Source organism: Microcoleus sp. A2-C3 (assembly GCF_036706065.1).
Lineage (GTDB): Bacteria > Cyanobacteriota > Cyanobacteriia > Cyanobacteriales > Microcoleaceae > Microcoleus.
The window spans coordinates 57,672-145,827 of sequence record NZ_JAUBVX010000009.1; the positions used below are offsets into that span (position 1 = coordinate 57,672).

The following is an 88,156-nucleotide window of genomic DNA, read 5'->3' on the forward strand; positions in this document are numbered from 1 at the left end:
AACCGCGCAGGACATTTTTAGAAGACTTGGAATGATTGTCTTGAACAAATTCTGTCGTTACGCCTGTTTTTTCTACGAAAGCTTGGTGATTGAAACTCTCGAAAAAGAAACCGCGATCGTCTCCAAAAATTTTCGGCTCAATTATCAAAACTTCAGGTATTTCGGTAGATATAACGTTCATAGTGGCCTGTATCGCGTGATAAACTCATACTCAGTCTATGGTATCTTACTATGAAAACTGACACATATCTCAAAAAGTTGTACGCCAACCGATTTGATTCCCGTCAAATGCAAGCCAAGGTGGCACTGTGGAAGGTTTTGATTGACGATTTTTTACAAAATTATGTTCCTGCCAAGTCGGCGGTTTTAGATATTGGAGGGGGCTATTGCGAGTTTATCAATCAAATTCGGGCCAAAGAAAAATGTCTGATTGACCTGAATCCTGATTCCAAATTATTTGCTGAGGCTGATGTCAAAGTGCTGAATATTGATGTGCTTAACTTAGAAGATCGTACTTTTTTTAGCGAACAGTTCGATCGCATTTTTATCTCAAACTTTTTTGAACATCTCCGCAACAAAGAGGAACTTGTAGAAATTATCTCGTTTTGCTTTGATGCGCTGAAGCCTAGCGGTTCTCTTTTGGTAATTCAGCCTAATTTTAAATACTCTTACAAGGAATACTACGATTTTATAGACCATCAATTACCGATTACGCACTTATCGCTGCAAGAGCTTTTACAAACTGTGGGGTTTAAAATTGAGGAAATGATACCGAGATTTTTACCGTTTTCAACGAAAGGGCGCCCGGCTTCGCCGTTGTTGTTAAAGGTTTACTTGAAATTGCCTTTTTTGTGGCGATTTTTGGGCGGGCAAATGTTTGTTAAGGCGTCGAAATTATAAGTTATAAGAGTCGGCGGTTGAAACCGCGTATATACACAAGAAGTCTGCCGGTGCGGACTGAAGAAAGTGCGATCCTCTGCGATGGCTTCGCCAACGCAATTCTCGACTCACTACCCAATCCAATTTTCTTTGATATATGTTATAAACCCGGTTTTTTTGACATTGATCTGTAACTCCATAATCAATTCCAAAATCAATGAATTATCGCAAGCTGATACCGTTAATATTCACAGCACTCATCCCGATTTATAGTGCAATTTTTGCCTCCGCCGCCCAAAGTATCCCAACGCAAAAACAAAACATCGCCCAATCCGAAACCAAAGGCAATATACCGCGTCAAGCAGCCGTACCTGCATACTGTGCGCCTGATGAATACAAAGAGTTTTTTGAGAATTTCGTGAGGGGAAAAGACCGTCAAGGGACGGATATGCGATCGACTTACACAGCAAATCGCATTGAAGTGCGGAATTATGAAAATCCCAGCCAACTGCTGGAAGTGATGCGCCGCCAAGACGATGAATTTAGCATTAGCTTGCGAGATTATCGTTGGGTTATCCTTGTCCCTTCTCGTGTCGATAATAGTCCTTATACGAGGCTAAAAATTGATTTGAGGCGCGTCTCTCAAGACAGGTTTCGAGTGGATTATATCAAGGCTCAATACAAGTACACTGGAAATATCACTGGTACGGAGTCAGAAGATTTAGTCAAAACCTATGGACAACCGGGGGCTTATGTTTTTCAGCATCGTAATGGCTGCTGGAATTTGACGCAAAAATTGCGATCGACAAAGCAATAGAAAATTTCGTTTATATCTGATATGTTGCACAATAGTCAGAAACCGGGAATAGGAGCAAAAATTCAAAGCCAAAACGTATATTTTTCGTTCATAAACCCGGTTTATTTAAACTTATTGACAATGGTGCAACATCTCAGTTTGAATCGCACTTGCCGAAAACGAAAATATGGATTTTCTACAAAGTGCGATCGCACACCGCCCCTAAAGCTTTAAGCGTAGCTTAATCGGCATCCGTAAAACCCCTAACGCGCGCAATATTCATGCCATCATAAGGTATGTCTATCAAAGTTTTTAAGCACTCACCGACAAAAAACCCGTTGAAAAGGTAGAAAACTGGAGAAAAATTTGTGAATGGCTGGAGGACGCAGGATATCAAACTCAGTCGTCTCCTGAATCTGAATCAGGTGATTGTTTACCAATAAAATTTTTAATAAAAAAAGCTAATATAATTCTCGACAAAAATCAAATAATAGTTGATATTAACCTGCGAATAATAGCCTCTTCACCTTCAGAAATTCCCATCATCGAAAACCTCGATCTCAATGGCAATAATTAACATTGCCGAAAATGGCGTTACACCCGAAGGGATGAAACAGGACAGGGCACTGCCGTTTCCCTACCGCAGAATAAATGGTTTTCTTACCAAATTTCACAAAACATCTGCGCTGCAAAAAATCCCTACAAAATCGAACTTAAAACCACCTCATTAGCAGCAATCCAATCATAAATATCCTGCAAAGCCGCCTCCGGCCCAATCCTAGGCTTCCATCCAGTTTTTTCCATCACCCTAGAAGAATCGGTAATAAAAATCGGAATATCCCCCGCCCGTTCCTCCAAAACCGGATTAATTGCAATCGATTTACCCGCAATCTTCCGGCACAAATCAGTTGCTTCAACCAAAGAAAGACTGTTTTTCAAACCGCCACCGACATTGAAAACTTCGCCGTCAAATTCAGCAAAATGTTCTAACTGATAATTAACTAATGTCAGCAAATCTTCAACGTGCAGCAAATCCCTAACTTGCTTCCCGCTGCCGCCAAAACCGATATAACTCAGCGACTTTTCAAAATAGTGAGCCGCCACCCACAAACCGTAAACTCCCTGATCCACTTTACCCATTTGCCAAGCACCAGTAATTAACCCGCAGCGGTTAATAATTGCAGGCACGTTGTATGCTTCCCTGTATTCCTCAATCAGTAATTCGGAAGCTAATTTAGTTGCTCCGTAAAGCGAACGGTGTCCTTTTAATGGGAAGTCTTCTGATATGCCCAACTCGGATATACCGGGTAATGTTTGCTCTGGGCCGATCGCAAATCTCTCATCCAACTCCAACAGCTTAACAGATTTCACAAGGGCGATCGGATAAACCCGACTCGTAGACAAAAACAACAAACTCGCACCAGTCTGTCTCGCCAACTCCAAAACATTCACAGTACCCAATAAATTCGTCTGCAAAACATACTGAGGCGAACTAAAACCAGCCAATACCGAAGGTTCCGCAGCGCAATCGATAATGCAATCAGGGTTTAGTGCAACTGGATCTAAATCAGCCGCCGTGCGAATATCCCCGTAAACAAACTGAATCCCGCAACTTTTCAGCCTCGGAATATTCAATTCTGATCCCCGGCGGCGCAGGTTATCTAAACAAATTATTTGCCATTCTGGGTGAAGTTTCTTCAGGCCAATTGCCAAACAACTGCCGATAAAACCCGCACCGCCTACAATTAAAATTCTTTCAGGCATTGACTCAACTTTCTTAGAGGATTAATTACTGCTGTTAAATGATTGAAAAATTGTGTTGAGGTATGCCTCGCATTAAAATTGAGTCATCTTGTCAATAAATTTTGACAACTATTCTGGTTCAATTCCCAAAGCCCGCAACTGATTCGCTAATCGCTCAGCCCGCTCTTGGGCTTGTGCAGCTTGTTGCTGTGCTTGCAGTGCAGCTTCCTCTGGCGTAGCAACTAACTGACCATCTGGGGTAAAATAACGCAATTTTCCATCATGAACTCCCAGATATAATTCTAGTACCTCACTCCACAATCTACCAAATTCATTGGCAACAATAGCTTGATATTCTTGACCAATTAGACGAAAACCAGCAAATTCCAAATCTTCAGGATCGAACCAAAAGTATTCGGGCGTTCTAAACCGATTTTGATATAATATCTTTTTTTCCTTGCGATCGACTCTGGCGGTAGAACTAGATAGCAATTCGATAATTAGATCGGGATATCTCCCCTCTTCTTCCCAAACTACCCAGGAACGACGCGGACGTTTTTCGGTGTCGGCGATCAGAAAAAAATCAGGGCCGCGAAAATCCCGATTTTTCAATTGTTGCTGGCTGTAGTAAACCGTCAGATTTGCTCCAACAAAAAAGTCATTGCGTCCGCGCCATTGCCATTCCAAACAGGCAACTAATAATGCTAATTGAATATAATGTAGGGAACTTTCCATTTCTGGCTCATCACTTTCAAGTTGACTGGCATCTGGCATCAATCTTGCCATTTCTTGGGCTGTAAAAACCATGACTTAATCCTCCCAATTTAGTATTTTTTTTTCAACCAAATTTCCCCATAGCCTCCTAATTTAAATTTTACCGCGCGATCGCACTTTTGAGCCATTTGACCATTTTTTCGTAACCATTCCGCAGGTTGCGCCCATTACCTAAGTTGCAGTCCCGATTTTGGTACGCAGTAGTATCGCCATCAAAGTATCAATGGCGGCGCTGCCAAAATCATTAGTCATCATTCCTTCGCAGTCAGCACTTCAGTCCTTGACTTTTGCAACAAATCTAATTTTAACTCATTCATCTTTCTAGTCCTGTGGTAATCGCCGCGAGAGAGATGTTTTTCCAGCCAGACATACAAGACAATAAATAAATATCGGCTGCCCATCTCTTTGATTTTCAGCTTAGAAATGCCAGCAGTCCGATTGTACCACCTCAGAGGAATCACCGCATAGGAAAAACCCCGGACAATTGCTTTTAAAGGCAGTTCTACAGTCAAATTAAAATGATGGCTCAAAATCGGCTGTACGCCTTCAATCACTTCTCGACGGTAGAGTTTAAAAGCATTGGTAACATCGTTATAGCGCCAGCCGAAAATACTTTTTACAAACCAGTTTGCTAAGCGGTTAATTGCTAATTTGTGAATTGGATAATCAACAACAAAGCCGCCTTTGATAAATCGGGAACCGAAAACGCAGTCATATCCTTCTTGCAATTTGCGGTATCCTGTTACCAAATCTATGGGATCGTCGGAAGCATCCGCCATCACAATTGCTACAGCATCGCCGTCAAATTCCGCTAAACCCCGGCGCACCGCAAATCCGAAACCGTTGGGAGGCTGATTGTTGATGTATCTAACTGTGGGAAATTCCCGCGATAATTCCTGGCAAATTTCAAGGGTTTTATCGGTGCTATTGTCATTCACAATCAAAATTTCGTGCGGAATCTCTTCTAAATCGAGCGTCTGGGCGATCGCCCGCACAGTACCATACAAACAGCCCTCCTCGTTGTGGGCTGGTATAATCACCGAAATTTTCACTTTTCATCCTCCGCGCAACTGGACAAACTGGTTGTCAACAGGATTATACACCCAAGCTTTGATCTCGGTTTGAGCGATCGCCCAATCAGCACCCGACACATCAACCGCCCACCTCGCATTATTGTACAACTGCGATTTCAAAATCTTAGCAATATCCGGGCTGTCCAAATTCACATAAGCGTTAGCAAAAAAAGATTGTTTGTCACCGACAGATAGCAGTACGATATTCGGCTGTTTTTTATTCTGCGGGAAAACAGCCCAACCAGCAGCCTTGAAAGATTTTTGGCTAGTTTTAGGTTTGTCTAAATAGCCGTAAACTTTCTCGGAATTAGAAATAAACTCTACATTTTTTGCGAATTTTCTCCAACCTATGCGATCGATAATTGCAGCGCCATCTCTCACCAGCCAAGTTTTTTTGCTCAGCACTCTCAAACAGCTTTCCGGCGAATTCTTGAAAAACTCCGACGGTTCCAGATAGTTAATCAATTGCAAACAATCTTGAGCACCTTGCTTATAAAGAAGTGCCGAGCGAGTTTGGGCGATCGCCTGCTGGGAGTTAACAATAATTATACCAATTAATAGCCCTGCAAATCCCCTATAAAAAAAATTATAGTTGCGTTTTAATGCGACAGTTGTTTCTCGGACAAACAACTGTCCTAGCTGAACCAAAGCAATTAACAGTAAAATCGAATTAGTCGTATATCTCGAAGATTCGATCGCCTGAATCGCACCAAATTCCGCCCTACCAGCCGTAATAAACAGAGCCGACAAAACCGAAAACAAACCTATTGATAGCCAAGGTAAAGCCTGATATCCCCATCCCAAAGGACTTGTGGGATGGGCATCTTGCCCGTCCCCACCCCATCCCAAAGGACTTGTGGAATGGGCATCTTGCCCGTCCCCACCCCATCCCAAATCAATTGATAGAATCTTCTGCCCAAAATGCCATACAAAAAATACAAAACTTGCAAATATTACCAATCCCACAAATGCAGCAAATACAGGTAATCTAACAATTGGCGAACCCAACAAACTTAAAAAGTAATCAATCACCACCAGCGGCTTACTCAACAATGAAATAATACTTGTTTTCCGGCTCGGATGATAATCAATTGAGTAAATAGCACAAGTTGCCACAAACAGTAACATCCATGCGATCAATCTTCTTTTTTTATGTACTCGATTTCCCTCCACAGCCACCACCGCCGGAATCATCGCCAACCAAGACAGCAAGCCTTGAGCCAGGGAAAAACTAGCAATAAAGCAGAATATAGCAGCAATAGAAATTCTAATAGTAGGCAATAATTTGTGAGTTAAAACCAGCGCATAAACCGCCGCAACAAAACACAAATTTACAAAAAACCACGCTAATTGAAATCCCCAAAGCCAGTTTTCATGCTGAACTAGGGAAAATACCAAAATACAAGTTAAAATATTAGCTAAATGCCACAAATCATCCCCAACATTCTTAACCTGCATCGAGGATAACTTGTACATAGCGATAAAAGTTATCAGCGCCAAACCTATGCTGAGACACAACTGATAATTAATATTCCATTGGGAGGCAAAAACCAGCACTGCAATAATGATTTTCGGAAACACTATACGGTGATTGCTGTGCAAAGCCCAAAAATCTTGGAAATTTACATTTCCCTGTGCTATTTTTTCAAATAGGCTGGCTAATCTCCACTCGTCGTCAATGGGAACGTTAACGCTAAAATTGGCTACAAATCCGATTAACAGGAGAAGAGGAATTAGATAGAAGGTGAATAAAATATATTTTTTCATGGAAGTGCGATCGCACCAATTGCCATCACCATTTTATCTCAAACCGGCTTAAATACTCGGTACTCTAAAACTCAAGAAACCGGGTTCTTACTGAAATTGACGGTTGGGGGCGCGTATCTGGGTGAAAAACCCGGTTTCTGCTGCTCCCTACTCTGAGACTCAAGAAACCGGGTTCTTACTGAAATTGACGGTTGGGGGCGCATATCTGGGTGAAAAACCCGGTTTCTAGCTACCCCTAAATCATTACTTAACAGTCTTGAACGTATCCAGTTTGCCAGTAAATCGGTTGATAAACATCTGCAAAACAGTCCGCTTGCCGATATTGATATTAGAGCTTACGGCCATTCCCGACTGCAAGTTAACTTCTTGTTGATTTGGCTTGTCCTTGTTCAACACAAACTTTTGAGTCTTGAGCTTAATTTTGGTTTTGAAAGCGTAGTATTTCCGCAGTTCCGTAGGAGGCTCAGCATCCTTGCTAATCTCTTTCACTTCACCCTCAGCAGTACCAAACTCCATCGCCGGGAAAGCTTCAACATTTACATCAACAGGCACGCATTGGTATTTTGTCAAACCCAATTTCTCTCTATTAACTTCCTTCTCAGGACAAACGCAGCTTTTACCTTTTTCGCAGTCAATCTTTTCTCCGTCTAATTGTTTTCCGTGATACGGCTCCAATTTCTCGCGCTTTTGTCTCAAAGCATCCAATACCAGAGCCACATTGCTGTTTTCCAGGTAAACAACTGCTTCCAGACCGTTTTCGTCGTCCAAAACCTTGAGCAGCTTCTCAGTTTGCTGCGCTTCATAATAAGCTTCTTCACAGCGTGTTGGGCGTGGCTCCCCAGGCTTCACGACTGAGTTAATGATGGATTGGCAAATCGGATCTTTCGCTATATCCAACTTCGCATTCTCCTTCTTAGAAGGTTTCAAATCAAAGATTACCCCAGATACAGGAGACTTCAGAATTTGAGTATCGCGGTTTTGTTGGGCCTTTTCTAACTGAGCATTTACCTCGGACAACTTTTTCAGGTTTTCCACTTTGAAGCGGCTGAGTTGAGAATCGCTGCTGGCAATTTGTTTTTCGTTGTCAGCAATTTTGGTGTACAGTTCTCTGGCCCAGGCATCCTTGGTGTTTTTTAACTGTTCTTGGGCGCGGGCGATCGACTCCTGAATGCGCGCTTGCTCTCCTTGCTGGCGCTGTACTTCAGCGGTTATTTTTTGGATGTCACCTTGACGCGCATTAATTTCGCCTCGGCGCGTATTGATCTCACCTCGGCGGGTGTTGATTTCGCCTTTGCGGGCGTTGATTTCTCCTTCGCGCTGCTTGATTTGATCTTGCTGTTTCAGAACGTCGCTTTGGCCTCTGAAAACATCTTGTTCCTGTTTTTCTTTTTGCAGTTCAGCGATGGCTCCTTGCTCCACCAGCGGGCCGAGTCTGCCCAAAATGCCTTGATTCGACTTCAATACTTGTTGGGATTTCACTAATTGTTCGTCAGCCAAATCTCTCTGAGCCAGGGCTGATTTGACTTGCTCTTGTGAAGAAGCTAACTGCTGCTGAGAATAATTTAATTGGTTCTGAGCAAAACCAAATTGTTGCTGTGCTACCGTCATTTGATCGCCGGCGGCTTTTTCAGCATTCTCAGCTTGCTTGAGTTGTTTGTCCAACTCCTGAACTTGACCTTGGGCTGCGGCTACGCGAGACAGAAATTCCGATCGATAATTAACATACAGTCCTTGCTGAGCGGCATCAAAATTTCCGCTCGATCCCCTGTTGAGGTAAAGCTCGTCAATCAGAGCTTGCAGCACTTGATTTTGTGCAACCAGGCTCTGTCTGTCCTTGATGGTAGATTCTAGGTTAGAAGGAATAGGGCCTTGAACTTTGCCGCTTACAACATCTTCGTAAAATTTATTTTCCTTTTCCAGCGCTTCTTTAGTTTTCTGGATCGACGTTAAATCGGCACCGGGTGCGAGGGGGTTGAAAGTAAGCAGAGGCTGGTTTTTTTCTACCCGATCGCCATTTTCAACGTGAAGTCTCACCACAGCGCCCGTAGCAGGTGCTTGGATGTCTCTAGCACCATCTTTGAGTTCCAATTGGCCGACAGCGGGGACAGCTTGCTCTACGCTAGCAAAATAAGCCCAAACCACCGCAGAAGTGGTCATCAGCATAATCATCCACAAAAACAAGTGCGACCAAATCGCTGGTTTTTCGAGAATAATTGGTTGCTCAGAAAGTGTGATCGATTTCATAGCCATATGTTACTTCTCAATTACTAATTGTTAGCGATCAGTTGTGTGTTTTGAGATATCAAGTATTCGATGACTCTTGTTGTTGGAAGAGGCAATAATAACGTCCTTTAAGAGCCATTAATTCTTTATGACTTCCCTGCTCGACTACAGAGCCTTGATCCATCATAATAATTATGTCGGCGTTTTGAATTGTAGTCAGGCGGTGAGTAATGAAAAACACCGTGCGACCGGCGAAAGATTCTGCTAAGTTATTGCAAACCTGGCGTTCGGAATGGTAGTCCAGGGCGCTTGTAGCTTCGTCCAAGATTAGCAGTTTCGGGTTTTGCAAAATCGTCCGGGCGATCGCCAAACGCTGCCTTTGACCCCCAGAAAGCGACGCACCCCGTTCTCCCACGATCGTATTGTAGCCAGCGGGCAAACCCATAATAAAATCGTGAGCCACTGCTAGTTTCGCAGCTCGCACAATCTCATCCGTACTCGCATCAGGATTACTTAGAGCAATGTTTTCTTGTACCGAGCAGTTAAACAGTAAAGTATCTTGCAGCACTACCCCAAGTTGGCTGCGGAGCGAATATAACTCCACCTTAGCAATGTCGTAACCGTCAATAAAAATTCGTCCCGAAAGCGGGGCATAAAGACGCTGCAACAGCTTCATCGCCGTACTTTTACCGGAACCGCTTCCCCCCACAATTCCCACAAAACTGCCAGCGGGAAAATCCAAATTCACATTCGCCAATTGTAGAGCTCCGCTCTCCAGGAATCGGAAGGAAACCTCCTCATATGTCACCTGCCCTTGAATTGCGGGCAACGGAATATTGTTGCGGTCTTCATCGCTGGTTTCCGTCGGCGTATCGACGATATCCTTGAGCATATCGATCGACATCGAGACCTCTTGGAAACTCTGCCACACGCTCACAAAACGCAGCAGCGAACCAGTCACGTTCCCGGAAATAATTCGGAAAGCAATCAACTGACCCAAAGTAATGTCATTGCTCAGTACCAAATAAGCTCCCACCCACAACTGAGCCAAGTTACCCACCTGGTTTAAAAAGCTGCTAATGGTACCTGCCGTAGTCCCTGTGATAATTGTTTTAAAACTAGCTGTAATGTATTTAGCGTAGCGGCTCGACCACTCCCAACGGGATTTCAATTCAATATTTTGAGCCTTAACAGTTTGAATCCCGCTGACTACTTCCACTAGATAAGATTGAGAGTCAGCAAAACGCATATTTCTCTGTTTGATCAGGCGCAGCACCAGCGGATTGATCAGAATAATCATCAGCGCCAGTATCGGTACCACTGCCAAAGATACAAAGGTTAGCTTCACGCTGTAGGAGAGCATGACGGCGACGTAAACCACAGAGAATACTGCATCGAGAACAACTGTCAAAGCTGTACTCGTCATGAATTCCCGAATCTGGCCCATCATGCTGAATTTATAAACCATGTCTCCGACGCGCCGATTATCAAAGTAATTCTGGGGCAGCCGGAGCAAGTGGTCGATTACCTCTGCACTCAATTTAACGTCGATGCGGTTTGAGGTGTCTATAAACAAGAAGGTACGCAAACCGTTTAGCAGTCCTTCAAACAGGGCAACACCTAACAAAAACGCCCCCAAAATATCCAGGGTGTCAATGCTGCGCTGACCTAATACTTTATCAATAATTACTTGGCTGATTAATGGGTTTGCCAGACCGAATAGCTGCACGAAAAATGAGGCGAGCAATACCTCAAAAAACACTGTCTTGTGTTCCATCAGCGCCGGCACAAACCACCAGAAGCTGAACTGCTCTTTTTGTTCGACTTGCGGAGCTTGCAGTAGCAGGACTTCTCCTGATTCTCCCCAGATTTCTTTAAACTGAGGTACTCGCTTCCGCATCAGCCCTTTTTCGGCTGTCGCTATCACCAATTCTTGCTCGGTAATGCTGTAAATAATGGCAAAGCTATTTTCCCATTTAATCATTACCGGGGCTTTGATGCGGTTGATGGCTTCTGCGGGAACTTGCGCCAATTGGGGCGTTAGGCCGATGCTTTGGGCGATCGCACCGCAGGCTTGGATACTGATAGAACCCGCAGTTTTTAACTGATTTTCGAGAACTTTGCGGATAATATCTCGCCGAAATTTTAGGCCGAAATACTTGCTCAACATCTGGAAGCAAGCTAGGGGCGCGTCAATCTGCCCTTTGCCCCGGAAAATTGGGTATCTCGCCGCATCCTTTGGTTGGTTGTCTCCGGGTTCTGGGGGACGCTCTGGGGCGATCGTAATGTCGAGCAATTTTCCACCAGGTGGCTTCTCGCCAAAGCCTGCTATCTCTGTCTCGGCATCTAATACGCTTGATGGGTCTGGTTGAGATTCTGGGGGTTCGCGGAAGCCAATTAAGCGAGCGCCCGCGCGGCCTTCTACTTTTAACGATTTGGCTGCATTTTCCATAGAGAAGCGGCTGCCGGTGGGAAACTCGCCCAAAACGCCGCTGCTGACGAGCCAAATTCGATCGGCATCTAGCTCTTGTGCGAGATCCTGAGTTTTTTTGTTACCGCTTGGCACGTTGACAACTGTCGCGTCTTGCCAAGCGTGCATAGTCAGTTCCTTGAGATTAGAAGTACCATCGGCTTGGCGCTGCAATTCCAGACTCAACAGTTCAAATACTTCGCTCAAGGAACAGTGATCGCGAAAAGCTTCTCCAAATGTCGGCTGTTTTTCCAGTACACTCAAGAAATCTTCGGCAGGTATGACGATCGCGACGACATCCGTAGAGGCGATCGCAGTTTCGCAGGGAACACCCCTGAGCAAGCCAGCCCAGCCCACAATTTCCTTTGACTGCACCAATCGTAAACTCACGTGGCGCTGCGAGCGCTGGTCAAAGCCCAACAGCCGGGCCTGTCCTTGATAGATAATTGCCACCTGAGTCGGCATTTTTTCGCGTTCAAACAGGGGTTGCCCCGTCCGGTAGCCAAGGAGCTGGCATTTAGCCACCAAGGCCGTGAGAGCCGTCTCTGAGAGACGGTCAAAGGGAGGTGTTTGAGCTAAGAAATCCTGAATTTGGGAGAGGGAAACAGCGGAAGAAGTCATGATATTGAAGACACAGAAGAGAGGGGCTGTAGCGGGCCTATTTGCGATATTTGTTCGGCGAGCCAGCTTTCAAAGAGTTCGTTAATCAAGTGCAGCCGCATCGATTCATCGAGCTGGGCTGGCATGAACTTTTCTAGTCGAATAATTACCATCCATTCTGCCAGAGGACGCGGCGTCCAGAGTTGATTGGGCTGGCTGACTGATAAAAGTTTACTGATTGCTGGGTGAGGCTGACTCAGGGGTACTGGGCCCAACAGGCCGCCAGACTTGGATTCGGGGCCTTCGGAAAAGTCGCGGGCCACTTCGGCAAAGCTTTGTTCCCCTTCCAGGATGCGAAAGTAAAGTTCGTTTGCCAGTGCTGGGTTTTTGGTGCGTACCAGGGAATAGACTACGTGGTCTAGGCTGGCTTTGCGGGTTAAAAAATAATTATCTACTTTAGGTCTCCAAGTCTCTTGCTTGAATTTTTCGATCAGCAAGGGCCTGACGGCCATCTCTTGAAGTTCTTCTTCCGTCATATTTTGACTGCGCAGCCAAGCTTCTTTGGCTTCAGGGGCTGTCAGTTGGTGCTGTGCCAGAAAGTTCTCGACGGCGGAGTGGCGTTCTTCGTCGCTGCAACTAAAGGATGCGATCGCTTGGTCGATGATTACACCCCGTAAGAATTGGGGCATCAACTGGTAACGCTTCAGGAGCGATGGCATATCCTGAGCTTGCAGTAATTTATCGCCTATTTGAAAAAGTCCTGTCATTTTTTAATCTCCAACTGACTTGCGCTTCCCCTTTTAATTTAGGTGTGGCAGGAAAAGAGCGACAACCACTAACCCGTCGATTCCCCGATGATAGCAGAGCCTCAAGAAAGCTAGCGCTATTGCTGTCTATTTCTTGACGCTTTGCATCCTGACGGGGTTCCTTTCAAATAGTTGGCCTATCTGATGGGAGTAAGCGCGGCTGTCGAGAATTTTGGGATTTGCCAGCATTGTTTGCTGGACTCGATCCCGATAGCGCCGGCGCAGTTCTGGATTGGTTCCCAGTGCTGTACTCAGTTCTATATAAGAGTTCTCGCTGTTTGCTACCAGTTCCGGAAGTTGTAATTCTTCGAGGACTGCTGCGACGCGCGAATCGCGAGTTTCTTGCCCTTTTCTTGCCACTACAGGCAACCCCACTAACAGCGGTTCTACTAAGGAGCCGGCATCGCTGTATGGATAGGAGTCTAAGTATATATCAGCCAATTCCAGACATTTTATGCAATCTGCGCGATTTGGTAGCGCCCGTATCACAACTAACTGCTTTTTGTCAATCCCAAATTCCCCGAAAGTCGATCGAATTTGGTGATAAAAAGGCACTGTCGGATAGTTTTCGGCGCGGGAGCGAAAGGGATACAAAACTAAAATAGAATTCGGTACGGCGGCAATAATTTTTGCCCAAGTTTCTCGCAATTCTGGGATAATTGTCCAAGCCCGAGCACAGGAGATGAACACTACAGATTCATCGGTGGCTCCCCAACTGCTGCGAGTCGGTTCAACTGTGGCAGGTGCTAACTCTACAGTAGGATAGCTGAAACAAACTCCCGAACCTTCTAAAGTAATTAATTGTTCGCGATACTCTGCTGCTGCATCTGCCGGCAATGTCAAATCTCCGACAATCAAATAATCGATATTGCGGGCTGCGGTGGTGGCGGGATTTGATGCAGCGGTAGCCATTTGCACGCGCGCCAGTCGGTGCAAGCACAGCAGCGCCGTTGTTTGGGAAGTTTCGGCGATATTAGTGCAAATTAGCAGAATATCTAAATCGTGCGATCGAATTTCTCGCACTTGCTCTTGCAAATCTGCCGGCAATTGCACCAGTTGGTCAGCGCAACTTTCGCAATATTTCGCCAGTCGCTCATCTTCTACCTGGAAATAATACACGATAACTTCAAATTTGTCTCTTTCTAAATATTCAAAAGCTGGAATTGCAGCAAAAGTCTCTAATTCAGCACTAATTTTATCGAGCAAAAAGCCGACTCTAATCTTAGTTGGCTCAGGTTTTCTATCAGCAAAATCCCAGTCTATTTTAGATCCGATATTTTTTAAATGAAATTCCAGAATATCAGCTCGCTGGTTCAATACATTGAGCAAATTTGCATCGTTCAAATACAAAAATTTGAAGCTAACACTCTTGGCAATAAATGCCGCTACATAACACCAAACTTCCGCATCGGGAAAACGGGCGATATTCGCAGCAACATACTCGATTAAATCCTCGAAATATTCAGAATACTTTTCAACCTCTCCCGTTTGTTGAAAACAAGTCGGAGATTGAAATAGGAATTTCAGAAAATCATCAAAAAACCACTGGGGAATCGCTGAATTTTTATACTCTAACGGCAACTGATAAGCCTCGCGGTACAGCATTGCTGCCAGAGAATATTGAATCTGATCGGCAACTTCCCCTACTTCAGCAAGTTTCGAGCATAACTGCTGGACAAAACTTTGTTCCGACTCCGTTAAAGTTTCATGTTTGAGGTGGCTATCTAGTAGCAATTTATGAGCTTTCCCGGCTGCTTGCGAGTAAGCACTTGCTAATTTTTCGATGGGATAATTCAGCCAATATTCAGCTAGTTGTTGGCGGTGTTGGCGCATTTGCGCCAGAAGAGAATGGTTTGATGGCAATTTTTTGTACTTTTCAACCAGTGTTGACAAGTCAGATATATTAGGCTGGGTTCTCGATGCTAACTTTTGGCGGATTGTCTGTTTAATTTGTTGATTCAGGAAACTGTAATCAGGACTATTTAGTAATTTCTTGTAAAATTTAAAGGCATCTTTATGATTTTCCCCAGTAGCGAAGTTTTTCCAAGTTTGTTGTTGGGGATGAATCCTGAGTGACGACAGTGTTTCGTCTACAAATCCGATGTGATAATTCCCCATGATTCGCCACCACATATCTAAGTCTACATATTGAGATAATGCAGAATCAAATAATCCTATTTCGGCAAAGACTAGGGTGGCAATTAAGACGGTACTCGGCTCACCAATTTTGTTAATTGGTTTGCTCAAGCAGTTAGTATCGGCTAGCAATTCTTTTCCGGGCTGAATTGATTTTAAATTCGACCAACTTTTGTGCAAATTTTTAAGTGATTGGGAAGCTCTGCGCAAAATTGGATGAGATTCATCTTCCGCTATGGTGATAGCGCGCGGGGAGAAAACCATGCCTATTTCGGGATTTTGTTGGGCGAGGGCGACCATTTTCTCGATACATTCTGGTGCGAGTAAGTCGTCTTGAAACAGAAATTTAATGTATTCACCTGTTGCTTGGGAGATACAAAAGTTCCAGTTTTGTGATAAGCCGTAGTTGCGGTGGAGGATGATGCGGAAATCGACGGTTGTTTGGGATTGGAAGGTTTGGGCGATCGCAATTGTGCGGTCTGTGGAGCCGTCGTCGGATATAATCAGTTCTATGTTAGAGTACGTTTGGGCGATCGCACTTTTGATTGTTTCCTCAATAAACGCTTCTCCGTTATATGTCGGAATGCAAATGCTCACCTTCGGCTGCCAGTTTTTTAGTTCTGTTTTTGATTGAGTTTGTTGCTGTGAAGCTGCAAAGTCAGTTTGGGGATAAGATTGCTTGATTCCTCGCAATGACAAGGAATATTGATCCAAGTCAGCGGTAATTTCAGCAGACTTCATTCTAGCTATTCCTGACAGAGGCAAGTTTTGAAAATTATCGGTAATCTCGGCAATATATTCAAGACGCTTTTTAATTTTAGTACCTGTAACTTGCGGGTTGAGTAAAGTCTGAATTTCCTCAGCAGCAATCGCTCCAATTTGTTGAGCTTCTTGGTAATTATTGAAGACGAATCGCATCAAATTAGCAGCGTGTTCGACATCCGCTGCGGCCCAAACATTGCCTTTTTTGTAAGGCCCGCAATCTTGCTCAATTGGAATTAATTTATACTTGACTAAAAAGCTATTTCCGACATTCATAAATTCTGTATTTGATGAATAACCGGTGGCAATTACGGGTTTGCCATAAAACATGGCTTCAGCCATTGTTAGCCCAAATCCTTCGCAGCGGTGCAGCGATACATAACAGTCGCAATTGTAGAGCAAGCCGTTGATTTTTTCTTTGGACAAATACCCGTCTAGATGTTTGATATTTGAATTATTTGCTATGGCTGAGTTTAAGGATGCTTGAGCTTCTGGAAAATTCTTTGAGTTGGAAGATTTGACAATCAACAATACGCGGTCATCTTTGCCGAAAGCTTGTTTAAATGCTTGAATTGCCGCCAAAGGATTTTTGCGTTCGATGCGACTGGAAAAGTCGAATACAAATAGGAAAATCAATTTATCTTGAGGCAAATTCAGTGCTTCTCTGCTGATGTAAGGTGCAGGCAAAGAAATACTGGGCATGATTTTTATAACTGGAATTGGCGAGACTTGGGAAATTGCTTCGGCACAGGAATTGCTATAAGTCCAAATTTCGTGAAAGTGATTAAATGCTGGCTGCCATGCGGGGGGAAATGCCGGAAGTTCCCAGGCCCAAAAGCCGATATTGTATTTGTTTTTAAAATAGCTGGAACCTGTATGTTTGACAAATGTTGCAACTTGATCGGCGTTAACTTGAATTAAGTTTATGGGATAGGGATTATTATCGCTAAAATTTTGATATGTGGTGTCTTGTTTGCGGTGGGGACTGCGGGTAAAATTGTTAATATTGAAGGGAATGCCGGCTGCTGATACGGCTCGTATGTTGGCTCGAACACCTTCTCCTATGCCAAATTCGCCGTTGATGTAGCCGGCGATGTTTATTCCTAGATTATGGTTCATAGTTTCTAATATACTGAGCAAAGTGTTGTGTTGATTTGTGGGCAAAAAGCCGAATTTATTGATCGTGTTAATTCGGCTAAGGGAGATAGGGGGTTAAGAGGACATTATAATTTTGCTCAATATTTGCTAACATATAGCAATCCTTGCAGGATTGGTGAAGAAGATTTAAATGAACCGCAGAGGACGCAGAGAACGCAGAGTCAGAGAAGAGAGATAGGGAAATAGTTGGTCACTGAAAATTTAGTCCTTGACAAATGTGCCGATCGCCATTGTATACTGGCATCGCAATGCTAACCTTCGGCTGGCTGGTTGTCGGCATGGGTGGCAAATCTATATTATGATAAACTAATCAGGAATTTTAGATAAAGTGATCGATCGCGTCAACCACGACCTCCTCAAACTGCTACCGCCGGATGCTAAAGTCATTGTGGAAATTGGCTGCGGTAAGGGTTCTATGGGCGAACAGTACAAGCTGATTAATCCCCATTGTCAGTATATTGGCATTGAATGCGATCGAGAAAAAGCTAAAATTGCAGTCGATCGGCTAAACTGGGTGACGGTAGCCGATATTGAAGAAATTGCGATCGCAAGTCTCGACATCGCCCCCGGCAGCGTCGATTGCTTGATTTTTGGCGACTTGCTACCCTATCTTAAAAACCCCTGGGAGATACTACAGCAGTACAGTGCTTTGCTGAAGCCGGAGGGGCAAGTTTTCGCGACAATTCCCAACGTTCAATACTGGCGGCGTATTGTTAATCTGTTGCGGGGACATTGGGAAAATCCCGACAGCAAGATGCAGCACTGGTTTACCCTTGAAAGTATTAAATCATTATTTGCTCAAGCCGGATTGCAGGTGTACGAATTGCAAGGGCAGGGACACAAAACGGAAAATTTTGCCCAATTCCAGCAATTGCTGCATCCAATGGTGAAGGCCTTAGAGCTCAAATCCAGCGATTTTGCTACGGAAACTGGTGCTGAATATTATATCGTGCGATCGACCAAATCGACCGTACCGCCCCGCAGATTGCTGATCCAAACCATTATTATGGCTCCTACTGGGTGCGATCGCGTGCGAGTTTTGGAACCGGACAAATTTAGCGCCACAATTCCCGGTGTCCGCACCGTATCCGCAGTCAAAGCAGCAGAATTAATTCCTCCGTTACCTGGAGAAGAAAAAGTCTTCATCTGGCAGCGGACAATCATGCAATATCCCGGCTACATTCCCAAACTCAAAGAACTACTACAACAAGACTATTTAATAGTAGCCGAAATTGACGACAATCCCATCCGCCGTCGCGAATACGCAGACAATAATTACCTCAGCTATCGCGGCTGTCACTGCGTTCAAACTACAACAGAACCGCTAGCCAAAATTTTGCGACACTACAATCATAATGTTGCCGTATTTCCCAATCAACTAGCTTATCTACCTCCGCCGCGAATCTATCCAGCAGAACATACCGTCACAATATTTTTTGGTGCGCTCAATCGCGAAAATGATTGGCAGCCAATTATGGCAGCACTGAATAGAGTTTTACTTGCACACAAACACCGGATTCGAGTTAAAGTTATCCACGACCGCCGATTTTTTGAAGCCTTGGAAATACAGCAAAAGGAATTTGAACCATTTTGCAGTTACGAACGGTATCAAGAAATAATGTACAGTTGCGATATAGCTTTGCTGCCGCTCGTTGCCAACCCGGTTAACGAAATGAAATCAGATTTGAAATTCATTGAATGTGCGGCGCGGGGAGTTGCGGTTTTGGCAAGTCCAACTGTGTACGAACATTCGATAGTCGAAGGTGAAACCGGATTGATTTATAAACATGAAAAAGAGTTTGAAATTAAGCTAAATTCGCTGATTTCTGATACTTCTATGCGCCAACAAATAGCCGCGAATGCTTACGAATGGGTGCGCGATAACCGCTTGTTGTGCGGACATTATGGCCAGCGGCGAGATTGGTACTTGCAAATGCGGGATGAGTTGCCGCGTTTAAATGCTGAGTTGCGCGATCGGCTGCCTGAGTTATTTACCGACTGAATGCGGTAAAATTTATAGGGCTTATTGTGCAATACGCTTGGGATCGGATAAGACGGCGGTTGAAACCGCTGCTATACAAACGATGTCAGCCGGACGCCGACTGAAGAGAATAACGTAATTTTAACCGTCCAGTCTTCAACCTGCGTCGGCAGGTTTTGTCTGTATAGACGCGGTTTCAACCGCCCGGTATCCTGTTTTATTGTTTAATTTTTTAATTGTTAATCCACACAAATGCGAATCCTATTCACTATTGCTCACTTCTACAATCCCAGTGGCGACGGAAAACACGCTTCCCAGCGGAATGATCCGCAACCGCGACTAAATGCTTTAACTGCTTGCGTGACATCGCTGCAAGCTTTGTATGGCAAATCTCAGTGCATGATTGACATTGCTGAATGTGCAACTGTGCCAGTCAATCAAAGTCACAAGCACGAAATTGACATTGTTGTTTGCACTACTCAAGGTTATCACCTGTTGCCTCAATTGCCGGTGCAGCCGAGGTCTTTTATGCACCACGCTACCAAATGCGAACCACTGCTGTTAGGATTTGAGTGTCAAGCTGTTTTGCGCTCATGTCTTGACAAATATGATTATTTTTGTTACTTGGAAGATGATTTAGTTCTGCACGATCCGTCGTTTTTTAGTAAATTAAATTGGTTTACGCATCACGGGGGAAATGGAAATTTGTTGCAACCGAATCGCTATGAAGTATCACCTCAAGGGGCTGTTTTTAAAGCATATATTGATGGTGATTTAGTAGCAGGAGCTACTGCTAATTTTCAAAATGTGGAGCAGCAGCCGCAGTTAGTGGGGAAAATTATGGAACAGCCAATCTCTTTTGATCGGACTTTGAATCCTCATTCTGGCTGCTATTTTTTGAATGCGGAACAGATGGCTCACTGGGCTAAGCAGTCTCATTTTTTGGACAGGGATACTAGCTTTGTTGGCCCGCTGGAAAGTGCGGCGACTTTGGGAATTATGCGGACTTTTAGGGTTTATAAGTCAACTTCTGCTTATGCTAATTTTTTGGAAATTCAACATTTTGGAGTGAGTTTTCTAAAGTTGATTGGTAATAAGGTGCGGATTTCGGAGGAAGGATAATCAGCATATTTGGGGCGGGCTAGAAGCCCACCCCACAAGATAAGACGGCGGTTGAAACCGCGCCTACACAAACGAATTCCGCCTCCACGGAATGAAGAGAAGATAAGACAAGACGGCGGTTGAAACCGCCCGGTTTTCTTCAACCTGCGGAGGCAGGTTTTGTTTGTATAGACGCGGTTTCAACCGCCGGGTTTTCTTCAACCGCACAGTTTTCTACGGATTTAAAACATCGCCGATTTTAACTGTGCCGCTGTTGATGATTTTGGCTAAAACTCCTGTTTGTGCGTGACCGAATTCTTGTTGTAGTAAACTGAGTAGGGGAATATCTCGATCGCCCGTTTGTGGATTTACTTCTACGTTGACACAGCGACCAATTCGTGCTGTGACTTCGATCCGCGCCGTACCTAATTGAAACTGTTGTCCGATTAACTCAAATTCCGACCAAGCTGAAACGCCCTCTAGGACAATGTTCGGGCGAAATCGGCGCACGTCTATGTTTTGGTGGGCGATGTCGGTTAATTGGTCTAGTGTGGCTTGACTCAGGAGAGAAATATGTACCGGTTGTCGATCGGGATAACGAGTTTCGCCACTGCTGTCACCAACTAACCGCAAAGGTGCAAGCTGCGGGTGTCTCGCTTCTTTTGTCGGTTCAATGGCGGCCAGATATTCGGTAAAAAAGGTGCTGATGCGATCGCGCCCCGCTGCTGTATTTGTTTCTGCCGATAATACTGCAACTCCTTGACGCTGTACTGTTAAAACGGTCGTTTCCGGTTGATAATGGCATTCCAAAGCTGCTAACAGAGGCCAATCGTTTTGAACGGCAAAATATTTTTTGCTCATCCAAGGCGCGTTTTCGGCGGGAATCTGTGCCGCTTCCATATTATCTGCAAACATTAGTGCAAAAGCGCGATCGCCCTTAATGCCATGTCCTGCTGTTAAAGCAAACTCCGACATTGCTTGCGGTGTCAGCCCTTTAATTGGGTAAGTAAATAATTGTTTGATTGTTGCTAATGCCATAAAAATTTCCGATTAAGCTAGCAATTCATAGCGGCGAATATCTGGATCTGCAACTGCTAAACCGTCTAATTTCTGCACAGCAGCTTGAAGGTGAGTTGAAGCCAGATGTACTTCGAGTAAAGCTGCACTTTCCCACTCTTCAACAAAGGTAAAATCTGTGGGATCGGCTTGATTTTGCAGGAGTTCGTATTTGATGCAGCCTTGTTCTTGGCGAGTTGGCTCCATAATGCTCAGCAGCAGAGATTTAAGTTCTGCTACTTTGTCGGGAAAGGCGACGAGGCGGGCGACTACTCGCAAGGTTGGTGTGGACATAGGAGATAAAGTTAATAGATATGGCGATCGACTTTACCGATTTTTATCGGGCAAACTCAACAAAACACGATTTTACTAAAAATAACTCAAAGAGGTCGATCGGTCAACAGCCAGCATAATCTTTCCAGGACGCGCTCAATTCTCTGAAACCCGGTTTCTTTCCAGATTTTTCGTTACCAACCGCAGAAAGTCGTAAAAACCGGGTTTCTTGGTATATTCTACCTTCTTCCCTCTTCCTTCTACCTTCTTCCCTCTTCCCCCCTCCTTCTTCCTCCCATCCGTTAAATCCGTCGAGCGAATCCGTTGCCGAACTTCCCTCTTCCAACTGTCAACTGTCAACTGTCAACTGTCAACTGTTCCGCTCAATCTTTGGGATAAAATCGCTTTTTGTCTGTAGAATATTCCCAGGCGATCGCCTCCGGGTCTTTTTCGCGACTCCACTGAGCAAATTCTGGCTTAACTTTCCATTTGCCGATCGTAGTTGCGTGAACTTTGAACCTGCGGGAAAGTTCTGTCTGAGTAAAAGAGATTTTGGGATTTTCTGGAGTCTTGGTTGGAGCAATGGGAAATAAATTTGGTTTTTTCTCTTGTGTTTTTTCCCGATTTGTGGGAGGCTCTTGAACAGCTATTGCGACATTAGGTGTTTCGCTTTGAGTGGCAGTTGGAGCAATTTGAAAATAATACAAAATTCCGCCTTCTTCCGTTACTTGAAAATCGGCGGCAAACTCCAGAGCTCGTTCGTCGAGATATTCTTGAACCTTTGATCCGGGGAGTTTCGCATTCATCGCCAAATCCAACGCCGTAACTCGCCCTTGATTTTCCTTGATCAACTTGTAGAAAACCGAGTCTAAATGAGCGAGTCTGTGTTTTTGCTGCTGCTGATAGAGCTTGTAAGCCCAAGCAATGCCCGCTGTGGTGGCGATCGCCCAAAACATCGTTCCCGACTCGAAACTGGCAACCGCCGTCAAGCAAATAGGCAAAAGCAGGGTAAGATATCCCCAAATGCTGCCCTTCTGTAGGTTATTGCTGTTTTTGACCATAGTTCCTAAAACAGTTACGTAGTTTAGCTTAGCAGAGCGTGTCTGAAAGCCGCAGGAGTGTTTCGACAGTCGATATATCGATCGGCTAATCGCTGAGGCACTCTACTACAAAATCCCAGAATATACTTTTTTTGCAACCGAGGATTCATGTACTTTTTTCGCAAACAGATTGCCATCCTGTTCATAGTTGTTGCTTGCTGTACGCTGACGATTAGTTGCAGCGGCGAGAACCGAACTGTCCAATGTACCAAATTGATAGCAATTGTCACCAAAGGCAACGCTCTCATCGATCTTAAAAAAGGCACCTACGATGCTGCAACGAGCAAGAACTTAGCTAAAGATTTGAACCAGACAGCTAAAGAAATTGAGGGTTTGCGAATCACAGACGCAACCCTCAAAGAATTTCAGGGGCCGTCGGTTAAATCTTTCCGGGAAATGGGTCAAGGAATCGGCGACATAGGTAAAGCTCTTGAGGCAGGAAATCGGGCTTCTACAAGCGTAGAAGGTCGAGAGCAAATCAAAAGAGCTCAATCGGATATTATCCGAGCCGGACAGCGGGCAAATCAAGCAGCCGTGGAGCAAGACGATTTGACTAGCAAACTAATTAATTATTGTAAGAGCGATCGGTAAGTAGGTCATTGCCAAAAAAACCAGAACATCAATTATAATACCCTGCAAGATGTGATTGTTTTTGGCGATCGCCTACTTAATGACTAATGACTGAGGACTAATGACTAATGACTGAGGACTGAGGACTAATGACTAATGACTAATGACTAATTACCCATTTTCAAATTTAATGATGAATTTCTAGATTCAAAATATAGCAACCGAGTTGTACTTTTTCCGACCACAACTCATATTCTAACCGCAGGTGTTCCGGTTCCGGCTTGCCTGTCAGCGTCAAGTTGCGGGTGAAGTTCCGCAGGCGCAACTGTTCGGGAGTCGCCAGCGATTCGCCCTGAAGCCAATAACGGCTCAGGCCGTACATTCCGCGTTCCCAGCAGTGACGGTAACTGTATTTGCCATTTCCTTGCATGGTCATAACGACTCGATAGGGCGACACTTCTAGCCACAGCAACCGGGGTTTTGTGGTTGTTGGTAAGATAGAAATTTGCTCGGCAGATTCGTCATATTCGTCTACAAATTGGCGATCGAGTATTGCTGGTTCGTGCAACAACAAGTGAAAGCGATCGCGGTCTTTTTGATACAGAGTACCAGCGGTTTCAACAACTGACCACAAAGGTAAATCTGTGGATACCAGCGATAAACTTACAGGCTTGCGGTGATGCGTCAGCATAAATTAAAATTTAGGAGTTATTGTGGATCGGGCGGTTTGGGATTTGAGATTTTAGAGTTTTGATTTTAGATTTTAGATGATCTGGGTTCCAAATTCCGGAGCTTTTGGTTAAAAACAATGCAAAATCTACAACTCGCAGTCAGACATATAAAAAAATTGTTCAATCCAAAGTCAATTATTCGATCGATAACTGAAAGCTGGACATGAAATCTCAGCAGATATACGGACAATAATTGCGAAATTCAGGTAAAATCCGTGCAGTTGCATCTGCTCTCCCCTGTCGCTGATAACAGTTTCAGCAAATAATGGAACTGTATCCACCTGCTCCAAACCCTTATGCTGTCTGTTGTTAGCCAATCTAAAATCTCAAATTTAAAATGGTATGACTTAGCACTGGGAAAAGGGTAGGATAGCTAACGCCGTCCCATCCTAGTCTATCTCATGCAAGCTGCCATTATAACTACTTCGCTTCAGAGCGAAAATCAAACTTTAAGCATTCAAAAACCTGCTGCGGGCTTGTCGCTGCGAGGCAGGATTCGAGTGCCAGGGGATAAGTCGATTTCTCACCGAGCTTTGATGTTGGGTGCGATCGCCCACGGTGAAACTACAATTGAGGGACTGCTGCTAGGAGAAGACCCCCGCAGCACTGCTAAATGTTTCTCGCTCCTGGGAGCCTCCGTTTCTGAACTCAACGCGGAACTGGTGACAGTCAAGGGTGTCGGAATTGGCGAGTTACAGGAGCCTGTGGAAGTCTTGGATGCGGGTAATTCCGGCACGACGATGCGGTTGATGTTGGGAATTTTAGCGTCTCATCCGGGGCTTTTTTATGCGGTAACGGGTGATAGTTCTTTGCGATCGCGCCCGATGTCACGAGTCATTAAACCGCTGCAACAAATGGGAGCACAAATTTGGGGTAGAAAGGGCAATTCTTTAGCTCCTTTAGCGATACTTGGACAGCAGTTAAAAGGGATTCACTACCATTCGCCGATCGCCTCAGCTCAAGTTAAATCCTGCATTTTGCTAGCAGGTTTGATGGCTGAGGGAGAAACTACAGTCACAGAACCCGCGCTCTCACGGGATCACAGCGAGCGGATGTTGCGGGCGTTTGGAGCCAAATTAACCGTAGATCCAGAAACTTGTAGCGTGACAGTCACTGGCGGATCACAACTGCAAGGACAGAAGGTAATTGTACCGGGAGATATTAGTTCGGCGGCCTTTTGGCTAGTGGCTGGGGCGATCGTCCCCGGTTCCGAGCTCGTAGTCGAAAATGTCGGTGTTAACCCAACTCGTACAGGCATTTTGGAAGCTTTGGAGATGATGGGGGCGGACATTGAACTGCAAAATCAGCGAGAGGCGGCTGGCGAACCGGTAGCGGATATCTTGGTTCGCTATTCCAGTGAGTTGCGGGGATGCACCATTGCTGGCGACTTAATTCCCCGACTAATTGACGAAATCCCGATTTTGGCAGTAGCGGCGGCTTTTGCCAACGGTACTACAATAATTCGAGATGCGGCAGAGTTGCGAGTCAAAGAGAGCGATCGGCTAGCCGTGACTGCGGCGGAACTCAACCGTATGGGAGCCAAAATTACCGAGTTACCCGACGGTTTAGAAATTACCGGGGGAACTCCGTTAACTGGCGCGGATGTTGACAGCTATACTGATCACAGAATAGCGATGAGTTTGGCGATCGCAGCCCTGAACGCCACAGGTATTACTAACATTCATCGGGCCGAAGCCGCTGCCATTTCCTACCCCGACTTTACCGCCACTTTGCAACAAATTTGCCAGTCAAATTGAGAGCGGGAGAGTGAGGGAGAGGGGAAGATTTGGCAAATATTGCCGAGAGCATCTCATCTTTTAAAAAAATGCAAAACTGAGATGCTCCCAATATTCCCTCTTCCTTCTGTCAACTGATAACTGTCAACTGTCAACTGTCAACTGTCAACTGTCAACTGACCAATTAAGAATCTTTGCCTACAACTTGTTCTTTTAAAGAATCAACTTCCGTTAATAACTCTTGGCGAGTAGAAGCCTTGAGGAGATAGCGGTAAACAAACCAACCCGTATATCCCATACCAATCAACTCAAAAACGGGAGCTACCAAAGGGACATCATTAAGAGCCGCTAAAACTCCCAGCATTACCTTAATACTAACACCGCCTGCCAGGATTAAACCAACAGTTACCAGGGGCTTTTGGTATTCAGCAAAAAAACTGGAGGCATAGGCTGGAAGTTCCGACAAAATTGTGAGAACTTGGTCTTTAATATCTTGGAACTGGCCCGTCGGTGTTTCTGTAGTTGTCACTGTAGTCATGACCCCCGCTTCATCGGGCACTAGGTCTACTGTGACCACTTCAGTCATCGTTTGTGTGTCGTCAGAAAAGTTAGCTTGTGTCATTTGATACTTCCTCCGGTGTCAAGTAAAATTGCAGGCTTTGAGTTGCTGCCAGTGTAATTATCCGGCATTTAGCACAGCATTCTGGCAGCCGGGACTAATTGATGAGATTAAGCCAGACTTTCACAAATTGCAAGCAAAACAAACATATCAATTGATTTTAAACAATTACCCTCGCTGCAAAATCGCTCTTTTGACTCATTTTTTTAATTCACTGAGGTCGATTTGATTGGGAGAAGTACGCCCTTGTTCAAAATCGGTGATATTTTTGATCGTGGTTTCGGCGATATTTTGCAAAGCCTCCTGAGTGAAAAAAGCTTGATGTCCGGTAATCAGGACGTTGGGGAAAGTCAGCAAGCGCTGAAATACGTCGTCTTGAATAACGTGATTTGACAAATCCTCAAAAAACAGATCCGTCTCTTGTTCATAAACATCTAAGCCTAGGTAGCCAATTTTACCAGACTTCAGTCCTTTGGTAACAGCTTTAGTGTCAATCAACTGACCGCGGCTGGTATTGATCAACATCATCCCCGGTTTCATTTGCCCGATCGCCCCTGCATTGATCAAATGGTAAGTTTCCGGTAGCAGCGGACAGTGGAGGCTGACAATATCAGAGTTGGCGAATAGTTCTGGGAGTGCGACGTATTCCATCCCCAGGGCTAGGGAATCTGGGTTTTGGTAAACATCGTATCCCAGCAGGCGACACCCGAATCCGTGCAGAATTTGGGCAGTAATTGCGCCAATTCTCCCTGTTCCGACAATTCCCACCGTTTTCCCGTGGAGGTCAAAACCCAACAAGCCATCTAGGGCAAAATTGCCTTCGCGGACGCGGTTGTAGGCGCGGTGGATTTTGCGGTTGAGGGACAAAATCATCGCGACTGCGTGTTCGGCGACGGCGTAGGGAGAATAAGCGGGAACTCGCAGCAGAGTTAAGTCTAAATCGCGGGCTACTGCTAAATCGACGTGATTGAATCCGGCCGATCGCAGCGCCAGCAAGCGGACACCATTTTGGGCGATCGCCCGCAGCGTTTTTGCGTCCAAAGTGTCGTTAACGAACGCGCAGACCGCCGGAAATCCCGCAGTTAACACGCTCGTTTCCAGGTTCAGGCGCGGTTCAAAAAAAACCAACTCGTGTTGGCCAGCGTTGGCTGCTTCTAAAAAAGTGCGATCGTAGGATTTCGTGCTGAATACAGCTACCTTCATGATTTTTGCCTGCAAATTCAGTAATAGTTAGCAATTCTTTCCAGATTAACTCTCTTTCCCCACCAAAACTCCCTAACCCCAAAAAACAATTTCCCGGAAAAATTCGGGTTTTCCCAACGAAAGCCTCTATAAAACAATACGGTTCACTTAAGATTGTCATTGCGAGGAACGTTAGCGAAGCGATCCGAAGGAAAGCAATCGCAGTATTTATTTTTCATAATTTTTTACCGCCTGGATAGTCTTAAGTAAACCGTATTGCTCTATAAAAAAAGCTAATTTTTGGCATTACGAATGAAATTTTAATAACTTAAGCAATTGCTCGTTACTTTCGCTCTGCCTGGTAATGCAGATTCGGAGGCTCAGCCTCCTTTGATCTCGCAACTTACAGTCTGATGTTGTAGCACTCTACAAACAAATCACCGATTACCAATCTGGCGGCAAATTATAACTTTCAAGAGTTGATGTATCTTTCATCAACTCTTCAGTTTTTCTGTCAATTTTAATCTCACCATCCGCCAAAATTAACGCCCTTTGGGTTGTTTTTCCGATCCAATTCAAATCGTGGGATGCGATTAAAATTACCTCGACCGGCAATTGCGACAAAACTTTAGCCAAACGCCTGCGCCACGAGGGGTCTAGTCCGTTCGTCGGCTCGTCTAAGATTAAAATTGCAGGCTTTAATGCTAAAATTGCTGCCAAGGCTGCTAACCTTCTTTGACCGCCGGAAAGTTCGTGGGCCGAACGGTTGGCAAATTCGACTAAACCGAATTCGTCTAATAAATCTAAAGCTCCATCGCGCGCTTCCCCAAGCGACACTCCATAATTGCGCGGTCCAAACGTCACATCCTCTAAAATAGTCGGCATAAATAGCTGGTCGTTAGCATCTTGAAAACAAAATCCTATTTGCTTCCGCGCTTGCGATAATGTCGCTTGTTCCAGCTTTGTTCCCTGCACTCTAATCTCGCCGGATTGAGGCATTTTTAAGCCGATTAAATTTTCGAGTAAGGTGCTTTTCCCAGCCCCTGTCAAACCCATTAAACCTACTCTTTCTCCGGGTTGCAAAGTAAAGGAAATTCCCCGCAATACTGGTTTTTGTTGGGGATAGCTGAATACTAGGTTTTGTACTTCGATTGTTGGCGGTGATTTGAGGTTAGTCAATTTTTATTTGCCTCGATTTTAGGATTAAGAGTTTTTAACCGCAGAGGGCGCAGAGAACGCAGAGAGGGGAGGGGATAAGGAAAAAGATAGAGGGATGAATTAATCAATTTCCTATGCCCTATGCCCAATTACCGTAAGAAGCTATTGTTAATCCCGCTGCGGTTAAAATTGCGAGTGTCAGCCACAGTCGCTGTTTTGGTGTTGATTGTGATTCGGTGGGCAAACTTCCTTGATAGCCGCGAATCATCATGGCTGCGTGTACTCTTTCTGCGCGATCGAGACTTCGCAAATAAAGCGCTCCGATCATGGAAGCACTGGCGTAGCGCAACCATCCTGCTGTACCGGATAAGCCTCGGAGTTGCGCGGATCTTTTCATGCGGTTGACTTCGGACAGCAAGATTTCTAAGTATTGTCCCGCTAAAAGAACGATCTCTTGCAAACCTGCTGGTAGGGGTAATCCTTTGAGGGCGATTCCGAAACTGTGGGGCGGCAAAGTTAGCAGAAAACTGTTCATAATTAGCAGGCAAATTAGGGAACGCAGCAACAGAAAACTGGCACGTTCCCAACCTTGCGGCAATACTAACAATGACAGAAAAATTAATTCTGCTCCCAACAGTTGTACTAGGGTTCGCAGCGGTGCTCTGAGCGAAAATGACCACACAAGTGCGATCGCCCCATAAATCCCCAGCCACAGCCAAGCACCAGTCTTCATAAAACCAATGCCGATGACAATTATCAGAGATAACCGCAATCGAAAAGGTATAGAGAGTTTAAGCATCTTTCGGTTTGACTAATTGAGCAATACCAAAGGCTGCACCGAAGCAGGTGGCCGCTCCCACAACTCCAGCAATGCTAGTACCTATCGGCTGTTCTTCTAATCCTTTAACTGTGTAATCTGCTAAAGGAGTAGGATTTTCGATCGCCACAGCTTCTTTATCTTTAAAACCGTATTTTTCTGCTACAGCCTCTAACCCATCGGGCCAACTTGAAGCGAACAGCGAAAGCAAGCCGGAAATCAATAAAACCCCTACTACTGGCGCTACCCATTTCTGCAATTGTGGCTGTTCTCCTGGTAATAAATCCGGCCGAACTTTGACGAGATAAGTTAAAACTCCGCCTGTAATTATCCCTTCGCCAATGCCAATTAAAATATGCACGCCTACCATTGCGGGTAATGCGATATTCAGCGCTACTGTACCAGAAATTGCTAGTTCGATCGCCACACAAATAGAAGCAGCAACGACGCTGAGGGCGGCGGCAATACCCGCAGCTATCGGCAAGCGATTTCTGGAACCTCCCAAGAGTTGCTGCAACGGCTGCAACAGCCACCAGCCAACCCAAATGCCAACGAGCCCCATGTTAAAAATATTCGCACCCAAGGCGGTGATGCCCCCGTCGGCAAACAAGACGCTTTGAATGATAAAAACGGTGCTCATCGCCAAAGTTGCCGCCCAAGGGCTCCCCAAAACCACGGATGCCAGCGCCCCTCCCAACAAGTGTCCGCTGGTACCGCCGGCTACGGGAAAGTTGATCATCTGGGCTGCAAATATGAAAGCTGTAGTTAAGCCCATGATTGGGGCTTGCCGCGATCCCAGACTGGTGCGGGTTCGATTTAGGGCAACTGCAATTACTGCTGCACTTGCTATGCCGGTGGCTATGGCTACGGGCGGTGACAGAAAACCATCAGGTATGTGCATCGATCTATCCCAAACAAGAGAACTCCCAGCCCTTTAGCCAACTATTTTTTACAAAACTTTACAATGCCCTATGGGGGGATTTGCGATCGCCCGTGGGGGGATTTGCGATCGCCTATGGGGGCAATTCGTGGCGGGCGATCGCTTATGTGACAAGGATTCCGGCTGTGAAGCCAGAATCTTCACTCCTTGGCGATCGGAGATTAAATAATTGTTAAAAATTAATCGAATTTTGTGCCTACAGCCCGCACTTTCCAGCTTTTTGATAAAAAATATCAATAATTTTGTAAATTTCAACTGCGGAATCTCACGCTATGACAAAAATCTTAAAAAATTATAAAATTCTCAACAAAGGTCAATATTTAGTTTTATCCTAATCTTTTTGAGAATTAGTAGTATTAGTCGCTTAAAAATAAAAGTAGCAAAATTGGCTGTAAGTTAGTAAAGGCAAGAGTTTTTAGTGTTGTCAAAACTAAAAATCTAGATATTATTGCTGTAAATCTGTCGGAAGCAGTGTTTTTGCGGATGTCGCGTGAAAGTGCGATTTCCTACGGGATAGCTACGCTTCACGGCTTTTTTCACACGGGTGTATTCTCAAGAACATCAAAAAACTAATGCAATTATTCTCAAATAATTTCCCAAACAACCTACAGGAGGTTTGCCAGTGGTGCAACACTCAACGCCAGACTCAACTACCGATTTAGTTCCATCTGAATTTCCCAGACAGTTAGATATTGCTCAAGTTTCTGTCTACGGACTTAGCTTTTTATCCGCTGGTTTATTCCTGTTTTTACCTTATAGTTAACCTATTGCATCCGAGCTCTTGGCAGCGGTGGATGGGAGCAATTCACGGCAGGGGTGCAATGTCAGCATTAATCGTGATGGTTTATACGGGACATCTCGCATTTCCCTTGCTACGAGGTGCCGGTAAAATCTTGCCACAAATGCGTACTTTAGCCTTGATTAACTCTTTTGAGTTTTTTTGCCATACGGGCAACTGGGCTGATATGCGTTACCCCTTTAGATATTGAAAAAAACCACTAAGAGCCTAAATTCCACTCAATCAAAAAATATGATATCCTAAACATTGCGCTTTATTGCAATCTACATCAAAACCGACAAATGAAAGAACTTGACGATAAAAAAACCCAAGAACTGCTAGTCACCATCATGGAATGGGAACTAGCAGGGGTTGTACGCTACACCCACTATTCACTCATGGTGACAGGCCCCAACCGCATCCCCATCGTGCAGTTTTTTAAAGCACAAGCAACTGAATCCTTGCTCCACGCGCAACAAGCCGGAGAAATTCTGACAGGTTTAGAAGGGCATCCCAGCCAGAAAATCGCTCCGATTGAAGAAACCTACAAACACTCGGTAAAAGACCTTTTGGAAGAAAGTTTAAATCACGAGAAAAAAGCGCTCAAAAAATATAAGTCTTTACTTGAAGTAGTGACAGACTCCAGCGTTTATCTGGAAGAATACGCCCGTACCCTAATCGGTCAAGAAGAATTGCACCAAGTAGAACTGAAGAAAATGCTGCGCGATTTTAGTTAAGCAAGGCAATAGTCCGCAGTCCTTAGTCCTTAGTCCTTAGTTATTAGTCCTTAGTTACTCCACAACCGTCTGAAGAGAACCTCCTTCTTTTTTTCCCTTCCTTCGCGACAAGAGCGTTCACGCGCGGCTTCGCCTAAAGCGTCTTGGCGGTTCAATAATCTTAAATTATGTCCGTGGCAAAACAAAAAATACTAAGGACTAAAGACTAAGGACAAATTAGCAATTATTTAAAAATGAATTTTAGTGAAGCCGTACCGACTTTTGTAATTACCCTCCGCGAAGGCGTTGAAGCTGCCTTAGTCGTGGGAATTGTCCTAGCTTGCCTCAAAAAAGCCGAGCAAAGTCACCTTAATTCTTGGGTTTATGCAGGTGTCGGAGCGGGAATTGCTGCCAGCGCTTTCGTTGGAGTATTGTTTAATGGATTGCTAGCAGCCCTATCAACATCTAATCAGCCTTACGCACCAGTAATTAAACAGCTATTAGAGGGTGTGTTGGGAATTGTGGCGATCGCCATGCTAAGCTGGATGCTAATTTGGATGACTCAGCAAGCGCGCTTTCTCAAAGCTGAAGTTGAAGGGGCGGTTACAGTAGCTTTGACAGAAAATACCAATGCTGGTTGGGGTGTATTTGGCTTAATTTTCATTGCGGTACTGCGCGAAGGTTTTGAAACAGTTTTGTTTGTCAGCGCTCAATTTCAACAGGGTTTGAGTCCGGCTTTAGGCGCTTTGGGCGGTTTGACTGGGGCGACAATCATTGGGGCGCTGCTGTTCAAGTGGGGAGTCAAGATTGATATCCGCCTGTTTTTCAAGTTTATGGGGATTTTGTTGCTGTTAATTGTCGCGGGTTTGGCGGTATCTGCACTCAAGCATTTTGACCAAGCTGCTGCTATTTTGTCGCAGATGGATAGCAAGTATGCAGCGATTTGTGTTTTTTACGATCGCACCGCAGCACTTCACTCTTGTATTTTAGGCCCGATGGTGTGGAATGCAGCAGGAGTTTTGTCCGATCGGCAATTTCCCGGAGTCATTCTAAAAGCACTATTTGGATACAGAGACCTCATCTATCTTTTGCAAGCTGTTGGTTATACAATATTCTTAGTAGCGATCGGCAGTCTTTACTTCCAAAAATTAGACTCTAAGCCGACGGTTCCGAGCAAAAATACTCCGTCTCCGCAAGAGCCAACTAGCTAGTTATCGGTAGTTACGCGGTTTTTATCCGTTGTTTAACTAATGATGAAGGCGATAAAAAAAATAGCCCCACTTCCAAAAAATCGGCCTAATTTTTCCTGGTTGGGGGGATTGACTACTAGACTTTTTTATGATACTATATTATAATGGGAATGTAATCTATTTTTTAAAAAATAAGTCACACTCCCATTATTAAATTATACCTTGAATAGACCTCAAAAGCAAGCCCTAGGCCTCGAAAAAAAATTTTTTTCAACTAAACTTAACAAATTTTAAGAAATAACAGTTAAAGATTAACATGAGTCTTCAAAAAGCGGACTAATGTTAGGGCAAGCCTGTGAAATAAGGACACGCAGAAGAAAGTTAAGGCTGGCGATCGGCAAAAATCTGGTTCCAGCAAAATTTATGGCGAACAGTTTTATGATAAGTGCCCCCTAGGGCTTATAATTACTACAAGAATATTTACAGAAAGCGGAAGTTCTTAATGAACCTAATAATCTTTAATGAAGCTTAAGATTAAAAAAATGTTGGTTAAAGTTACCTGGAACCCCCAGAAGGCTGTAGCCTCTGCCATCTGGTTAGCGGTGAGATAAATAATGATGCCCCGTATACTTGTTATTGATGATGACGCGGCGATCGCCGAAATCGTAGCCGTTAACCTAGAAATGGCTGGCTACGAAGTCACCCAGGCAGAAGACGGCATCAAAGGTCAGGCACTAGCAATACAAATGCTACCCGACCTGATCATGCTAGACCTGATGCTGCCTAGAGTAGACGGATTCACAGTATGTCAGCGGTTGCGGCGCGACGATCGCACATCCGACATACCCGTATTGATGTTGACAGCCTTAAGTCAAACCCAAGATAAAGTAGAAGGATTCAACTCCGGTGCCGACGATTACCTGACCAAACCCTTTGAACTAGAAGAGATGCTGGCGCGAGTGCGAGCCTTGCTTCGGCGCACAGACCGCATCCCCCAAGCAGCCAAACACTCCGAAATCCTAAATTACGGCCCACTGACCCTTGTCCCCGAAAGATTTGAAGCTGTTTGGTACGTTCGCACCGTCAAACTGACTCACCTAGAGTTCGAGTTGCTACACTGCTTACTCCAGCGCCACGGTCAGACAGTCTCTCCCAGCGAAATTCTCAAAGAAGTGTGGGGTTACGACCCCGACGACGACATCGAAACCATTCGCGTACACATCAGACACCTGAGAACCAAGATGGAACCCGATCCCCGCCATCCTCGGTACATCAAAACTGTATACGGGGCGGGCTATTGCCTGGAGTTGCCCAACAACGAGCAAGTAGCCGAGGAAAGCAGAGCATCGGAAAGCAAATCATCTGCTTGAACTAGCGTATTCGATGCCATAAGCAGTTAAAAATCTAACTAGAAAAGCCTGAGAGCGTTTGCTCTCAGGCTTTGTTATTTCGAGTTTGAGATGAATATGCCAACAAGTAGCCATTAACTCTCTTGATTCAGAAAAAAATAATCCCGCACCCCTTCTAGCCCCACTTTACTCAAAGCTTGCCCAGAAGAAAGTACCGGATTTCTTGTGCCACCTTGTCTTTTCCGAGAGGATTAGATAGCTACTTAAACAATACTCTAGCCTTACTAAGACTATTTGTCAATAAAATTTTAAATTTTAATCTAAATGCTCTTTCTTATAACGCCAAGCAAACTTCCGATTAAGCCCAAAAAGCAGTCATAGACTGAGTTTTACGATATTTTAGGCTGCTTTGTTACATATCTTAACTAAAATAAGTGAAAACTTTATCAAATAGCCCTTGACGAAACTTCTAAAATTGTTGATTATTTATATCAATAAGCTGCAAGTGCTTAAAACTCAACTGACATCCTTCACAAGAGGTAAATCGCCGTGACAAGCATGGCCAAAAAATCCTTCCCAGCCGAAGCAGAAACCTTTCCCTGGTGGGCAGGCAACGCTCGCTTAATCAACCTTTCCGGTCGTTTGCTCGGCGCCCACGTCGCCCAGGCCGGCCTCATCGTCTTCTGGGCGGGAGCTTATACCCTATTTGAGCTTTCCCGCTTCAACCCAGAATTGCCCATGTACGAACAAGGCTTAATTCTGTTGCCGAACTTGGCCAGACTCGGCCTGGGTATCGGTGCGGGAGGCAAAATTGTCGATACTTATCCGTACTTTCAGATTGGTGTAATTCACCTAATTAGCTCAGCCTTTCTCGGCTTCGGCGGCATCTTTCATTCCCTCAAAGGGCCCGCCACCCTCGAAGAAAAAACTCCTTTCTTCGGCTACAGATGGGAAGACGCAGACAAAATGACCACCATCTTGGGCATCCACCTAGTTTTGTTAGGTGTTGGTGCTTTCTTGTTGGTGGCCAAAGCTATGTATTTCGGTGGTTTGTATGATACCACGATCGGGCAAGTGCGGGTAATTTCGGATCCCACTTTCAATCCCGCCGTGATTTTCGGCTACCTGTTCGGTGCAGGTGGCACGCACTGGCTCGCCTCTGTTGACAATCTCGAAGATGTTGTCGGCGGACATATGTGGGTAGGACTCCTCTGCATAGCCGGCGGCCTCTGGCACATTCGCACTCAACCTTTTGCTTGGGCAAAACGCCTCTTCATCTGGTCGGGAGAAGCTTACCTCTCCTACAGTCTCGGTGCCTTAGCCTTAATGGGTTTCATCGCAGCCTACTTTGTTTCAGTCAATACCATCGCTTACCCAGAGGAATTCTACGGGCCAACCTTAAAAATTGGCTTCGAGCAGTTCCCCTACTTTCACAGCGAAGGAATGCTGACCTCCCGCGTCTGGTTGGCTAACACTCACTTCTGGCTCGCCTTCTTCGTTCTGCAAGGACATTTCTGGCACGCTTTGCGATCGGCAGGATTTGATTTCCGCAAAGGCAAAGTCGTGCAAGCAATGCGCGAAGATATCCAGCCTGGAGGGAATAAAGTTGCAGCCAGTCCAGCAAATTAACCGCATCAGGAGGAAAGCAAAAATGCAAGCAATAGCAGATCAGAATTTAATTCCAGAGCCGGAAAAGTCAGAAAACGAGTACGGTTGGTGGGCAGGCAACGCCCGTTTCATCAATTTTTCAGGACGAATTTTGGGGGCTCACGTCGCTCACGCGGGCTTGATTGTATTCTGGGCCGGAGCGATGACTCTGTTTGAACTTTCAAACTTTAACCCAGAGTTGCCGATGTACAACCAAGGTTTAATCCTGCTGCCGCATTTGGCAAGTTTGGGTTTGGGAGTAGGAGCAGGCGGTCAAATTGTTGATACCTATCCCTATTTTGCGATCGGAGTTGTGCATCTAATTAGTTCCGCAGTTCTCGGTGCCGGCGGTATTTACCATTCCTTGCTCGGCCCGAAAGTATTGCCACAAAACAAAACATTCTTTGGTTCCTTCGGCTACGACTGGGAAGACAAAGACAAAATGACAACCATCATCGGCATTCACCTATTACTCTTAGGTGCAGGTGCTTGGTTGTTTGTCGCAAAAGCCTTATTTTGGGGCGGTCTTTACGATCCCCACGTTGCCGACGTGCGGATAATTAGCGAACCAACCCTCAATCCCGCCCGCATTTTCAGCTACCTTTTACCAGTGCGCGGCCCGGAAGGAATGGCAGCAGTTGACAACTTAGAAGATGTTGTCGGCGGTCACATTTATGTTGGCTTGCTCTGCATTATTGGCGGTTTCTGGCATATCTTCACCAAGCCTTTTGCGTGGGCGCAGCGAGTGCTATTTTGGTCGGGAGAAGCTTACCTTTCTTACAGTTTGGGCGCTCTGGCTTATATGGGCTTTTTGGCAGCCTACTTTGTGACTGTAAATGACACTGTTTATCCAGAGGTTTTCTACGGCCCGGTGGGTTTGACAGGGCCGGATGCAGCGGTTGTTTCTTCGCGGACTTGGCTGGCAACAAGCCACTTTGTGTTATCGATTTTGGCGCTTTGCGGGCATATTTGGCACGCGCTGCGCGTTCGCTCGAAAGCAGCGGGATTTGATTTTCGATCGGGTGAATTTGTAACTGCAACTGCTAGCAAGGTTGAAAAATTCCCTCAGATGCAAGCTCAACCTGCGACGGCAACAGCAGTTAGTTTGTCCGATGTGACTGTAACTTTTTTGCGGAATTTGCCGATTTACCGCAAGGGATTGTCTCCCATAGTCAGGGGATTAGAAGTTAGCTTGGCTCACGGCTATTTCCTGGTAGGAGCTTTTGCGGTATTGCTGCCTTTGCAAGAAAAAGGTTTAGCACCGCTGGCCGGGTTGCTGGCAACTCTGGCATTGGTGTTGATTTTGGCGATCGCCCTCTCGGTTTACGAGAACCGGAACGTTGAAGCAGGTAAAGTTTTGTACTGGCATAAAACGTCGGAAGATTGGAGTTTGTTCCGGGGCGGTTTTGTGATGGGCGGTACTAGCGGAGCTTTCCTCGCCTATTTGCTGCTAGACAACTTTGCTGGCATTGATGCAATTTTCCGGGGTGTTATCAACTGAAATAAAAACGGTTAGTAGTGCGGACTTAAGTCCGCTCCGAGCGTGCGGACTTCAGTCCGCACTACTAACGAACTAATCTCATCTCAAGTTCAATTTATTTCAAGCCAAATAACTACAACAAGGAAACAAAAAACAATGCAAACCTACGACAATCCCAAAGTTAAATATGACTGGTGGGCAGGCAATGCCCGGTTCGCCAATCTTTCGGGATATTTCATTTCCGCTCACGTCGGTCAAGCAGCTTTAATTACTTTTTGGACAGGAGTATTTACTCTAGGTATTGCTGCCAAGTTCCACTTTGAATGGGAAGACTAGAAAAAACTTGGTTTTATCCTGGGATATCACTTGATTTTTTTGGGATTAGGCGCGCTGTTTTTGGTAGCTAAAGCGATAGTTTTCGTCGGTTTGTACGACTCGACTATTCAGGAAGTACGCACTGTTTTGAGTCCTACTCTCGATCCGTTAGTTATCTACGCCTATCAAACTCATTTGGCCAGTGTTGACAATTTGGAAGATTTGGTGGTCACATTTAGTTTAGCTGGCTTGGCTTTTATGGCTTTTGTTTCCTGTACGTTTGCGGGATATAACACGATTATTTATCCTGTTGAATTCTACGGGAGCGATCGCCTGAGATTGACAAACGCACAATTTTTCTTGGGTATATTAGCCCTTGCCGGTCACATCTGGCACGCTTCTCGCGCCCGTTTGAATAGAAGCTGAATTCGATTAAAGTCAGAAACCAAGTTTATTTTTACTTTATTGCTGACTTAAATCTGTTTCCAATTTGTGTGTTTTTTGAGAAATTACCCTATGACTGTTGTTATTTACTGCTTCTGTATCAGTATTTTGACACTCGTGTTTTTGTGGAGTGCTTCGCTAGCATTGCGAGAGGGATTCCAGCAACTCCGGCGTCTGCATCAAATTCCTTGTTCCAATTGCGAATTTTTTACTAATGATTACCGTCTCAAATGTACGGTGCGGCCGTGCGTTGCTTGTACTGAGGACGCGATCGGCTGTACTGACTTTGAACCGAAGACTTGTTTTGCCAATTCTTGCCAGCAACATTGCTCTAGGGTTCACAAAGATTATGCAGAAATGCCGACCAATTCTTCTGTTCCACCTTTAGCAACCGGAATGAGAAGCTAGTAAATTCCCCCTGATTCAGGGGGATGTATCACAATTATTTGGAGAAATTCGCGATGAATTTATACAGCGCTAACTCACTCAAAGTAGAACTAAACCAGAGAGGCTGCCGCCTGACTCCTCAGCGAGAAACTATTTTGAGCGTCTTTCAAACTCTGCGACAAGGTAATCATTTGAGTGCGGAAGAATTATACAATACTTTGCAAGATCAAGGAGAACGAATTGGCTTATCTACTGTCTACAGAACGCTGCATTTATTAGCAAGAATTGGAATTTTGCGTGAATTAGAATTAGCAGAAGGACACAAGCATTACGAACTAAATTTGCCGGAATTGCACCACCACCATCACCTAGTTTGCATTCAGTGTCACAAAACCTTTGAATTTAGTGATGAATCGATTTTAAAAATAGGCAAAAAGCAAGTTGATAAAGCTGGTGTAGAACTCCTTGACTGTCAATTAACTGTGCGTGCTGTTTGTTTGGAAGCGCTGCGGGAGGGATGGCCTTCTTTGGTGCCGAGCAATTGGTTATGTCCGAGATATCATTCGGAACTTGAGGAGGAAATGAGTTGAGTTGAATGAAAGACTCTTCGGGAATTGGGAATTGGGAATTGGGAATTGGGAATTGGGAATTGGGAATTGGGAATTGGGAATTGGGAATTGGGAATTTTCTGTTAGTTATTATAACCCACTACTAACAAACAACTAATGACCAATGACAACTGACCAATGACAACTGACCAATGACAACTGACAACTGTCAACTGTCAACTGTCAACTGTCAACTGACAACTGACAACTGTCAACTGACAACTGACTTCACTTGTACTCAAGCAACTTCAGAATCGGAACGTTGGTGTTCCATCCGAAATACGTTAGCGTACAAACTAGCAACAATCTGTTTGCCTTCTTGGGTCAATTGCAAGTAACCGAGAGATTCGCTGATGTGAGGATAAATGCCGCTCCAGTAAAACTTAGAGTAGCTTTGTAGCAAGTCGCCCGGATGCCGGTATCCCAAAATTTTAGTAGCACCGCTTTCTTCCAACTCGTAAAACAGCGCGCCAATTTTCTGCAAATATTGCGGGTTGCTGAGCTGACCTATCAAGTCAGCACCGCGAACTAAATTAGAATAATTAACTGCATCTTCGTCAATGTTTCCGTCAAGCACCGAGAAACGAGTCTGTTCTATGTTCTGCTTAATTATCTCAGCATTAATTAGCTTGTGGTTGCCGAAGCGTTCGTCAATAAAAAGTTTGGCTCTGTCAACTCGGTAAGGAGCTAAGCTGGCGGCTGTTGCACCGGGAGCAAGTGCAATTCTCATGCCATCTTTTCCGGTAGCATACAATCCTTCTGATGTTTGGTCTTGCCGACAAACTCCTTTGACATATCCGATATCTTGGCACAGCAAAGAAATGATGTAGTGCAGCCAGTTTTCGCAGGATACTCCGCCCTTGCGAATGTGTTTCCCACGCAAGATTTCTTGGCCGACTAATGTAATGCAAATCGCGTGTTCTACATTGTGATAAAGAGCATCGCTGCTGGCGATGTTTTCTAGTGCCATTGCCCCCACCCAGGCAATAATGTCGGCATAGTCTGATTTGTAGCCTCCGTAAGTGCGACTGTATCCGTTCTCCAGTTGTTTTATGAAAGCCTCGATCAGCAGTTCTGTATAATTAAACATACCCTGTCCTTTTACTTTAATATTGCCTTTCAAGAGCGGTGAATCTATTTTGAGTCTCTCTAATATTATGGATGAGATTGTAACTCGGAACTCAAAATTAATTCACTCGCGTGCATTGTTCGCGCTTGCCTTTGGGGGAATCTCAACACTCCCAAGCAACTCAGTCCATGACTGAAAGCCATCCCCGCCGCACTGCATAGAGCAGCCTACTGACAATTTTTCCATCGTCTGAGCTTCTTAAACTCTGAGAATTAATTTCGTATTGAATTTGGTGGAACACAGTCCTATCGATCTTACCGGATTTCCAAATGTTCAAGTAAAGTTCGGAAATTATGCTTTCAGGAATATAAGCTTGGGTTTTCATCTGCGGTCAACTGAATGTATATTGCTTATTGTCAGCTAATTTTATATAACTTTATGTGATGTCGATCTCTCTGAGGCTGTGATGCGATCGCACGCACTCAGTTGATGGGCGTCTGCGGAAAATGGTGATGCGATCGAAATATCGATCGCCACAAATTTTACTGACGGCTGTGGCCTGTATGACAGTTGCGCCTAAATTATATTATGTCACATACCATTCGCCTGTTGTGGTCGCCACGTTCTAACTCTGGCAAGGAAGTTCGATCGCCTGCTGCGGCAAATTTCTTGCCAAAAAAACTCTAGTCGTGTAATATATAGAGTCTGGTATCCTCACTTACCCATAATTATTTTCATTTATCCCATCCCCCTAGAGGGGAAGGGACTTTCAGTGCGGATGCCGCCAAATCACTATATTCAGCAAAAAGCTAGAAATGCCGTAACTCATGCCCACTATTCAGCAACTCATCCGTTCAGCACGGGAACAAACGCAGAAAAAAACCAAATCGCCAGCTCTCAAGAGTTGCCCCCAGCGCCGCGGAGTTTGCACCAGAGTCTACACGACCACCCCGAAAAAACCTAACTCGGCGCTGCGGAAAGTGGCTCGGGTACGGCTGACATCTGGTTTTGAAGTGACAGCCTACATCCCCGGTATCGGTCACAACTTGCAAGAACACTCAGTAGTAATGATCCGCGGCGGTCGGGTAAAAGATTTACCCGGAGTTAGATATCACATCATTCGCGGTACATTAGACACCGCCGGGGTGAAAGACCGCAAACAAGGTCGTTCCAAGTATGGTGCTAAGCGTCCCAAAGCGAAAAAATAACACGGCTATCGCCCGCCGGGGTGAAAAAGCAAAAATTAAGTCTGATCTGTCGATCGAGATTTGAGCCGAAAACCCCAAATTCAATCAATCAAAATCAAAAATCCCAAATAGAACTATGTCTCGCCGCACAGTTATTCAAAAACGTCCAGTTCCGCCTGATCCAACTTACAACAGCCGGTTGGTAAGCATGATGGTGAGACGGATCATGCAGCACGGCAAAAAATCCGTTGCCTCCAGCATCGTCTACGACGCCCTAAAAACCATCCAAGAACGCACAGGAGCTGAGCCGTTAGACTTGTTTGAAAAAGCAGTCAAAAACGCTACACCCCTGGTAGAAGTCAAAGCCCGCCGGGTAGGTGGCGCCACCTACCAAGTGCCGATGGAAGTACGTTCCGATCGCGGAACCACCCTCGCCCTCCGCTGGCTGATCAGATTTGCCCGTGCCCGCACAGGCCGCTCGATGGCAGCCAAGCTGGCTAACGAACTGATGGATGCAGCTAACGAAACCGGCAGTGCTATTCGCAAGCGCGAAGAAACACACCGTATGGCCGAAGCTAACAAGGCTTTTGCTCACTACCGGTACTAATTGCCAAATCGGGCATGGATCAGAGGTCGATCGTGCGGCATAAAAGCATCGGGCGATCAATCGAAAAGTGTCAATTTTGAGTTATTGAGATTGCTTCTCCTGGGGCAATGCTGCCGGCCATTAGTGAAGCAAACTCAAAACTCCCAAAGTAAAAATTCACACATTCTCTGAATCCTCCATGTCGCATAGTTAATATTTTTGCAAACAAATGTTGCAAAAAGTATTAAAATGTAACAATAAACTCAATATACTTATCTTGTAAGTCGATTGGGAGTGCAAAATAAGGTTCTGTGTAGTATAATAGTATTATAACAGCAACACAAAATCAAAGGAGATAGCTGTGGCACGTATCGTCCCGCTAGAAAAAACTCGCAACATCGGCATCGCAGCCCACATAGATGCGGGCAAAACAACGACAACAGAAAGGATTCTGTTCTATTCTGGCATGGTTCACAAAATGGGTGAAGTGCACGAGGGGACAGCAGTCACTGACTGGATGGAGCAAGAGCGGGAGCGGGGAATTACGATTACTGCCGCCGCTATCACCACCAGTTGGAAAGATTACAAAATCAACATCATCGACACTCCAGGACACGTAGACTTCACGATCGAAGTCGAACGATCGATGCGAGTGCTCGACGGAGTGATAGCCGTTTTCTGCTCGGTAGGCGGAGTGCAGCCACAATCGGAAACAGTTTGGCGACAAGCCGATAGGTATCATGTACCCCGGATTGTGTTCGTCAACAAAATGGATCGAATGGGTGCAAACTTTTATAAAGTCCACGCCCAAATTTGCGATCGGATGAGAGCGAATGCCGTACCCGTCCAAATCCCGATCGGCAGCGAAGAAAACTTCCGGGGAATTGTAGATCTAGTGCAAATGAAAGCCTACATCTACAACAACAACACCGGCACCGACATCGAGGAAATAGAAATCCCCGATGAGGTAAAAGAACTCGCAGCAGAATATCGCACCAAGCTGATCGAATCCGTAGCAGAAACTAGCGACGCCCTCACGGCAAAATACCTCGAAGGCGAAGAACTAACGGAAGCCGAAATCCGCCATGCCCTGCGTCGAGGGACAATATCCGGGGCAATAGTCCCCGTACTGTGCGGTTCTGCCTTCAAAAACAAAGGCGTTCAGCTTTTGTTGGATGGAGTGATAGACTATCTGCCGTCGCCCTTGGAAGTTCCCCCAATTCAAGGACTACTGCCCAACGGCGACACCGCAGAGCGAGCAGCAGACGACAACGCGCCCCTGTCAGCCCTGGCATTCAAAATCATGGCAGACCCTTACGGCCGCCTGACCTTTGTTCGGGTATACTCCGGTATCCTGAAAAAAGGAACCTACGTCCTCAACTCCACCAAAGACAAAAAAGAGCGGGTTTCTCGCTTAATTGTCCTTAAAGCCGACGATCGGATAGAAGTTGAGGAACTCCGGGCCGGAGACTTGGGAGCAGCCTTGGGTTTGAAAGACACCTTCACCGGCGACACCCTCTGCGAAGAAGGATCGGCAGTGATTCTGGAATCCCTGTTTATTCCAGAGCCAGTCATCTCCGTGGCTGTCGAACCCAAAACCAAACAAGACATGGAGAAGCTCTCCAAAGCCCTCCAGTCGCTCTCGGAAGAAGACCCCACCTTCCGAGTCAACGTTGACCCAGAAACCAACCAGACAGTCATCGCCGGCATGGGCGAACTGCACCTGGAAATCCTGGTAGACAGAATGCTGCGGGAATTCAAAGTAGAAGCCAACGTGGGTCAGCCACAAGTAGCCTACCGCGAAACCATTCGCAAAGCCGTCCGCGCCGAAGGTAAATTTATCCGCCAAAGTGGCGGTAAAGGTCAGTACGGTCACGTCGTGATCGAACTAGAACCCACCGAAGTCGGAACTGGCTTTGAATTTGTCTCCAAAATTGTCGGCGGCACTGTACCCAAAGAGTACATCGGGCCGGCAGGACAGGGGATGAAAGAAGCCTGCGAATCGGGTATTGTAGCAGGATATCCCGTGATTGACCTCAAAGCTACTATGGTAGACGGGTCTTTCCACGACGTAGACTCCTCAGAAATGGCATTTAAGATCGCCGGTTCAATGGCGATCAAAGAAGCCGTGATGAAGGCGTCGCCAGTGCTACTAGAGCCTATGATGAAGGTAGAGGTTGAAGTTCCCGAAGATTACATCGGGAACGTCATCGGAGACCTCAACTCGCGTCGGGGTCAGATCGAGGGTCAAGAGACGGATCAGGGAATTGCCAAAGTTTCTGTCAAAGTTCCACTAGCAGAAATGTTTGGTTACGCTACCGATATCCGCTCAAAAACCCAAGGTCGAGGCATCTTCACAATGGAATTCAGCCATTACGAAGAAGTGCCGCGAAATGTGGCTGAAGCCATTATCGCGAAAAACAAAGGGAACTAATGATTTTGGATTTTAGATTTTGGATTTTGGATTGAATCCAAAATCGAGAATCTAAAATCTCAAGTCTAAAATCGCTAAAAAAAACAAGGAACAGATCGAGAATGGCACGCGCAAAATTTGAACGGACTAAACCCCACGTAAACATCGGCACCATCGGTCACGTTGACCACGGCAAAACAACTTTGACCGCGGCGATTACGATGACTCTTTCTGCACTGGGTCAGGCTAAGGGTAAAAACTACGCCGACATCGACGCTGCGCCAGAAGAAAAAGCACGCGGTATTACAATTAATACCGCTCACGTAGAATACGAAACTACAGGTCGCCACTACGCTCACGTAGACTGTCCCGGACACGCTGACTATGTGAAGAACATGATCACCGGTGCTGCTCAAATGGACGGCGGCATCCTAGTAGTGTCAGCAGCAGATGGCCCCATGCCTCAAACTCGCGAACACATCCTGCTAGCTAAGCAAGTTGGCGTTCCCAGCTTGGTTGTCTTCTTGAACAAGGAAGACATGGTGGATGACGCTGAACTGTTGGAATTGGTAGAAATGGAAGTTCGTGAACTGTTGAGTTCCTACGATTTTCCTGGCGATGACATCCCCATCGTGACCGGTTCGGGATTGAAAGCTCTCGAAGCGATGCTTGCTAATCCCAAAACCAAACAAGGCGAGAATGAGTGGGTTGACAAGATTTACAAGCTGATGGAATCAGTGGATTCTTACATCCCTACTCCAGAACGCGAAATTGATAAGCCTTTCTTGATGGCTGTAGAAGACGTATTCTCGATTACTGGTCGGGGTACTGTGGCGACTGGTCGGATTGAACGTGGCAAAGTCAAAGTCGGCGAAACAGTCGAAATTATTGGTCTTAAGGACACTCGCAGCACTACGGTGACTGGTGTGGAAATGTTCACCAAGTCCTTGGAGGAAGGCTTGGCCGGCGACAACGTGGGTCTACTTCTCCGGGGTATTTTGAAGGCTGATATTGAAAGAGGCATGGTAATTGCCAAGCCGAAGAGCATCTTGCCTCACACTCAGTTTGAATCTGAAGTGTACATTCTGAAAAAAGAAGAAGGCGGCCGTCACACGCCCTTTTTCTCTGGCTACCGCCCTCAATTCTACGTCCGTACAACTGACGTAACTGGTACAATCATGCAGTTCACTGCTGATGATGGTACGGAAGCTGAAATGGTGATGCCTGGTGACCGGATCAAAATGACTGTTGATCTGATTCACCCGATCGCGATCGAACAAGGAATGCGCTTCGCTATCCGCGAAGGTGGCCGTACAGTCGGCGCCGGCGTTGTTTCCAAAATCCTCAAGTAGGAATCCGCTAACGCTTTAAATAGCAGAAAAGCCTAATTAAATTTAGTGGCTTTTCTGCTATTTATTGATGAGTCATCAGTCAGTCGATTTGAGATTTTAGATTGATGTGCAACATTCAATCTGGATATTCAACAGCAGTCTAAAATTTTAGGATATCCACGACTAAAGTCGGAGAAGACCGTTTTTGGGCATGGTCATTAGTCCGCAGTTAGTTGTTAGCAAAAAAACAACTAACAATTGACAAGTGAAAACTAATGACTAATGACTACTGACTACTGACTACTGACTCCTGACTCCTGACTAACAACTAAAAACAAACTGAACCTAGAAAATTCAACAAAAAAATGGCAACTATTCCACAGCAAAAAATCCGCATTCGCCTCAAAGCTTTCGATCGCCGAATTCTAGACGCATCTTGCGAAAAGATTGTAGATACAGCAAATCGGACAGCCGCCACTGCGATCGGCCCGATTCCCCTACCGACAAAACGACGGATTTATTGCTTGCTGCGATCGCCCCACGTAGACAAAGATTCTCGCGAACACTTTGAAACCCGCACGCACCGCCGAATTATCGACATTCATCAGCCTTCGGCTAAAACAATTGACGCTTTGATGAAACTGGATTTGCCAGCCGGCGTAGATATCGAAGTGAAGCTGTAGATTGACGGAGGAGGAAAATGCCGAGACAAGGAACAATGGAAAAATACATTGTTCCTTCTTGGCGATCGCCATAGGGTTTGGAGTTGCTTTATAATTGCTCTTGCCTCATCAAGATACTCTAAGGTTGTGAAAATCAATTGACTAGCATTGGCTCCTATCAAATAAAGGTTCTCCTTCAATCTGTAGGAGAAAAAATCGCTTTACTTTCTCCAGCTAAAGCTGAGGATATGCCAACTAATTGGACTTTTAACTGGCCTATTTTGTGGGACAAGACTGAATTTGAGTACCAGAATATAGTCAAACTCGTTGATTCAGATAAAGTTTGGGGATTAGCTCGATATGCTCTTTATACGGATGAAGAAGGTTCTCCGAGATTCTTAGAAATCGAACAACTAGAAGCAGATCCCAGCAGTCGAGGTGAAATGCCCGATCGACCCATCAAACCCATCGGCAAATGGTTAATATGGTACTGCGTCCAGGTTGGGCTACAATATTGCACAGTAGCAGCAAATGACCCGCTAATTGTCCTGGTTTCCCTAAACGATCCTGTGTCATACTATAGGGATGTTATTGAAATGGAGTATCTTGGGCTTGGGCCTAGCGCTCCGGGAGAAGATGGATATGCCTTCAGATTTTTACGAACAGCAGCCGTCGCCTTCTGTCAGAGGCACGAAAGCGAATGGGAATTCCCAACCTTTGTTGACCAGTGATGAGGTAATGGCTGGAACAAAGGTGGTAATGACTCACGCCGAAAGGCAAGCGTTTCTCAAAACATCTCGCCTTGGAGAGATATTTGGTGTTGCTCATTTGCTCCCTGAAGTTGAAGAGGTTACTAACAAAGCAGCTCAGAAATCTTCAAGCTTGAAGTCGCTTCGGGGACTTTTCAAGCGCGGGCTACAAAAAAAAGATGAGTTATCTTATAATCACAATAAAGTTGCTAAACGCGACAATTAGTTGCTACGGAAACACCTGTGATGAGACGGGTATTGGTCGATGGCGAAATTCTTTTAGACATTCTGTTAGATAGAGATGTATTTGCGGAAGAGGCGTCCAAACTATGGCAGCTAATTGAGTCCCAGCAAATAGAGGCTTATGTAACACCAACAACTCTCTCCAAAATTTTCGATATTGGCAGAGAAAGTCAGGGGGTTGAGATTGCATGGCAGGCTGTCTCGCAGTTCCAAGAAATCATGAAAGTCTGCCCTGTTGACGCCAACATTATACAAAAAGCAAGTTCGTTCAAGCTCGATGATTTTGAAGTAGCAGTACAGTTAGCTTGTGCAACTGTTATGAAGCTTGACGTAATTATTACCCGAAAAATTCAAGAATTTTACCCGTTTTTTCAGGATTTCCAAGATATTGATGAAGGTATACTTTCCGTTGTGACAGCAGGAGAATTCTTGGAACGTCTGTTCTCAACGAGTCCGTTGGCAGAACTCTTTCGTTTTGTTCAGGAAGCTAATAAACGTCTGGATGTTAGTAAGCGCATTATTAGCAATGCTTCTACGATTGTTGCTAACTCAGTTGACACTTTGTTGACCGAACAGACTCAACTGATTGAACCCGACGGTACTAACAGATATACCGAGGGTCAAATCGCTGCTTGCTTGCCCTATCTGGAAATCCTTCTGCGCCATATCGTTTATGCGTTGATGGCAGGAGATTTAAACGTTTTAAAAGAGGGGTGCCTAAATGGTTGGCGCGAAACTTACCAAGCCCAGGGTATAGCCTGTGAATCTATGATAGTTGCTGTACAAAAGATGAAGCAGGCTGCAATTGCAATCGCAAATAACGCCAAGGGTATTACACCCGGTAATTGCAGCAGTGTAATTTCTGAACTGGCTGCTTATTTTGATTGTGTTGTCACTGCGCTTGCTGACTCGCAAGGATTGTAAGGTTCCCTAGCGATAAGCAAAGTGGTCCGCACCCGAAAGATAAGAGTATGTGCGTAATTACTGTCTATTTTGACAGTTCCGGCGCGGGTGAGGGATTTTTTTAAGCTCACCGGGTTCTGGCAGGACCAGGTGCGGGAAGATTTAGCTGCGTTCGCGCGCCTTTGCCGATCGCTCCCGCCCCAGAATTACTCAAATCAGTTAAAGTAAGAAAAAGAAGCGCAAGTACCGTCACCTTTGAGCGACAATGGCATCCTCCTCCTCTGTAGCAGTTCGCGAACTCCCCCTATTTCCCTTGCCGGAAGTGGTTCTATTTCCAGGTAGACCGCTGCCGCTGCAAATTTTCGAGTTTCGCTATCGAATCATGATGAATACGATTCTTGAGGGCGATCGCCGTTTCGGTGTACTCATGTGGGACCCCAACCAAAACAAAGTCTCAGCCGTTGGCTGTTGCGCCGAAGTGATTCACTGTCAGCGCCTCCCGGACGATCGCATGAAAATCATGACTCTCGGACAGCAGCGGTTCCGAGTCCTCGATGCCGTTCGGGAAAAACCCTATTTAGTCGGTTTAGTAGAATGGATTGAAGACGAACCGCCGCAAAAAGACCTCCGATCTTTGGGCAAAGAAGTCGAACAACTGCTGAGAGATGTAGTTCGCCTGTCTAGCAAATTGATGGATCAGCCGATCGACCTACCGGATGACATTCCCAGTTTGCCCACAGAACTGTCATACTGGGTAGCCAGCTATCTTTACGGTGCAGCGACAGAACAGCAAACTCTTTTAGAATTGCAAGATACAGCAGCGAGATTGGAACGCGAAACCGAAATTTTGACCTCTACTCGCAATCACTTGGCAGCAAGGACTGTACTGAAAGATACGCTCAAATAGGGAATTAGCGCAGGCAAAAAGTACGATCGGTTTTGCCTGCATTGAAGCCAAAATTACACACAAATCATACTATTTTCGATTTTCGATTTTCGCATTGGAGATTAAATAATTGAGAATTAATAGACCTTTTACAAAAATATCTAGGAACGGGCAAGATGCCCGTTCCACAGAAAAATTTATTGTTGTGGAACGGGCATCTTGCCCGTTCCAAAATTAGATGCTTGTGTCACAAAATCTCGACCAACCGAAACCATACGATGCAGTTAGAGGAGGTCAACTGCCACCTCCTGTGGGCGGTGTCGTGCTCGGCGGATTAGCCGGAGTTAAACATCGGCTGTCTAGTTCTGTTAGCGAACATCGCATTGCCGCCCTCAAGGAAGCTTTGAATTACGGCGATGCAGGCTTAAAAATAGCGATCGAGATTTGTCAAACCGAAACAGGGCCTGTGCAGCGGGCGGCCTGCGATTTGCTGCGAGAAAGGCTGAGTGCGATCGCCCGCGGAAAATTACAGGCCTTTGTACCTGCAACTTTAGATTCCGAAACAGGGGCAGACAGGACTCAAAAAATCTTAAATAACTCACCGAGTGCAGTCTCAGAAAAAAGTATCGATCGACAGTTGTCAGAAGCACAGTTAATATTTGAGACAATTATGCAGCAAATGCAACCAAATTTGTTGCTGTTAGAAGCATTAGTCGCCTCTGTAGAACGCGAAGAATTTACCAGCGAACTGATGAATCTTTGGGAGTTGTTAATCTCAGAAATTCAGGAACTTCTCAAAGAACTGCGTCAGGCTGTTGGCAGTGCGATTTCCGCCCAACTCCGCATTCAGTGGCAGTACAATCAAGCTGAATCTCAAGCCAATCAGTGGCAGCAGCGAGCTTTGCTAGCTCTTCAGAAAGGCGATGAAAATGTGGTTCGCCAGGCCTGGGTTCGGAAGCAGATCGAGTTAGATAAGGTAGCAGAACTAAAAATTGATTTAGACGACCAAACTGTGCGAGTAGAAACTCTCAACCGCAACTTGCTAGCTTTGGAAAGTAAGATTGCTGAAGCTAATTCTAAAAAAGAGATTCTGAAGATGCAGCTTCATTTTGCCAAGGTACAGGAGCAAATTAACTGCACTTTCAGCCAAATGAATAATATATTTTTTCGTCCTTAGTTGTGGAATTCTGCGCGTATATATTGCGTAATTTCAGAGTTGTCTGATGCAAAACTGAATCGCTCCGCTTAAATTTGTTGCCTTATCAAATTTAGCGCCTTCGAGCTTAGCACCGCATAAAAAGGCTCCGCTCAAATTAGCACCGCGCAAGTCAGCTTCTGTCAAATCGGCGCCCTGAAGATTAGCTTCATACAACAATGCTCCTTTCAGGTTAGCCTGTTTTAGACTTGCTCCCCGCAGTTTTGCTTCGCTTAGATTGGCTTCTCTGAGGTCTGTATTGTCCAAGCAAGCATCAATGAGGTTGGCTTCGATTAGGTTTGCCCGGTACAATGAAGCCCCGCTCAAATCAACACCAATCATTTTGCTGTCGCTCAAATTGGCGTTTTTCAGGTTTGCCTCAATCATGTCAGCTCCTGTCAATCTGGAAAAAGTTAGATTTGCTCCAGTCAAATCGGCCGCCTTTAGTTTGGTCATTACCAGGCAAGCATTTTTGAGGTTGGCACCTATTAAGTTCGCCCAACTTAGGTCTGCCGAAGCTAAATTGATTTCTTTCAAAATGGCACAAGCCAGATTAATATGAATCAAGAAAGCTTCTCGCAAAGAAGCCTCTTTCAAGTTGGTTTCATGAAAGTCTCTTTCTCCGGCTGCATATCGCTTCAGAAGTTCATCCGCATTCATCTGGCTAGCCTCCTAAGTTGTATTTAAAATTATACTACTGACAGTACAGTGTAACACCCAAAGATTTTTAAAGTTTCCGTGTGTTTTTTTAGCTCTTCTAGTGCCGATCGCACTAATGTAGAACAAGCATCCGCTTCAACGTCCATAAAGAAAATATATTCTCCGAGCGATCGCTTAGTCGGCCGAGATTCAATCCGACTTAAGTTAATACCGCGACTGGCAAATACTTGTAAAGGTTTTACCAGTGTTCCCGGCATATTTGCAGGTACGCTAAAAGCTAGTGATGTGTGAGTACAATTGGACGGTAAAGCATCAAGGATCAATGTAGCAGCAGATTTGGTGATGGATTTGATCAATGATTCATCGGCGGCTTCTGGGTTGCCAATTTCTCCTGCATTCGGGCCGAGTATCCAAAATCGAGTGTAATTGTCGGGATAATCATTAATCGGGCTCGCTAGCATCGGCAATTTGTAGAGTTCGGCGGCTCTGGGCGAAGAGATTGCCGCTATACTACTATCTTCCAGGTACTGCAACGCTTCCGTGGTTGAATTGGCTGGGATCAACTGAGCCTCCGGGATAAACTCGGCCAACCACAACTGACACTGAGCTAGGGCTTGCGGGTGAGAGTAAACTTTTTGAATCTCGTTAAAACTTTGAGCATTTGACAGCAGCGCGTGGGAAATCGGCAAAACCAGGGCGTGTTTAATGCGCAGTGTATCCAGTCGCCACAGGGTATCTAGGGTAACAGTCACGCTACCTTCGATCGAATTTTCCACCGGCACAATTGAAAAATCAACCTGTCCAGAGGCAGATGCTTCTAGTGCCTGAGAAATGGTTGAATAAGGACACAGGGTGCATTGGGAGTTAGTTTCTTGGCTCAGCCACTTGGCATAAGATAGAGCGGCTGTTTCTGCATTAGTACCTATAGGGCCGAGATGTGCGATCGTCTTCGAGGGCTTCGCTAAGGAAATTTTCATAATAATCGGTAATTTTACGTTACAAATGTTTGCTTTACTCTCATCAGCGAGCAAGTATGATGAAAAAATTAGTGATGTACCGAAAGCTTTTATCCGTTATTTCTCGGATGACATTGCCTGAGTGTGCGAGTTAACCCGCAACTCATATCACCTAAAAAAAGTTATAGTTTATTAAGATATGCTTACGAATCCTATATATTGATATCTTCTCATGTATATACGCTTTAATGCTTTCCAATCCATTGAGATCGCCGTACCAGATGAACGGGTTCCCATTCAACATTATCTGCGCCAGCCGAGGCGACTGGTGAACGCTCTGGTCGATCGCACTCGCACAGAGCAACTTAGCGATGACTGTTTCCGCCTGAAAATGCGGCCGTTACAATTTATGATGCTGAGCATTCAACCCACAGTAGACATGAGAGTGTGGGCGCAGTCGGACGGCACAATCAATTTGGAGTCCGTCGCCTGCGAAATTCTCGGCGTGGATTATATAAACGATCGCTTTGCTCTCAATCTTAAAGGAAAGCTTTATGTGCACCAAAGTAGCGGGGTAGCATACTTGAAGGGAAAAGCGGATTTGGAAGTGCAAGTAGAGCTACCACCACCGTTTTGGCTGACGCCTAAATCGATTTTAGAAGCAACGGGCAACGGTTTGCTCAAGAGCGTGCTGCTGAGCGTCAAACAGCGGTTGATGTACCAGTTACTTTTAGATTATCGCCGGTGGGCAAGCAACGAAACTGAGTTAATATCGAGTGATATTCCTCAAATCTTGTCTTTAGAAGGTTGATTTCGTACTAGAGAATCTGTAGACTTGCATGGCATTGCCCTCGCTCTCAATTCTTGAAATCATCTGCGTTTATCTGCGTTTATCTGTGTTTATCTGCGGTTGACCCGCTCTATTAAATATTTATGCAATTCGTTTTATGAATTAATGTATAGGTATATTTGGGCAAAAATCAGCCCAATTGCCCAGATATTAGTTAGATGATCGAATTGTGCTGAAGCTTTGTTGGAGTTTGCGAGCAGGCATAGATACCGGCCGGTCAGTCAAGATCGATTTGAGTCAGCGCTCCATGTTCATAGTCTTCGATGATTCCCCCAGTCTGAGACCAAGTAGTTGAGTTTTCTTTTGAAACTTCGTCCTTTTTGTCGGCGAGTTCAGAATGTGGCGGCCGAGTTATTTTGGTCGGTGGGACAGTCGTCGCGCCCACGCGAATCCTGATTTTCGGCCCGGAATTGCCCAAGCGAATCGTCATCCCGTCCGCTAATGAAACCTGAGCGATCGGTCTATCATCTACATAAGTGCCGTTAGCGCCAAAATTAATAATTTCCCAGCCATAAGGGTGATTCCACAGCTCTACGTGGTGGCGGGAAACTACAGCGCTGTAAATAATTACATCATTGTCGTTCGATCGACCGATCCGAACCACCGATTCGGATTCAAAACACCAACTTTGAACCGGGACAGACTGGATAGGATGTAGCAGAGTTAAGGTGATCACTGATGTTTTGACACTCCACCGCAAGACAGAAACGGGGATGATTCAAGAGCTAATTTTTGGGATAAAACCGCAAAAAATTTGATAATTAAAGGCGTTATCAGTCCGACGCTACTCATTCTAGATGAAATAATAGTTGGTTGTATCAAACAGCATAGGTCTTTTTGAGTTGCTAACATTTTCCTTATTGATGCAATACGTTTAAAATACAATGCTTTGAGTAGCGGTGGAATTCCTCGCACAGAAAGCCTCAATCTCCTACGAAAATACCGATCGACCTTCCTGGTACGGGCCGCCCCAAAAATGCGATCGGCAAGTAGCAGCTTTCTCGATCAGGGAGGCCACACTAAGAGGGCAAATCGGACTCTGGCGGTTGTGCCGGATCTGGCGGTACAGATTCATCCCTTTGCCGCTTCAACTCTGCCACTTTTTCTTGAGCTACATCCCTGACTTCTAGAGCTTTATCTTGAATTTTCCCCGCCAGATTTCGAGCGCCCCGCTTCACGCCAGCCACATTTTTGAGAGTTTTGTCGAAATCTTCCTGTAAAAACTCTGCTACGATCCCGACTTTGTGGTGCAGTCCCTCCGCATACTGCACCGGTTCCGATACAGTAGCCTCAGAGACGATCGCCCGCTTGCTGCCGATGGTCGAAATAGCTGCCACCGGCAGCAAGTAAATCCCGTCTAAAACGCCGCGCCAGCCGCTCGATTTAAACAGGTAATCGGTAACAGAACCAGTGCGGACATCAAATAGGTAGTCAACCACCGTACCCGCCTTATTTCCTGCATCCGTGAGCACCTCAAGCCCGATCGGACAAACAGCTTGTTCCGGCTGATGCAATTCCGGGAGTTCCGGGTTAATCGTCACAAAAACATTTTCGCCCACCGTATCAACTTGCGCCCAAGCGAACCAGGTTTTTTTGCTGCCCAAAAGTCCCGACTTGCAAGTAAAGCCGATCGCCCGCTGGGAGTGAGGATCGAGCCAAAGCCGATCCACCCTGCCGACCTCTTCCGCCGTGCGGCGGTCGATCGTGCGACGGCCTTGCAGTTCGCTGCGCCTAACAATCTGTTGTGATGTACTCATAAATAAACTCCTGAGTGCCAGCGAGAGAAAAATGTCGATCGTCCAAAGATGCCGATTTAATATTCTTCTTCTTGTTCCGAATAATTGCGAGTATTTTCTGCCTCCGTCAACTCCTCTTCTTCCTTGGAAGTGCCAACTTCTTTGTGGCTGGGAAGAGGAATCGTGCTAATCTGGGCGTCCTCCGAGGGAGCGTCAATTACCTTAGCTTCCCTTGACTTGACGCTAATTTGTGCTAACTGGACTGAGGACTGATTCGCATCGACGTTGATTTGAATTTTCGGTCCCGATCGAGCCAAGTGAACGATCAGACCGTCCACAACGGGAACCTTAGCGATCGGCTTACCATCGAGGTAAGTGCCGTTGGTACCTAAATTAATCAGTTCCCAAGTTATACCGCTGCGTCGCAATTCGATGTGGCGACGAGAAACCACAGCGCTAAAAAGAACGACGTGGTTTTCGGTCGATCGCCCGATCCGGACGACCTGTTCGTCATCAAAGATCCAACTGCGGACGGGAATAGACTGGAGTGGATGTAGCAAGGTCAGCTTAATCACATTGGCAGCATTGAGTTTTGGTAGAGCGCCTCAAGATGCGATTTTAGATTTTAGACTTTCTCTAGCCCAATCCAAACTCGATCTAAGAGATTTGAAATAGAAACGTAACCAGGTCTCCTTTCCCCAGAGAGATGCGGTCTCCCGGTCGCAACCGATGTCGGTTTCCGCGGGGCAGGGAAGTATTGTTGACATAAGTGCCGTTAGAACTCCCTACATCTTCTAGGTAGCAAGCATCTCCCTCCACCCGGAGATTTGCGTGTACCCGAGAAACTATCTCAGAATTAGCAAATCCCGAAACATCAATATCCGGCGGCACCAAATCATTTGGCTTGCCGATGTGAATCACAGCCAGATTGTGAGGCAATTCGATCGGCGTATTTGTCTGAACGTGTATCAGACGCGCCGACTGCTGTTGCAGTTGAGTTTTCGCCACACCCGCTGGCTGTGGGTCGGGAACCGGGGGAGAGGTATTTGGTGCTGTTGCCACCGATTCAGTTGTAACAGGAACCGATGGCGACGGCGAGGGTTCTGCAATCGTAGGGATGCTGACGGGAGTTTTTTCCAAGTTCGGCCCCAGATCTGGGGTAACTAGAGGTTCCATTGCGATCGTCAGGGGTTCGGTTGGCGCTAAGTCCGGCACCAGTGGCGATACCACTGTGGGGTCCACAGGCGAGGCGGACGGTACTGTCACCTCAACTTCTGGAACGTAGGAACCCGGACGCAAATTAAAGCCACACTGACCGCAAAATGCTGCATCTGCCTGAACCGCTGCACCGCAGTTTGGGCAACTGGCGGTAACGGGTAAAGGCGTGTAACAAGACTCGCACTGGCTGGCCCCGTCGGGGTTCTGGTGATTGCAATTGGGACAGACAATCATCGATTTCTCCTTGCTATCGGCCAGATTTTCAAATCAGCCTCATAAAAATAGTCGTGTATATAGTCAAATTTTAACTTTAACAGCCACAATTCTTATACTACTTAGCTAATACTAGCAAGTCCACTCACGCCGTGACGTTTGCGCTGATTGGCGATCGTCCGTGAGTGATACTGTTGACTATATTGGCATGGCGCAAGCTGTCTCGGCTATTTTACCGCTTCGCCTGCGGTCGCATCGAGCAGCCACCAAAGTTCGCCCTCTGGTTCAACGAGTCTGGCTGGATAGGTCATTGCGTCGGCTGCGGGGGCAAAAATTTGAGCGAGGGCGGGTTGTTTGCTGGCTCCTGCGACCATGAAGATGACGCACCGGGCGCGGTTGATTAAGGGGACTGTAAAAGTGATGCGGGGTTGACCGTCTTTGTTGCCGACAGTTACTAGAGCGTCGCGGACTTGCAAGGCTGCTGTGCCGGGAAATAGAGAGGCTGTGTGGGCGTCGTCTCCTATGCCTAATAGAATGATGTCGAAAGCGGGAAACTCACCTTCTGATATTTTGAAGAACTGCTGCAATTCGGTTTGGTGCGCTGAGGCGTCGGCTGCGGGGTCAGCCGCGCCTGTGGGCATCGGGTGAATGTTGCTGGCGGGGATGTTTACTCGATCGAGCCAAGCGAGGCGCGCCATTTTTTGATTGCTGTCCGGGTGCTGTGGGGTAACGTAGCGTTCGTCGCCCCAGAAAACGTGAATTTTGTCCCAAGGCAGGTCTTGGGTGGCGATCGCTCTGTAGAGCGGTTCTGGTGTGCTGCCGCCCGCCAAGGCGATCGTACAAATTCCGCGTTCTGCGATGGCTGCTGGGATTTTCGACAAGACAACCGCGAGAGAGCGCTCTATGAGTTCTTCCCGATTTGCTAATACTTCTACTACTTTTTTCATTAATTTTCTCTCAACTTTCGTCTTCGTGTTGCTTCCTTGCCAATGTCAATTTTGCCTTGACATTTTGCTTTGAGGTCGATCGGCTGACACCCACGCAGGCTCAACACCGTGCTTGCGTCAGATTTTATCATTCTTAGCCTGCTTTATTTTAGTTGGCAACACTTATGCCTTCCAGTGATCGATCGAGCTTCACCTGTTGCATACATCTGTAGCAACCGTGCCCGAGAATTAGGACGTTCTTAATTGCACTTTTCATGAGCTATATATATTGCAACTTCCTTGTTGATTCTTGCTTATGCTATTATATTTTTCGCAACTTTCAATCAAAAGTCCGTTAGCGAAGCTTGCAGAAGAGAAGATCGCACTTACCACGAAACAGCAAAAATCCTCAAGATTGATGTGGTAGACTATGAAAAATAGTTTTAAGTCCGCACGATCGGATGGAAGCAAAACTATGTCAAATTTTAAGAAATTCCCTACATCTGTCCGCTATCTGATAGCACGGTTGCGCCACTGGACGCAACCCGCGGTTTGGGCTCCGCTAGCCGTGCTGTGTGCCGGCGGGTTATTTATCTGGGAGGTGTCCGTAAATCCAGAAAGGTTGAGCATAGATGGCGAAGCAGCAGCAGACTCAAACAACCCAGATTCGATCTCCGGGCTGTCTGCTGAAGATAGCGCCATTGCGGCTGAAATCGACAGCTTGCCGGTGCTAGTCAATCAGTTCAATGAGTCTAATTCTGAACTGAACTTATTCAATTCATCAGCAATCAAAAGCAAAGGTTTATTCGAGGAAATTCGCGATCGCAAATTAACAATTTCTCGGCAATTTTCAGCCCCCAAGCAGGCGGCAATCAGCAGATTTTTGTCCTTGCCAAATTTACAAAATTCTGCGGTTGGGACAGTCAACAATAACCCGCAAAATTCCAACTTGCCAAGTTCAAACGCGACATCAGATTTGAGTTTATCTGGCAGTGGGGCGACCATTTCCGGGATAAAAACGATCGCTCCTGAGTCTGCGGGTACGGAAGCAACTTTACCGGAGGCATCAGGTAGCGGTAATTCAGGTAAACAAAACGACAATCCTCTGGCTTTGAGTCCCCTGCAAGCAGCCATGAAAAAATACATCGCTGCCAACACTTCGGCAACGGCGGCTGTAAAAAGTGCAAATTCGGCTAAATTGCTCGATCGACCCCCATCCCCCGATTCTCCAACAAATCCGACAAATTTCCTGCCAACCGCCGCTACGACTCAAGCTGGAGCAAATCCTGTGAATTTTCCCGCGACACTCTCGCCACTTGCGGCTCCGACAAATACAATTATTAGCGACTCTCAACAATTCTTAAACCCAGCAGCTACGGTTCCTGAATCATTGGCCGGGTTAAATTCTAGAGTATCAGTCATCTCCACAATTACTCCACAGACTCCAACTGTGGTTTTACCCAAAAATCCCTACCAAACTAATTTATCTGACTCCGGCTTCGCACCGTCCGTTCAACCTGTGGCAGTTCCCGTCGCCACACCTTCGCCAATACCGCTAATTCCCAATTTTGGGCAGTCCCCTGGCATCGGGGGAAGCAAGATAATTAGCCCTCAATTCTCTCCCAATTCAGCGAATGCTCAATTTCAACAGCCTCAACCGAGTCGCCTTAACTTACCTGGTCAGCCTAACTTTGGAGCTGTTCCCCAAAACACCAATCAGAACGCGCAGCCAATTCAACCGCAACCTTTTTCTACACCTCGCTCTTTGACTCCGGGACGGTATATTGGCGGCGGCGAAATTAATACTTTTGCTAATCCTTAAAGGAAGGAAGAAGGAAGAAGAAAGAAGGAAGAAGGAAGAAGGAAGAAGGAAGAAAGAAGAAGGAAGAAGGAAGAAAGAAGAAGGAAGAAGGAAGAAGGAAGAAGGAAGAAGGAAGAATAAAAAAATGCTTTGAGATGTCAGTTTTAACTTAAGCAGTTATATGGTTTTCCGCTCGCATCGGAATCATATTTTTGCGATTTCAGCACTATGTTTTAACTCGCGAGCGGGGACGCTCGCACTGCGTGATTATTCCGATTTAACCGAAATTAATTACCAATTAGCAATTTGATTGGTAAAACTTACCTAGACGCGGCTCTTCCCAACAACAATCCTCCTATTCCTAAGCCAAATGCGATCGGCAGCCAAGCCGATATAATCGGAGTCAAAACAGCTTTCACGCCCATTGAACTGGTGATAAAACCAAATACATAGTAAGTAAAAATTACAACTACGCTAATACCAAAACTTGTCCCTTTCCCGGAGCGGCGCGGTTGAGTTCCCAAAGCGGCTCCCACTAAACCAAATACCAGACACACAAAAGGAAAAGCATATTTTTCTTGAATTCGCACCTTGAGTTTGCGAATTTGCGGTGCATCGCCGCTATTTTTAATGATTTCCAAACGCTCTAAAGCTTGAGCAATATTCATTTCCTTGAAATCTCGCACTCTCGCAGCTAAATCTAAGGGCGTGCGGGGGAGTTGTAATTGCTGGTGTTGAAATCTAACTATATTGCGGTAAGAGCCGTCTGGAGCTACTATATAAGCGGTTCCGTTGAAAAAATCCCAGGTGTTTTCTGAGGGATTCCAAGTAGCTGATTCTGAAGAAATGATTTGATTGAGGCCTGGGGTGGAGCGATCGATAATTGTTAAACCTTTCATTTGCTGGCCGTCAAACTGTTCTGCATAAAAAAAGCGGGACAGGATTTCTTCACCGCCTTTTTCTGGTTTGCGAAATTCTGTGTAGATAATATTTCTATCTTGAAATGTCGGTTTTTCTCGCTTCAGGGCTCTGTCTAAAGTTAAAGTAGCTCTGTAGCTAGCGGCGGGTACGACTAACTCTTGTAAAGCAAAGGTGAAGCCGGCAACGATTAAACTCATAATGACTGCCGGCATGATCAATCGGTAAATGCTAACTCCGCAACTGCGGAGGGCGATGAGTTCGCTGTCGCTGGAAAGTCGGCTGTAGCTCATTAAGGTTGCTAGCAGCATTGACATGGGGAAAGCTAATACTACAAAGTATGGAATTTGCAGTAGGAAAATTTCCATAGCGGCGCCGTAGGGGAGGCCTGATTCTGTTACTCTGCGGACTAATTCAAATAAGGCTCCAACGGTGACGGCGACTGATGTAAATAGTCCGACACCAAACAGAAATGGGCCGATGAGTTCTTTGGTAATGTACCAGTCCATTACTGAAATTCTCGGTAGCCAGTTGAGGGGATTGAAGGATTTGGACATTGCTATTTTCATAGTTGCGCGTTCTCGCTGATTGCTCCTTAATTTAAAATAGGAATTACGCACGGCTAGTCAGAAACCGGGTTTTTTACGAAAAGACGCTCCGCAGTCCGCAGATTGGGTGAAAAACCCGGTTTTTTTGGTTTGATGCGTCCTGGACTGTAAAAGTTAAATTCTCAATTCTAAAATTCTGCTTTCTGCTATCAAAGACTATCGCACGAAGTTGTCACCCAAGTAATATTGCCGCACTAAAGGGTTGCTGTAGAGTTCTTCTTCAGCGCCGGATGCTAAAATTTGACCGTCTCGCATGATGTAGGCTCGATCGGTAATTTCGAGGGTTTCTCGGACGTTGTGATCGGTGATCAGGATGCCGATTTGACGATCGCGCAGTTTGGAAATTATCGTCTGAATTTCATCAACTGCGATCGGATCGACGCCTGCGAACGGTTCGTCTAAAAATAGGAACATCGGCCCGTCTCGCCCAGCAGCCAAGGCTCTCGCCAGTTCAGTCCGCCGCCTTTCTCCTCCAGAGATTTGAATTCCCAAACTGGATGATATTTTTTGTAAGCGAAATTCTTCCAACAAGAAATCGACTCGCTCTTTCCATTCCCAACGGGGCACTTGAGTTTGTTCCAGGACTAACAAAATATTGTCGCGCACGGTCATGTTGCGAAAAATGCTGGCTTCTTGAGCGAGATAGCCTATTCCCAAATGTGCTCGTTTGTGCATCGGCAATTTAGTGATGTCTAAATCGTTGAGCCAAACTGTCCCTTGATTGGGTTTTTCTAATCCGGTTGCGATGTAAAATGTTGTGGTTTTGCCGGCACCGTTGGGGCCGAGCAGTCCGACGATTTCTCCTTGGGCTACTGAAAGGTTGACGCGACTGACTACATGGCGTTTTCCGTAGGATTTGTGAATATTTTCGAGTACAATTTTCATGATCGCCGAGGCAATTTTTAAGTAGAAGGAAGAAGGAAGAAGGAAGAAGGAAGAGGGAAGAAGGAAGAAGGAAGAGGGTAGAAGGTAGAAGGTAGAAGGTAGAAGGTGCTTCGACTTCGCTCAGCATAAAAAGAAGAAATACACAGCAAGCCTTTGAGCGATCGGTATTTTACGTTTAATTAGGTGGATCACTTGCCAGTTAAATTCCAGAATTCAGGCTTGTGCGATCGCGTCTCAAGTCGATCTTCTAAATACTAAAACTTTTTAATCTTAAGACAACGAAATTTCGCATCTATCCCAAGTAGTATGTTTTTGCGGATGCGAAATTTTGCTGCGATTGGAGGCTGTTATTTGGGGGCTGTTCGGGGTGCGGGCGGTTTAGCACCGGGATTTGGATTAACCGGGGCTGGTTTCCCGATCGTATTTTGGACTGCTGAATCTTGTTCCGGGGCAACCAGATAGACAGATTCTACCTGTCCTGGGTTGTCTGGCAGGGCAATAAACCGCCCTTCGTCGATAAGGTATGTTATGGTTTCGCCGCGCAGGCTGTTGCCCTGCTGCAATACATAAACGTCTCCGCTGAGAATGATCCGGCGCTCGCGGCTGAAGTATTGAGCTTGAGCTGCGGTTGCTTGTATTTGGCGGGCTGGATAGTTGATTTGGACGTTGCCGCGGGCTGTCACGATGCCGGTTTTGGAGTCGGCTTCTTGAATGTCCGATCGCACGGAAAGAGTGCGGGGCGGGGCAGCCTGTGGGTAAGTGGGAGAGGCTAGAGTGCTTGCCAGAGTCAGCGGCAACAGCAGCGATAATCCTTTGAATATGCGGGAATTGAGTAGTTTAGCGGAGGGCATCATAGCTTACAAGCCTCAAAATTTGTGAAATTGCTGAAGGGCATTATCTCACTCCCAGATTTTTCCGTATGCAGATTAGATCCACCACACCCGATCAGTTAGGTATTTTATCTTAACGGCCGTGAAAAATTCCCGTAAGGTCGATCGACCTGCCAGAGAGCGTCAACCAATTATCCTAGCAAGACAATAGACATTTTCACGACCTGTTTGGCTGATTTACAGTTTTTAGTAAGGACTGAAGTTCTCTGTCTGCGGTTTGTGGTGAAGAGTTCAGCCCTCTCTGGCGTAGTTTTAAGTCAATAAACTTGTTGGATAATTTTGGGATTGATAGAGCAACCGCTCCTTCAAGGCAGATGTACACAGATTAACGCAGATAATTTGAAGAAGTATCAACCGTCGTCTGATCTTTCAAAATGTATGGCAATTGCAAGCCTGCAACTTCTGTACCTACGAATAACGGTAAAAAATTAGCGACTACTTCCGGGCCAGCTTGTTGCAAAGTGTTCAAAAGTTTAGCGCTTTGTCCGACCAAATCTTTAACGGCAATTCCGGCATAACTCGGCTGATAATAACTGAGCCGATTTATACCTTCTCCCAGCAATATTACCGCACCGCGCCAGTTTTGATTGCTTAAGTGATAAAGCGCGACGGCAATTTGCAAGATTCCCTGATAAAATCTTTGATTCGGCTCGCCGGATTCCATCCACAAAGCCTCTAATGTATCGTGACAAGCGTAAAAATCTTGGCTGTTAAATTGTTCGATACCTTGCCAAAACTCGATCGGCATTTCCTCTGTCATGCGATTGGGGATTGGGGATTGGGGATTCGGAATTCGTGTTTGAGTAGGCGGCGATCGGTTTTTATTAATAGCTAAGTCTTAAAAATAGGAATAATCACGACCAGTTTTCAAAACTACGGCAAATTCACGACCGCCTACTTAAACGATTACATAGTCTCTCTGACAGCTTGAAGCTGATCCATGCCAATTTCCTGATTAGTTCCAGCGAAATCGTTATCTGGCGTCAGAAATAACATACAGTGACATTCTTTCCGCTCGCGCATGGGAATGCAAGGACAGTTCCAGTAGGCGGCTTTGACTTCGGCTTCTTTATCTTCGTAATGGCGACAAGGGCATAGGGGAGCGCCTAGTTCGTCCTTATGTTTTGCTAGTCCTTCTATGACGACAGCAGTGACTGAAGGCTCGGAACAAAAGTAAGTGCCCGTGCGCTTGGCGTAGGTTTCGGAGAAATTCTTCATTGCCTCCAAGGTTTTTTCGTTGGAGAGTTTAGATTTTTCTGTTGTGTTCATAGTTCAGGATCGGAGTTGAGGATGCTACGAGCTTTTGACAATTGTAGCGCAGAATGTGATTTTAAACACTTGATATTTCTGTTTACTTACAAGGAGCAAAATCTTGACAAAAATTGAGTTTTAGGTTGTCGGTTTTTTAGCGATTTTTCACGCATCCGTCTCGGTTCGGGAAACTGGCGGCTGTCCTGGTTTTTGCAGCGGTCTCATAGATTGGGGCGATCGCGCGCCCTTATCAATCATCCCCCAAAGCGGATATAAATGAGATAATATAGCACAGCCCTGTCCTTGTGACCAGCATCTGATGGCAATTTCCCCGGATCCCACCGGCCACCAAAATCTCCTCCCTCCCGGCTGATTTTGCTCGCTGACTGTACTTTGGTCAGATTAATGTTAAAATCCACCTCCCGCGCTGCTAGCTACCTCTAGGCGCAGTAAACTATTGGTTTGCACGCTAAAAACTTAATTGAAGTTTGCAATAAGAGCTTTGAAAGCGGAGGATTGATTTGAAATTGATTTGTGAATGAGATTTATGTTACGAAGCGCTTAGGCGCAAAGGGCGCGAAAGAAGAGAAGATGATTTATTTGTTTGCTTTTTGGACAAATAAATAAATGTCATCCCGCTGATATTTGAGTTGAAATTGGGGATTGTTGGCGAGTTGAGTTACTAGGTTTTGTACAAAAGCTCGATCGCTCATCCAGCCAGGATACCTCAGATTAAGCAAGACATACTCAAACTCTGCGAGATTTACAGGAGGCGTCTGAGCCTGAGTTAAGCGTACTACAGAGCGGTGCGTTAACTGCGGAGCAATATGAGAAGTTGTTAACACACTGCCTTTTGTGTTAACGAGAGCAATTGCTTCTCTGCTAGCCGGCAAGGTATCCAGGGAATCTACATAAATAGTCCAAAAATAGCCGTATTTTGCCAAAGCTAAGAAACCAATCAACGACCAAATTACAATCACTCTCGGCAATGGATACTTAGGAATTGGCAATCTATCAAATATTATCTTTCCCTGGTGCTGATTCCTCGCTGCTAAACTGGAAATTACGGCAACCAACAAAAACGGCAATATCGGAATAGAATATTGATGAATCAAATCTCGTTGAGCCGGGATATCAGAAAGAATATTCATCGTCAACATCGGAACCGCACTAATTAAAGCTGTCAGATGCCGTGGCGAAAGCCACCAAATTACAGGCAATATCAATAATGCTAAATATTCAAAAGTATCACCAGAAAAAATCCGCCCTAAAATCAGATTTGGTTTCAAGATTAAATTAACAGCTATTTCTAAAACCGAGTTTCCTAAATATTGATATCGCCCGATTCCCGCGTGTTCTCTTCCCTGATTGAAATACGGTATAACTCCCTGAGTAACTACCAGGAACCAACCCACGCCGAGAAATAGAGCTATGAGTCCGCAATTGCGTTTTTTATCAAAACACAAAAGCCACAATCCCATCGCAGCCACAGTTAAAGATAGCACGGCTTTGCAGCTCAAAACTAAGACGATGGCAGCACAAAACCACAGAGTTTTATTCAGCCGCGCGGCTAGGATTGCTGCTAGCAGTGCGGGTAAGGCAATTACTTCTGGGTGGAAGTCGAAGAGGTTGACATTGAAGACTAAGGGATAGAAAAGGTAGATACAGGCGATCGCCCAAGCTATACTATTCTTTAATCCAGCTTGACTGGCCAAACTCCAAACTGGCAAAGCACCGGATGATAGAGCTACGGCTTGCACTAACAACAGCCAATGAACATCGGGATAGATTTTGTAAAGCAAAGCCACGGGATACATCACCCCAGCCGCGTGATTTCCCAGGTGGTGAATTTCGAGAAATGAGGAAAACGGCGTTTGTCCTTGACTGATTAGATACGCTACTTGATCGTAAATTCCCAGTTCAAAAGCGTTGGATTCAAGCAGGGCGTGGCGTACACTGCTGCATAGAAAAAATATTAGGGCAAAAAGGGCGATTTGCCAAATTACTGGATGATACTTTAGCTTAAAATTGTTCATAGGGGCGGGTTTATTGGATTGATGCACTTTATCAAAGACAATGGTGAACCCGCCCCTACAGGAATTACGGTTAATTCACCAGACTCAATATCAATTATTATTATCATACTAATTGGGCTTTCTTTGAAACAAAAACACATCATCTTGCTGATAGCTTATCTTAAATTCAGGAGAATTTTTAAGTTTAGCGACGACACTAACAGCAGTATCCGCAGTATCATGCCAAGGATGGCGCATATTTAATAGTACATACTCAAATTCATTCAAACTTTGTCCGTTGGCAACTTGGTGCAGCAATTTAATTATTGAACGGTGAGCGAGATGAGTTGCGAGGGAATTATCTGTTAAAACATTGCCTTGAGTTTGCACTAGATTAATTGCCTGCCGCGTCGCTTGCCAAGTATCGAGAGACTCTAAATAAATCGTTCCAAAATAGCCGTATTTAGCTAAAATCAAGAAACTCAAAATCGACCATAAAATTAACAATTTTGACAAATTAGCAAACAGCAATTTTCCCCACCTCCAACTGCGGCGAATCGAAAGGTGGCGCATCCAGATATGTTTAACAGATTTAATAGAAATTGGTTGCGATACTGGCTTCCAAATTCGCGGCATCAATTGGCGGTGATTCCATAGATAATCCCCGGCATTTTTCCAAAAATTCTTGCCTCTTTTCTGTCTGTCTGCTACCGTGGAAATTACAGCAGTTAATAAAAACGGAAATATCGGCACAGAATATTGATGAATCAAATCTCGCTGAGCGTCAATATCAGAGAGAATATTCATGAATAGCATGGGTAAAGCACTAATTAATGGCGACAGTTGGCGCGGGGAAATCCACCAGATTACAGGCAAAAATAACAAAATTAAATATCCCAAAGTATCCGCCGAAAAAATTCGGTTTGCTACTAGATGAGGTTTGAAAATTAAATTTATCGCAATTTCCAAAACCGAGTTTCCTAAATATTGATATCGCCCAACACCTGCGTGTTGTTTGCCTTGATTAAAGTACGGTACGATTGCTTGAGTGGCTATCAAAAACCAAGCTGCACCGAGAAATATAGCGATGAGTCCACACTTGCGGTTTTTTTCAAATAAAAATAGCCAAACACCCATCATCAAAACTGTCAAAGATAGCACGGCTTTGCAGCTTAAAATTAAGAGGATGGCTGCACAAAACCACAATGTTTGATTGAGTCTGGCGGCTAGGATTGCTGCTAAAATTACGGGTAAGGCAATTACTTCGGGGTGGAAGTCGAACAGATTGACGTTAAATACTACGGGATAAAGCAGATATACGGCGGCAAGTGCGATCGCCCTTGGTTCATTTAATCCCGCTTGACGTGCTAAACTCCAGCTAGGCCAAGCACCTAAAGCTAGGGCAAAAGCTTGCACGAATAACAGCCAGTGCACATCGGGATATATTTTGTAAAGTAAAGCTAGCGGATAGAAAATAAACGCCGTATGATCACCTAAAATATTAATTCCCATTAATGAGGAAAATGGGGTTTGATTTTTAGAAATCAAGTAAATTGCTTGGTCAAAAATGGCTAAGTCGTATGCAGTGGAATGAAACAAGGCGTGGCGCACGCTACTAGCGGTAAATAAGATTATCGTTGTTACGACAATCATTAAAAATACTGGATGGGATTTTGGAGATTGTAAAGTTAGCATTTTATTTGTTTAATCGGCGATGCGTTTAAATAGTAGAACTTCGTTTTTTTGATAAGTTAATTTAAAAGTGGGATTGTTTTTAAGTTGAGTTGCTAAGGTGTTACCAGTTTTTTCTGTATCGGGCCAGGGATGGCGAAGATTTAATAATATGTATTTAAATTCAGCTAAATTTGTTTGGGGTGAAATTTGTGAAAGTAATTTGACTATGGGGCGGTGGGCAAAGTGAGGGGCAAGTCTATTATCTGTTAAAATACTGCTTTGGGGTTTAACTTCTGCGATTGCTTCCCGTGTGGCTTGCCAGGTATCTAGTCTATTTGCGTACAGAATAAAGTCTTTGGATTCTCCCAGTAATAGGAAAATTATTAATGACCAAATTATCATTGCTTTGGGTAATTGCATTCCCCGCCACAGTTGCGGGATTTGGATGTTTTTAAATTGTATATTTGCGGTTTTAGGTGAGTGAATCTTTTCTGTATTTAGCGATGTAGCTTGATCTGCGTTTTTTATTACTGCTGCTTTGGCGATGATTGCTAAGATTAAAAAAGGAATGATTGGCACTGAATATTGATAGGCTAAGCTGCGTTGAAATGGCAAGTCGGAGAGGATGTTGATAATTAAGGTAGGGATTGCAGGAATTAGGGCTGTTAAATATTTAAGGTTGATTTTTGGGGAGAATGGCAGTAACAGCCAAAATACGGGTAAGGTGAGGATGAATAAGTATTTGAATGCGTCGAATGAAAGGATTTTTCCTAATACTAGCTGGGGTTTTAATATGAGGTTGATGATGATTTCTAGTACGGATTTGCCTAAATAGCTGTAGCGCCCGACTCCTGCGACTTCGCTACCGCTAAAGTAGGGGATGATTTTTTGGGAGGCTATCAAAAACCATGCTACACCGAGCAAAAGTGCGATCGCCCCAAACCGTTGCTTTTTTTCGCAGAAAAACAGCCAGAAACCAATGGCAGCAACGGTTATGGACAAAACAGCCTTGCAACTCAACACTAACAGAATGGCGGTACAAAACCACAGGATTTTATTGAGGCGCGCTGCCAAAATTGCTGCTAACAGTGCGGGTAAAGCGATCACTTCCGGGTGAAAATCAAATAAGTTGATGTTGAATACTACCGGATAGAGCAAATAAATTATGGCGATCGCACGGGATTGTACTTGATTTAAGCCGGCCAAACGCGCTAAACTCCAGCTAGGCAAAGCCCCTAGCGATAAAGCAACTGCTTGTACTAACAGCAGCCAATGCACATCCGGGTAAATTTTGTACAGCAAAGCCAGCGGATAATAGATTACCGCTGCGTGATCTCCCAAAATGTGCATCTCCATCAAAGAAGAAAAAGGTGTTTGGTTTTGGGAGATTAAGTAAATTGCTTGGTCAAAAATCCCCAAATCGAAGGCTGTTGATTGGAATAAGGCGTGCCGTAAACTGCTAGACAAAAAGAAAATTATTGCAGCAATCGCGATCGCCCAAACCAAACTCGACGGTAAGTGCGATCGACCTTCTTCTATATTATCCGTGATTCCAACGCCGATCTCCTCACGGTCATCAGCAAAATTTTTCCCATTCTCCATGAAATCTGGCACTAGCTGACGACTCAAAATATGATTCCTTCAAATGTGCTTGCCACGCAATAGCTAACCGCTAATTTGAGTTCCACTAATCGTAATATTAGAATAATCCACAAAACCTTAAAAAATTGTGAAAGCAATAACTCTTCTCGGCTCCACAGGCTCCATCGGTACTCAAACTCTGGATATTGTAGCTCAATACCCGGAACAATTTCGGATTGTCGGGTTAACTGCCGGACGAAATATCACGTTACTCGCACAGCAAATTCGCCAGTTTAGACCCGAAATTGTCGCGATTTGCGACGAAGATAAACTACAAGAATTACAAGAGGCGATCGCAGATATCGACCCTCAACCTATTTTACTTGTTGGCGAGTCAGGCGTTGTCGAAGTTGCCAAATACGGCGACGCTGAAGCCGTCGTCACGGGCATAGTTGGCTGTGCCGGTTTGCTGCCAACAATTGCCGCTATCAAAGCAGGCAAAGATATTGCCTTAGCGAATAAAGAAACATTAATCGCTGGCGGCCCCGTTGTCAACCCCTTAGTCGAAAAATACGGGGTTAAAGTATTGCCGGCAGACTCGGAACATTCGGCAATTTTTCAATGCCTCCAAGGTATACCAGATGGAGGTTTACGCCGAATTATTCTCACAGCTTCGGGTGGTTCTTTTCGAGATTTGCCGATTGACAAATTAGCAGGAGTAACAGTCGCCGATGCCTTAAAACATCCGAATTGGTCGATGGGGCAGAAAATCACCATTGATTCTGCTACTTTGATGAATAAAGGATTAGAAGTAATTGAAGCTCATTACTTGTTCGGCCTGGATTATGACGACATTGATATTGTCATCCATCCCCAGAGCATAATTCACTCATTAATTGAGCTGCAAGATACGTCTGTTTTGGCGCAATTGGGCTGGCCGGATATGCGATTGCCGCTGCTTTATGCTTTGTCTTGGCCGGAGCGAATTCATACAGATTGGCCGCGACTAGATTTGGTAAAATCCGGGGATTTGACTTTCCGAGAACCAGACCACGAAAAGTATCCTTGTATGCAGTTGGCTTATGCGGCGGGACGTGCAGGCGGCTCGATGCCTGCGGTGCTGAATGCGGCAAATGAACAGGCTGTAGCGCTATTTTTGGATGAAAGAATTCAATTTTTGGATATTCCGAAGTTGATTGAGAATGTGTGCGACAAACATCAAGCTGATAACTGTGAAAGTCCTGGTTTAGAGGATATTTTGGCTGCGGATCAGTGGGCGCGGCTGGAAGTTTTGGCTGGAAGTGTCGAATTGGGCGATCGTATTCTTTCGATTCGCTAATTCTAAGATGCAGACGTACGGTTAAAACCGCGTTTATATAAACAAAACCCACTCCAAGCGGGTTGAAGATAAGATGGTGAAAATTACGTGATTTTTTTCATTTATTTCTTCATTCCGCGGAGGCGGAATTCGTTTTTGTAGGCGCGGTTTCAACCGCCGTCTTCTATTTTTATTGAATCCCTTGATAAAATAGAGCTATGACTCCCATTCTTGGAAGCAACCGATGCAAACAGAAACCAAACCAACAGTATTTGAGCTAAATCAACTAATTATCCCACCAGGCAATAAAATAAAGTTACAAAACGTTAGCTGGGAAATGTACGAAGCTATCCTAGACGAGTTAGGGGAAGGTTACGCACTTCGACTTACTTATTATAAAGAATCACTGGAAATCAGGAGGCTACTACTAGAAGATGAAAAAGCTAAATCATTGATTGGATACCTTGTCAACGTGCTTTTGGAAGAACTTAATATTGATTGTGATGTTTTAGGTTCTACTACGTTCAAAAGCAAAGAGATGCAGAGTGGCGTAGAACCTGATGATTGTTTCTACATTCAGCACGAAGCTGCTATTCGAGGTAAGGATAGAATAGATTTAACAGTAGATCCGCCTCCCGATTTGGCGATCGAGATTGACAACTCCTCACAAACCAGTTTCAGCAGCTATCAAGCTTTGAAAGTGCCGGAACTTTGGAGATATGACGGGCTAACCCTGAAAATCTATCTGCTTCAAGACGGAAAATATCTTGAGTCTGATACCAGCCAAAATTTCCCCGACTTTCCCATTATTGATGTAATTCCTCAATATGTCGATCGCAGCAACACCCAAGGCAGAAGCCCAACAATCAGAGCATTTCGAGCTTGGGTAAAAGAGCAACTACAAATCAAAGACTCGTAGCAGCGGGTTTCACTAACTCCCCACTTTCGCTGCCAAATCAGCCACACTCATTTTTTCGTACATTTCAAAAGGTTGGTGAATCCAAGGATTATCCGCCAAATAATCTACATAATAATCCGGCTTCGCCACAGAACAAGCCTTGTACCAAAGCACAGCCGTCCGAATTTCCTGAATATCCTCGCCGTAACGACTCTTCAGCCAAGCGATACCTTGATCCAAACTAATTCCCGAATCCACCAAATCGTCAACTAGCAGGATGCGGCTGCCCAAATTATCGCCCACCATTGTCAAATTAGGCGCAAACTCGATCGCCCGCCGAACTTTTCCCTCCGCCCCACTGTATGACGAGGCCGCTAAAATCGCCAGAGGTTTGTCGAAAATCCGCGACAGAGTATCGCCGACGCGCAGCCCTCCCCTCGCCAAACAGACAATGCGATCGAATTTCCATTGAGATTCATCAATTTTTACAGCCAAATCCTCAATTTTGCGATGGTACTCTGACCAAGAAACGTAAAGGTCGCTCATCAAAAAAATGGGTAGAAACCCCGTCCTAAAAGGACGGCTTTACAAAAAGACTTGCCTCAAACCAACAATATCACAGAAAATGTGTTAACGTGTGAGAATGAAAAAAGCCTACCGCTACCGATTCTATCCCACTACGCAGCAAGAAAATCTCTTGCGACGGACAATGGGGTGTACACGGTTAGTGTACAACAAGGCTTTGGCTGCTCGCACAATCGCGTGGTACGAGCATCAAGAGAAAGTTGGCTACAGCCAAACCTCCTCTATGCTGACGAATTGGAAGAAAGAGGAAGAGCTTGATTTTTTGAATGAAGTTAGCTGCGTACCTTTGCAACAAGGACTCAGACACCTTCAAGCAGCGTTTAGCAACTTCTTTGCGGGTCGCGCTAGATATCCTAACTTCAAGAAGAAGCATAACGGTGGCAGTGCTGAATTCAGCAAGTCAGCTTTCCGATGGAAAGATGGACAGGTATTTTTAGCTAAATGCACTACTCCATTGCCAATTCGTTGGAGCAAACAAATTCCCGAAGGGTGCATTCCGTCTACCATTACGGTTAAGTTGACACCTGCTGGACGCTGGTTTGTCTCCATACTTGTAGACGACTATATAATCAAGCCACTTCCGAAGATAGAGAAATCTATTGGATTGGATGTAGGAATAACCAGCCTAATTGCTACTAGCGATGGCGATAAAATCGCCAATCCTAAGCACTTTAAAAAACTTCGCAAGAAGTTGAAAAGGAAACAGAAAGCGTTAGCCCGTAAGCAAAAGGGTAGTAACAACAGGCAAAAAGCGCGGGTACAAGTAGCAAACATCCATGCACAGATCACCGATGCGCGTCAAGATTTTCTACATAAATTAACAACTCAACTAATTCGTGAAAACCAAACGATTGTAGTTGAGGATTTAGCCATCAAGAATATGGTGAAAAACCATAAATTAGCTATGGCGATCAGTGATGCTAGTTGGGGCGAACTAATTCGCCAGTTGGCGTACAAATGCGAGTGGTACGGTCGAGAGCTAATAAAGATAGACCGCTGGTTTCCCAGTTCTAAGCGTTGTGGAAACTGCGGGTATATTGTAGATAAATTACCGCTGAATATTCGGGAATGGGAATGTCCTAAATGTGGGACAAACCATGACCGAGATATCAACGCTGCAAAAAACATTTTGGCGGCTGGGCTAGCCGTGTCAGTCTGTGGAGCAACTGTAAGACCCCAAGAGAGTAAATCTCGGAAGGCTGGTGCTACGAAGCAGAAACCTAATCAGTGATGATTGGGAATCCCCGTACCTTGTTTGACGGGGTGGATGTCAAGCCTAATATTATTGAAATATCAATGATATTATTCAATATTTTGGGGAAAATGACATGAATGCAGATGAACTTCTCAGACGGTATGCAGCCGGAGAACGGGTTTTTCGTACCGTAGACTTGGCTGGGATCAATATTTCAAGGACAAATTTGCGCGATATAGACCTGACTGGAGCTAGTTTAACAGGTGCAAATTCGATCGGCATCACGCTCTACAGAGCCAATCTGTATCAAGCAGATATCAGCCAAGCCGACCTCTCCCAAGCCAACCTCATGTCCGCTAATTTCGGCGAATGCGAGGCGGTGGGAGCGAATTTAAGCGGAGCCATCTTGCGGAGTGCCGTGCTCAGCGGAGCCGATTTGACAGGGGCGAGTCTCAGAGGTGCAGACATCAGAGATGCCAATCTTCAGCGGGCAATTTTGATGCAAGTTTATGCAGTAAACGCTAACTTGCAAGGTGCCAACTTGAGCGAAGTCAAACTTTGCGGAATCAACCTCAGCAAAGCAAATTTAACCGACGCCAACTTAACACAAGCTGACTTGAGCAATGCTAATTTAGCTCAAGCAAATTTGAGTTGGGCAAATTTGACAGAAGCAAATCTCGAAAAAGCCGATTTGAAGGGAGCCAATTTAAGCGGAGCTAACTTGAGTTGTGCAAATCTGCATCTAGCAGATTTGAGTGGAGTTTCCCTTAAGGGAGCAAATCTCCGGGGAGCAAACTTGCATCAAGCCAATTTGCGTGGGACAAATTTGAACGAGGCGAATCTGAGAGAGGCGATGATGCCAGATGGCAAAATTTCTGAGTAAATAAGCTGGCAAAACAGAAGTTGAAACCGCAGGGTGCTGGTGATGCACCCTACATTTAGCTTAATTCCAGATTTTATTGAGGCGATTTAATTCTGCCTTCTGATGACTCCGCCCAAAAATGGATAAAAGCGCCCGATATTCGTTGTGGATAGTCAAAAATTTTAGATAAAAGTTCAATCTCCAGATTCATCTGTTGATTAAATCTAAAATCTAAAATCTAAAATTGATTGACAGTGCATTTCCAGAGAAGTGGCAAATATTTTTGGGTCACGATTTAATCTACAACTTTCAGCCAGCCCCGGCGAACGGCGTGAAGCAAGCGGTTGATGGCTGTTTGATCTTCTTCGGTAAGACTGTCATTTAACAGCGCTGTCTTGAGCTGTTGTCGGTGAGTGGGAGTCAGCAGACCGGAGTGATATACCTGAAACACTAGCTCTGCAATAGTAAATTGAGGTAAAAACGTTTGGGTCATCATTGCTTTTTTTGTTCATTTAACTGACATTTGACATTATTGACTAATTTTATGAATATTTATGTGATTTAAATAGGTGAGTAAATGTGATCTGTTGGATCTTAATTTGTGATTTGTGTCAACCGAATTGGGGGAGCGGATGTTTCCTCGATCGAGAGAGCAACTCGAAACAAAAACTCCGTCCCGATTCCTCGCTTTTGGCAACTGCGATATCTGTAGTCTTTGTTAATATATAGCGGTTCTCAAGCGTGGTGAGCTATGCCCTATGCTCTATGCCCTATGCCCTATGCCCTATGCCGTTCGCGTACCTAATATGAGAGCTCGAAAGGCTATAATCTGACACATCAATTAATACTTATCTCATAATAGATTACTTAATATCTGCTCACCAATGACTGCTAATTAAATCGATCGCCTTAATTAAACATAAAATTTTTACTGTCTTCAGACATCCGGTTTTGGTTCCATTTACTGCGTGTCTTGGTGTGGTTTTTTTCCGTGGATCTACTTGATGACTGCTGACTACTGACTACTGACTGCTGACGCTTTAAGATCAAAAATCCCGACTTCTTCAAGAAACCGGGTTCGATCGCCACGATCGCAGGATAATTCTTTTTATGAGAGGGTTAATGGAGCGACCTACTCACGGAAATCTGATTGCGGGCAAAACTCTATACCAGACAGGGTGGAACTACTGATCTAAACTTGCTGTCTGAGGGTACTAATCGGAAATCCTGACCCATCCGCGACGGATGGCGTGAAGTAGGCGGTTGACTGAATCTCGATCGTCTTCGGTGAGAGCGCTTTCGCAGAGTGCGCGCAGTCCGTGACTTTCGGTACGAGTCAAATTGCCTGAATGCGTGATTTGATAGAATAGTTCAGCGATCGTGCGATCGGATTTTAAATTCAGAACTTGCATGAAATTTCGTTGAACTCAACTACTCTAATATCGAGCATTTGAGAACAGAGTAGGGTGATTGCCGTCGGCTAAGCTGTGTGATCTTTCTGAGCTCGACTTGCGATCTAAGTCTGGGGTATACGTGAGTTAAATCACATAGAATGAGAGACCTCGATCGCATTTGCTGTGATTGTGGCGGTAGCCTTAAGGCTAGACGAAACCTCGAAAACTTCTGATTGCAAGACTTTGAGCGCCATTGTTGACGGCTGGAGGCGTGAAACTGTTCGTTTTCAACTGTAGCCGAGGCATCCAGTTGCGATCGGCGAGCCACAGCCTGAGATACAATAAATTATCAATATTTCGATCCCATCTATAGGCAGGCAGGTAAAAGAATGATCGTTATTGGCTACTTTTCGATTTCTTTAATCGTTTTTGTTGTTTGGTTCATTGTTTTTTGGAACGATACTTCCACATCCAAAAAAGACTTACTCTCTTGGGTAGCCTTACTACTCGGCCCCCTGGTTTGGCCTATTGTTCTACCCCTATCACTGTTGCAAATTACCAGCAAAAAGTCGGTTGAAAAACCTGCAAAATCCGAACAATAATTCTCATAAATCGTAGTGGGAATAACTGACTCAAGTACATTCAGTTGTTTTGTCATAATTATCCGCCGTTCATCGCTCCTCCCATCGAGTAAATAATCTTGTTTTATGACCAAAAATCGCACTTAAAAGGCAGAATAAAATAAAAATGCTGAATCTCAAAATAGTATTTTTTTGTCGATGTCAAATTCTGCTTTCTACTTTTTGAAGCCTACTTTTCTTTTGTCATTTCGTGATTTAAGGGGGGCACTCAGTCAAAAGTGTCAGTCAAAAGTGTCAAATCCAGATTTTCGGATAGCGACCTCAACAATTTTGCAATCCTAAATTATCTGCCACCTCCACCAAACTCAAACTTAATTGGCAATCTAACAGGTTCTGTTGCTGGGAAAAGTATCACTTTAGACATATTTCAGCGTTCCGCTGACAACTTAATATTTTTGATTATTTCCGGCCGCTGTGGACTATTAATCGAATTTGGGAAAATCATTACTTATTTTTGACAAAAAGCTATACTCTTTACCCTGCAAGCTTTTGACGCTAGATATTTGTAAATTGCAGCAGCTCTTAAACAGACAATTGTAGAGTTCGATTTCGCAAAAATAGCCGAACTCTTACCACAGTTAGATGCACAATTAAAGGCAGAGACTTCAAAATTAAATGGCCAACAAAAACTATTGCTAATCTCAAGCAGGACTTGTTTTATGGGAGGCATCATGAGTTCATAAGGCGATCGATCAAATTTTGATCTGGTGCGGGATTTGTGGGAACTTCTCAAAAAAAGTGCCGTCACAGCATCCAAATTTGCTAGTTGTACAAAATGTAGGAGTGAAAATGAACGAAATGTCTGAGAAGCGAATTTATGGAATTCTTAACGCAGTGTCGCTGCTAGCGCTGACATACTATGCAGCTACTTCGATCAATTATCTTTTCCAAAGTGACGCTCACATCTACAGCTACGACAGCCAGAGCTATGCCAACGGGTCAACAGATCACTTAGCAGCACACAGAGTGGGAAAATAGTACAACTTGTCTATGAATGCCAACCAATTTTCGGGAAAATTGCTAATTGTTAATGAGGCTCTAGGAGTTAATAATTAGCAAGAATAAATTTGATGATAATTATTTTTTTTGTTTAAATTTTGCCATCTAACTCATATAAAAATTAATTATTTTTCTATCAAAAATATTCTCAAGAGTCTTTGGCTGCTGGTCAAAGATTTGTCTGTTTGACACTGTTTCTGGAAGCGACAGACAATTAAGACGCGCAGCAGCTTATTCTCAGTTATGTGCAGTACCACTCGATCGACTCAACCGAAATCCCACTCGATCGCACAAGCGCTGTATAGTCCGATCGCCCGCATGGATGCTGCTCCTTGCGGAAATGACCTGTTTTTGTTGAAAAACCGGAGGGTTTCGCGAAAATCCTCAGTTGAGCGCGAGGAATATCGGTGGAAAAATTTAAGGCGATGAGCCTCAAGAGTGCCTCCAGGACAGGGTTGGAGCGGGGTTTGACTGAATGTGAACCGCAGCGTGCCGGCGCTTGCTGTGAAATCAGGCTAAAAAAAATGATTTCTGGGGAACTATGAGAGCAACTCAAAAGTCTGGTGATTCAGAGTCCACTGAAAAATCGCAACTTAGTTCAAGATCCATTACGGGCGATCGAACTTTCGGGCGACAGTTGCTAAGGAGTGCGGTGCAAGTTCTCAATCTTGAGAACATACTCCCATTAACAAATGGTCTATGTGTATTTCTGGCTACAGTTTAAAAAATGACTAGCCGCACTCAAGGTACGTATGGTAGACTCACAAACGGTTAACTGGAATATTTTCGTGTTATAGGAGGGAGTGATGGAGTCGAGAGTCCAAGGCAGAAAACAACTGATACTTGCTGCTCAAGGAATACAAGATTCAACTCGCGGTTCCAGGCTCCCTGCTGACAAATTAAATTACATGACAGCCTATAGCAGCCGGGTCAATTAGGGTCTCAACCGATGTCCGGTTCGATTTATTGAATCCCTTTGGAGGGAAAAGTGTATTGTAGAAAAGTGATTAATCTTTTAGGAGGAGTGTAAATGACACAGGTTACTAATCCAACACAACCAGCAGTTTCTCTGCCTGGAGCTAGCGGTTCAAGCGTTGTCGGTACCGGAGGCGCAAACAGATTAAGTGCAGGCAATCTAAACGATATCATCCTGACTTTTGGGGGCGATGATGTCATTGCTGGTAACGCTGGAGACGACATCATTTTTTCCGGTGGTGGCAATGACAGTATCGGCGGCGGCCCTGGCAACGACGCTATCGTTTCAGGGGCAGGCAACGATGTCGTTTCTGGCGGTGACGGCGATGACAGAATCTTTGGCGGTAAAGGAAATGACCTGCTCGACGGCGGTGCTGGGAATGACTTGGTTTCTGGAGAGAGAGGCAACGACACCGTACTCGGTGGATCTGGCAACGATACTGTCTTTGGTGGCGAGGGCAACGATGTCGTCGGCGGCGGCGACGGCAACGACCTGCTGTACGGCGGTAAAGGCAATGATACTGTCGATGGCGGCGCTGGCAATGACTTGATCTCTGGCGACAGAGGCAGCGATGTCCTGACTGGCGGTGCTGGCAGCGATACGTTCTACTTCAGTGGTTTTGGCGGCGATTTCGGCGTAGACACGATCACTGACTTTACGCCTGCCGAAGATAAGATCAAATTGAAGTCCGGCGGTGTGTTGGGTGGTTTGGGTACCACCTTCGAGGCCACCGAGTTTGTCGTGGTTTCTAATTTCACCGGATCTAGTATCACAGCAAACACCAACAAGTTGGTCTACGACCCAACAAACGGTGTGTTGTACTTCAACGGTACCGGCGGAGTGCTAACTGTTGCTCAACTGACACCTGGTCTGACGATTACCTCGAACAACTTCGAGTTGTTCTAAAACAACTGGCCGTTGTGGGGCGGCACCGGATTTTATCCGGGGCTGTTCTTACAAAAACCGATAGTTTGAAAGGATTTCAACCTCACTCTGCTACCAGCGGGGTGAGGTTGAAATATTCAATGGCTCAAGTGAAGCAGGGCATTTAAAAAAAATCGATCGACATTTATTGATCAAATTAATCGATCGCTCGATCGGACAAAATATAAATCAATACCCTTGGGTTCGAGCCAGATCCCCCCTAGCCCCCCTTAAGAAGGGGGGGACAAGAAGTTCATCAAAGTCCCCCTTTTTAAAGGGATTTGGGGGGATCTCCGGGTAATAAAAATCGATCGCTCGATCGCCTAAAATATAAATCAATACCCTTGGGTTCGAGCCAGATCCCCCCTAGCCTCTTTAACAAGGGGGAGACAAGAACTTCATCAAAGTTCGCCTTTTTAAGGGGGATGCGAGGGGATCTCCGGGTAATAAAAATTGTGATCCCGATCGCCTAAAATATAAATAGTCTGAAAATATCAAAGTTTTAAAATCAGAAGTTATAAGTTTCCCTGAAGCGGTAAAGCAACCGCAACTGCACCGCAAGCAATGACCACTCAAGAATACATCCGGCAAGCCCAAGTTTATTTGAAGCAGGGAAAGTTAACTGAGGCGATCGATTTTTGTAAAAGGGCGATCGAACTACAGCCATTTTCTGCGCTAGCTTACACTACTTTAGGCGAAATCCTCGAAGCGAGCGGCGATCCGACGGCGGCAAGAGACGCTTTTGTCCAAGCTTTGGAGATTTCGCCCAAGTTTGTGCTGGCTCATGCTTATTTGGGTCAACTTTACAGCGAGTATTGCTGGCTGGATGAGGCGGCTTTTCACTACGGGAAAGCTCTGGATTTGAAGCCAGACTGGCCGGAAGTTCATTATAATTTGGGAAATATTTTTCACCAGCAGGGTAATTTGTTGGGGGCGATCGACTGTTACCGAAAGGCGATCGCCCAAAAACCAGATTATCTGCTTGCTGTATTCAATCTGGCTGTGGTTTTAAATGAAAATAATCAGCTAGAAGCGGCAATTGATAGCTACCGTCAGGCGATCGCTCTCCAGCCCGATTATGTGGAAGCTTACAGCAATTTGGGTGTGATTTTGCTGAAGGAAGATCGCCCTGCTGAGGCGATCGAGATTTACCAGCGGGCGATCGAGATTAAGCCGGATTGGGCGACACCGCACAATAATTTGGGCCAGGTGTTCCACGAGAAAAGTCCCGATCGGGCGATCGCATCTTACCGTCGCGCGATCGAGTTGGAACCAGACATGGTTTTGGCTCACTACAATCTGGGGAAAGCTTGGCAAATGCAGGGGGAACATTTGGCGGCGGTTGCTTGTTTCGATCGGGTAGTCGAGCTGAATCCCCAACATATTTCGGGTTATACAGACGCTGGCTTTTCTTTGATGGTTTTGGGCAAGATTGCCGAAGCCATGCCTTATTTGAAGCACGCGATAGCTCAGAAGCCCGATTTTGTTGAGGCTTACTGCCGTTTGGAAGAAAGGCGGCAAGTTGGTAATTTAGAGGATGATGAATTGTCAAGGGCGATCGCTGCGTGCGATCGATTTCTCGCAGCACTAACTGGAAGGAAGAAGGAAGAAGGAAGTTCGGCAACGGATTGTGTAACGGATGTAACGGATGTAACGGATGTAACGGATGTAAAGGATAGAGGGAAGAAGGAAGAAAAAGAAACTATTCCCAATGCCCAATGCCCAATGCCCAATGCCCAATGCCCGATGCCCGATGCCCCATTACCAATTGCTGAAATTTGCGATAATTTAGCAGAAATTTACCTGCATTTGGGGAATGCTTTAACAGAGTACGGCGGATATGAATCAGCCGCTGCTTATTATCAAAAAGCTTTGCAAATTCAGCCGAAAAATACAGAGATTTACTGGCGGCTGGGAAATTGCTTAGCCCAGCAGCAGCGCTTGGGTGCGGCAATTGCCGTTTACCGCATGGCTTTGAAAATTCAACCTGCTTTACCCCAGGTTTATTTTGAGTTAGCAAAACTGCTCGAAAAACAGGGACATTGGGAACGGGCAATCGAGTATTATAAACAAGTTTTAGAGTTGCAATTGCTAGGGTATGGGGAGCCGAAACAGTGGAAAAACTCGAATTTTATATCACCAGATAGCAATTCTCTAGAACGTCCTCACGGGATTTATTTATCGAGTTGGGATTGGCTAGTTAATGCTAAATTGGATGCGGGCAATTATGTGGAAATAGTTTGGCAACACGCACCAAAAGCCTGTGCCGAAAATATTCCAAATTCCCAATTTTCTATAACCAATTCGCAAGTAAATTCCGAGTGTGGTGGGCTAACTTGCGGGCTGTGTTTGCACAGAATTTCTAAGTGGTTCGATCCGGTGCATTTGGGTTGGGGAGTTTGCCGTTTATCTAACTCGCAACCGATACCTGTGGATGCCCCGAAAACTTTTGTGGCACAGATTCCCGACGGGCGAGTTTGGATTGTGCCGCAGCAAAATTATTGGCTAATTTGTAAGGCGATTGCTGTAATTACTCCTGATAATTATTTGTTGGCTGATGTGTCGAGAGATTATCCTGGTTTGTTGCCGGGATGCGAGAAACATGATGTTAGAAAACACAGCGTTTTTAATTTAGAATCTTTTCCACCTTTGAAGCAGATTGACGGTAGCGTGGCGGTGCTTTCTGGTTTGTCGGGAAATGTCTATTTTCACTGGATGGTGGACGTTTTGCCGAGGATAGAATTGCTGCGGCGCAGCGGTAGGGATTTGGCGGAAATTGATTGGTTTTTGGTGAATAGTTGTCAGCACGAATTTCAGCGGGAAAGTCTCAGGATTCTGGGGATTCCCGATGAAAAGGTTTTGGAGAGCGATCGCATTCCTCACATTCAAGCAACAGAGTTAATTGTACCTTCTTTTGCGGGATATTTGGGCTGGCCACCCGGGTGGGCGATCGATTTTTTGAGGCGAGAGTTTCTCAAGGGAATTATACCTCAAGCTCGTTATCCAAAACGCATTTATATCAGCCGCAGCAAAGCGAGATATCGAAGAGTTTTGAACGAGGAAGATGTGGTTGAGGTTTTGGCAGAATCTGGGTTTGTTTCTATTTTGCCTGAGTCGATGTCATTGACTGAGCAAATTGCTCATTTTTATCACGCTGAGGTGATAGTTGCTGTTCACGGTAGCGGTTTGACAAATACGATTTTTTGTAAATCTGGAACTAAAGTAATTGAGTTGATGTCGCCTCACTATATCAGCCATTATTACTGGGGAAGTAGTCAATATTTGCAGTTGGAACATTACTTTTTGGCTGGCGAGGCTTTTGAATGCTATCCTATTAGACAGTTGATGTATCAGAATTCGCTAACTGAGGACATTTTGGTGAACTTGAGTTCGCTGAAAAAGATGGTTGAAGTGGTGGGTTTGGGTTAGCTGGCGTCTGGAGTAAGTTTATTTATGCCCTCGATTGAGAAGATGGAAAAAGCAGCGGTTGATTTGAATCGGCAAGCAGAAGTTTATTTAGCTGAAGGAAGGTTGAATGAGGCAGTTGCTGCTTGCGAGTCAGCGCTGAAAATTGAACCGAATTTGGTGGCAGCTTGCCAGACACTGGGAAAGGTAATGCAGGTTCGAGGTGAAATAGAGCAGGCTAAATATTGGTATGAAGCGGCGTTGGATCGCAATCCGAATTTGCCGGAAGTTTATGCTAATCTCGGCAGTTTGTATTCTCAAGGAAAACAGTGGGAAAAGGCGATCGCCAGTTGTGAAAAAGCGATCGCCCTTGCACCGAGTTTTGCTGGTGCTTATCGGCTGTTGGCGAAAATCTGGATGCAATTGGAAAAGCCAGAAGAAGCCGCAGAATCTTGGTATCAAGCTTTCAAGATCGAGCCGAATTGGGCAACGGCTGAGGAAAACGTCACTCTGGGAAATAGTTTAGTTGAATTGGGAAAGTTCGATCGCGCTACTGAGTGTTATTTGCGGGCAATTGGGTTAAACCCGAACCTGGCCATAGCTTATCACAATTTGGGGGAAATGCTGGTCAGGGAGAAACGGTGGGATGAGGCGATCGCCAATTACCGACAAGCCATTGCCATCAATCCAGAGTCTTTTGAATCTTACCACAGTTTGGGTCAAACTTGGGCGGAGCGAGGAGAAGGCGATCGGGCGATCGCCTGTTACCGCAAAAGCGTCGAAATCAATCCCAATTACGCCCGTGCTTACCTTAGTTTGGGCAATGTTTTTGTGCAGAAACGCGAGTTTGATGTGGCAATTCAATGTTACCGTCAGACTCTGGCAATTAATGATAATTCCTCTTGGGCACACAATTTTTTAGGGGAAGCTTTGGCTCAAAAACAACTGTGGCAAGAAGCTATTAGTTGTTACCGCAAAGCCATTGCAATTAATCCAGATATTTCTTGGTTTTATTGCAATTTGGGCATTGCCTTAACCTGCGAAAAATCCTGGGATGAAGCTGTTAGCGCTTACCTCCACGCGATTCAGCTTGAGCCGAATTTGATGGGAATTAATCAGAGGTTGGGATATGTTTTGCGGCAGCGCAGCGCCGCGGATTTAGATAGCACAATCGCAGTTTATTGTCAAGGTATTGAGCTACTTGCCAGCGGGAAGAATTACCACAAATTGCTGGGAATTGAGTTAAATGGAGCGGAGTTTTATATAAATTTAGGTAATAGTTTAGCGAAACAGAAGCAGCTTGAAGGTGCGATCGTATTTTATAGCATGGCTGTGCAGATTGAACCAACTGCTGCGGAAATTGTCGCCCAACTTAAGGAAGTGCGGGGGAAACAACAGGAGTTGTACGCACAAATTGCCACTTACCGCCGCCAAATTGAAATTTCTCCGAAAAATTCTCAGCCTTACAACGATTTAGGAAATATTTTACCGCAATTAGGGGAATTGGAAGAAGCAATTATTTGTCACCAAAAAGCGAGCGAATTGAGAGGTTGGCTTGAATGTGAGGCAAAAAATTATCAATTTACCCAAGATTGGTTTACCCACAATATTCCTATTTGGAAACGGCATTTGCAGCAGTTGGCGGGAATTGCAGATTTTAAAGTTGTGGAAATCGGCAGTTTTCAGGGAATGTCTGCTTGCTGGCTGTTGGATAATATTTTAACTCATCCGACGGCAAAAATTACTTGTATTGATTTGTGTTTTCAACAAACTTTTAAGGGTAATATTGCTAAAACGGGAGTAGCCGACAAGGTAATTGAATTGGAAGGTTATTCTCAGGAATTATTAGTGAATTTGGATTCAGAATATTACGATGTTGCTTACGTTGATGGCTGTCACAAACCCACCAGCGCTTTGCAAGATGCGATTTTATCTTGGAGGTTGGTGAAAGTTGGCGGATTGATGATTTTTGACGATTATGAGTTTACGTTTCCCGACAGCCCGGAGCAAGATACTAAAATCGGGATAAATATGTTTTTGGAGATGTTTGGAAGTCAGCTAGAAGTAGTGCATAAAGGCTATCAACTGATTGTCAAAAAAACTGATAATAAAAAATTGGGCGAAGAGCAAGCACTTTTGTCTCAAGGTTGGGAAAAGTTGGGGGATATTGCGGCAGATACGGGTTATTTGGATGAGGCGATCGCCCGCTATCAAACAGCTATTAAAATTAAGTCTGGCAAATATTTAATTTACCACAAGTTGGGTAAAGTTTTGCAAGCAAAAGAGATGTGGAAAGAAGCTGTGTCCGCTTACGAAAGGGCGATCGCACTCAACCCTAATTTTAGTTGGGCCTACCACTTTTTCGGGGAAATTTTACAAAAAACTGAAAAATACGAGGAAGCCGCTGCTGCTTACCGCAAAGCGATTGAGTTAAATCCCGATTTTTGTTGGAGTTACAATAATTTAGGCGATGCGTTGATGGAGCTTTCTGAGTGGGAGCACGCGGCGGCTGCTTACCGCAAGTTGATTGAATTAGAACCAGATTTTTGTTGGTCTTACGATAGATTAGGTAAGGCTTTGGTTGCACTGGAAAATTTGCAAGCAGCGGCGGATGCTTACCGCAAAGCTATTGAATTAAATCCCGATGATTGTTGGTTGTACAATAGTTTGGGAGAACTTCTGGAAAAACAAGAAAATTGGTCGGAAGCGGCGGTGGCTTTTGGCTGTGCTGTTGAGCTAGAACCCGATGAGAGTTGGCTGCACAAAAAGCTGGGCGATGCGCTGCGGAATCAAGGGGAATTGGAAAGGGCGATCGCAATTTATGAAAAAGGCATCAATCTCGATCCAAAATCCTATTGGTGTTACGAAGGATTGGGCTTGACTTTCATGGCAAAACAGCAGTGGGAATCTGCAATATCTAATTTGGTTCAAGCACTGCAAATTAAACCAGATTTATTTGGACTTTACTATCATATAGCTGATGCTTTGGAACAAAAAGGAGAAGTAGATGAAGCCGATATCATAAAATTTGGCTATAAAATGTTGCCGTTAAATTTTCTCAAAAAATACTGTGGATTTACCGACAATTTGGCAATTGTAGCAGAGTCAGATCCGAGCATTACTTGCATTGACATTTATCCTGCAAGTCAAATCAATTTATCTGATTCCAAAACAATCCACACCGATAACAGATGTTGGGAAGATGAAATTTTTTATACAAAAAAAGCTTTTGTTGCCGTACTACCAAACGGACGAGCTTGGGCCGATATTGCTACTACCTGCGCCATTACTTCAGACAATAAACTTGTTGCCGATATTTCAATGGGTTGTCCTGAGTTGGTAATAACTTCCGACAAATTGCCTCCCGCCGAACATATCGAGGGAAATGTGGCTTTTTTGTCGGCTCGCTGGGGTGGCGCAGCTTATTTTCATTGGATGTTTGATGTGGTGACGCGGTTCCATCTTTTGCAGCGCAGTGGATTGATGGATAGTATTGATAAGTTTGCGATCAATGCTTGCGATTCGGCTTATGAAAAAGAAAGTTTAAATACTTTAGGAATTCCACTAGATAAAATTTTAGAAAGTCGCTATCAGCCACACTTTACAGCGGATAAATTAATAGTACCGTCAATTTGCGATGGTGGTTCTGGAACCTCTAAATGGAAATGTGAATATCTGAAACGAATATTTTTAAATGAACAGCAGTCGTCAAATACAAATTATTCAGAAAAAATTTATATCAGCCGAGAAAAAGCATCCTATCGGCGAATAGTCAACGAGGAAGAGGTTGTCGGCTGTTTAGAAAAGTTTGGGTTTCGTACAGTCAAGCTGGAAACTATGTCGGTAGGGGAACAAGCCGCGTGTTTGGCTGCTGCTAAAGTAGTTGTATCACCTCACGGAGGGGGATTGACTAATCTAGTTTTTTGCACTCCGGGAACTAAAGTAATTGAGATTTTCTCTCCGATTTATGTGCCAACTTGCTTTTGGACTATCAGTAATTTGTGTGAGTTGGAACATTACTATTTAATTGCTGAATTGTTTGATGACTTAACTCAGAAATACCAGGGACATAAAGATATGCGGGTGAATGTGAACTCGCTGGAGAAGTTAATGAATATTGCAGGGGTTTCGCATGAATAATGATGATTACCACCAGTTGGGGAATTCCCTGCAAGAAAGCGGTGAGTTTAATGATGCTGTTGCTGCTTACAAACAAGCTGTTGAGTTAAACCCAGATTTTTCTTGGTCTCATCACAGTTTGGGCGATGTTTTGTTGAAACTCGAACGCTGGGAGGATGCTGTCGCTGCTTACAGAAAAGCTGTTGAGTTAAATCCTGATTTTTCGTGGTCTTATCATAATTTGGGCGATGCTTTGCTAAAACTGCAATGCTGGGAGGATGCTGTCGCTGCTTACCGCTGCGAGATTGCACTGAACTCAGATTTTGCTTGGTCTTTTTACAATTTAGCCGAGGCTTTGACTAAACTCAAAAAGTCGGGTGAAGCTATCGCTGCGTATTTACAAGCTATTGAAATTGATGGAAATTTGCCGGGAATTTACGATAAGTTGGGATATAGTCTCGGACAAACAGAGTCTGATTTACAGTCAGTGTTAGAAAAATGTCAATTGCAAGTTACACCGGAAAAAATAGATTTTTATTTGCAGTTAGGTAAGAATTTAGCAAAGTACGATCGCCCAAAAAGCGCAATTATTCTTTACAATCTTATCTTGACAAGAGTGCCAAATTATGCTGTAGTATCAGCGGAATTAGAGCAGTTGTTGAAACAGCAGGAAAAGTGCGTTAGCGTATTAGCATCAGCCCGCGCCACAGTCGCCCAAAAACCCGATGATTGCTGGTCTTATTACAATTTAGGTGCTGTTTTGAGCCACCAAAAATATGGGGAGGAAGCGGCGGCGGCTTTTTTGCAAGCAATAGCAATAAATCCCGATCTTCCTTGGTGGTTTTATTACAATTTGTGGGAAGTTTTGATTGAGCAAAACAAGTTGGATCAAGTTGAAAACTTCTGCCGCGAAGTTGTTGATGCTCAACCGGAGGCTTTTTGGTCTTATTTGAATTTGGGGGAAGTTTTGACTAGACAAGGCAAAATTTCTGAGGCGATTAGCTGTTATAAAACTGTTAGTTATAAACAAACTTTTGCATCTATTCTTAGTAAGAGAATAGGCAAGATGCCTGTTCCACAAAATACAGAGACAGGCAAGATGCCTGTTCCACAAAATTGGAACTTAAAACCAGTCAAAGTTCCTAAGTTTATAATTATTGGTTCTCAGCGGTGTGGCACGACTTCTCTCTACACTTATTTAGCTGAACATCCGCAAATTTTGACTCCGATTAAAAAGGAGATGGATTTTTTCTCGTGGCATTTTCACAGAGGGATTGATTGGTATTTGGCTCATTTTCCCCTAATGCCGGAGGGAGAGGAGTTTGTAACGGGTGAAGCAAGTCCGAGCTATTTTGACTGTCGGGAAGCGCCGGAACGAGTCTACAGCGCGTGTCCAGAGGCGAAACTGATTGTGCTGTTGCGAAATCCGGTCGATCGCGCGATTTCTCATTTCTACCGCTTAAAGGAGTTAAATTGGGAAGGGCGATCGCTCGATCGGGCAATTAGCGACGAAATCGAACGGTTGAATCAAAACCCAGAATACATCATCGGCGAGGAACCGGGCAATTATTTAGCTCGCGGCAGGTATATAGAATTTATTAAAAATTGGCTGGCTTTCTTTCCCCCAGAACAGTTGTTAATTTTAAAAAGTGAAGATTTTTATGGAAATGTCGGGGAAACTGTTCAGCAAGTTTTAGCATTTTTAGATTTACCGGAATATCAATTATCTGAGTATCAAAATGCTAATCCTGGTGTTTATCAGCGGGTAAATGAGTCAGTCCGCGAGCTATTGAGCGATTATTTTAAACCTTACAATCAGGAACTAGAGGAGTATTTGGGGAGGAGATTTGATTGGGAATAAGATAAGACGTACGGTTGAAACCGCACCTATACAAACAAAACCTGCCTCCGCAGGGTGAATAAAAGGCGATTAAAATTAGGTTATTTTCTTCAGTTCGCTTGGAGTGGACATCGTTTGTGTAGACGCGGTTGAAAGAGACTGTTGGCGAATGTCTGAGGGGTTTCACCCCTCAGACATTCGCCGTCCTGAATAGGCAGAATGATTGTGT

At 45.0% G+C, this 88,156-nt stretch carries 79 protein-coding genes and 1 pseudogene (1 of these 80 running past the window's edge); 40 read left to right on the plus strand and 40 right to left on the minus strand.

Annotated features, from left to right (window positions below; all coding sequences use genetic code 11):
* Nucleotides 1-181, minus strand: the 5' portion of a protein-coding gene (gene rfbC, locus QUB66_RS07445; RefSeq protein ID WP_332967086.1) for a dTDP-4-dehydrorhamnose 3,5-epimerase. Its footprint begins 365 nt before the window's first position; the window shows 181 of its 546 coding nt (coding positions 1-181); it begins with the start codon at nucleotides 179-181; the stop codon falls past the left edge of the window.
* Nucleotides 182-231: 50 nt separating this feature from the next.
* Between rfbC and QUB66_RS07450 the strand changes: the two genes are divergently transcribed.
* On the plus strand, nucleotides 232-900 hold the full coding sequence (locus tag QUB66_RS07450; protein WP_332967087.1) for a class I SAM-dependent methyltransferase: 669 nt from the start codon (nucleotides 232-234) through the stop codon (nucleotides 898-900).
* Between the two features lie 196 nt (nucleotides 901-1,096).
* Nucleotides 1,097-1,696, plus strand: a complete 600-nt coding sequence (locus QUB66_RS07455; protein WP_332967088.1) for a hypothetical protein — start codon at nucleotides 1,097-1,099, stop codon at nucleotides 1,694-1,696.
* A 678-nt stretch (nucleotides 1,697-2,374) separates the two neighbouring features.
* Here QUB66_RS07455 and QUB66_RS07460 read toward each other — a convergent pair.
* The 8 genes from QUB66_RS07460 to QUB66_RS07495 all read right to left on the minus strand — a co-directional run bounded on the left by QUB66_RS07460 (nucleotide 2,375) and on the right by QUB66_RS07495 (nucleotide 17,148).
* Nucleotides 2,375-3,439, minus strand: coding sequence for an NAD-dependent epimerase/dehydratase family protein (locus tag QUB66_RS07460; protein ID WP_332967089.1), 1,065 nt, complete (start codon nucleotides 3,437-3,439; stop codon nucleotides 2,375-2,377).
* Between the two features lie 108 nt (nucleotides 3,440-3,547).
* Nucleotides 3,548-4,225: a Uma2 family endonuclease gene (locus QUB66_RS07465; protein WP_332967090.1), complete on the minus strand. Its 678-nt coding sequence runs from the start codon at nucleotides 4,223-4,225 to the stop codon at nucleotides 3,548-3,550.
* 218 nt (nucleotides 4,226-4,443) lie between these two features.
* The gene (locus tag QUB66_RS07470) at nucleotides 4,444-5,244 is read right to left on the minus strand and encodes a glycosyltransferase family 2 protein (RefSeq protein WP_332967092.1); all 801 of its coding nucleotides are present in this window, start codon (nucleotides 5,242-5,244) and stop codon (nucleotides 4,444-4,446) included.
* Nucleotides 5,245-5,247: 3 nt separating this feature from the next.
* Nucleotides 5,248-7,032 (minus strand): hypothetical protein, encoded by a 1,785-nt coding sequence (locus tag QUB66_RS07475; protein WP_332967094.1) that lies wholly within the window; start codon nucleotides 7,030-7,032, stop codon nucleotides 5,248-5,250.
* A gap of 243 nt (nucleotides 7,033-7,275) precedes the next feature.
* Nucleotides 7,276-9,282 carry a chromosome partitioning protein ParA gene (locus tag QUB66_RS07480; protein ID WP_375339806.1) on the minus strand — a complete coding sequence of 669 codons (2,007 nt, stop codon included), beginning with the start codon at nucleotides 9,280-9,282 and terminating at the stop codon, nucleotides 7,276-7,278.
* Nucleotides 9,283-9,334: 52 nt separating this feature from the next.
* Nucleotides 9,335-12,346 (minus strand): peptidase domain-containing ABC transporter, encoded by a 3,012-nt coding sequence (locus QUB66_RS07485; protein WP_265235815.1) that lies wholly within the window; start codon nucleotides 12,344-12,346, stop codon nucleotides 9,335-9,337.
* The gene (locus tag QUB66_RS07490) at nucleotides 12,343-13,092 is read right to left on the minus strand and encodes a peptidylprolyl isomerase (protein ID WP_332967096.1); all 750 of its coding nucleotides are present in this window, start codon (nucleotides 13,090-13,092) and stop codon (nucleotides 12,343-12,345) included. The genes QUB66_RS07485 and QUB66_RS07490 overlap by 4 nt, the downstream gene beginning before the upstream one ends.
* Before the next feature lie 126 nt (nucleotides 13,093-13,218).
* Entirely contained in the window at nucleotides 13,219-17,148 is a 3,930-nt protein-coding gene (locus QUB66_RS07495) for a glycosyltransferase (RefSeq protein WP_332967099.1), read from the minus strand.
* Between the two features lie 367 nt (nucleotides 17,149-17,515).
* On the opposite strand from QUB66_RS07495, the gene QUB66_RS07500 reads away from it, so the two are divergent.
* Together QUB66_RS07500 and QUB66_RS07505 are read left to right on the plus strand one after the other, a co-directional pair.
* The gene (locus tag QUB66_RS07500) at nucleotides 17,516-19,189 is read left to right on the plus strand and encodes a methyltransferase domain-containing protein (protein ID WP_332967101.1); all 1,674 of its coding nucleotides are present in this window, start codon (nucleotides 17,516-17,518) and stop codon (nucleotides 19,187-19,189) included.
* 231 nt (nucleotides 19,190-19,420) lie between these two features.
* Nucleotides 19,421-20,290 (plus strand): calcium-binding protein, encoded by an 870-nt coding sequence (locus tag QUB66_RS07505; protein WP_332967102.1) that lies wholly within the window; start codon nucleotides 19,421-19,423, stop codon nucleotides 20,288-20,290.
* A gap of 213 nt (nucleotides 20,291-20,503) precedes the next feature.
* On the opposite strand, the gene QUB66_RS07510 is transcribed toward QUB66_RS07505, so the two are convergent.
* From QUB66_RS07510 to QUB66_RS07525, 4 genes are all read right to left on the minus strand, one after another.
* On the minus strand, nucleotides 20,504-21,307 hold the full coding sequence (locus QUB66_RS07510; protein ID WP_332967103.1) for an MOSC domain-containing protein: 804 nt from the start codon (nucleotides 21,305-21,307) through the stop codon (nucleotides 20,504-20,506).
* Nucleotides 21,308-21,319: 12 nt separating this feature from the next.
* Complete coding sequence (locus QUB66_RS07515) at nucleotides 21,320-21,619, minus strand: putative quinol monooxygenase (RefSeq protein WP_332967105.1); 300 nt, start codon at nucleotides 21,617-21,619, stop codon at nucleotides 21,320-21,322.
* A 135-nt stretch (nucleotides 21,620-21,754) separates the two neighbouring features.
* Nucleotides 21,755-21,958 carry a hypothetical protein gene (locus tag QUB66_RS07520; protein ID WP_332967106.1) on the minus strand — a complete coding sequence of 68 codons (204 nt, stop codon included), beginning with the start codon at nucleotides 21,956-21,958 and terminating at the stop codon, nucleotides 21,755-21,757.
* 23 nt (nucleotides 21,959-21,981) lie between these two features.
* A complete protein-coding gene (locus QUB66_RS07525; protein WP_265238323.1) occupies nucleotides 21,982-22,659 on the minus strand; it encodes a hypothetical protein in 678 nt (225 codons plus the stop codon).
* Nucleotides 22,660-22,806: 147 nt separating this feature from the next.
* Here QUB66_RS07525 and QUB66_RS07530 point away from each other — a divergent pair, with 147 nt between their 5' ends.
* Entirely contained in the window at nucleotides 22,807-23,289 is a 483-nt protein-coding gene (locus QUB66_RS07530) for a hypothetical protein (RefSeq protein WP_265238325.1), read from the plus strand.
* A gap of 166 nt (nucleotides 23,290-23,455) precedes the next feature.
* On the opposite strand, the gene QUB66_RS07535 is transcribed toward QUB66_RS07530, so the two are convergent.
* Nucleotides 23,456-23,959 carry a hypothetical protein gene (locus QUB66_RS07535; protein ID WP_265238326.1) on the minus strand — a complete coding sequence of 168 codons (504 nt, stop codon included), beginning with the start codon at nucleotides 23,957-23,959 and terminating at the stop codon, nucleotides 23,456-23,458.
* A 441-nt stretch (nucleotides 23,960-24,400) separates the two neighbouring features.
* Between QUB66_RS07535 and aroA the strand changes: the two genes are divergently transcribed.
* Complete coding sequence (gene aroA, locus QUB66_RS07540) at nucleotides 24,401-25,756, plus strand: 3-phosphoshikimate 1-carboxyvinyltransferase (protein ID WP_332967109.1); 1,356 nt, start codon at nucleotides 24,401-24,403, stop codon at nucleotides 25,754-25,756.
* A 163-nt stretch (nucleotides 25,757-25,919) separates the two neighbouring features.
* Here the strand turns inward: aroA and QUB66_RS07545 are convergent, their stop codons facing one another.
* From QUB66_RS07545 to QUB66_RS07565, 5 genes are all read right to left on the minus strand, one after another.
* Nucleotides 25,920-26,357, minus strand: a complete 438-nt coding sequence (locus tag QUB66_RS07545; protein ID WP_265238330.1) for a CAAD domain-containing protein — start codon at nucleotides 26,355-26,357, stop codon at nucleotides 25,920-25,922.
* A gap of 195 nt (nucleotides 26,358-26,552) precedes the next feature.
* On the minus strand, nucleotides 26,553-27,557 hold the full coding sequence (locus tag QUB66_RS07550) for a 2-hydroxyacid dehydrogenase (RefSeq protein WP_265238332.1): 1,005 nt from the start codon (nucleotides 27,555-27,557) through the stop codon (nucleotides 26,553-26,555).
* Between the two features lie 423 nt (nucleotides 27,558-27,980).
* Complete coding sequence (locus tag QUB66_RS07555) at nucleotides 27,981-28,715, minus strand: energy-coupling factor ABC transporter ATP-binding protein (protein ID WP_332967110.1); 735 nt, start codon at nucleotides 28,713-28,715, stop codon at nucleotides 27,981-27,983.
* Nucleotides 28,716-28,833: 118 nt separating this feature from the next.
* A complete protein-coding gene (locus QUB66_RS07560; RefSeq protein ID WP_332967111.1) occupies nucleotides 28,834-29,493 on the minus strand; it encodes an energy-coupling factor transporter transmembrane component T family protein in 660 nt (219 codons plus the stop codon).
* Nucleotides 29,486-30,412 carry an energy-coupling factor ABC transporter permease gene (locus QUB66_RS07565; RefSeq protein ID WP_332967112.1) on the minus strand — a complete coding sequence of 309 codons (927 nt, stop codon included), beginning with the start codon at nucleotides 30,410-30,412 and terminating at the stop codon, nucleotides 29,486-29,488. The genes QUB66_RS07560 and QUB66_RS07565 overlap by 8 nt, the downstream gene beginning before the upstream one ends.
* A 70-nt stretch (nucleotides 30,413-30,482) precedes the next feature.
* Between QUB66_RS07565 and QUB66_RS07570 the strand changes: the two genes are divergently transcribed.
* From QUB66_RS07570 to QUB66_RS07615, 11 genes and pseudogenes are all read left to right on the plus strand, one after another.
* Complete coding sequence (locus QUB66_RS07570) at nucleotides 30,483-30,620, plus strand: hypothetical protein (RefSeq protein ID WP_332967113.1); 138 nt, start codon at nucleotides 30,483-30,485, stop codon at nucleotides 30,618-30,620.
* Nucleotides 30,621-31,531: 911 nt separating this feature from the next.
* Nucleotides 31,532-31,966, plus strand: a complete 435-nt coding sequence (locus tag QUB66_RS07575) for a ferritin-like domain-containing protein (RefSeq protein ID WP_265238341.1) — start codon at nucleotides 31,532-31,534, stop codon at nucleotides 31,964-31,966.
* A gap of 233 nt (nucleotides 31,967-32,199) precedes the next feature.
* Nucleotides 32,200-33,156 (plus strand): FTR1 family iron permease, encoded by a 957-nt coding sequence (locus QUB66_RS07580; protein WP_265238342.1) that lies wholly within the window; start codon nucleotides 32,200-32,202, stop codon nucleotides 33,154-33,156.
* A gap of 596 nt (nucleotides 33,157-33,752) precedes the next feature.
* Nucleotides 33,753-34,505: a response regulator transcription factor gene (locus tag QUB66_RS07585; protein WP_265238405.1), complete on the plus strand. Its 753-nt coding sequence runs from the start codon at nucleotides 33,753-33,755 to the stop codon at nucleotides 34,503-34,505.
* 537 nt (nucleotides 34,506-35,042) lie between these two features.
* On the plus strand, nucleotides 35,043-36,113 hold the full coding sequence (locus QUB66_RS07590; protein WP_332967159.1) for a chlorophyll a/b binding light-harvesting protein: 1,071 nt from the start codon (nucleotides 35,043-35,045) through the stop codon (nucleotides 36,111-36,113).
* A 22-nt stretch (nucleotides 36,114-36,135) separates the two neighbouring features.
* Nucleotides 36,136-37,146: pseudogene (locus tag QUB66_RS07595) on the plus strand (chlorophyll a/b binding light-harvesting protein); the annotation flags it as partial.
* A gap of 54 nt (nucleotides 37,147-37,200) precedes the next feature.
* Nucleotides 37,201-37,632, plus strand: a complete 432-nt coding sequence (locus QUB66_RS29715; RefSeq protein ID WP_265238407.1) for a photosystem I reaction center subunit XI — start codon at nucleotides 37,201-37,203, stop codon at nucleotides 37,630-37,632.
* A gap of 135 nt (nucleotides 37,633-37,767) precedes the next feature.
* Nucleotides 37,768-37,947: a hypothetical protein gene (locus QUB66_RS07600; protein WP_265238346.1), complete on the plus strand. Its 180-nt coding sequence runs from the start codon at nucleotides 37,768-37,770 to the stop codon at nucleotides 37,945-37,947.
* Nucleotides 37,948-38,007: 60 nt separating this feature from the next.
* Entirely contained in the window at nucleotides 38,008-38,352 is a 345-nt protein-coding gene (locus QUB66_RS07605; protein ID WP_332967119.1) for a hypothetical protein, read from the plus strand.
* A 90-nt stretch (nucleotides 38,353-38,442) separates the two neighbouring features.
* Nucleotides 38,443-38,778 (plus strand): hypothetical protein, encoded by a 336-nt coding sequence (locus QUB66_RS07610; RefSeq protein WP_265238348.1) that lies wholly within the window; start codon nucleotides 38,443-38,445, stop codon nucleotides 38,776-38,778.
* A gap of 53 nt (nucleotides 38,779-38,831) precedes the next feature.
* Nucleotides 38,832-39,347 carry a transcriptional repressor gene (locus tag QUB66_RS07615; RefSeq protein ID WP_332967122.1) on the plus strand — a complete coding sequence of 172 codons (516 nt, stop codon included), beginning with the start codon at nucleotides 38,832-38,834 and terminating at the stop codon, nucleotides 39,345-39,347.
* Between the two features lie 256 nt (nucleotides 39,348-39,603).
* Here QUB66_RS07615 and QUB66_RS07620 read toward each other — a convergent pair whose 3' ends face one another.
* Together QUB66_RS07620 and QUB66_RS07625 are read right to left on the minus strand one after the other, a co-directional pair.
* Nucleotides 39,604-40,455: an Npun_R2479 family HD domain-containing metalloprotein gene (locus QUB66_RS07620; RefSeq protein WP_265238352.1), complete on the minus strand. Its 852-nt coding sequence runs from the start codon at nucleotides 40,453-40,455 to the stop codon at nucleotides 39,604-39,606.
* Nucleotides 40,456-40,615: 160 nt separating this feature from the next.
* Nucleotides 40,616-40,819, minus strand: a complete 204-nt coding sequence (locus tag QUB66_RS07625) for a hypothetical protein (RefSeq protein ID WP_265238354.1) — start codon at nucleotides 40,817-40,819, stop codon at nucleotides 40,616-40,618.
* Nucleotides 40,820-41,261: 442 nt separating this feature from the next.
* Between QUB66_RS07625 and rpsL the strand changes: the two genes are divergently transcribed.
* The 10 genes from rpsL to QUB66_RS07675 all read left to right on the plus strand — a co-directional run bounded on the left by rpsL (nucleotide 41,262) and on the right by QUB66_RS07675 (nucleotide 50,571).
* Nucleotides 41,262-41,642, plus strand: coding sequence for a 30S ribosomal protein S12 (gene rpsL / locus QUB66_RS07630; RefSeq protein ID WP_096831142.1), 381 nt, complete (start codon nucleotides 41,262-41,264; stop codon nucleotides 41,640-41,642).
* A gap of 115 nt (nucleotides 41,643-41,757) precedes the next feature.
* Nucleotides 41,758-42,228, plus strand: coding sequence for a 30S ribosomal protein S7 (rpsG, locus tag QUB66_RS07635; protein ID WP_006632196.1), 471 nt, complete (start codon nucleotides 41,758-41,760; stop codon nucleotides 42,226-42,228).
* A gap of 340 nt (nucleotides 42,229-42,568) precedes the next feature.
* Nucleotides 42,569-44,641 carry an elongation factor G gene (gene fusA, locus QUB66_RS07640; RefSeq protein ID WP_265238380.1) on the plus strand — a complete coding sequence of 691 codons (2,073 nt, stop codon included), beginning with the start codon at nucleotides 42,569-42,571 and terminating at the stop codon, nucleotides 44,639-44,641.
* Between the two features lie 101 nt (nucleotides 44,642-44,742).
* Nucleotides 44,743-45,972, plus strand: coding sequence for an elongation factor Tu (gene tuf, locus QUB66_RS07645; RefSeq protein ID WP_265238382.1), 1,230 nt, complete (start codon nucleotides 44,743-44,745; stop codon nucleotides 45,970-45,972).
* A 344-nt stretch (nucleotides 45,973-46,316) separates the two neighbouring features.
* Nucleotides 46,317-46,634, plus strand: a complete 318-nt coding sequence (gene rpsJ / locus QUB66_RS07650; protein ID WP_194011386.1) for a 30S ribosomal protein S10 — start codon at nucleotides 46,317-46,319, stop codon at nucleotides 46,632-46,634.
* A 137-nt stretch (nucleotides 46,635-46,771) separates the two neighbouring features.
* Nucleotides 46,772-47,344 carry a hypothetical protein gene (locus QUB66_RS07655; RefSeq protein WP_332967123.1) on the plus strand — a complete coding sequence of 191 codons (573 nt, stop codon included), beginning with the start codon at nucleotides 46,772-46,774 and terminating at the stop codon, nucleotides 47,342-47,344.
* Nucleotides 47,345-47,372: 28 nt separating this feature from the next.
* Nucleotides 47,373-47,588 (plus strand): hypothetical protein, encoded by a 216-nt coding sequence (locus tag QUB66_RS07660; protein WP_332971218.1) that lies wholly within the window; start codon nucleotides 47,373-47,375, stop codon nucleotides 47,586-47,588.
* 32 nt (nucleotides 47,589-47,620) lie between these two features.
* The gene (locus QUB66_RS07665) at nucleotides 47,621-48,529 is read left to right on the plus strand and encodes a PIN domain-containing protein (RefSeq protein WP_332971219.1); all 909 of its coding nucleotides are present in this window, start codon (nucleotides 47,621-47,623) and stop codon (nucleotides 48,527-48,529) included.
* 244 nt (nucleotides 48,530-48,773) lie between these two features.
* On the plus strand, nucleotides 48,774-49,415 hold the full coding sequence (locus QUB66_RS07670; protein ID WP_265238384.1) for an LON peptidase substrate-binding domain-containing protein: 642 nt from the start codon (nucleotides 48,774-48,776) through the stop codon (nucleotides 49,413-49,415).
* A 217-nt stretch (nucleotides 49,416-49,632) separates the two neighbouring features.
* On the plus strand, nucleotides 49,633-50,571 hold the full coding sequence (locus QUB66_RS07675; protein ID WP_332967126.1) for a PspA/IM30 family protein: 939 nt from the start codon (nucleotides 49,633-49,635) through the stop codon (nucleotides 50,569-50,571).
* Between the two features lie 33 nt (nucleotides 50,572-50,604).
* Here QUB66_RS07675 and QUB66_RS07680 read toward each other — a convergent pair whose 3' ends face one another.
* Both QUB66_RS07680 and pheA read right to left on the minus strand, forming a co-directional pair.
* Nucleotides 50,605-51,249, minus strand: coding sequence for a pentapeptide repeat-containing protein (locus QUB66_RS07680; RefSeq protein ID WP_265238388.1), 645 nt, complete (start codon nucleotides 51,247-51,249; stop codon nucleotides 50,605-50,607).
* Nucleotides 51,250-51,278: 29 nt separating this feature from the next.
* Nucleotides 51,279-52,226, minus strand: coding sequence for a prephenate dehydratase (pheA, locus tag QUB66_RS07685; RefSeq protein WP_332967128.1), 948 nt, complete (start codon nucleotides 52,224-52,226; stop codon nucleotides 51,279-51,281).
* 211 nt (nucleotides 52,227-52,437) lie between these two features.
* Between pheA and QUB66_RS07690 the strand changes: the two genes are divergently transcribed.
* Complete coding sequence (locus QUB66_RS07690) at nucleotides 52,438-53,016, plus strand: DUF1997 domain-containing protein (RefSeq protein WP_265238391.1); 579 nt, start codon at nucleotides 52,438-52,440, stop codon at nucleotides 53,014-53,016.
* Between the two features lie 256 nt (nucleotides 53,017-53,272).
* Here the strand turns inward: QUB66_RS07690 and QUB66_RS07695 are convergent, their stop codons facing one another.
* The 6 genes from QUB66_RS07695 to QUB66_RS07720 all read right to left on the minus strand — a co-directional run bounded on the left by QUB66_RS07695 (nucleotide 53,273) and on the right by QUB66_RS07720 (nucleotide 57,300).
* Nucleotides 53,273-53,731: an FHA domain-containing protein gene (locus QUB66_RS07695; protein ID WP_265238393.1), complete on the minus strand. Its 459-nt coding sequence runs from the start codon at nucleotides 53,729-53,731 to the stop codon at nucleotides 53,273-53,275.
* A 343-nt stretch (nucleotides 53,732-54,074) separates the two neighbouring features.
* Nucleotides 54,075-54,812 (minus strand): PRC-barrel domain-containing protein, encoded by a 738-nt coding sequence (locus QUB66_RS07700; protein ID WP_332967130.1) that lies wholly within the window; start codon nucleotides 54,810-54,812, stop codon nucleotides 54,075-54,077.
* A gap of 56 nt (nucleotides 54,813-54,868) precedes the next feature.
* Nucleotides 54,869-55,351 (minus strand): FHA domain-containing protein, encoded by a 483-nt coding sequence (locus tag QUB66_RS07705; protein WP_442923156.1) that lies wholly within the window; start codon nucleotides 55,349-55,351, stop codon nucleotides 54,869-54,871.
* Between the two features lie 97 nt (nucleotides 55,352-55,448).
* The gene (locus tag QUB66_RS07710) at nucleotides 55,449-56,243 is read right to left on the minus strand and encodes an FHA domain-containing protein (protein WP_332967131.1); all 795 of its coding nucleotides are present in this window, start codon (nucleotides 56,241-56,243) and stop codon (nucleotides 55,449-55,451) included.
* A gap of 206 nt (nucleotides 56,244-56,449) precedes the next feature.
* Complete coding sequence (gene pgl, locus QUB66_RS07715; protein WP_265238401.1) at nucleotides 56,450-57,169, minus strand: 6-phosphogluconolactonase; 720 nt, start codon at nucleotides 57,167-57,169, stop codon at nucleotides 56,450-56,452.
* A complete protein-coding gene (locus QUB66_RS07720; protein ID WP_332971220.1) occupies nucleotides 57,169-57,300 on the minus strand; it encodes a hypothetical protein in 132 nt (43 codons plus the stop codon). The genes pgl and QUB66_RS07720 overlap by 1 nt, the downstream gene beginning before the upstream one ends.
* Nucleotides 57,301-57,623: 323 nt before the next feature.
* On the opposite strand from QUB66_RS07720, the gene QUB66_RS07725 reads away from it, so the two are divergent.
* Both QUB66_RS07725 and QUB66_RS07730 read left to right on the plus strand, forming a co-directional pair.
* A complete protein-coding gene (locus tag QUB66_RS07725) occupies nucleotides 57,624-58,970 on the plus strand; it encodes a hypothetical protein (protein ID WP_265233589.1) in 1,347 nt (448 codons plus the stop codon).
* Nucleotides 58,957-59,103: a hypothetical protein gene (locus QUB66_RS07730; RefSeq protein ID WP_332967132.1), complete on the plus strand. Its 147-nt coding sequence runs from the start codon at nucleotides 58,957-58,959 to the stop codon at nucleotides 59,101-59,103. Before QUB66_RS07725 ends, QUB66_RS07730 begins: the two co-directional genes overlap by 14 nt.
* A 166-nt stretch (nucleotides 59,104-59,269) precedes the next feature.
* Here QUB66_RS07730 and QUB66_RS07735 read toward each other — a convergent pair whose 3' ends face one another.
* The 8 genes from QUB66_RS07735 to QUB66_RS07770 all read right to left on the minus strand — a co-directional run bounded on the left by QUB66_RS07735 (nucleotide 59,270) and on the right by QUB66_RS07770 (nucleotide 68,792).
* A complete protein-coding gene (locus QUB66_RS07735; RefSeq protein ID WP_265233591.1) occupies nucleotides 59,270-60,436 on the minus strand; it encodes an LptF/LptG family permease in 1,167 nt (388 codons plus the stop codon).
* 195 nt (nucleotides 60,437-60,631) lie between these two features.
* Complete coding sequence (gene lptB / locus QUB66_RS07740; protein ID WP_332967135.1) at nucleotides 60,632-61,360, minus strand: LPS export ABC transporter ATP-binding protein; 729 nt, start codon at nucleotides 61,358-61,360, stop codon at nucleotides 60,632-60,634.
* Between the two features lie 347 nt (nucleotides 61,361-61,707).
* The gene (locus QUB66_RS07745) at nucleotides 61,708-62,214 is read right to left on the minus strand and encodes an LptA/OstA family protein (protein WP_265233593.1); all 507 of its coding nucleotides are present in this window, start codon (nucleotides 62,212-62,214) and stop codon (nucleotides 61,708-61,710) included.
* A gap of 361 nt (nucleotides 62,215-62,575) precedes the next feature.
* Nucleotides 62,576-63,010, minus strand: a complete 435-nt coding sequence (locus QUB66_RS07750; RefSeq protein WP_265233594.1) for a DUF309 domain-containing protein — start codon at nucleotides 63,008-63,010, stop codon at nucleotides 62,576-62,578.
* A 146-nt stretch (nucleotides 63,011-63,156) separates the two neighbouring features.
* A complete protein-coding gene (locus tag QUB66_RS07755; protein ID WP_265233595.1) occupies nucleotides 63,157-63,519 on the minus strand; it encodes a ferredoxin thioredoxin reductase catalytic beta subunit in 363 nt (120 codons plus the stop codon).
* 578 nt (nucleotides 63,520-64,097) lie between these two features.
* Nucleotides 64,098-65,537, minus strand: a complete 1,440-nt coding sequence (locus tag QUB66_RS07760) for a DUF2079 domain-containing protein (protein ID WP_332967139.1) — start codon at nucleotides 65,535-65,537, stop codon at nucleotides 64,098-64,100.
* 108 nt (nucleotides 65,538-65,645) lie between these two features.
* A complete protein-coding gene (locus QUB66_RS07765; protein ID WP_332967140.1) occupies nucleotides 65,646-67,211 on the minus strand; it encodes a DUF2079 domain-containing protein in 1,566 nt (521 codons plus the stop codon).
* Nucleotides 67,212-67,220: 9 nt separating this feature from the next.
* Nucleotides 67,221-68,792, minus strand: a complete 1,572-nt coding sequence (locus tag QUB66_RS07770; protein ID WP_332967162.1) for a DUF2079 domain-containing protein — start codon at nucleotides 68,790-68,792, stop codon at nucleotides 67,221-67,223.
* Between the two features lie 127 nt (nucleotides 68,793-68,919).
* Between QUB66_RS07770 and dxr the strand changes: the two genes are divergently transcribed.
* Complete coding sequence (gene dxr, locus QUB66_RS07775; RefSeq protein ID WP_332967141.1) at nucleotides 68,920-70,110, plus strand: 1-deoxy-D-xylulose-5-phosphate reductoisomerase; 1,191 nt, start codon at nucleotides 68,920-68,922, stop codon at nucleotides 70,108-70,110.
* Nucleotides 70,111-70,333: 223 nt separating this feature from the next.
* Entirely contained in the window at nucleotides 70,334-71,008 is a 675-nt protein-coding gene (locus tag QUB66_RS07780) for a Uma2 family endonuclease (RefSeq protein ID WP_332967142.1), read from the plus strand.
* Nucleotides 71,009-71,020: 12 nt separating this feature from the next.
* Here QUB66_RS07780 and QUB66_RS07785 read toward each other — a convergent pair whose 3' ends face one another.
* Nucleotides 71,021-71,533: a phosphoribosyltransferase gene (locus QUB66_RS07785; protein WP_265233600.1), complete on the minus strand. Its 513-nt coding sequence runs from the start codon at nucleotides 71,531-71,533 to the stop codon at nucleotides 71,021-71,023.
* A gap of 97 nt (nucleotides 71,534-71,630) precedes the next feature.
* On the opposite strand from QUB66_RS07785, the gene QUB66_RS07790 reads away from it, so the two are divergent.
* Together QUB66_RS07790 and QUB66_RS07795 are read left to right on the plus strand one after the other, a co-directional pair.
* A complete protein-coding gene (locus tag QUB66_RS07790; protein ID WP_332967146.1) occupies nucleotides 71,631-72,803 on the plus strand; it encodes an RNA-guided endonuclease InsQ/TnpB family protein in 1,173 nt (390 codons plus the stop codon).
* A gap of 97 nt (nucleotides 72,804-72,900) precedes the next feature.
* On the plus strand, nucleotides 72,901-73,650 hold the full coding sequence (locus tag QUB66_RS07795) for a pentapeptide repeat-containing protein (RefSeq protein ID WP_265233602.1): 750 nt from the start codon (nucleotides 72,901-72,903) through the stop codon (nucleotides 73,648-73,650).
* A 274-nt stretch (nucleotides 73,651-73,924) separates the two neighbouring features.
* Here the strand turns inward: QUB66_RS07795 and QUB66_RS07800 are convergent, their stop codons facing one another.
* Nucleotides 73,925-74,125 (minus strand): hypothetical protein, encoded by a 201-nt coding sequence (locus tag QUB66_RS07800; RefSeq protein WP_265233603.1) that lies wholly within the window; start codon nucleotides 74,123-74,125, stop codon nucleotides 73,925-73,927.
* 718 nt (nucleotides 74,126-74,843) lie between these two features.
* Nucleotides 74,844-75,041, minus strand: a complete 198-nt coding sequence (locus QUB66_RS07805) for a hypothetical protein (protein WP_265233604.1) — start codon at nucleotides 75,039-75,041, stop codon at nucleotides 74,844-74,846.
* A 1,412-nt stretch (nucleotides 75,042-76,453) separates the two neighbouring features.
* Between QUB66_RS07805 and QUB66_RS07810 the strand changes: the two genes are divergently transcribed.
* The 6 genes from QUB66_RS07810 to QUB66_RS07835 all read left to right on the plus strand — a co-directional run bounded on the left by QUB66_RS07810 (nucleotide 76,454) and on the right by QUB66_RS07835 (nucleotide 87,948).
* Nucleotides 76,454-76,642, plus strand: coding sequence for a hypothetical protein (locus QUB66_RS07810; RefSeq protein WP_265233605.1), 189 nt, complete (start codon nucleotides 76,454-76,456; stop codon nucleotides 76,640-76,642).
* Nucleotides 76,643-76,906: 264 nt separating this feature from the next.
* Entirely contained in the window at nucleotides 76,907-77,092 is a 186-nt protein-coding gene (locus tag QUB66_RS07815) for a hypothetical protein (protein WP_332967149.1), read from the plus strand.
* Nucleotides 77,093-77,693: 601 nt separating this feature from the next.
* A complete protein-coding gene (locus QUB66_RS07820; protein WP_332967151.1) occupies nucleotides 77,694-78,545 on the plus strand; it encodes a calcium-binding protein in 852 nt (283 codons plus the stop codon).
* A 582-nt stretch (nucleotides 78,546-79,127) separates the two neighbouring features.
* Nucleotides 79,128-81,992 (plus strand): tetratricopeptide repeat protein, encoded by a 2,865-nt coding sequence (locus QUB66_RS07825; protein WP_332967152.1) that lies wholly within the window; start codon nucleotides 79,128-79,130, stop codon nucleotides 81,990-81,992.
* Nucleotides 81,993-82,016: 24 nt separating this feature from the next.
* The gene (locus QUB66_RS07830) at nucleotides 82,017-86,108 is read left to right on the plus strand and encodes a tetratricopeptide repeat protein (RefSeq protein ID WP_332967153.1); all 4,092 of its coding nucleotides are present in this window, start codon (nucleotides 82,017-82,019) and stop codon (nucleotides 86,106-86,108) included.
* Nucleotides 86,101-87,948 carry a tetratricopeptide repeat protein gene (locus tag QUB66_RS07835; protein ID WP_332967154.1) on the plus strand — a complete coding sequence of 616 codons (1,848 nt, stop codon included), beginning with the start codon at nucleotides 86,101-86,103 and terminating at the stop codon, nucleotides 87,946-87,948. The genes QUB66_RS07830 and QUB66_RS07835 overlap by 8 nt, the downstream gene beginning before the upstream one ends.
* Nucleotides 87,949-88,156: the final 208 nt, after the last annotated feature.

What these genes read in the sequence shown, in the direction of transcription:
- QUB66_RS07570 (WP_332967113.1), top strand. Translation starts at nt 30,483, where the DNA reads ATGGGGGGATTTGCGATCGCCCGTGGGGGGATTTGCGATCGCCTATGG.
- QUB66_RS07810 (WP_265233605.1), top strand. Translation starts at nt 76,454, where the DNA reads ATGAACGAAATGTCTGAGAAGCGAATTTATGGAATTCTTAACGCAGTG.
- lptB (WP_332967135.1), bottom strand. Translation starts at nt 61,360, where the DNA reads ATGAAAATTGTACTCGAAAATATTCACAAATCCTACGGAAAACGCCAT.
- QUB66_RS07460 (WP_332967089.1), bottom strand. Translation starts at nt 3,439, where the DNA reads ATGCCTGAAAGAATTTTAATTGTAGGCGGTGCGGGTTTTATCGGCAGT.
- QUB66_RS07675 (WP_332967126.1), top strand. Translation starts at nt 49,633, where the DNA reads ATGCTTGTGTCACAAAATCTCGACCAACCGAAACCATACGATGCAGTT.
- QUB66_RS07535 (WP_265238326.1), bottom strand. Translation starts at nt 23,959, where the DNA reads ATGCTGACGCATCACCGCAAGCCTGTAAGTTTATCGCTGGTATCCACA.
- QUB66_RS07625 (WP_265238354.1), bottom strand. Translation starts at nt 40,819, where the DNA reads ATGAAAACCCAAGCTTATATTCCTGAAAGCATAATTTCCGAACTTTAC.
- QUB66_RS07550 (WP_265238332.1), bottom strand. Translation starts at nt 27,557, where the DNA reads ATGAAGGTAGCTGTATTCAGCACGAAATCCTACGATCGCACTTTTTTA.
- QUB66_RS07530 (WP_265238325.1), top strand. Translation starts at nt 22,807, where the DNA reads ATGTACTTTTTTCGCAAACAGATTGCCATCCTGTTCATAGTTGTTGCT.
- QUB66_RS07495 (WP_332967099.1), bottom strand. Translation starts at nt 17,148, where the DNA reads ATGAACCATAATCTAGGAATAAACATCGCCGGCTACATCAACGGCGAA.
- QUB66_RS07465 (WP_332967090.1), bottom strand. Translation starts at nt 4,225, where the DNA reads ATGGTTTTTACAGCCCAAGAAATGGCAAGATTGATGCCAGATGCCAGT.
- QUB66_RS07690 (WP_265238391.1), top strand. Translation starts at nt 52,438, where the DNA reads ATGTATATACGCTTTAATGCTTTCCAATCCATTGAGATCGCCGTACCA.
- QUB66_RS07565 (WP_332967112.1), bottom strand. Translation starts at nt 30,412, where the DNA reads ATGCACATACCTGATGGTTTTCTGTCACCGCCCGTAGCCATAGCCACC.
- rpsL (WP_096831142.1), top strand. Translation starts at nt 41,262, where the DNA reads ATGCCCACTATTCAGCAACTCATCCGTTCAGCACGGGAACAAACGCAG.
- rpsJ (WP_194011386.1), top strand. Translation starts at nt 46,317, where the DNA reads ATGGCAACTATTCCACAGCAAAAAATCCGCATTCGCCTCAAAGCTTTC.
- QUB66_RS07815 (WP_332967149.1), top strand. Translation starts at nt 76,907, where the DNA reads ATGTGCAGTACCACTCGATCGACTCAACCGAAATCCCACTCGATCGCA.
- QUB66_RS07590 (WP_332967159.1), top strand. Translation starts at nt 35,043, where the DNA reads ATGGCCAAAAAATCCTTCCCAGCCGAAGCAGAAACCTTTCCCTGGTGG.
- QUB66_RS29715 (WP_265238407.1), top strand. Translation starts at nt 37,201, where the DNA reads ATGCAAGCTCAACCTGCGACGGCAACAGCAGTTAGTTTGTCCGATGTG.
- QUB66_RS07575 (WP_265238341.1), top strand. Translation starts at nt 31,532, where the DNA reads ATGAAAGAACTTGACGATAAAAAAACCCAAGAACTGCTAGTCACCATC.
- QUB66_RS07780 (WP_332967142.1), top strand. Translation starts at nt 70,334, where the DNA reads ATGCAAACAGAAACCAAACCAACAGTATTTGAGCTAAATCAACTAATT.
- QUB66_RS07585 (WP_265238405.1), top strand. Translation starts at nt 33,753, where the DNA reads ATGCCCCGTATACTTGTTATTGATGATGACGCGGCGATCGCCGAAATC.
- QUB66_RS07610 (WP_265238348.1), top strand. Translation starts at nt 38,443, where the DNA reads ATGACTGTTGTTATTTACTGCTTCTGTATCAGTATTTTGACACTCGTG.
- aroA (WP_332967109.1), top strand. Translation starts at nt 24,401, where the DNA reads ATGCAAGCTGCCATTATAACTACTTCGCTTCAGAGCGAAAATCAAACT.
- QUB66_RS07755 (WP_265233595.1), bottom strand. Translation starts at nt 63,519, where the DNA reads ATGAACACAACAGAAAAATCTAAACTCTCCAACGAAAAAACCTTGGAG.
- QUB66_RS07660 (WP_332971218.1), top strand. Translation starts at nt 47,373, where the DNA reads ATGACTCACGCCGAAAGGCAAGCGTTTCTCAAAACATCTCGCCTTGGA.
- QUB66_RS07700 (WP_332967130.1), bottom strand. Translation starts at nt 54,812, where the DNA reads ATGAGTACATCACAACAGATTGTTAGGCGCAGCGAACTGCAAGGCCGT.
- QUB66_RS07505 (WP_332967102.1), top strand. Translation starts at nt 19,421, where the DNA reads ATGCGAATCCTATTCACTATTGCTCACTTCTACAATCCCAGTGGCGAC.
- QUB66_RS07760 (WP_332967139.1), bottom strand. Translation starts at nt 65,537, where the DNA reads ATGAACAATTTTAAGCTAAAGTATCATCCAGTAATTTGGCAAATCGCC.
- QUB66_RS07615 (WP_332967122.1), top strand. Translation starts at nt 38,832, where the DNA reads ATGAATTTATACAGCGCTAACTCACTCAAAGTAGAACTAAACCAGAGA.
- tuf (WP_265238382.1), top strand. Translation starts at nt 44,743, where the DNA reads ATGGCACGCGCAAAATTTGAACGGACTAAACCCCACGTAAACATCGGC.
- QUB66_RS07485 (WP_265235815.1), bottom strand. Translation starts at nt 12,346, where the DNA reads ATGACTTCTTCCGCTGTTTCCCTCTCCCAAATTCAGGATTTCTTAGCT.
- QUB66_RS07560 (WP_332967111.1), bottom strand. Translation starts at nt 29,493, where the DNA reads ATGCTTAAACTCTCTATACCTTTTCGATTGCGGTTATCTCTGATAATT.
- QUB66_RS07745 (WP_265233593.1), bottom strand. Translation starts at nt 62,214, where the DNA reads ATGATGCCCTCCGCTAAACTACTCAATTCCCGCATATTCAAAGGATTA.
- QUB66_RS07795 (WP_265233602.1), top strand. Translation starts at nt 72,901, where the DNA reads ATGAATGCAGATGAACTTCTCAGACGGTATGCAGCCGGAGAACGGGTT.
- rpsG (WP_006632196.1), top strand. Translation starts at nt 41,758, where the DNA reads ATGTCTCGCCGCACAGTTATTCAAAAACGTCCAGTTCCGCCTGATCCA.
- QUB66_RS07750 (WP_265233594.1), bottom strand. Translation starts at nt 63,010, where the DNA reads ATGACAGAGGAAATGCCGATCGAGTTTTGGCAAGGTATCGAACAATTT.
- QUB66_RS07800 (WP_265233603.1), bottom strand. Translation starts at nt 74,125, where the DNA reads ATGATGACCCAAACGTTTTTACCTCAATTTACTATTGCAGAGCTAGTG.
- QUB66_RS07600 (WP_265238346.1), top strand. Translation starts at nt 37,768, where the DNA reads ATGCAAACCTACGACAATCCCAAAGTTAAATATGACTGGTGGGCAGGC.
- QUB66_RS07580 (WP_265238342.1), top strand. Translation starts at nt 32,200, where the DNA reads ATGAATTTTAGTGAAGCCGTACCGACTTTTGTAATTACCCTCCGCGAA.
- QUB66_RS07670 (WP_265238384.1), top strand. Translation starts at nt 48,774, where the DNA reads ATGGCATCCTCCTCCTCTGTAGCAGTTCGCGAACTCCCCCTATTTCCC.
- QUB66_RS07785 (WP_265233600.1), bottom strand. Translation starts at nt 71,533, where the DNA reads ATGAGCGACCTTTACGTTTCTTGGTCAGAGTACCATCGCAAAATTGAG.
- QUB66_RS07450 (WP_332967087.1), top strand. Translation starts at nt 232, where the DNA reads ATGAAAACTGACACATATCTCAAAAAGTTGTACGCCAACCGATTTGAT.
- pgl (WP_265238401.1), bottom strand. Translation starts at nt 57,169, where the DNA reads ATGAAAAAAGTAGTAGAAGTATTAGCAAATCGGGAAGAACTCATAGAG.
- QUB66_RS07480 (WP_375339806.1), bottom strand. Translation starts at nt 9,282, where the DNA reads ATGGCTATGAAATCGATCACACTTTCTGAGCAACCAATTATTCTCGAA.
- QUB66_RS07710 (WP_332967131.1), bottom strand. Translation starts at nt 56,243, where the DNA reads ATGATTGTCTGTCCCAATTGCAATCACCAGAACCCCGACGGGGCCAGC.
- QUB66_RS07490 (WP_332967096.1), bottom strand. Translation starts at nt 13,092, where the DNA reads ATGACAGGACTTTTTCAAATAGGCGATAAATTACTGCAAGCTCAGGAT.
- QUB66_RS07680 (WP_265238388.1), bottom strand. Translation starts at nt 51,249, where the DNA reads ATGAATGCGGATGAACTTCTGAAGCGATATGCAGCCGGAGAAAGAGAC.
- QUB66_RS07790 (WP_332967146.1), top strand. Translation starts at nt 71,631, where the DNA reads ATGAAAAAAGCCTACCGCTACCGATTCTATCCCACTACGCAGCAAGAA.
- QUB66_RS07765 (WP_332967140.1), bottom strand. Translation starts at nt 67,211, where the DNA reads ATGCTAACTTTACAATCTCCAAAATCCCATCCAGTATTTTTAATGATT.
- QUB66_RS07620 (WP_265238352.1), bottom strand. Translation starts at nt 40,455, where the DNA reads ATGTTTAATTATACAGAACTGCTGATCGAGGCTTTCATAAAACAACTG.
- QUB66_RS07720 (WP_332971220.1), bottom strand. Translation starts at nt 57,300, where the DNA reads ATGATAAAATCTGACGCAAGCACGGTGTTGAGCCTGCGTGGGTGTCAG.
- QUB66_RS07805 (WP_265233604.1), bottom strand. Translation starts at nt 75,041, where the DNA reads ATGCAAGTTCTGAATTTAAAATCCGATCGCACGATCGCTGAACTATTC.
- QUB66_RS07455 (WP_332967088.1), top strand. Translation starts at nt 1,097, where the DNA reads ATGAATTATCGCAAGCTGATACCGTTAATATTCACAGCACTCATCCCG.
- QUB66_RS07515 (WP_332967105.1), bottom strand. Translation starts at nt 21,619, where the DNA reads ATGTCCACACCAACCTTGCGAGTAGTCGCCCGCCTCGTCGCCTTTCCC.
- QUB66_RS07770 (WP_332967162.1), bottom strand. Translation starts at nt 68,792, where the DNA reads ATGGAGAATGGGAAAAATTTTGCTGATGACCGTGAGGAGATCGGCGTT.
- QUB66_RS07825 (WP_332967152.1), top strand. Translation starts at nt 79,128, where the DNA reads ATGACCACTCAAGAATACATCCGGCAAGCCCAAGTTTATTTGAAGCAG.
- QUB66_RS07820 (WP_332967151.1), top strand. Translation starts at nt 77,694, where the DNA reads ATGACACAGGTTACTAATCCAACACAACCAGCAGTTTCTCTGCCTGGA.
- QUB66_RS07835 (WP_332967154.1), top strand. Translation starts at nt 86,101, where the DNA reads ATGAATAATGATGATTACCACCAGTTGGGGAATTCCCTGCAAGAAAGC.
- QUB66_RS07525 (WP_265238323.1), bottom strand. Translation starts at nt 22,659, where the DNA reads ATGGTCAAAAACAGCAATAACCTACAGAAGGGCAGCATTTGGGGATAT.
- QUB66_RS07830 (WP_332967153.1), top strand. Translation starts at nt 82,017, where the DNA reads ATGCCCTCGATTGAGAAGATGGAAAAAGCAGCGGTTGATTTGAATCGG.
- QUB66_RS07545 (WP_265238330.1), bottom strand. Translation starts at nt 26,357, where the DNA reads ATGACACAAGCTAACTTTTCTGACGACACACAAACGATGACTGAAGTG.
- QUB66_RS07475 (WP_332967094.1), bottom strand. Translation starts at nt 7,032, where the DNA reads ATGAAAAAATATATTTTATTCACCTTCTATCTAATTCCTCTTCTCCTG.
- QUB66_RS07510 (WP_332967103.1), bottom strand. Translation starts at nt 21,307, where the DNA reads ATGGCATTAGCAACAATCAAACAATTATTTACTTACCCAATTAAAGGG.
- QUB66_RS07735 (WP_265233591.1), bottom strand. Translation starts at nt 60,436, where the DNA reads ATGAAAATAGCAATGTCCAAATCCTTCAATCCCCTCAACTGGCTACCG.
- pheA (WP_332967128.1), bottom strand. Translation starts at nt 52,226, where the DNA reads ATGAAAATTTCCTTAGCGAAGCCCTCGAAGACGATCGCACATCTCGGC.
- QUB66_RS07725 (WP_265233589.1), top strand. Translation starts at nt 57,624, where the DNA reads ATGTCAAATTTTAAGAAATTCCCTACATCTGTCCGCTATCTGATAGCA.